This window comes from Flavobacterium sp. LPB0248, assembly GCF_013388355.1.
Lineage (GTDB): Bacteria > Bacteroidota > Bacteroidia > Flavobacteriales > Flavobacteriaceae > Flavobacterium.
In genome coordinates this window covers 3863787-3975248 of sequence record NZ_CP058246.1, presented here as the reverse complement: position 1 = coordinate 3975248, position 111462 = coordinate 3863787, and the positions used below count along the sequence as shown (strand labels likewise).

Here is a 111462-nt window from a genome sequence, read left to right as displayed (position 1 = left end):
TTTCAAATGCGAGTAAAATCTTTTAAGTCTTTTTACTCTTCTATAAGCAGCATTGTAATTTGGATCGTCTGCATACTCTCCAAAATGCTGTTTTGTATAATCTTCATACATTTCTCTTCTAAAACGTCCCATAACTATATTTTAATTATTTCCACTTATTTTTATTCTGTTTTTCCTTCTCCATAAACTCTTTGATTTTTCTTTCTTCCCATTCCTTACCCATTCCTGGAAAAACTTCAAATACTTTTAATCCGTGAAAAACTACTCCTACTCCCCACCATAACAATGGCCAGAAAAACCATAAATAACTTGGTGATGTATATAAATTTATAAAAATCAAAATTGCATTTACTAATACGAAAGCCAAAAGATTTCCATAAAAACCTTTAATATTTTCTACTTTCTTTTTGGCCTGAATATATCTTTCTTCTTCGCTTAAATTCGTTTCCATGATTATTCCCATTTTTGTTTTTTATATTTTTTTTCTAAGATGCTTCTCAATTTACGCTCTTCCCATTCGTGCCCGAAAATTTTATACGAAGCAAACAAATCGATTGCAGATCCTACCATTACAGCTGTCCAAATTATTACAATCACCCAATTAATATATTTTATGGGAAAAAATTGCAATGGCAGATTGGTATATTCTTTTAAAAGAAAAACAATCAATACAATGGTGTAAATGAACAAATGCTTGTAAAAAGATTTCAGTTGAATTACTTTTTTACTTGCCAATTCTTGCAGTATTACTTGTTCCTGATCATTACTCAAATTTGTTTCCATAATTACTTTCAAGTCGTTTTTGGTTTTCTTTATCTAAAATTTCCTGAATCTTTTTTTCTTCCCATTTCTTATTAAAAAAAGGCGGAAGACTAAAAACTTTCAATCCGTGCAAGATGATTGCAATTCCCCAACCCATTACAGACCAAATCCACCAAAGGTATCCTGGAGAAGTCATATAATTTACAATAATCACAATTGGATTACATAAAACGTAGACGGTTAAATGCTCGTAAAATCCTCTTATCTCTTTTACTTTTTTCTGAGCATCATAATAACGAACGGTTTCTGTGAAATTATTTTCCATTACTTCCACGTTTTTTGTTTGTTGTCTTTCTCTAAAATCTCACGAATTTTTCTTTCTTCCCAATCTGAGCTATATCCAAATACTTTAAAAGCATGCATGGCAACTCCAAATCCCCAGCCTAAAGCTGAAAACCAAAACCATTGAAATCCTGGTGAAAATTTTAGATTAATAAAAACTAAGAACGGAATCACACAGCAATACGAAATTATATTTCCGTAAAATCCTTTAAGTTCTTCTACTCTTTTTTTGGCTCTATAATAAGCTTTTGCCTCATCGGTATATTCTGCACTCATTTCCATAACCGTAATTTGTTTAGTTAAAATTGGAATCCTAACGGTGAAATTCTTTCCATCTTCATCAATCTTCACTTTTCTGTCTGTTACAATTCCGTATCTGTTTACAATATTCTGCAATCCAACACCTTGCCTGTCTTGCAAAACTTCTTTTTTCTGAAGATCATTCTGAATGGCCAGATAATCTTTATCAATAAAAATTCTGATATGAAGCGGTTTTTGCTCGCTCACCACATTGTGCTTTACAGTATTCTCTAGCAAAAGCTGTAAAGAAAGCGGCACCACTTTGGCTTCTGGATTGATGTTTTCTGTTGGCAATTCGTAAAACAAACTATTTTCAAAACGCATTTTCAGAAGATTCATATAGGTTTTTGCAAACGACAACTCGTCTTCAACCGAAACCAATTCTTTATCTTTCTGTTCTAAAACATATCGATAAATTTTAGACAATGAAGTAGTAAAACGCTGTGCATTATCTGGATTTTCTTCTATTAAAGAACTAAGAACATTTAAGCTGTTAAAAAGAAAATGCGGGTCTATCTGATTTTTTAAGCTTTCAAATTTGGCATTTGCCGTTCCCGCAATAATCTTTTGTTGTGTTACTTTGTTTTCCTGATAGAGTTTATAAAAATTAAGTCCATGAAAAAACAGTAAAACAATAAAAGTCATTACTGCAGATTCTATATAATTTTCAGCCTTTTCATTTGCTAAAAAACCAATAATTGTCTTATTCTCGATTATTACACTTGTAAACAAACGCAATACTCCAATTACGATCATCGACACTAAAAAAGAACTTGCAAAACCAATTAAAATTCTCTTTACTGAATATGGATTTTCTCTGAAAACTCTATCTAAAAAATCAAAAAGAACGACATTTACGATATATAAAACCACACTGTAAAGCATGCAATACAAGAAATAAATGTAAAGATTCTTGGTAAAGACTGCTGTTCCTAAAGAAGCAAACCGAATTAGAAAAGAGAACAAAAATACTATTCCTCCAACTAAGCATGCTTTTAACAAATTAGGTTTTAATATCATCATATTTATAATACTGAATTATTTACAAGTTTTTTGAATTTCTAAAGCTCTTTCTAATCCCCATTTTGGAGAATAAGGTGTTGCTGGTTTAAAAGTATTAAAAAGTTCAATAGATTTATCAACTTGCGCGCATAAAGGTTTTGTATCTACTCCTGTCCATTTTGCACCACCTAATTGATAATCGGCTTCACCAAAAACCGCTCTCGGATTGGTTGGATCCAGCGCTTTTGCTTTCGCGTAAGCTTCCATTACTTTACCAGAATATTTCATTCCATTTGTCATCGGGTCTGCTACAACATATCCTGTATAAATTAAGGCTTGCATTACATACAATTCTGAATTGGCTTGGTCTTTTATCAACTCTATATCTAATGCATCTTGCGCTTTGGTCAATAATAAATCGATTTTTGTTTTGTCTTTTTCTGTAAAAACAGCTGTCGCGTTGATCATAGCAATATAATAATTTGGCAAATAACTGTTTTTTTCTGCTGCAGCAATTCTCTCGAATAAAGCCGAAGCTTCAGCATTTTTTCCTTCTTTCCAAAGTCCGAACGCTTTGTTCATTCCTTGTTCAAATTGTGTTTGAGCCATACCTACTGCTGCAACAAATAATGCGATTAAAGTGATGATTTTTTTCATTTTATAAGTTATTTAATGGTTTGTTTAATGGATTAGTTTATGTGTTTATTTAAAAAGCAATTTCAATTTTTGAATCTTTATTGACGTTAAATTTAGCATCACTATACAAAGGAGGCCCCATAAATCCTTTTGCATTGTTTGAAGCTGCATATTCTTCTAGTGGCATCCCCATTGAGTTTCTGTCAAGCTGTCCGTTGCTATTTTCGTCGTGATACGTTGAAATTGCATATTCTCCTGCCGGAAGATTATCAAAAGTTACAACTGCTTGATTGTTTTTAATTTCGGAAGCCAAACTTTTGTAAGTTGTTTTAAGGAAAGTTCCGTCTGAATTATATAATCCTACTTTCACGATTCCTGTGTCATTTTTCAAACCTGAAACGGCAACAGTTAATTTCACATTTTGAGCAGACATTAAGCTGCAGATAAATAAAATAGTTATTGTAATAATTTTGGTCATGATTTCTATTTTTTAAGGTTCTAAGGTTCTAAGGTTCTGAGTTACTAAGCTTCTAAGGTTTTTTTATTGATGATTAAAACTCTTTTTTTAGGTTCAAAGGTTCAGAGTTGCAAAGGTTCAGAGGTTTGTTTTTCTTATTACTAATATTTAAAAAACTTTGAGCCTTTGTCACTTTGTTTCTTTGTTCCTTTTAATTTACACTTCAAAAGTATGCTGGTTTTTAGTCTTTTAAAATTAAATGATACTGAGTTGTTGATTTTTGATGATGAATTGTTTTCTTCCCAGGTGCAGAGGGTCAGAGTTGCAAAGGCTCAAAGGTTTTTTCTTTCTAAATTTTGAAGAACAAACACAAAGATTTTAGTATTTAAAACTTTTAACCATTTGAAGAAACCTCTGAACCTTTGCACCTTTGCCACTTTGCTACTAAAAAACTACAAGTTTTTCAACTGATTCTCATTCTTATTCTGGCTGATCGTCCAGAAGAAACCTACAAAGAAGAATCTGTCTGCTGTTGGCACTACCGCTTGTCTTTGATACACTCCACTTGCATCTGGATTTTTTGCATAATCGTATCCGAAAACATTTTTCGTTCCTAAAACATTCGAAACTGAGAAATAAAGGATTTTTTGTGTCGTTAATAAATATGCCCAGCTGAAGCTTAAACTATTGTAAGATTTTGTTTTTCCGTTCATAAACTGTGTCTGATTCGGATCGTTGTATGGACGACCTGAGCTGAAACTGTTTGTTAAACTAACCTGAGATTTCCAATCTGTAATAAAATATTTTGCTACAACAGATAAGTTATGATTGGCAATAAAACTTGGAGTCGCCATGTTTGGAAAGTTTTTATATTGTCTTTCTGAATTGATATAAGAATATGAAATCCAATATTCTAGGTTTTTGTGCAAATTGCTGTCTTTCCAAAATAAATCGAATCCTTTTGCATAACCAGATCCATTATTATTAAAAACCGAATTGTACTGAATATCTCTTGTGTCGTATTGCACTAAATTGCTGTAATCTTTATAATAAGCCTCTGCTCTAAGTGTTTGACCTATTCTTGTAAACGTATAATTAAAAATATAATGTCTTGCTTTTTCGCTTTCAAACTGATGGTATTTAGAAAATTTAATGTAATCTACAACTGGTGTTTGAGAATAATCTCCATAAGCAAACGAGAACTGACTGTTTTTTGAAGCTTTATATCCTAGTGAAGCTCTTGGCGCAATATTGTTTTCGTTTAATAAACTGTTGTTTGAATATCTTAAACCAACTTTTAAGGCTAGTCTTTTAGAAAATAAAATATCACCTTCAGTATACGCTGCAAAAATGTTTGAATCATAACCATTTGTAACATTAAGCGAAATATTATCGGCTACGTTTTCATCGTATTTTGTAATGAAATAATCACTTCCGAAAGACAATTTAAAAAAGTTTGAAAATTTCTTGCTTAATTTCAATTTCAGCTGAGCGGCATTTTCTTGGTTTTCGATTCCAGTAATATCATATTTCAATTTGTTTTTGCTGTAACCATAGCTCACTCCAGAAGTAATCTGCCATCCAGTTCCAAAACTTCCTTTGTAAGATGAATTCAAATAGAAGTTATTATTGTTCATATCAGTTCGAATTGGATTTTCGAAATTGACGTTTTTCTGATTCAAATCAAATTTTTCAGAATCAAAAGAAGCATACAGCTTAAATATTCCGTTTGTGAAGTTGTATCTGTAAACCGTCTCACCTCCAAGCGATTGATAAGGATTATTCCAATCTACATTTTGCGGAATAACAGCTTGATAAGGCGCTAAATTCACATACATCATATTTACACTCAATGAACTTTTTTTGAATTTCTGTGTATTTCCTAAACTCAAACCAACCGTCATTAATCCGATATCCGTTTTTTCATGATCTTCTTCGTCTTGAGTATTTAAAAGTAAAACACTCGACAAGGCTTCACCATATTCTGCAGAATAACCACCTGTAGAAAAAGCGATTCCACTAAACAAAAAAGGAGAAAAACGGCTTCTTGTAGGTAAGTTATTTGTAGTTGCGCCATAAGGTTGCGCTACACGAATTCCGTCAACAAAAGTCTGTGTTTCGCTTGCTTCTCCTCCACGAACAAACAAACGTCCGTCTTCACCAACCGTTTGAGTTCCTGGCAAAGTCTGCAAAGCCGCCACTATATTTCCTGCAGAACCTGCTATTGTAACAATATCTAGCGGTTTCAAAACAGAAACTCTCGATTTCTCTCCAGATTCTAAAGTTCCAGCTGTAATAATAACAGCATCCAAAGTATTAATGTTCTCTTTTAATTTTACTATTTGATCTTTATAATTAGCAACATCAATTTCTTGTTTGTAGGTCTCGAAAAGTAAAAAACTTACCACTAAAAATTTATTTCCAGTTTCTGTAGTTTCAAAAGAAAATTCTCCAGTTTCAGAACTTGTTGCTCCGTCGTAAGTTCCGTCAATATAAATATTAGCTCCAGCTACCGGTTTCCCTTTTGGATCTACTACTTTCCCAGAAATAGTATTTTGAGCAAAAATTAAAGCTGTAAAAAATAAAAAGCTAATAGTAAAAAATAATTTGGTTTTCATGTCATCCTTGGTTTTTGATGAAGCAAATGTATTTTAACAATTCATGTTAAAAAATATATAATAACCCAATTGTAGATTTTCGAGGATGAGTTGTAAAATACTAATTTGTATCTTAGTAACGTGTTTCTAAAAACTATTAACTATGTCAGAAAGTAAAAGAGTTTCGAATTTATATCAATCCATATATAATGGAAATCCATGGCTTGAAGTGACCTTGGCAGATACTTTGAAAGATGTAACTGCAGCTCAGGCTTATAAAAAAATCAATCCTAATTTAAACACGATTTGGGAAATTGTCAATCACCTAATACAATGGAGAAGAAACATATTAAAACGTGTTCAAGGAGAAATAATTACAACTCCCGATCATAATTATTTTGTGCCAATTTTAGATTCATCTGAGCCCGCTTGGGAACAATCACTGCAAAGTCTTGCAAAATCTCAGGAATTATGGAGTGCTTGTCTGAGTAATTTTAATGATGAGGATTTTGAGAAAATAGATCTAAACAATAATCACAATTTTTATGAAGATATTCACGGAATCATTCAGCATGACGTGTATCATTTGGGACAGATTGTTATTTTGAAGAAATTGCTTTAAAAATTCATCATCATGAAAAAGTCACTTTTAATTTTTGTTTTTTTAGTAATGAGTACAATCGGCTTTTCACAAGAATCCGAAATTAAATATGATGAAGCTCTGGCCAAATCACTTCATGCCGACGAATACGGAATGAAGAAATATGTTTTTTGTCTTCTAAAATCCGGAAGTAATACAACAGCTTCTAAAGAAGAAAGTAAAAAACTTTTTGAAGGACACATGGAAAACATTGGCAAACTAGCCAAAGAAGGAAAACTGGTTGTTGCAGGACCTTTCATGAAAAATGATCGAAATTATCGTGGCATTTATATTTTTAATGTCGAAACTGTGGAAGAAGCCAAAGCGCTTGTTGCAACCGATCCGGCAATAAAAGCCAATTTACTCGAAGCCGAATTAACGCCTTGGTACTGCACCGCAGCTTTGCAGGAAATTCCGAAAATGCATGAAAAAATTGCCAAGACGAAAATGTAAAATATGAAAACAGAAAAAGAAAAAATGATCTCTGGCGAATATTATAATGCCTTTGATCCAGAATTAGTAAAAGGACGCCGTGCGGCAAAAAACCTTTTACACAGCTTAAATGTAAAAGAATATAGAGTTACCAAAAAAGCAAAAGAGATTCTAAAAGAATTAATTCCGAATGCTGGAGCTGGTCTTTATATTGAACCTCCTTTTCATTGTGATTACGGTTACAATATTTTTGCTGGCGAAAATGTTTATTTTAATGTGAATTGTGTGGTTTTAGACTGTGCGCCAGTAAATATTGGCTCGAATGTATTTATTGCACCAAATGTTCAGATTTATACCGCTTCACATCCGCTTGACGCTGAACTAAGAAAAACATTAGAAAATGCATATCCCGTAACCATTGGAGACGATTGCTGGATTGGCGGAAATTCGGTTATCTGCCCAGGTGTAACCATCGGAAAAGGTTGTGTTATTGGAGCCGGATCTGTGGTTACAAAAGATATTCCAGACAATTCGCTTGCTGTTGGAAATCCGGCAAAAGTTATTCGAAAATTAAATCAAGAACCTGAATCAAAAAAATAATGCTTACCCTTAATAAAGTTCATCATATTGCCATTTTATGTTCCGATTACGAAAAATCGAAATATTTCTATACTCAGATTTTAGGCTTAACCATTATTCGTGAAATTTACCGCGAAGAACGCCAATCGTACAAATTAGATTTGGCTTTGAATGGCTCTTATGTTATCGAATTATTTTCATTTCCAAATCCGCCACAAAGACCTTCAAGACCAGAAGCAGTAGGTTTAAGACATTTGGCATTTGAAGTCATTAATCTGGAAGAAACGATTGCTTTTTTAACTTCAAAAAACATAGAATCGGAACCAATCAGAATTGATGAAACAACCGAAAAACGTTTCACTTTTATTGCAGATCCAGATTTATTGCCGATTGAGTTTTATGAGAGATAAGCTTTTTGTCACAAAGGTACTAAGACGCAAAGTTTTCTCTCATTTTTTGTCATTTAGACGAAGGAGACTCGAGCGATAGCGAACTGACGAAGCAAATCTCCACGAGAAGCTCTGCAAAGATTGGCGATTTTGATTGCGGAGCTACTTGTGGAGATTTCTCCTTCGTCGAAATTGTAAAGGTTAGATATTTCGGTAACAAAATTTAACTTTAATAAATTTTGTTGCGATGAGAAATAACAGTCAGGATTCAACATTAGAAAGAAACTATTTARAGAAGTATCGATTTTTGATAAGAGAATATGAGCAGGTAAAAAGTAAAACTCATCCAGTGCATAAAAAGGCGATGGATTTTTATAAGGCAAATGACACCTGCAGAAAAAGTTTCTTAAAGTATTATAACCGCTATAAGCAGAGCGGTAAGTCTTTAGATTTACTGCCTCAAAAACGTGGTCCAAAATACAAGACAAGACGTCCTGTGCCTTTTATAGAACAAAAAGTAATAGAATTAAGAGAAAAAGGAAACAACAAATATGAAATTGTTAGTATCTTAAAGCCAAAATTAGGAAAGAACACACCTTCATATTCAGGGGTTTATAATATTCTTAAACGTAACCAAATAAACAGGTTAACTCCGAAGATTAARAAGAATCATCAGAAAATAATCAAGGAAAGAATGGGACAGCTGGGTCATATTGATTGTCATTATTTAAGTAAAAGCATAATTCGGGGAGAAAACAAAAAGCTCTATTTAGTGTGTGTAATTGATGATTACAGCCGGATTGCCTGGGCTGAATTAGTTCCAGACATTACCAGTTTAACAGTTATGTTTGCTGCATTAAAATGCTTAAACATCTTAAGTGATCATTATGAGATAAAATTTGAAGAGATTTTATCTGACAATGGCCCTGAATTTGGAATCAAAACCAGCCAGCAGAAATACAACCATCCTTTTGAGAGAATGCTTATAGAATTAGGAATTGTCCATAGACATACAAAACCTTACAGACCACAGACAAACGGTAAAGTTGAACGTTTCTGGAGAACTCTCGAAGATGATCTGCTTAGAGAAACTGATTTTGATTCTCTGGAAGAACTAAAAGAAGAATTATTACAATATTTATATTACTATAATCACGAAAGACCGCATCAGGGAATTGATGGAAAAAAGCCAATCGAAATGATAAATCCGTTACCGAAATAAGTGACTTTTACAGAAATGACAAACTGCCTGTTTAATCGTTGCCTTAAATAAAAAATCTTTGTGCCTTTGCGTCTTTGTGGCAAAAACAACATCGACAGAATTTTCCTGTTTATATCCATTTTAACACACTAAAATGAATATTTCCTAGAAAAAACCGAATTTGATACTTAATTTTGTAATCCGCAGAAAAAAATGCGATTCTCAAACTTATAATGATGAACAAAACGGCGCAAATCAAAAAAAATCATCAATTAATCAAACTCCGAAAATTAGTTATTGTTTCTATCTTAATTGGCTTTCTTTCTGCCTTTCTCGGAATTTCACTAAAAAAAATAACTGAATATTACGAAGAAATCTTCTTTCACGAAGTTTCAGTTCATCCCATATTTTATATCATATTTCCGGTTTTCGGTTTGTCGGTAATTTATTTCTTAAGACAATATCTTTTTAAGAAAAAAGAAAATAAAGGAATCAAAGAGGTTTTTGAAAGCACTGCATCAAAATCTAAAAATCTACCTTCTTATAAAATTCCATCTCACTTTATAAACGGATTATTAACGGTTATTTTTGGAGGTTCAACAGGAATTGAAGTTTCTACCGTTGTAGCTACAGCAACTATTGGTTCTGTAGCACACGAAAAAGAAAATGTTTTCCGCCAGTACAAAACAGAACTAATTTGCGCGGGAGTTGCTGCAGGAGTTACAGCACTTTTTAGCAGTCCGATTGCGGGAATTTTATTTGCTTTCGAAGTAATTTCCAGAAAAGTCACAAAAGCATTTATTATTTCAAATGTAATTGCGGTTTCGATAGCATTTGGTTTGCTAACGATTTTAAAAGAGGAACCATTATTTGCCGTTTCCATCACGACATGGAACTTAAAAGCGATTCCGTACTTCATTCTTTTAGGAATTTTAGCAGGAATGAATTCTGTTTATCTAACTCGCTGTGTTTTATTCTTCAAATCGCAATTTGGAAAAATCGATACGCATTATTACAAAATTATTTTAGGATCTGCGGTTTTAAGTATTTCATTATTCTTTTTTCCTCAATTATACGGAGAAGGTTATCATGCCATCAAAGGGATTTTTGGTCCTTCATCTCAGCTTCCGCTAACCATTACATTGGCTTTAACATTTATCGGAATATTGATTCTAAAACCAATTGTAACTTCTATTACATTGGCTTCTGGCGGTGACGGTGGTGTTTTCGCGCCAAGTTTATTTATCGGAGCCTTTTTAGGATTATTGTTAGCTTCTATCTTAAACAGCTTTTTTCATGTAAATGTAATTCCAGTTAACTTTATGATTATCGGAATGGCTGCGGTTCTAAGCGCCAGTATCCATGCGCCTTTTACAGCTATTTTTCTGGTTTGCGGGTTAACAAATGATTATACTTTGTTTTTGCCAATCATGGTTGTTTGCCTGATTTCAAAATACACAGCAAAAATGATTTATCCGTACACCGTATACAGTTATTCTCCAAGTTTAATCAAGTAAAACTGTAATCTACAGATTTACAAAGCAATAAAAAATAATATACAGCAAAGTATATTTAAAAGCATAACGCATAAAATATAATACCACAATAATGCCAACTGAAAAAATAAAAAGAAGCTACCGCAAAACACGTTACATTCTTTATAAAGAAACTTTAATCGATTATAAAGAGCATTTTTGGTCCTTTTTAGGTTCATTTGTCGGAATTGGGATTCTTTCTTATCTCGATGCTTCACAATTTGCAGGAAGTGATATGCTCTTTTTAATTGGTTCTTTTGGTGCGTCGAGTGTTTTGATCTACGGAATTATACAAAGTCCGTTTTCACAACCGAGAAATCTCGTGGGCGGACATCTAATTTCGGCTTTTATTGGAGTTACCATCAATAAATTGGTTCCAGACATTGTTTGGATTTCGGCTCCGCTGGCAGTTTCTCTATCTATAATTTTTATGCAGATTACCAAAACACTTCACCCGCCAGGTGGCGCAACGGCATTAATTGCAGTAACGGGCTCTGCTCAAATAAAAGGTTTAGGCTATATGTATGTGATTTCTCCCGTATTAACAGGCGTTTCGATCTTACTTATAACTGCATTGATTTTTAATAATATGACTTCAAGCAGAACTTACCCAAGTCACAGCACTTATCATAAACACTATCATAAAATTAGAAAAAGATTATCTAGGAAATAGTTGCCCGATATATCCCAACTGTCACCCTGAGCGGAGTCGAAGGGTTTACCTATTGAAAAAAGGCTTCGACTTCGCTCAGCCAAACAAACTAATTGAAAATTAACTTTCTAAAATCTTTTCAACAAATCGTAATTCATGATTCGAATTTCGTTTTTTATATTTTACCTTTGACCTCTCAATAAAAACAAAGATTATGGTTTATAAATTTAGAGTTATTCTAGACGCCGAAGAAGATATTTTTAGAGACATTGCTATTCTTGAGGAAGATACACTTGAGGATTTACACAATGCAATCTTCAATGCTTTTGGCTTTGACGGATCAGAAGTGGCTTCATTTTATACTTGTGACGACACTTGGAATCAGGAAGATGAAATTCCGCTTTTTGATACGGGAGATGTTCCTGGCGAAATAAGAACCATGAACGATTATCCGTTATCTAGTATCTTAGACAAAGAAAACACAAAGATTATCTACGTTTACGATTTCATCAGTATGTGGACATTCTTAGTCGAATTGGCTGCAGTCGAAGATGAAACCGTTGGAGCAACTTACCCTGAAACTTTATTCTCTCACGGTGAAATGCCAGACGAAGCTCACGAAAAAAACTTCGAAGCCGATGACATACACGACGATATCTACGGAGAATTTGAAGACGACCTAGACGAAGACGATCTTGACATGTTCGAAGGAGACGACAGCTTCGAAGATTATGGATTTGAGGAGAACTGGAATTAGTTTTTGAGGTTCAAAGAGGCATAGGTACAAAGGCTCAGAGGTTTTCTTAAAATCCGACGATTTTAAATGTAATATTTTTCTTTATTTTTATATTTTAATTCTTAAAATATAAAATGAAAACTTTTCGCGACCTTTTAATCTGGCAAAAATCTATGAATCTGGTAACTGAAATTTACCAATTAACAAATTCATTTCCAAAAGAAGAAATTTATGGACTATCTTCACAAATCAGAAGATGTTCAATATCAATACCAAGTAACATTGCGGAAGGATATGGCAGAGATGGAAATAGTGATTATTTGAGATTTTTAAATATTTCAATATCATCATTATTTGAAATGCAGACTCAGCTTGAAATTTCATTCAATCTAAAATATATAACCGAGTACCAATTCAGTAAAATAAATGGAGAAAGCAGAGAATTAGAACGAATGTTAAGTTCTTTTATTCGAAGAATAAAAGACAGAAAATAACCTTTGTACCTTTGAACCTCTGCAACTCTGAACCTATAAACACATGATTAATCTTTTCAACACCCACATCGACACGCTGTCAATACACCGCGTAGGAAACAAAAGCCGTAACGAAGCAATTTTTTTATCGGAGCAGCCATTTAATTTAAATGACGAGATCGTTCCTTTGATAAAAGAATTCTTTTTTAAGCCTTTTAGAGAAAAAGAAGAAAACTATTATCAGTTTGCACACGAAGTGGACTTGGATTACAACGACATGTTTAAATATGCAACTGAGATTTTTGCTAATCCGTCAAATGTACATGAGGTTTCTAAAAACATCACAAAACATTTATACGAGCAGTCTAATCACCCGCACATTAAAAACGGAGAGGTTTATGTGACTTATTTGACCAACTTAAGCATCGATAATAATGTTGTAGATGCAATCGGAATTTTTAAAAGTGAGTTACAGGCAGACTTTTTACAGTTTGAAGAAAACAACAGTAACCTTGAAATGATTTTACAACAGGGAATCAACCTAAATAAATTAGATAAAGGATGTTTGATTTTCAACTACAAAAAAGAAGAAGGATACAAAATCTTAACTGTAGATAGCAACCGTTACGATGCGCGTTACTGGTTAGAGCACTTTTTATCTGTTGATGCTTTTGAAGATGAAAATTTCATCACAAAAAAATATTTAAAGTTCTGTCAAAACTTCGCAAAAGATGTGGTTTTGCCAGCAGAAGACAAGAAAGAGGAAGTAATGTTTATGAACCGATCTGTGAATTATTTCGCTAAAAATGATCAGTTTGAAGAGCAGAATTTCTTGAATGAAGTACTAGACAATCCTGATTTGATTCCTGAATTTAAAAACTATAAAGTTGATAAAGGAGAAAAATACAGCATCGAAGATGTAACCTCATTCCCTATCGCCAACGCAGCAGTTTCTGACGCTAGAAAATCGATTAAAAACGTCATTAATTTGGATACTCATATTCAGATTAAAATGGATTTTATTAATCCTGAAAGTGCAGAAAAATTTGTTGAAAAAGGCTGGGATGAAGAAAAACAAATGTATTACTACTTAGTTTACTTCAACAAAGAAGAGAAAAGCTAAGAAGTTTTCATTTTCTATTACTTACTTAAAACAGAAAACGGCAATTACAAAAGTAACTGCCGTTTTTTTATTGTCTTAAATTTTAATGTTATAAAACCGAGAATACGGCTTTTACAATATCATCGTACACTTGTTTGTTCCTTTCTCCCGTGCGAGCCAAAACTCGAATTCCGGAGTAATTATTAAAGATAAATCTAGCCAAAACTTTTGCATCCAGCTGTTTGGAAATATGTCCCGCCTCCTGCCCTTTTTTAACAGCATTTGTAAAAACTTCTTCCATAGTTTGGCTATTGTCTTTTACGATTTTGGCAATTTCTTCATCATGCATAGCTAGTTCTACAGAAGAATTAACCATAAAACAGCCTTTTGTAATTCGATCTTCTAAACTTTCGAGCACAGCTTGCTTAAAAATAGCCTGCAAAGTTTCTTTGACATTCTCAGATTTTTCTAAAAGTTCTTTTACCGCATCTTGTGCCTGTTCCTGATAACGTTTTAAGGACTTTGTAAACAATTGCTGCTTATCGCCAAAAGTATCGTACAAACTAGAACGACTTAAACCTAAATGCGTCACCAAATCTTGTGCAGAAGTTCCGTTGTAACCTTTGTGCCAAAAAATTTCGATTGCTTTATCCAAAGCCTGATCTTCATTAAATTCTTTCGTTCTAGCCATGACATTCAAATTAAATTCATTTACAAAGATACAAAAATACGGAACAATCGTTCCTGAATTGATCAAAAAAATTATAGTACGGTATTTACGATAAGTCCACCATCAACCACAATTTCAGATCCAGTAATAAATGAAGCATCATCTGAAGCTAAGAAACTAACTGTTTTTGCAACTTCAGCAGCTTGTCCAAAACGTTTCAATAAAATTTTCTCTCCCAAAGCAGATCCTAATCCTTCTACTTCTTCTTTTTCTAAACCAACTTTTCCGTACAATGGTGTTTCAATTGGACCAGGAGAAACCGCATTTACTCTAATTTTTCTTGAAGCCAATTCAACAGCAAAAACTTTATTTAAAGATAATACAGCTGCTTTACTTGCGGCATAAACACTAGAATTAGGCATTCCGACATGAGCATTTACTGAAGTATTAAAGATAATTGAAGCCCCGTCATTTAAAATTGGCAACACTTTTTGAACTGTAAAATACACTCCTTTTACGTTGACATTCATAATACTGTCATAATGATCTTCTGAAGCTGAATCTAGCGGTGCAAAAGCTGCAATTCCAGCATTCAAGAATAAAATATCAACTTTACCAAATTTTGATTTTACTTCTTCAACCAAATTATCAATTGATTTTAAATCTGATTGATCGGCTACAATTCCAGTAACATTCAATTCTTTTTCCGCTTTTGCCAAAGCTTCTTTGTTTCTTCCTGTTACAATTACTTTTGCTCCTTTTGCTGCTAAATCTGCTGCAGCTGCATATCCAATTCCACTGTTTCCACCTGTCACGATTGCTACTTTGTTTTCTAAATTTTTCATTTTATTTATTATTTAAGTTATTGATTATTCAATTATTATGATACAAAGATATAATAACGGAACGATCGTTCCGTTATTATTAAAGTTAATTTTATGTTAAAATATTTAACTTAGAATAGAAACGCCCGTCAAATAAGGAATTATCTATAGAATGATAAACGAAAGAAATCGCAAAATGAGGTTGATTCTTAATTTATGCTTAATTTTGCATTAAAAAATAACTCAGATGGATATTCAATTTTTTAAAGAAAGTCCTTTTACCACTATAATTTCATTTCACAAGCTAATTGAATCTTTTGAAGAAATTGCGCAGTCAGATGTTGATTACAGATCAAATTATGCCAAAGCAATTTTAGAACAAATTGAATTAATTCCGGAACTAAGGACTGGAATCCAGGATTATTCGGTTATCAAAAACAATGAAGCTTTAATTAAAAATATATTAGCCGATTTATTTCCGACTGCATTGACGCACAACGAAATAAAAGCGGTAACGATTCCTTTTCAAAACATCTCCTTTAATTATACAGAGCGTTTCAAAAAAATCCTCAAAAATGCGGGAGACGAATTTTATATGGAAATTCGTGATTTTAGCGACCATCAATTCTACATCAATAACTGCTGTTTAATTTTAAGCAGTTATTACAAGCAGCATATCGATTTCAATCAGCCATTTTTCTATGACATTCCAGATGAAAATGGTATTGAAAAGCATTATCGTATTTTATACAATGCTGATTTTATGGAAATTATTCCGACTGAAAACGCTATTTCTTTAACTCAGGAAGATATTGATCAATTACTTGATAATTATAACGATATCAATTTATGGAAATCTAAATTCCCAAAAGGAAGCTGGATTTTAAGAGGTTTCGGAATTGTTTCTTTATTTGATGCAACAACAGAGAGTGCTATTTCTATTTTGAAAAGCAGTTTGTTAAAACCTGGTCCAAAAACAGTTGCTACAGATCAGGAAGTTTCTAATATTTTCCAGTCCATTTTTAATCTCCCAAATTTAAAAGTCGGATTTATTATCTATAATCCTGAGGAAGAGAAATTTATGCGACCTGCAAAATACGAGAATCAGTTGAAGAGCTTTTTACTTTCTGCCGATCAGGAAGTAGATTGCAAGAACGCTTTTTTTGGATGTTCTTTCGAAAATCTATTAGACAATAAAGAACCTTTTGTAATATCTAATGTTAGCAAATTCACAGAAGAATCAACAAACAAAAGACTTGGCGAACATTTACTTACTCAAGGTATTCAAAGTTGCATCTTTGCTCCTGTAATTAAAAGCGGACATCTATTAGGCGTTGTCGAACTGGTTTCTGAAAACCCGAGAGATTTAAACAGTGTCAATGCCACAAAATTAGATTTGGTTCTACCGTATTTAACTGATACTATTGATCGTTATAATACCGATATGCAACATCAGATTGAAGCGATTATTCAGCGTGAATACACTACGATTCACCCTAGCGTATATTGGAAATTCAAAAGAGAATCTCAGAACTATTTTCAAAATATGAATCATACTAAAGATTATATTTTTAAAGAAATCGTTTTTAAAAATGTATATCCGCTATATGGACAAATTGATATTAAAGGTTCTTCTGAACATCGTAATGAAACGGTAAAAATTGATTTGAAAAGTCAACTGACAGCTCTTATGGAAATTTTTGATAATCAAGAAGAAAACTCAAATTTAGTTCTTCTTGAACAAAGAAAATTTGAATTGGAATCGCTTCGAAGCGAATTGGATTATCCATTAAAAGCTGATACAGAACAGCATATACAGCGTTATATTGAAGAAGAAATTCATCCGATACTGAAAAACACTAAAAGTAATGCTAAATCTGAGAAGTTAGAGCAATTATACTTTGATAGTCTAGACGAAAAAACAGGAATGTTTTATCAGGAAAGAAAGAAATTTGACAATGCTATGTCGATCATCAATAAAAGATTGGCAACGGTTTTGGATAGAAAACAAGTTGAAGCGCAGCAGATTTATCCACATTATTACGAACGTTTTAAAACGGATGGTGTTGAGCATAATTTATATATCGGAGCTTCAATTTCGCCAACAAAACCTTTCGATATTATGTATTTGCACAATCTTCGTTTGTGGCAATTGCAAACGTTATGCGAAATGGAATTGGAACACCATGAACTTAAAGAATCTCTTCCATACGAATTGGATGTTACTTCGTTAATTCTTGTTTTCAGTTCTGCGCTTTCGATCCGTTTTAGAATGGATGAAAAACGTTTTGATGTAGATGGAACTTATAATGCGAGATATGAAGTTGTTAAAAAACGAATTGACAAATCGCATATTAAAGGAACAAACGAAAGAATTACCGAGAAAGAGAAAATTACAATTGTATATTCTCAAAATAGCGAAGAAGCAGAATATTTAAAATACATTAAATATCTGCAGCATAAAAAAATTCTTGAACCTTCAATTGAACAATTTGAAGTTGAAGATCTACAGGGAGTTTCTGGTTTAAGAGCAATTCGTGTCAAAGTAATCAACAATAGTTCAAACCCAGGACTTAAGAAAATAACTTATCAGGATTTATTAGATGAGCTCAACTAAATAGTTGAGCTTTTTTTTGCAACTTAACGTTTAAAAACTTTGTCAAAGTTTGAAACTTTGACAAAGTTAATTAGCTTTAAATAGACTTAAAAGCAATCACAAACGCAATCACCGTTATGATAATTCCGAACATAAAAAAGTTATAGGCAATTCGGAGTAAATTATATTTTCGCTGTAAAACCAATCCCAGATAATACAAATCTTTGATCATTGTCGAGTACAAATAATCACGATCTTTCATCATTTCGTTCATTGCCCAATCATAATCTTCGAGAGGCATTTTGTAGAAATTTCCAAAAAACATCAGATTCACTTTTTTAGCTTCAACATCATCTCTTGTAAAAAATCCTGATGTCACTTTTGGACGTGTCGAAAGAATCGCAAAAATAATTGTAATTACACTCGACATTAGCATAATAAATGTTGGAACAACCAAATGCGCATTTTTGGGACTATCCAGTTTTGGAATAATAGATGATAATGCAATCGAGATAATAATCGCATTTACAGACAATAAAATATTAGCTTTACTATCGGCAATACCGCTTAAACGAGTATGGTTTCCAAGCGTGACACGAAATAAAGTATCGATCCCGCGATCTGGTTTTTCTATTTTATCTTTCTTTTTGTTTTCTTCTTCTAGCGCTGCAGCTGCTTTCAATTCCTGTTTATTGATTTTTTTCTGAATTAATAATAGATTTTTTTCTTTCAAAGGCTGCCATTTTCTCAAGGCATAATCAGTATAAAATCTATGCTTGTTTAATAAAAAATTGAGGTTTTCTCTTGTCCATTCGGCATTAGAAAAACTAACTATTCCAGCATTTTTCAATTCCAAACGCAATAATTCGCAAGTTGTAGCATATTCCGCTCCCATTAAATGAGCGTAATCTGCGTCTCTTATAATTTTTTCAAGATGCGTTTTTGGTTCATATTCTTTAACTGTAGCCAGAATCAGACTTGAAACGAGTGCTATAAATTCTTCCGATTTTCCTTTTTCGCGCAAAAAGTTGGCGGCAATTTCGGTACTTTTCTTCTCATGATTTTCATACCCTTCAATATATCCGGTGTCGTGAAACCATGCAGCCACCAAAAGCGCTTCCTTGTCCTCACCACTTACATCTTCTTTTTTGCAAAGTTCTTTTACTGCTGTAACAACCGTAAAAGTATGATTAAAATTATGGTAAGAATATAAATTAGAAAGTTTATCTTTGAGTAAATTCCCGACAAAATCCTCGGATTGTTCTATTAGATTCATAAAGAATATTTTTATACCACTAAATTATGAAATTGTTTTTGGATAATCATTTTATTGCCAAGATTAAAAACTTTTTAATAGCAATAGTGGCACTCTTCATTGTTTATTCCTGCGCGACCCGCAAACCGCAATATGGAAAAAGTGTAAGTGCCAACGAAACAGAAAACGCAACAGATACCATAAAAATTGCACACACCTTTTTTCTTGTTGGTGATGCTGGAAATGCCGACGAAGAACAGGCACAGCAGACACTGGAACTTTTACATCAAAAACTAAAAAAAGCGAGCAAAAAATCGACATTGCTTTTCTTGGGTGATAATATTTATCCGAAAGGTTTTCCGAGTGACAAACATTCTGAAGATAAAGCTTTGGCAGAAACTAAATTAACGAATCAACTAAAATTAACTCAAGGTTTTAAAGGAAAAACAATCGTAATTCCTGGAAATCATGATTGGTACAGTGGCATCAAAGGTTTGGAGCGTCAGTCTGATTTTGTGACGAAATATTTAAACGATAAAAAAGCATTTCTTCCGAGAAAATCTTGTCCTATCGAAAATGTAAAAATTGACAGCGTTACGACGTTGATAGCTATTGATAGTGAGTGGTTTCTGGAAGATTGGAACGATCACCCAACTATAAATGACAATTGCGAAATCAAAACTAGAGAAGCTTTTTTTGAAGAGTTAGAAGGACTTTTAAATAAAAATCAGGAAAAGACAGTTGTCTTAGCCATTCATCATCCGCTATTAAGTAATGGGACACATGGCGGACAATTTTCATTAGAAAAACAGTTATTTCCTTTAGAGCAAAAAATTCCGCTTCCGGTAATTGGTTCCTTCATTAATTTGTTGCGAAAAACATCTGGCGCAAGTCCGCAGGACATTCAAAATAAACAATACACGATTTATGCTAAAAGAATTAAAACGCTTTTGCAAAAACAGAAAAATGTAATTGTAGTTTCAGGTCATGATCATAATTTACAATATATCAGCAAAGAAAATATTCAGCAGATTATTAGTGGCGCAGGATCAAAATCGGAAGCTGCAAGAGCTATTAGTCCATACGATTTTTCATATGGAGGAAATGGTTATGCAACACTGACAATGTTTAAAAGCGGAGATGCAAAAGTTTCTTTTTATGGAAATGAAAATGGCAAAGAAAAACTGCTTTTCGAACGTGAAATAATAAAAGCCAAAGAAATCAATTGGGCTTCAGATATTCCAAATAAGTTTCCTGCAACTGTGACCACTTCTATTTATTCTCCAAAAATGACTCAAAAAAGTGCATTTCACAAATTTCTATTCGGTCAGCATTATAGAAAATATTATAGTATGCCAATTGAAGCTACAACAGCGACAGTTGACACTTTAAAAGGCGGACTAAAACCAATTCGCGAAGGTGGAGGACATCAGTCCATTTCCTTGAGAATGTCAGATCCTCAAGGGCGTGAATATGTGATGCGTGCTATGAAAAAAAGTGCGACAACATTTTTACAATCAGTAGCTTTTAAAGATCAATATGTGGTAAATGAATTTGAAAAAACATACGCCGAAGATTTTTTATTTGATTTTTATACGACTTCCCATCCTTATTCTTCTTTTGCGATTGGAAGCATGTCTGATCAAATTGGACTTAGGCATACTAATCCAATTTTATATTATATACCGAAGCAAAATGGTTTGGGCGAGTTTAATGCAAGTTTTGGAGATCAGTTGTATATGGTTGAAGAAAGGCCTGCTGACAATCATCTTGACGGCAAAAATTTTGGAAAACCAAGCAACATTATCGGAACTGATGATATGATGTTGAATCTTCATAAGGACGAAAAATATACTGTCGATGAAAAAGAATATATTAAAGCGCGTTTATTTGATATTCTTTTAGGTGATTGGGACCGACACAGCGATCAATGGCGTTGGGCTGAATATAAAGAAGATGGAAAAGTAATTTACAGACCTATTCCTAGAGATCGCGACCAGGCTTTTGTAAAATACGACGGTGCTTTGCTTTCACTTATAATGAATATGCCTCCTCTTCGTCACATGAGATCTTTTAAAGGGGATCGAATCAATGTAAAATGGCTTGGAAGAGAACCTTATCCAATGGATTTAGCATTTCTAAAAACTGCCGGAGAAAAAGACTGGGTTGAACAAGCCAAATACATTCAAGAAAACCTGACAGACGCAGATATTGATCTAGCTTTCAAGAATATGCCAAAAGAAGTTCAGGACGAAACGGTTGATGAAATCAAAGCAAAACTAAAAAGCAGAAAAAAAGATCTTCAGAAATATGCTCGCGAATATTCTGATGTGTTAGATAAAACCGTCATGATTGCGGGAACAGATAAAAAAGACAAGTTTGTTTTAAATCATAATGTAAAGAAAGGAATTGAAATTCAGGTTTTCAGAATTAAAAAAGAAGGCGATGAATTGCTTTATACCAAAAATGTAACCGACGACAAAACCAAAAATCTTTGGATTTACGGACTAGACGATAATGATGTTTTTGAAGTAAAAGGAGATCAAAAATCTAGCATTAAAATTCGTTTGATTGGAGGCCAGAACAATGATACTTACAATATTGAAAACGGAAGAAAGGTTATTGTTTACGATTTCAAATCAAAAGAAAACACTTATAATCTCGATTCTAAAACTCAAACACAGCTTACAGACGATTACGAAGTTAATGCCTACAATTATGAAAGACCTAAATATAATGTAGTTTCTGGTCTTCCAAACATTGGATACAATCCAGATGATGGAGTAAAAATGGGAGTTAACGTAAATTATACTGTTAATAATTTTAAACAAAATCCGTACACGCAAAGACATATTTTTAATGCTTTCTACTACTTTGCTACTGGAGGTTTAGAGTTTAATTATGCTGCACATTTCCCTGGATTATTAGGCAAATGGGTTATTGATGTGGAATCATTGTATACAACTCCGAATTTTGCGATGAATTATTTTGGTTATGGAAATGAATCGCAATATGATGATAATTTAGGAATGGATTACAATCGTGTCCGCATTAGAAAATTTAATGCTTCGGGTGCCATTCGCCATGTTGGAAGATATGGAAGTGAGTTTAGCGTTCAGCCAATCTTCCAGAGAATGACTGTTGAAGATACCGAAAACAGATACATTAATATTCCTGGAATTGTAAATCCAGATGTATTTGACAGTCAGAATTACGGAAGCTTAAAAGTAAAATATCAGTTTAAAAATTCAGATTTTGCCACAAAACCAACTTTAGGGATGGCTTTTATGATTGCAGCAACTTGGACAGCTAATTTAGATGACACAAAGAAAAATTTCCCAACTCTGGAAAGCTTCTTAGGATTTACTCATAAAATCGATCATAACGGAAAACTAATATTAGCCACTTACGTTAAAGGAAAGGCTATTTTCAACAATAATTATGAATTCTACCAAGGTGCTTCTTTAGGAGGAGACACGGATTTACGCGGCTATAGAAATGAGCGTTTCTTAGGAAGTTCGTATTTCTCTCAAAGTTCAGATTTACGTTTAACTATTGGAAAAATCCGCAAAACAATTGTCCCATTTACTTATGGAATTTTAGGTGGTTTCGACTACGGAAGAGTCTGGCTTGATGGTGAAGAATCAAGAAAATGGCACCAAGATTACGGCGGTGGACTTTGGTTGAATGCCATAAATGTTATTACAGCTAGAATCTCATATTTTAAGTCTCCTGACGAAGTTGGAAGATTGATTTTTGGAGCAGCATATAGTTTTTAAAAAAGGTGCTAAGGTACTGAGATGCTAAGGCTCTAAGGTTTTCTCTACTATGAGCTAAAAAAAATAGCCACGAATTCACGAATAATTTAATTAAAATTCGTGAATTCGTGGCTAATCTTTTCTTAGTATCTCAGCACCTTAGAACCTTAGCGACTTAGAAGAAACTCATAAACCTTTCCTCCTATTTTATTTGTTTTTTCGTCGGCTATAAGTAAGGTGTTGTTGTCTTTAAAAACAATGGCTTCTTTTTGCGAGAAGTGATTCAGATTAATTTCGGTTTGAGTTCCTTTATGAAATAAATCTCCTTTAAATCCTTTAAACAAAAGCACTTTGTCATGACTTAATAAAGCAACTTTTTTTCCGTCTGGACTAATTGATGCACTTGTCAGCACACAATGATTATAATTGTTGCATGTTTTAAATTCTCCAATCTTTACTGCTTTCTGAGTTCCAGCGGCATTCTTGATTTTGTAAATAAAAGCAGTTCCGTCAAAACCTTTGCTTCTGTTTTTGGTAAATAGATAGAAATAGCCGTTCAGTTCAAAGAAACCTTCAACATCATAGAACATTTCTTTTTTCTTTGGAGGAAATTCTGTTTGTTCTGGGTATGAAAATGAAATTTTATATTCGGCTTTAGCCACACCATTATTCAATTGATTTTTTGCGACTTTATAAATACACAAATCTCTTCTTTCGTTATCATTATTTCCAAAATCACCAATGTAAATATTTCCACTTTTATCTTTAGTAATATCTTCCCAATCTACATTTGTGGCATTCGAAATTGTGATTGTTTTAGCTAATTTTCCTTTAGAATCGATGGCATAAAGAGCATTTTTATTTCCACTATCTTCTAAAGTATAAAGAGTGTTGGTTTCAGGAAAATACGTAATCCCAGAAACTTCCTTTAATTTCTTTGGAAGGGAATAAAGCTCTTTTAAATCAGAACCTGATTGCTTCTGGCAAGCTAGTAAAACTATAGAAACAACAACTAAAAAAGATTTTTTCATAAGATTTATTTTTTTTAAAACCATATAAGTTATATAAGATAATTTAAGGAGCATGACTTAATGAACTTATATAACTTACATGGTGATTTTTTTTTTAAACTAAGTTAGTATTTTTAAAATTACGTGTAATAAATTCAAATGCAGCATGCATTACATGCCCCATCGATTTTGCATTCTTAAATTTCATATCATTCGTATAACGGTACAATTCCATTTTCAATTGTGTCAAATGCTCTTGTGTGGAAATAGTATCGTGGCACATAATATTCAACAATTTTTTGATTCTCGTTTCGGCAGAATGAATACGTTTCGCCAAAATCGCTCTTTCTTCATCTTTGTACTGAATAATCGAACGTTCTTCTAATTTCTCTTTGATTAATTGAATCATCGGAAAATTTTCCTTGAAAAACTGCGGACGATATACTTTAAAATTTCCCTCGTAACATTGCTGATCAAAATCGATTGGACGAATTTTATAAACCACTTGATCAAAATCGTGAATTGGGACAATTACATAATTATAGGCACGCATATCCCCTAAAAGACGAATCATACAGCGTTCGTTAAACTTGACGAACTCTTTTGCAATTTGCGCCTTTTCCATTTCACTGCATTTATCTAACAACGTATCCATAAAAACATCGCCCGGAATTCCTATAATGTGTTCCTCTATTAGAGTATCTTTATAAACTAGAAAGTTGATTTTATCTGGCGAAAGAATGTCTTCCAACTCCAATCCGTAAATACGAGAAGCATCGGCTTTTTTGATATAAAAATGAACATAGTTGTCATTTAGAATATTTCGAACCTTAATTCTAAAAGGTTTTGAATTTCCAAACGTACAATAATCAATTGCATCGACATTTAGATATTGAATAATTTCACTATTTCCATCAGAATGCAGAAGCGAATATATTTTCTTTAGATTCAAATCGATTTCATTGCGCTCAAATTCTCCATAATAAACCCTGATCCAGAGTGTATCTGTATCGTGTTTGTCGTAAACATTTATAGAACCTGAAAAACGAAGCAAGTCATCATAAAACACAGAAACTTTAGAAATACGTTCGTATCGCTCTAAATAACTTAAAAGTGGCTGTGTTAAAGGGTAAGACGGTTTTTTTAAAACCATTAAAGGCTCGCTCATTTTGAATATCTTTATTACAAATTTACGTGAATACGATTTAAAGTCAGAATTTAAAGTAACAAAAAACAACTTGGCTCGTCATACTAAAAACTAAAACCAGAAAAATTTGGAAACCATATTAACCATTGAGAATTTAAGTAAAAGATACGGCCGAATTCAGGCTTTGAAAAATGTATCTTTTCAAATACAAAAAGGTCGTGTTTATGGCATTCTAGGGCCAAACGGCAGCGGAAAATCGACTACATTAGGAATTGTATTGAATGTTGTTAATAAATCGTCTGGCAGTTATCGCTGGTTTGATGGTAATGTGGAAACTCATGACGCGTTGAAAAAAGTGGGCGCTATTATAGAAAGGCCTAATTTTTATCCATACATGACAGCTGAGCAAAACTTGAAATTGGTTTGCAAAATCAAAAACATCAACTATTCTAAAGTCAATGAAAAATTGGAATTAGTAGGTTTGATCGAAAGAAAAGATAGCAAGTTCAGTACTTTTTCATTAGGAATGAAACAGCGTCTGGCAATTGCATCAGCACTTTTAAACGATCCGGAAATTTTAATTTTAGATGAACCAACTAACGGATTAGATCCGCAAGGAATTCATCAAATTCGAGATATCATAAAAAAAATTGCTTCGCAAGGAACTACTATTCTGCTTGCTTCACATTTATTGGATGAAGTAGAAAAAGTTTGTTCACAAGTCATTGTTTTAAGAAAAGGCGAAGTTTTATACTCAGGTTCTGTTGATGGAATGTCTTCAAATGAAGGTTTCTTCGAAGTGCAGTCAAATGATAATTTAATTTTAAAATCAGCCTTACAAGAACATCCTGCTGTAGATAGAATTGCTGAAGAAGACGGAAAAGTTTTAGTTTATCTAAAATCTGATTTATCGGCTTCAGACTTAAATCAGTTTTTGTTTTCTAAAAACATTGTTTTAAGTCATTTAGTAAAACGTAAAAACAGTCTAGAAGCACAATTTTTAGAATTAACCAAAAACGCTATCGCCCAAAAAAACTAAACCATGAAAAGACTTCTCTCTATAGAATTACAAAAAATCTGGATGAACAAAGCCAGCCGAGTATTAACTTTAACTTACTTTATATTACTTTCTTTTATTGCTTTAATCGCAGCTATTAAGTTTGATATTGGGCCATTTAAATTTCATTTGGCTGAAATGGGAATCTTTAATTTTCCTTTTATTTGGCATTTTAATACTTATGTTGCGGCTTGGCTTAAATTCTTTTTGGCTATTGTAATCGTTTCGATGATGGCGAATGAATATAGCTACGGAACTTTAAAACAAAACTTAATTGACGGTCTCAGTAAAAAAGAATTTATTTTATCAAAATTCTTAACTGTAGTTTTATTTGCTTTTGCATCTACCGTTTTTGTCTTTTTAATGAGTCTGGCTTTAGGATTATGCTTTTCTTCTTACACAGAGTTTAGTATTATTTTTAGCGACTTAGATTACCTTCTGGCCTTTTTTGTAAAATTAACTGGTTTCTTTTCGTTCTGTTTATTTTTAGGAATTTTAGTAAAACGTTCTGCTTTTGCATTGGGCTTTCTTTTGGTTTGGAACATAATTGAGGCAATTGTACGAGGCACTTTAGCATTTAAAATTTTTCCAGACAGTGATACTGACAAAAAAATAACACAGTTTCTCCCATTAGAATCAATGTCGAATTTAATTGTTAATCCAGGGCCAAGATTGTCTGTCGTGAAAAACATTGGCACACAAATGGGAATTGAAACAGATGCTGATTTTAGTGTAGATTATTTTGCTGTTTTAATCGTTTTAGCTTGGACTTTCGCGTTTATATATTTTTCTTACAAATTATTAAAAAATAGAGATTTGTAGTATATTTGTTACTATGAGTCTTCCAAGAACTTTAATACCACTTTTCATTCTGTGCTGCTTTTATAATAAAATCAGTGCGCAGAACATTTCTGTCAATTCTACAGTAACACCAGAAGATTTAATTCAGAATGTTTTAATTAATAGTTCTTGTATTGATACCGAAAGTGTAAATGCATCGGGAAATCCAACTCCAAACCAGCAGAGTTACGGTTCTTTTACAGCTGGAGCAAATTTTCCTTTTTCGAGCGGAATAGTTTTAAGCTCTTCGCCTAGCAAAAATGCTGAAGGTCCATATATTCAACAAAATTCTAAAGGTGTACAAGTTAGAAACTGGAATGGCGACGCAGATCTTAACACAGCCTTAGGAATTAACAATAGTACACAAGCAACAGTTTTAGAATTTGATTTTGTGGCGTTAACTAATTCGATTAGTTTTAATTATATTTTTGCTTCGAATGAATATCAACTTAATTTCCCTTGTATTTATTCAGACGGATTTGCTTTTTTAATTAAAGATGCGGACAATCCTACTGAAGCATACAAAAATCTAGCAGTTTTACCTAATTCTACCACAGCAGTTTCTGCCACAACAGTACATCCAAAAATTAACACCATAAATGGCAGTGGCGGCGAGCCAATCGTTGGATGCGAAGCCGTAAACGAGAATTACTTTAATGGTTATAATACAGCTTCAAGCCCTATTAATTATGCAGGTCAAACGGTAGTAATGAATGCATCAACAGATGTGATTCCGAATAAAAAATATCATTTAAAATTGGTCGTTGCCGATGATGTAACTAGACAATATAATTCAGCAGTTTTCATTGAAGCGGGTAGTTTTGTAACGAAAATAAATTTTGGACAAGATAGAACTGTGGCTAATAACAATCCTGTTTGCTTTGGAGAAAATTATGTTTTAGATACCAATTTAAGTTCAACAACTCATACGTTTGAATGGTTTAAAAAAGACGCTTCAAACAATTATGTCCTAATTCCAGGTGCTACATCTCCATCTTATGCCGTTTCTGCAACAGGAACATATAAAGTAGAAGCAACTTTGGGCAGTACAACATGCGTATCAATTGGAGAAATTACAGTTGAATTTTCACCGGAGATTCCAGCAACCAACACTTCTTTATTGCAATGCGATGATAATACTGATGGCATCACAATTTTTGATTTGACTAAAGTCGCCAATATTGTAAAAAATAATAATGCGCAGATTACCAATCAAGGTTACTACGAAACTCTAACAGATGCACAAGCCAAAACAAATCCAATTTTAAATCCGCAACGCTATACTAATAAAACGCCGAATCAAATCGTTTTTGCAAGGATTGAAAATACTTTTGGCTGTAGTGCAATAGCTCAAGTTACTCTAAATGTCTCTAATACCGTAATTCCAGATCAATCGCCAATTGCTAAGTGTGATGAAGACGAAATACAAGATGGACTTTATCAATTTAATTTAGAACAAGAAGTAACCCCTCAAATTCAAACTGGCTTACCTAACGGAATAGTAATCAATTATTTTCCAACAGCTTCTGATGCAATTACAGAGACAAATCAGCTACCGAATATTTTTAAAAATACTACGCCAAATAGCCAGACTATTTATGCGCGTGCTGCAAACGGTTCAGATTGTTATGATATAACTCCAATCGAATTGATTGTTCACACTTTTGATCCACCAAATTTTGAAGATGAGACACAATATCTTTGTAAAGGAGATCAAATAACAATATCTGTTGCTACAGGTTTTAGCAGTTATACTTGGACTAATAACGGAGGTTCAACAAACTCAATGCTTGTTACGAGTCCTGGAGATTACTCGGTAACCGTAACCGATGTAAATGGATGTAAAAAAACTAAAAACTTCAAAATAATTTTATCAGAACCAGCAACAATTACAGGAGCAGATGTGAAGGATTTCTCTGGAATAGATAATTCTGTAAAAATTCTATATACGGGTGTTGGAAATTATGAATTTTCTCTTGATGGAACCGCTTTTCAAGATGACCCAACTTTTACACAAGTAACTCCAGGAGTTTATACTGCAATTGCGAGAGACAAGAATGGTTGTGGTATATCTAATTCTTTTATAGTATATGTTTTGGATTATCCACGTTTCTTTACTCCAAATGGAGACGGATTCAATGATTTATGGGTAATCAAAAACATTGATCAAATGCCCGATTACACAATCTCAATTTTTGATCGTTACGGAAAATTATTAAAACAAATGAATCAGAATGGCTCAGGCTGGGACGGAATGTTCAACGGAAGAGAAATGCCTTCAGATGATTATTGGTTTACCCTTCTTTTTGTCAATGGCAAAAATGTTAAAGGACACTTTTCTTTAAAAAGATAACTTTTATAACTTTTATACCTTTCAAACTCTGAAATTCCAAATTCCAATACTTGGCCAAAAATTCAGCACTTAAAACAATTTCAATTAAGCATAAAAAAGAATCCCAAACTCCTTAATTGGAATTTGGGATTTTTCATATTGAAAGTTAAAACGAATTAGATTTTATATCTTTTTCTATCAGTTTCACTTAAGTAAATCTTTCTCAAACGTAAAGATTTTGGAGTAACTTCAACGTACTCATCTTTTTGAATGTACTCTAAAGCTTCTTCTAATGAGAATTTGATAGCTGGAATAATTCTAGCTTTATCATCAGCTCCAGAAGAACGTACGTTAGAAAGTTTTTTCGTTTTAGTAACGTTAACAGTCATATCGTCGCTACGAGTATTTTCTCCAATTACCTGACCTTCATAGATATCCTCATTAGGATCAACGAAGAATTTACCACGATCTTGTAATTTATCGATAGAATAAGGAATAGCTTTTCCGTTTTCCATAGAGATTAATGAACCGTTGTTACGTCCAGGAATTTCTCCTTTATATGGTTCGTATCCAATGAAACGGTGTGCCATAATAGCCTCACCAGCTGTAGCAGTAAGCAATTGATTTCTTAAACCGATAATTCCACGAGATGGAATGTTGAATTTAATAATCATACGCTCTCCTTTACCTTCCATAGAAAGCATTTCTCCTTTACGGATAGTAACGAATTCAACAGCTCTACCTGAAAGGTTTTCTGGTAAGTCGATAGTTAATTCCTCAATTGGCTCACATTTAACACCATCAACTTCTTTGATAATAACTTGTGGCTGACCAATTTGAAGTTCGTACCCTTCTCTTCTCATTGTTTCGATAAGAACAGATAAGTGAAGTACACCACGACCAAAAACCATGAATTTATCAGCAGAATCAGTTTCTCCAACTTTCATCGCTAAGTTTTTCTCAAGCTCTTTTGTTAATCTTTCACGAATATGTCTAGAAGTAACAAATTTACCTTCTTTACCAAAGAAAGGAGAATCGTTAATTGTAAACAACATACTCATTGTTGGCTCATCAATAGCAATCGTTTGCAAAGCTTCTGGATTTTCAAAATCAGCGATAGTATCACCAATTTCAAAACCTTCGATACCTACAACAGCACAAATATCACCAGCAACTACTTCCTCAACTTTTCTACGGCCTAAACCTTCAAAAGTGTGTAATTCTTTAATTCTAGATTTGATGATTTTTCCATCTCTTTTTACCAAAGAAATTGGCATTCCTTCTTTTAAAGTTCCTCTTTCAAGACGCCCGATAGCGATACGACCTGTAAATGAAGAGAAATCTAAAGATGTGATTAACATTTGTGGAGTTCCTTCAGAAACTTTAGGAGCTGGAACATTAGCAATAACCATGTCTAATAATGGTTCAATGTTTTCTGTTTGATTTTTCCAATCATCAGACATCCAGTTGTTTTTAGCAGAACCGTAAACAGCTGGGAAATCTAACTGCTCTTCAGTAGCACCTAATTCAAACATTAGATCAAAAACTTTTTCATGAACTTCTTCAGGAGTACAGTTTTCTTTATCTACTTTATTGATAACCACGCATGGTTTTAATCCTAAATCGATCGCTTTTTGTAAAACGAAACGAGTTTGAGGCATTGGACCTTCGAAAGCATCAACTAGCAAACATACACCATCGGCCATGTTCAATACACGTTCTACTTCACCTCCAAAATCGGCGTGGCCAGGAGTGTCGATAATATTGATTTTTGTTCCTTTATATTGAACCGATACGTTTTTAGAAGTAATTGTAATACCTCTCTCACGCTCTAAATCATTATTATCTAAGATTAAATCACCTGTGTTTTCGTTCTCACGAAATAACTGACAGTGATACATAATTTTATCAACCAAAGTTGTTTTACCGTGATCGACGTGGGCAATAATTGCAATGTTTCTAATAGATTCCATCTGTGATTTTTAATGGGCGCAAAGGTACACTTTATTTTTTAAAAAAAAATGTTTCTGCCATAGTTTGCGTATATACAATCAATTAGTTAATATAAATCATGTAAATATCGACTTCAAAATGATATTAACATACGTTTAGTTATAGTTAAATTAACTATATTTGAGGTGATGAAAAGTAAAACTCTCCAAATTACTCTTATTTATACAATCATCTCGATAATTATGGCGGTCATATGTCATAAATTACTCACAACCTACTTTTCTTCTTCAGAATATCCATATTTCTCTTTAATAAAAGACATTGTATTTATTCTAATTACAGTATTGGTTTTCAGTTTTATACTTTCAAAAAACGAAAAAAGAAACATAACCATCTTTGAAAAGTTAAACAAAACCAATGAAGAAATAAAAGAATCAAATGAGAAATATGACATTGTAGCAAAAGCAACAAGCGATACGATTTGGGACTGGAAAATTCAAGAGGACAGTATTAATTGGAATAAAGGAATTGAAGGTGTTTTTGGTTACGATCCAAAAGAAGTAGGCAAAACTTCTAAATGGTGGTTCGACAAAATTCACCCTGAAGACAGCATCCGAATGTCAATAAAATTATATTCTTTTATAGAACAAAAAACCGAAAAATGGCAGGACCAATATCGTTTTAGATGCGCCGACGGAACTTACAAATATGTCTTGGACAGAGGTTTTTTATTAAAGGATGAAAATGGCAGAGCCATCAGAATGATTGGAGCCATTCAAGATATTACAAAACAAAAGGAAGAAGAACAGCGATTAAAACTTTTAGAAACCGTAATTACACAATCTAAAGATTCAATATTAATTACCGAGGCTAATTCTTCTGAAAGAAAAATACCTAAAATAGTTTATGTAAACCCTGCATTTTCTCAAATGTCTGGCTACCAATCAAATGAAATAATTGGGAAATCGCCAAACATTTTTAAAGGGCCAAAATCAGATTCTGATGAATTAAAAAAACTCTTAAGCGCCATAAAAAACGAAGAAGAATGCCTGATTGAAACCATTACTTACACTAAAAGCAAAGAAGAATATTGGGTCCGTTTTTCTATGATTCCAATTTTCAATAACGAAGGACTAATTTCTCACTGGATTTCGATACAGAGAGATATTACAGATGAGAAAAAACTTGAAACAGAAAAAGAACATCTTATTCGAGAACTAACTCAAAACAATAAAGATTTAAAACAATTCTCTTATATCACATCGCACAATCTTAGAGCACCACTTTCAAACTTAATTGGGTTATTAAATTTAATGGAAGACATTCCAATAGAAAATGAAGAACTTCAAGAAATAGTAGCTGGATTTACAAAATCGACACATTTACTAAATGAAACCATCAACGATTTAGTAAAAGTTATTATCATTAAGGACAATCCTTCGATGCAAAAAGAGGAAGTTTCCTTAAAAGAAGTTTTTGAAAATGTATTCAGTCAACTTTCATTTCAAATTGAATTACACAAGCCTATAATCAAACTTAAGTTTGACAAAGTACCAGAACTTATTACAAACAAAGCTTACATAGAAAGTATTTTATTGAACCTGCTTACCAATTCTATAAAATACAAATCGGAAAACAGAAAACTAAAGATTTCCATAACGGCAGAACAAATAGAACAAAGAACAATCTTGACTTTTAAAGACAACGGAATCGGAATTGATTTAGAGCGAAATCGCGACAAAATATTTGGATTATATCAAAGATTTCATAATTACCCTGACAGTAAAGGTTTAGGATTGTATCTTGTAAAATCGCAGGTAGAAACAATGGGAGGCACAATTTCCATTGACAGTGAAGTCAACAAAGGAACCACATTTACAATAACATTTAAAAATTAATTATTATGCTTGAGCAGATTTTATGCATCGATGATGACCCTATCACGTTGATGCTATGCAAAAAAGTAATTTCAAAAGCTTCATTTTCACACGAAGTTATTACGGCTCAAAACGGCGAAGAGGCTCTTCATCATTTCAATGTCTTAAAATATGCCAAGGACAAAGCAAAAAAAAGACCTGAATTAATTTTTTTAGATTTAAATATGCCAATTATGGGTGGATGGGAATTCTTAGACCATTTCACTTCTTCGGATTACATAGAATTCAATACCGTTCCCGTAATTGTACTATCTTCAACTATTGACCCTGAAGATCTTGCCAAAGCAAAAAAATATCCCATAATAATAGATTTTCTTTCTAAACCTATTACACAGCCAATGCTGGAATACCTAAAAAAGAAAATTGATTTGTAAAATTTAAAATTCCAATGTTTAGATTCCAAAATCCTTCAATACACAAAAATTAAAATTCCAAATTCCAATATGTACAAAGATTGGAATTTGGAATTTTATTTTTTTATTGGAATTTACACATTGAGTTAAAACAAAAAAAGTCCTCTAAAAGAGGACTTTTTATATTTTTAGCAAATTGTTTTTAATTACAATTTAGCAACGTGTTTTGTTAATTTAGACTTCAAGTTAGAAGCTTTATTATCATGAATGATGTTCTTTTTAGCTAATTTATCAATCATAGAGATTACAGTAGATAATTTAGCAGCAGCATCAGATTTATCAGTAGCTAATCTTAATGCTTTAATAGCGTTACGAGTAGTTTTGTGCTGATATCTGTTAAGAACTCTTCTTTTTTCGTTACTTCTGATTCTTTTTAATGCTGACTTATGATTTGCCATTTTCTTTTAATTTTAGATGTAATAATTATTATAAATACTAGTTAAAAAAGAAAAACCTCCCACAATCGTATAACAATCACTTTGGTTTTAACTAATAAAACAAAAACCGAGACACCAATTTTTGTTTTACAAAACTTATTTACAACTAATTTGTAGTCCGTAGGGGAATCGAACCCCTGTTACCAGGATGAAAACCTGGCGTCCTAACCCCTAGACGAACGGACCAATATTCTCCTAAGTTGGAAACTTTTCAATATGTAATATAACTTGTAGTCCGTGGGGGAATCGAACCCCCCTTACCAGGATGAAAACCTGGCGTCCTAACCGATAGACGAACGGACCGCGCTTCTGTATTGCGGATGCAAAGATACATCTATTTTTTAGTTGCGCAATACCTAATGCAAAAAAATATATAATTTTTTAATATGCCTTAGCAAAAAGCACTCTTTTAGAGGATGGTTTCCCAGTAAATACGCAGGTTCCCGCCTCTTCAATAGCGTCCAAAGGAATGCATCTAATCGTTGCTTTTGTCAATTCTTTTATCTTTTCTTCTGTCTCTGCAGTTCCATCCCAATGAGCAGATAAAAAGCCACCTTTTCCTTCTAAAACTTCTTTAAATTCCTCAAAATTATTTACTTCCGTAATATGAGTATTTCGATAATCTAATGCTCTTGCAAATAAGTCGGTTTGAATCTGCTCTAAAAGATCGTTTACATGTTCAACGATTTTTTCGCTAGAAACCACTTCTTTTGTCAAATTATCACGTCTTGCAACCTCAAAAGTTCCGTTTTCCAAATCTTTCGGACCAACTGCAATTCGAACAGGAACTCCTTTTAATTCCCATTCAGCAAATTTAAATCCTGGCTTTTGCGTTGTTCTATCATCAAACTTAACAGTGATTTTTAATTTTCTCAATTTAGCTGTTAAATCCTTAACCGCTTCAGTAATTTGAGCCAATTGTTCATCAGTCTTATATATAGGAACAATAACCACTTGAATTGGAGCCAAATTTGGAGGCAATACCAATCCTTGATCATCAGAATGCGTCATAATCAATGCTCCCATTAAACGAGTAGACACTCCCCAAGAAGTTCCCCAAACATGCTCTTGTTTCCCTTCAGCGTTTGCAAACTTAACATCAAATGCTTTTGCAAAGTTCTGTCCTAAAAAGTGAGATGTACCAGCCTGCAATGCTTTTCCATCTTGCATTAACGCTTCAATGCAATAAGTCTCATCTGCTCCAGCAAAACGTTCTGTTTCTGTTTTAAAACCTTTCACAACTGGAATTGCCATAAAACTTTCAGCAAAATCAGCATAAACGTTCATCATTTTTTCTGATTCCTCAATTGCTTCTGCTTTTGTAGCGTGAGCCGTATGCCCTTCTTGCCATAAAAACTCTGCAGTTCTCAAGAACAAACGCGTACGCATTTCCCATCTAACCACATTAGCCCATTGATTAATCAACAAAGGTAAATCTCTATAAGATTGCACCCATCCTTTATATGTAGACCAAATAATAGCTTCACTTGTTGGACGAACAATAAGCTCCTCCTCTAATCTTGCATTCGGATCAACCATTAATTTCCCAGGTCTATCCTCGTCATTTTTTAATCTATAATGCGTCACAACCGCACATTCTTTTGCAAATCCCTCAGCATTTTTCTCTTCAGCCTCAAACATGCTTTTCGGTACAAACAAAGGAAAATACGCATTTTGATGTCCAGTTTCTTTGAACATACGATCTAACTCAGCTTGCATTTTTTCCCAAATAGCATATCCGTATGGTTTTATTACCATACATCCTCTAACTCCTGAATTTTCAGCTAGATCTGCTTTTACAACCAGTTCGTTATACCATTTCGAATAATCTTCTGATCTTGTAGTAAGGTTCTTACTCATATTATATTTTTTGGCACAAATTTTGTTTTAAACAATTTTAACTAAATAGTTTGACAAAACTAACTAATTTTGTAATGTGCAACAATAAAAAACACCACAGATATGAAAACTTACCTTTCACTCCGCCAAAACTCTAATCATTTTTACCTAATTGGATTATTGAGTTTATTGCTAGCATCGTGTGGTTCTTACCAAAATTCCTCGTATTATGATAATGATGGAGTTTATGGTGGTTCATCTGTTAAATATGTAGCAAATGGAACAAACAATCAATACAAGGAATATTTCAGATCACTTCAAGATGACAATCAACCAACTGAAATTTTTACTGACGTTGACAATTATACTAATTATTCTGATAGCACTCAGACTGCATCTGTAGCTTATCCTGCATGGGGAAGCAGCAGTTCTGATGTTTCTGTAAACTTCTATACTACTCCAACATGGTCATTTGGTTTTGGATGGGGTTATCCTTATTATGGATATGGCTATTATGGATGGGGCTACCCTTATTACGGATGGGGATATCCAGGATGGGGCTACCCAGGTTGGGGTTATCCAGGCTATCCATACTATGGCTATGGCTATAACTACTCTTACAATTATGGAAGAAGAGGCTCTGCAGCTTATTATGGAGACAGAAACTATGCTTACAACAGAAATTACAGCACTAATAGAGGATATACAACCAATCGAAACTACACCACTAATAGAGGTGACTATACTACCAATAGAGGAAATTACACAACAAATAGAAATTATACCACAAACAGATCTAACAGCTATACTGACTTTAGAAGAACCTCTACTTTAAACAGAGGAACTACTAGCCCTACATTCACCAATAGAGGAAATTACAACAACGGTTCTAATTACGACTATAGCAATAGAAGATCTTACAACAACGGAAATACCACAACAAACAGAACCTACACACCTAGTAACAACGGTGGTTCATCAAGAAGCTACACTCCTAGCAATAGCGGCTCTTCAAGAAGCTACTCTCCTAGTAATGGTGGAGGTGGCGGCTCAAGATCGTACAGCGGCGGCGGTGGCGGCGGTGGCGGAATGAGATCTGGCGGCGGTGGTGGCGGAGGAAGAAGATAATTTTTTCTCAGCACACTTAATTCGAACTAAAACTCATCAAAATGAAAAAAATACTTTTCCTATTTATAACAGGACTAACTGTCAGCGCGTCATATTCACAAGAAGTTTCAGATGCTCTGCGTTATTCCCAAGAAAACCTAACTGGAACTGCGCGTTTTAGAGCCATGAGTGGTGCTTTTGGAGCGGTTGGAGGAGACATATCTTCTTTAAGCGTTAACCCTGCTGGATCTGCTATTTTCAACAGCAATCAAGTTGGAGTTTCCTTTAGTAATCAGAATATCAAAAACAATTCTAATTACAACGGAACTCAAACATCTGATAAAGAAAACTCTTTTATCCTAAACCAAGCAGGAGGTGTTTTTGTTTTTAAAAACCACGATCCAAGAGTTGGCTGGAGTAAGATTGCAATTGGCGCAACTTACGAAAACACAAACAATTTCAATAATGAAGTTTTCTCAGCTGGAATAAACCCTACGAATTCAGTTGGAGCTTATTTCTTAGATTACGCAAATTATAGCAATGGAGGCGCTCCTGTTCCTCAGGAATTTGTTACTTTACAACCAAAAGAAACAGTATCTGATTTATATCGATATTTAGGATCCAATTTTCCAAACGGCCAATATCCAAACCTAAGCGGCTTTTCTGCACAACAAGCACTATTAGGAAATCTTGGACGCGTTGTAGGCATTGACGAAGCAAACAATCCTAACAGCACGTATTCCACAAATGTCCCAAAAGGCGGAAATTATTATCAGGAAAACGAAATTTATACTAGAGGCTATAATAGTAAAATAGGCTTCAATATCGCAACATCTTACAAAGACCGACTATATTTAGGAGCAAATTTAAATGTCCATATTACAGATTATAGAAGATCTACAAGTTTCTATGAAGACAATGACAATCCATTACAACCTAACGAAACTATATCAAATTTAAGATTCAACAACGATTTATACACTTATGGAAATGGCTTTTCTTTCCAACTTGGAGCAATAGGAAAAGTAACTGACAATTTTAGACTTGGTGTAGCATACGAATCTAACACTTGGTACGAATTGTACGACGAGCTTTCACAAAGTCTATTCACTACGAGACAAGCTGCAGGCGGACCAATTATCAATGCCAATGTAGCTCCTAATGTTGTAAACGTATACGAATCTTATACTTTACAAACACCTGACAGATGGACTTTTAGTGCCGCATACATATTTGGAAAATCTGGATTATTAAGTATTGATTACGGCATAAGAAATTACGGAAACGCTAAATTCAAACCAAGCAATGCGGGCTTTGGTGGCATTAACAATGAGATAGACAATAGTCTAGCGAGTACTGGAGAGCTTCGTATTGGTGCTGAATACAAAATCAAGCAATTAAGCTTGCGAGGAGGATACCGTTATGAAGGAAGTCCTTATAAAAATGGAATTACAGTTGGAGAACTAAACAGTTATTCTGCTGGTTTAGGTTATAACTTTGGATCTACAAAATTAGACTTAGCTTATTCTTATTTGGAAAGAGATTCAAACCAAGGCTTTTTTTCAAGAGGATTCATTGATGGCGCCAACATCACTTCGAAATTAAACAATGTCACTATGACTTTATTATTTGAATTGTAATTAGAAATCAAAATAGATGATTGAAATTTCCGTTAAGTTCTTCCTTGACGGATTTTTTTTATCCTTTAAAAAAAACTTCATTTTAAATTCAACTCAAAAAACATAAGCAACTAATCTAGTTAACTTCATAAAAAACAGCTAAAACAAACTGCAAACTATCGTAGTTTGAATAAAAAAAGTGTAATTTTGCACTCCAATTTATAAAAGTATGAGAACCAAGTCTTTAAAAAAGAACAAAATTAACGTAATCACTCTTGGGTGTTCAAAAAATGTTTATGATAGTGAAGTCCTAATGGGACAGCTACGTGCGAATGGAAAAGAAGTTGAACATGAAGCTCCTGCAGAAAAAGAAGGAAATATTATTGTAATTAATACTTGCGGATTTATTGATAATGCAAAAGCAGAATCAGTAAATATGATTTTGGAATATGCAGATAAAAAAGACAAAGGACTTGTTGACAAGGTTTTTGTAACAGGATGTTTGTCTGAACGTTACAGACCAGATTTAGAAAAAGAAATTCCGAATGTTGACCAATATTTTGGAACTACAGAATTACCTCAACTATTAAAAGCTCTTGGAGCCGACTATAAACACGAATTACTTGGAGAACGTTTGACTACAACTCCAAAAAATTATGCTTATTTAAAAATCGCGGAAGGATGCGACAGACCTTGCAGTTTCTGTGCGATTCCGTTAATGAGAGGTTCACACGTTTCTCAGCCAATTGAAAAATTGGTTAAAGAGGCAGAAGGATTAGCTAAAAATGGAGTTAAAGAATTAATCTTAATTGCTCAAGACTTAACTTACTATGGTCTTGATCTTTATAAAAAGAGAAATCTTGCTGAATTATTAGAAGCTTTGGTGAAAGTAGAAGGAATTGAATGGATTCGTTTACACTACGCCTTCCCTACTGGTTTCCCTATGGATGTTTTGGAAGTAATGAAACGCGAACCTAAAATCTGTAACTACATTGATATTCCGTTACAGCATATTTCTGACTCAATTTTGAAATCAATGCGTCGTGGTACAACTCAAGCAAAAACGACTCAGTTATTAAAGGATTTCCGTGCAGCAGTTCCTGGAATGGCAATTAGAACTACATTAATTGTTGGTTACCCAGGTGAGACTCAGGAAGATTTTGAAATTTTAAAAGATTTTGTTCAAGAAATGAAATTTGACAGAATGGGATGTTTCGCTTATTCTCATGAAGAAAATACTCATGCTTATTTATTGGAAGATGATGTTCCAGATGATGTAAAACAAGCTAGAGCTAACGAAATTATGGAACTGCAATCTCAAATTTCTTGGGATTTGAATCAAGAAAAAGTAGGTAAAGTGTACAAATGCATCATTGACAGAAAAGAAGGCGCTCATTTTGTTGGACGTACAGAATTTGACAGTCCAGATGTTGACAATGAAGTTCTAATCGATGCTTCTAAACATTATGTAAAAACAGGAGAATTTGTTAATATCAAGATAATTGAAGCAACAGAATTTGATTTATACGGGGAACCTGCTTAAATTTACGCTGAACAATTGTTAATCACAGATAAAAATATTTTTATGAAACCTTTTCAAACTTTATTTATTTTAGTTTTTGGCTTATTTACTTTTACTGTTTCTGCTCAATATGGAGGAGGATACAATAATGGTTATGGTGGTGGTTATGGCAATGGTTACGGAAGAGGTAGCGGAATGGGTATGGATAGAAGCATGATGGCTGGACCACAGCAGGGTTCTCAAAGCAAACCTAAAGAAACTCCTCCTGAAGAAACTGCAGGTATTATTGTAGAACAAATGAAACCGCAAGTAAATCTAGATGAATTACAAGCGATTGCTATTACAAATGTTTTAGCAGATAGTATACGCGAACAAGGTATTTTATTAAAAAACGAAAGCAGCAATCAAGATCAAAAAATTGAGCAGATTAAAGCTTTACGCGAAAGTACCGATAAAAAGATTACTGCTTTTTTAAATCCAGACCAAGTTGAAAAGTACAAAACCTTCATGAGTACTTTAAAAGAAGTAAAAAAGACTAAATCAAAAAAGAAAAAAGATAAAGACTCTAAAGAAGATTCAAAAGAAGTAAAAGACACCCCAGATACGAAAATATCAGAATAATCGTTATTAATCTATAAAACAACGAATTATGACAAAAAAACATTTTTGTTATCTGATTTTAGCTGTTATTGTCAGTGCTTGTTCTACAAATCCGTACAAGAATACTGAAAAGGCTTATGATCAGCAGCTAAAAAATTTGGAAAACCAAATCACAAGTAAAGAAGCCAAACCAATTCCAGCAGTTTCGCCTGTTGTTATTGACACTTCTTATGCACAGCAACTGAGAATTGTAAAAGACACTTTGTCTAAGACAAATTCTACTTATTTACAAAATGGAATTAATACAGAATGGATTGGTACTGTAAATTTCAATTTAAGAAAACCAAGCTTCGTTATTATTCACCATACAGCTCAAGATTCTCTACAGCAAACCATTAATACTTTTACTAAAACCAAAACTCAGGTAAGTGCACACTATATTATTTCTGAAAACGGAAAAGTAGTGCAAATGCTGAATGATTATTTAAGAGCTTGGCATGCTGGAAATTCAACATGGGGAAAAACAACAGATCTAAACTCTTGCTCTATAGGCATTGAGTTAGACAATAACGGATTTAAACCTTTTACAGAAGCTCAAATCAGTAGTTTAGTAGCTTTGTTGACCAAATTAAAAAAGGATTACAATATTCCGACACAAAACTTTTTAGGTCACGCGGATATAGCCCCTGGAAGAAAACAAGATCCAAGCGCCTTATTTCCATGGAAAACCTTAGCAGAAAAAGGATTTGGAATCTGGCCAGATGAAGTCTTAGAACCAGCTCCATTTGATTTTAAGATTGAACCTGCATTAAGAATAATAGGCTATAACACCAAAAACCTAACTGCAGCAATTCAGGCATTTAAGCTGCATTACATTCAAACTGATGCAACATCAGTTTTAGACAGAAAAACCATAGATACTATTTATTCGATTTATAAAAAACAAGTCCAATAAATAAAATCAATTTTTAAAAATACACAACGCATTTCTAGATTTTAGAAATGCGTTTTTTTTTATTCCATAATAATATACCATAATACCGTTGACGCTTCTTATTATCTAAAAGACGCACTACAGTGCATCTCTACAATATAAATCATATTGATCAATTCACTATTTACGATTCGCAAAAACACACACTGCGGCGCATTTCCACAATCATATAAAAAATGCACAACCGTTTTTAAAAGAATCATTAGGTATCACTCATAACTCATAACTCATAATTCATAATTCATAATTCATAATTCATAACTTAAAACTCTTATAAAAATAAAAAAGCTGCCAAAACATAATATGTCTCGACAGCTCCAAAAAAAAAAAAAATATCAATCTTTATCTCTAGAAAGAGTATGTTGTTGCAATTAAGGCATAGAAGCTTCCGCCTGTTGGTAATGCATCTTTATCTAAGAAAATATCTTCAGACGCTGCATCGTATCTTAGCTCAGGAATTATAGTCAATTTTCCAACTTTATAATTTAAAGAAACAGTATTAGCAAATACATTTGATCCTGCTAAAGTTCCTAAACTTGGCGCCGCATCTTTAGCATCAAAATATTCCATTCTGTAAGCCAAAAGCAATGCTGGATTGAAAGAATAAGTAGCATATCCTACCAAAGAAAACCAATCTCCGTCTAAATTACTATCAAAATCATTTGTTGTTTTAGCATAAGTTGCATTTAACCCAAGCGAGAAACTATCTGAAATTGCTTTAGAAGCTGTTAAATCAAACTGCGTTTTGTTTTCGTCTGAAACCGGAATTAAGCTTCCTGGTATCGGGTTAGTACTTCCTGTTGTAAAATTCAAATAAGCACTTCCTGTATCACCAATATATCCTACTTGTCCAATGAACGTTTTTTGATACGAACCTGCATCCATAGCTGATTTAAAGTCTGTTGGGTTGGTTAATCCTAACATAGCTGTAAATTTACCAGAAGTATATTGCGCTTTAACCCCAGTATTAAAAAATGGTCCGTAAGAAAACGCATAAGACATACTGTAGTTTTTATTATCTACTGCATCTAATACTTCATAACCGATATGAGTTCCGAAACTACCTGCTACTACTTTAAATTCATCAGTCAAATTGTATGTAAAAAATAATTGTTTAATCATAAATTTTGCACTTGCATCTTTATCTGGTGTTTCATTATATGAAAATTCTGCTGCTCTTTTTCCGAAACCTAAGTCTACAAAAACTGAAGCTTTTCCAAAAGTATGGCTCGCTTCGATCGATGCCATTCCTAATTCGAATGAATTCTGCGAGTTGGTGAAGCTCGTTAATCCATTCATTTGTTTTGAAAAATCATATTTATAGTACGCATCTGCAGAACCTCCCCATGTGGTTGCTGGAGCGGCTGCTTCCTCTTCTTGGGCAAAGGCAAAAGAACTTGTTAACATCGCGGCTAAAATGTGAAATGCTTTTTTCATGTTTTAATTTGGTTTTTAGTTATTAATTGATTCTGGTTAGTTAATCTTTTATATATCTATTTAATAGTATAAGTCATTTCTAAAACCTTTCATGCGCCTTCAAATCATCATCATTTTCATTAGCGAATTTATTAACTTTTGCATGAGTAGAATAATTCAAAACTGCTTTTTTGACGTTTTAGACGAAGAATTATGGATTACAAAAATTAAGTCGACAATAATCGTGATTTGACATTTATAGATAATTGTTTTTGAAAATTCAACAACGTATTTTTTCGTTATTTTTAAATTTCACAATGGGTATAAGCAAAAATTACTACAAAAAATAAACACAAAACACTATAAAAATACATTTCAAAACAAATTACCCCATAAAAAAATAGGGGTCATGCGCAAAACATTAAAAACAAACATGTAAAACACTTTCAGAAAAAACAGCTTGCAAGCCTTTTTCCAACAAGAAAAAATTCTTACAAAAAATACCCTTACAAAACACCTCTGATTTAAGAACTGAAAAGCGCTTTTACGATATAGAAAAACAAAAAAAATCCCGTTCATTTAAATGAACGGGATTTTGTATAAACGACTCAAAATGATCTATTCTTCTTTATTATATTTTCTTAAATACTCACGGACTTTAATTCCTGATTCTTTCAAATCCTCATCTTTCCATTTTCCATCCGATTTGGCAGACTTTTTCAAAATAGAACAAGTTTCATCTTTATCAGATACGGACCACGTGATCCAACTTAATTTTCTAGCTTCCATCCAATCTATATATTCCTGCCAAGCTTTATAATTTAAAGCTCCGTCTCCGGAAGCTTCCATTCCAGCAGATTCTGAAATAAAAACTGGCAACCCTCTCTTAATGGCCATATCTGTTCTATCTCTCAATTCTTTACCATGAGTTGCCGCATAAAAATGCATAGTATACATTATATTAGTATAATCTCTTATCGGATCTTCGGCTGGAAGATCAATATCCTGATCCCAATGCGGACAGCCGACCAAAATAATGTTATTAGGATCGTTTTCACGAATTACTCGAATTACTTCTTCGGCGTAATTTTTCACTTCCCACCAAGTTTCATAATCCGGCTCATTAAATACCTCATATATAATATTAGGATACTTAGCGTATTTTTTTGACATTTCTGCAAAAAAGGCCGTAGCTTCTTTCAGATTTATATTATGACTGTGCCAGTCTATAATTACGTAGATATCAGATTTTATAGCACCATTTATTACTGCCTCTATTTTCTCTTTAGAAAATTCTGGATTATTAATATAGGAGAAATCTCCAAGTTCGATGCCCATTGCGGCACGAACCACATTACAATTAAAATCCTTTTTTAGCCAACTCACTGCTTTTTCATTATAAAATCTCGGCCACATGCTATGCCAACCAAAACTTAATCCGCGAAGCACAATTGGATTATTATCTTTATCGACAAGCTGAGTTCCAAGAACACTTAATTGCCCATGCTTTTTTACAAATTGTGCTTTTGAAATATTTACAAACAACAAAAGCAAAAAGGCTGCATACCAAAACTTTGATTTCATAATGTATTAATTTAAGGGATTAATTTTAAGGTAATCACATCATGCGAAGCTATTTCTGCACTAAAAGGCTTCTTTGTATTTCCTGCTTCTTTATTTTTCCAAAGATCTTTTATTTTGAATATCGTTTTTACAAAATCAGCTTCATAACCAAAATCAGCATCTTTGATATTGTTCTTTTTCCAATCGAAATTGATCTTTTTTGAAGTTTCGATTCTATTTACAAAGCTAACCGCCCAAGCTCCATCTGAAAGTGGTTTTACCCATACTTCTACTCCATCTAATATAGCATATTTAAAACCTTGAATCCCTAATTTATCTTGATTGACAGCCAGTAATTCTTTATTCGTTAAAATAGCCAGAGTTTCTTTAGACATTTTACGATAATCATTTCCTGTAAATAAAGGAGAAGAAAGCATGCACCACATTGCAAAATGAGTTTTATCTTCGGTATTATTCATTTCGTTTCCAACTTCCATCATATCAAAATCATTCCAATGATCAGGACCTGAATATTTACGAATATCTTTTCTCATATCGGCAATTTTCATGAATCCCCAAGACGACCAATTTTCTGGATGTTTGAATTCGCAGTCAAAACATGGGTAAATATCTCCTGATATTCTCCAAAGATTACCAATTGGTTTTCCCCATTCCCATGGCTGATTGTCTCCCCATTCGCAAAGGCTGAAAACAATTGGCCTTCCAGCTGTTTTAATCGCATTGCTCATTGTGGTGTAAGCTTCTTTTGCTGTAATTCCTTCTGTATTACACCAATCGTATTTTAAAAAATCAATTCCGAGTTTTGCATAAAATCTAGCATCTTGATATTCATAACCTCTTGTTCCTGGATAACCTGCACAGGTTTTTGTTCCTGCACAATTGTACAAACCAAATTTCAGACCTTTACTATGCACATAATCAATAAGCGCTTTCATTCCATTAGGAAATTTTTCTGGATCTGGCACTAAATCGCCGTTTGCATCACGCTCGTGCGTCATCCAGCCATCATCTAAAACTATATAATTATAACCTGAAGTTGCCAGACCCGAAGAAACCATAATATCTGCAGTTTCTTTCACTAATTTTTCATTAATATTGGTTCCAAAAGTATTCCAAGAATTCCAGCCCATTGGTGGTGTCATCGCTAATCCTTCAAATTTCCCGCCTTGCTGTTTATGTGTATTGCCTTGGCTAAAAGCAAAACTCGAAATACCTAGAATAAGCCCTAAAATTATTTTTTTCATTCTTTATTCATTTAAAAAAGACATATAAAAAGATATTCCCTAATTTCTCAATTAGGGAATACCTCAAACTAACTCATAACCTATTATTATTTTTATAAAAATCCGATATCATCTATATAAAGAATACTAGACGGAGTAATTGTTCCTCCAGAAAACTCCTGAATAAACACACTGTCAAAATTTCCATCAGTTAAAAGTTCAGGGTGTAAAGCCGAAATAGGAATTGAAATATTATTCCATTGTCCTGGCACTAAAGTAACCGTCGTACCTTTAGCAGAATCGCCTGTATCACTATTTATGGTCACCATAATTTTAGTACTTTCTGTTGGGAAAATAGACATTTTAACAAATTGATAATCTGCTGCTTTTAGAAGAAGATCAGAGTGCATGAAAAGTCCGCTCCAAGCTTCAGCAACTTTTTTGATTGCATTTGTACCTCTGCTAACTTTTTCAGTGCTTTCCCAGGTAATGTCTCCTCCCCAGCCCCAGCCCCATCCTTTCAATGAGTCTTCGTATAATAAATATTTAAGTCCGATTCCGCTTGGAGCAGACACTCCAAAATCCGTTTCAATAACTATAAGCGCATACGAATCAAAATCAGCAGGAACAGTTGCTTTTATTTCTGTTTTAGAAACTGCAGTAAATGTCGCTTCAGTAGATCCGAACTTAACGCTTTTAACTTTTACGAAATTTTGTCCTGTAATAGTTATAACATCTCCTGGAGAAGCCAGAACTTGCGACAAGCTGCTAATTACTGGAGCTGGAGGAGTCAATTCAATCACATTACTTAAAACATTTACAAAACCATTTGTTCCGTAATAATCTAATCCTGGCGCTTCTTTATCTGATCCGTTTACTTTTAAAGTGTTATTGGTTACATTAATACTTAACAAATATAAATCTGCATTTACTGCATTTGCCATTGTCGCATAATCTCCTGTTTCCAGATAGTCTGCTTGAACTCCTTCCAATTTAGCCACTCTTTTCTTAACACCTTTAATAACATGACTTAAAACAAGCTGTTTCAAATCTGCTGCAGGAACTAAGTTTACATCTGGATATCCTAAATCATTTACATAACCATTAGCTACCAAATATGCATCAAAAGCAGTATTATTAGGAACAAAATAAGTATAATTATCAGCTGTATCTAATGTAGATTCTAAACCAGCTAGTTTTATCGCTTTTGTAAACGTAGTTAAATTACTATTTGCCTGAAGCAAGCCGTAGGCAGTATTATAATTTTGCTGTGCTCCTCCAATATCTTCAATTTCGTTATCGCAGGAAGAAGCAGCGACAACCAAAAAGGCACATATAGCAATATGTTTTACTTTATTATATATATTTTTCATAAATTCTTTTTTAGTTTTTAATTATGGATCTTACTAAACAAACTCAGTTTAGGAATCGAAATTTATTTTCGAATCCCTCCCAATTATTTCAATACAAATCCAATATTATCTAAATAGATAACATTACCTCCAAATCCTCCAAATTCTTGAAATCCAATATTAGATATTTCTGTAGGGCTTCCGACTGCAGTATATGGTATTTCAAAATAAGTCCATGAGCTTTTGATTTCAATTATTTCAGTGTTAGCTTCAACATTAACATCATTAGCAAAAAACTTCACTTTTCCTGCTTTTTCACCTTTAATCCAAAATCGTATAGCCTTAAATTTATCTGTATCATGATAAGACCAGTTATTAATTCCAATTACATAACCATCCCATTCTCCCGACTTCCATTGAATACATTTTAATCCTTGCTTAACATCCTTAGCATAAGCCTTATCAAGCTCGTTGTTATCATCCCACAAATCTTCCCAACCCCAAATATTTGTGGAGGCATCATCATAAATTCCCGAACCTATTGTTTCTGGAGCCACTGTTGTTCCAGATACATTTGTTACAGATAAACTTTTCAAGTAACTTCCTTCAGGAACTTTAACCTGAATCTCTGTCAATGTAGAAGATATTGGCTCAACTTGGATGTCTCCAAAATTAACTACAGGACGCAAGAAATATTCACCTGTAATGGTAATGATATCTCCTGGATTTGGATTAATAGGGAATCCTGTAATATTAGGACTTGGAGGTCTAATCGCTACTTTATAGCTCAAGGTACCTTTTCCGGTTACAATCTTCATTTCGTCCATCTCATTGTAGTATGGCGTTTTTGAATCTACTAAAACCACAATTGCATTGTCTGTTACGAATGTCGGATTAAAATAAGACTCTAATCCGTTGAATGAAATTGATTTTAATGTCGAAAAACCAGATCCTCTAATGATATAGTAATTTCCCGCATTAATAATATCGGTAGGAACATCTACTTTTCTATCTCCTTCAACCAAAGGGTCGTCAACAACAGATCTGCTGATACCTGTTACTTCGAGTTTTCCAGATGAACCTGACGAATCATCATTTGAACAGGAAGCGAAGAGGAAAATTGAAATCGAAGCCAAAAAATACAACTTCAATAACATGCTATTTTTTATATTTTTCATAGTGATTTACTTTTAAAAAATTATTTGAAAGTGTAAGGAACTGGTGCCTCTTTCAATTTTGGATTTTTTCTAACTTCGACATCTGGTTTTGGATAAATAAAATCAGTTGGCGTTGGCGTATAATGTATTACACCCTGAGAATCGAAACCTCTATCTTGCTTAGAAATTATATTGATTGCTTCCTGACGTGGCAGTCTTCCTAAATCGAACCAAAATTCTCCTTCAAAAGCAAATTCAACTCTACGCTCATGAAATAAAGCCGCTTTTGTTAAAGGCACATTAGTCCCTAAAATTCCAAGACCCGCTCTAAGTCTCACTTTGTTATATGACTCTTTTGCTGCTGCGTTTGTAGTTTCATCAGCTCCAGCCATAGTTGCTTCAGCATGTATTAATAAAAGATCGGCATAACGCATAATATAATTACAGTTACTCATTCCGCCCCACCCGTCAGCTGGTCCTGTCTCGCTAGTCACTTGCCCAACAACATATTTCTTAACCGCTGCTCCTGTATTGGCCAATACATCTGGATATTTCGTTTTATCCATAACAAAACCTACAACACCATCTCCTTTAATGTTAGGATAAGAATCTCCATAAATCATAAAAGACTCTTTTCTTCTTAAATCACCAATTTCAAAAGCATCTTGAACGTCATTACTTGGAACATAAGTAGCACCGTATGAAGCATTATCATTCAAAATATCTAAACCATATTGAATATTAGAGAAATTTCCTCCTCCATAAGTATTAATAGCTCCTGACCACTGCCAAGAATAAATAGACTCTTGGTTATTATTTCTACTTGTCAGAAACAAATCTCCGAAGTTTGGCATCAAATCGAACTCACCAGAATTGATTACTTTTTCAGCCATTGATTTAGAATCTGCATATTTCTTTTCATATAAATATACTTTGGCTAAAAATGCTTCAGCAGAACCTTGAGTTACAAAAATATTGTCTCCGCTAGGAGTTCTAGATCTAATTTTTGATTTTAGATTTGCTGCGGCAAATTTTAAATCGTTTTCAATGAAAGTATAAACGTCTTCAATTCTATTTGTATTTACCATTGGATTTTTTGCCAAAGCCAAATTATCTTCTATAATAGGCACTGGTCCATACAAACGAACCAAATAAAAATACGCGATCGATCTAAAAAAATGTGCTTCAGCAATTGTGTTTTTAATAACTGCCTTATTCACATCTGCTGTGGCATTTTTTTCAATATTGTTAATTAAGTTATTGGCTTGCGCTATAATTGCAAAACAAGCTCTCCAAGGATCTAACAATATTGGACTATCAGAAGTCAATTTAAACTGAATCAGTTCTGGTCCATCGGCATAAGCCAAACAATTCCCTGATGATAGTTCTGACAATGCGTAAAAGTTCTTAGTATAATAAGGAGCCCACATTGCACCATACATTCCGTAAGTAGTTCTTGCAACCTGCTCATCAGTATTATAAAACTGGTCACTGCTGTAACTATCTTCAGATGGGTGATCCAAAAAATCTTCGCTGCAAGAAGTAGTTGCCAAACCTAGCGTTAAGAATAAAACTAAGGTCTTTATATTGATATATTTTTTCATAAGAGTAGTAATTAAAATTCTAAATTCATTCCAAAAGTGAAACTACGATTGGTTGGGTAACGCCCTGAATCGATTCCAGATAATAATGGATCTTGGTTATATGATCCAATTTCAGGATCATAGCCTGTATATTTGGTAAATGTGTAAAGATTTTGAATACCAAAGTAAAATCTTAATTTACTAATGCTCGCTTTTGAGATCACATCTGAAGGCATATTATACCCTAAAGTAACTTGCTGGATTCTTAAATACGAAGCATCTTCTACATAACGATCAGAGATTGCAATATTTGGATGTCCGTCTCCTCCATCAGGTCTTGGATATTTTGCATCGGTATTTTCTGGTGTCCAAAAATCTGCAGCTTCTGCCAACTGATTTTCATACAAACGTTGGTTTTTTGTACCAGCACGTCTTGTTAGGTTCATTGCTTTATTGCCATAAGATCCTTGTAAGAAGACACCTAAATCAACATTTTTATATTTAAAAGTATTGTTGAAGCCATAAGTAAATTTCGGTGCTGGGTTACCAATATAGGTTAAGTCCTTATCATCAATCAAACCATCTTTGTTCTGATCTACATACTCCACATCTCCCAACTGGCTTTTTACCGCTTTGTTTCCTGTAAAAGGAATTGGTGCATTGGCCAATTGTTCATTAGTTCTAATAATACCAACTGCTTGATATCCGTAAAACTGGCCAACTGGCTGACCAACTACAGTTTTGGTTACTGCCTTAGTCGTATAATCATTAAGCATTACATCTTTTGTCAAATCAAAATTGTCTTGTAAGCTTAACAGTTTATTTTTATTCGTAGAGAAAATTACTTTTGAATTCCAAGAAAAGTCTTTTCCGAACTTTTCATTATAATCTAAAGTCATTTCAAAACCTTGATTTCTTAAGCTTCCTAAATTTACGCTTGGCGCTCCTAAACCACCTTGGTAAGCATCTGTACCTGTAACGTAGTACGGCAATGGCAATACAAATAAAAATCCTTCAGACTCTTTTCTATACACATCAAATGTTGCTTGAAGTTTTGATTTGAAAAGTGTAAAATCTAAACCAAAGTTGGTTTGTTTAGAAGTTTCCCAAGTTAGGTCTGGATTTGCAATATTATTAACAGTAAAGAAGTTACCCATTGCCGATTTTATTGCGCGAACAGTACTCATGTAACCGCCACCGCCAATATTTTGGTTTCCTGTCTCTCCATATCCACCTCTAAACTTGATATTATCAATGTATTCTCTCGTTCCTTCCATAAACTTTTCGTTCGAAAGTTTCCAATAACCTGAAACTGAAGGAAAGTAACCCCATTTTTGACCTGGCCCGAAATTCGAACTTCCATCCGCTCTCATCGTTGCCTGCAAGCCATATCGATTATCATAATCGTAATTAAAAGATCCGAAAAAAGAATACAAAGCAGAACTTCCTTTATATTCAGAAGCAATAACTGAATCAGGATCTCCTAAACTAATAGAATGAATATCATTACTCAATAACCCAGAAACAGATTGCGAATTTCCAAACCAATGACTATCATTTGCCTCTTGACCGGCTAAGACGTTAAAATGATGATTCCCTACATCAGCTTTATATGTCAAAAGGTTTTTAACATTAAGTTGATACCAATTGTTTGCTCTTTCTGTCAGCATATTGGTTTCTCTAACCGCCGAACCCCATTTATAAGTAGGCTGAAAACCTTCAAAATTATCAATATTTGTAGAGCCTCCAAAATCAAATCGATATTCCAATCCTTTTGCAATTCTAAAGCTCGCATAAAAATTTCCCAAGAAATTCTTCTTGATTAATTTATTGGTATTCATCAAAGCCGAAGCCACAGGATTGATCCAAACTCCAATTGACCCATCTGCCGGTGGACCAGAATAATTACCATTTGTATCTTTTACCGCAACATCTGGAGTAGATAAAATAGAAGTACTGATAATACCATTACTCGCCCCATTTATTGTAATATCTTCATTTGTTATACCTGCACCAACAGACACTCCAACTGTTAGCCAATCTTTTATTTTGCTATCAACGTTTGTTTTAAAATTATATCTTTTAAAACCAGAACCAATAACAATACCTTCCTGATTGGTATAACCTCCAGAAATATAGTAGTTAGTACCATCTTTTGCGCCAGAAAACGAAACCTGATAATTATTCATTATAGCCGTTTTATAAATCTCATCTTGCCAATTTGTTCCCTTACCAAGAACAGAAGGAACAGCAAATTCATCTCTCGGCGTTACGCCATAAACAGCAGCCAAAGCATTTTGCTGTGCAGCATATTGACTCAAAGTCATCGTATCTAACAAGCGGGTTACATTTTGAACAGAGAAATAAGAATCAAAAGTGATTTTTCCTGTACCTTTCTTACCTCTTTTTGTAGTAATAATAACAACTCCATTAGACGCTCTAGAACCATATATAGCAGTTGCAGAAGCATCTTTCAAAATATCCATCGTTTCAATGTCATTCGGATTTAAAAAAGAGATTGGACTCGAAGTTACGTTTCCTGTATTTGTTCCCAAATAACCCGTAACTATAGAACCTCCAGTTGCAGTATTGGCAGCATCTCCAGAAATCGGAATACCGTCTACAATATACAATGGCTCATTGGTTCCAGAAATAGAAGTAGTTCCACGTATTTTAACGGATACACTACTTCCTGGCTGTCCAGAGTTGTTTGTAACTGTTACCCCAGCAGCACGTCCTTGCAACAATTGATCTACAGATACTTGTGGAGAGTCTGCAATATCTTTAGAAGTAACAGTAGAAATAGCGCCTGTCAAATCCTTTTTCTTTACACTTCTATATCCTACATTTACCAGTACTTCACGCAAATCTTCAGCGCTTAGTTTTAAAATCACGTTGAATGTTCCTCCATTCTTTATGTTGACTGTCTGTGTAACATAGCCAATAAATGAAATAGAAAGAGTAGAATTTGCGGGTGCTTCTATAGAAAATTTCCCATCAAAATCTGTCGAGGCTACTTTCTTTGTACCTGTAACCATGATGTTGGCGCCAGGAATAGACAACCCCTTCTCGTCAGATACTGTTCCAGAAACCTTTACCTGTGCTGTAATAAAATTACTGGTCAGTAACAAAAATAATATCAAAGGAACGGCTCTGTGGTCAGCCCTCCAATGAATGAAGCTAGTAATTAGTTTTTTCATAATAAGTGTTTGGTTAGTTAAATTTGTTTATTGCATAATCTTAAAGTAAATGCCAGGGAAAAGTTACTCTTAAATTATTTAACAAATCTATAACAGAGACCATTATCAAATCAATAGTATTATATCATTTAATGATAATATTTTTACTATAATCGATTTAAAAAACACATATCAAAATAAATACGGATAAAAATTGAATTATTCGCAAAGACAACCCTCTTAAACAACTCAACCATGAATAAAAACTAATGAAATCTAGAAAAGAAAACGATTTCGTTAAAAATAATATTTATAAGTGATAAAAAAGTATCACTATAAAATGCGCTTCAAACCAGAAAATTCTTCACGATACTGACTTGGAGTACAATTTTTAGTCGCCTTGAAACTACGGTTAAAATTAGCTATATTATTAAAACCTGATTTAAACGCAACCTCCGAAACACTCATATCTTTCTCAACCAGCCAACGTGCTGCATAACCAATTCGAATGTCATTTATGTAATTGACAAAAGTTTTCCCTGTACGTTTTTTTATAAATCGGTTAAAAGAAATGATTGACATGCTCGCCACATTTGCCACGTCTTCTAAAGTGATTTTCTCAGCAAAATGTTTCTGCACATACTCATAAACCAATTTCATTTTATCATAATCATCAAACGTATCATAATCTACTGTATAAGTAGAAAGCAAACGCTGATTCCTAGAATTGGCAAGATCATATAATAGAGACGTTATTTCTAGAAAATAATCCATACCATCCAATTTTGAAAGCCTCACAAGCCTTGGAGTCAGCTCTTCGGCAGTTTTTTTTGAAAATAAAATACCATGAATCGATCGATTAAACATGTCCCGAATCGGATTCATAATACGTCTTGCAAGCAAAGATTCATGAAATAAATCGTTGTGAAACTGAATCGTAATTTCGTGTATTTTTTTATTTGTGCATTTATTCAATTCCCAGCCGTGATATAAATTCGGACCAATCAAAACCAATTCGACATTATCAATTTCTTCAATATTATCACCCACAACCCGCTTAACACCTTTTCCGTTCAGGATAAAATTAATCTCAAATTCCGGATGATAGTGCACCGGAAAATCAAAACTATCTTTTACACGATCAAAAACCAAAAAGCTGTCACCCGCAGCAAGCGGTGCAATTTCTCTATAAAAATTTTTCGTAGTACCCATCTTAAAACTATTTTCAGGAAAGTAATGTGTATATTTTTGACTGCAATAATATGATATATAATTGATAAAATAATATTAATTACACTATTATCATCCGTTTATCTTTGAAAAAATTAATTATCATTTCTTTAAAAAGAATATTAATAATAAACATTAATCATTTTTAATCGAATATCTTTTTATAGTTTTAATAATTTTAAAGAGTAATCGCTAAAGAATTTTCGAGTAATACAAACAGTAGATTTTCAAATCATAAATCATTGTATATTTATCATTTAGCGCCATTAACAACCAATAATCCGACAATGAAAAAACATTTTATTATGCTCCTAACTGCTGTTTTGATAAGCACTTCCTGCGAATCTCAAAAAAACAACAGTAATACAATTTTGTCACTTTCAGATAAAAAAGCCACTCCAGAAACGCAATCACTTTATAAAAACCTAAACACATTATCGAAAAAAGGTTTTCTGTTTGGACATCAAGATGATTTGGCTTACGGTGTAAAATGGAAATATGAAGACGGACGAAGCGACGTAAAAGATGTTGTAGGCGATTATCCAGCTGTTTATGGGTGGGATATCGCAGGTTTAGAAAATAATAAACCTAATAATATTGACGGCGTTCCTTTCGCTAAAATGAAACAATATATTATGGATGCCAATGCTAGAGGAGGAATTTCTACCATAAGCTGGCATTTTGATAATCCTGCAACTGGAAAAAATGCTTGGGATAACGTTCCTAATTCTTTAAAAACAATTTTGCCTGGTGCCGAAAATCATAAAAAATTTACTTCTTGGCTAGATAAAGCTGCAGCTTTCTTTTTGTCTCTAAAAGATAAAAACGGAAAAAGCATTCCGATTCTTTTCAGACCTTTTCATGAGCTTACTGGCGGATGGTTTTGGTGGGGAAAAGGAAATTGCACTCCAGAGGAATTTAAAACAGCTTGGAAATTTACAGTTGATTATTTGCAGAAAAAAGGCGTACACAACTTGATATATGTATACAATACTGGGAGTTTTAATAGCGAAGCAGACTTTTTAGCCAATTATCCTGGAGATGATTATGCCGATATTTTAAGTTTTGATACTTATCAAAACAATGATGACCCGAATGGTGAAAAATTTATAAGTGAAGTTCAAAAACAGTTTAAGATTTTAAATGAAATTTCTATTCAAAAAAACAAACCAATGGCACTGGCCGAAGCTGGTTACGAAGCCGTTCCAGATCCGAAATGGTGGACAGGAACTTTACTAAAAGCAATTGGAGATTATAAAATTTCTTATGTCTTGATGTGGAGAAATCACGGCTGGCAAGAAAAAGAACAAAAAATGCATTATTATGCGCCATTTTCTGGACAAGTAAGTGAAAAAGATTTTGTTGATTTTTACAATCTCGATCAGACTATCTTTGAAAAAGACATTCAGAAAAAATTAAAATAATTGCCCCAAAATAAATTACAACCTTAAAAAATAACCAATGCACGACAAAATTAGTTTAAAAGAAAAAATCGGTTACGGACTTGGAGACGCTGCTTCATCTATGTTCTGGAAAATTTTCAGTATGTACTTACTGTTTTTCTACACCGACGTTTTCGGATTGGCGCCTGCTGTAGTCGGAACCATGTTTTTAATTACCCGTATCTGGGATTCTTGTTTTGACCCAATTGTTGGAATTCTGGCTGACAGAACCAAAAGCAAATGGGGAAAATTTAGACCATACTTACTTTGGGTAGCGATACCTTTTGCCGTAATTGGGGTTTTAACTTTTTACACTCCAGATTTTGATGAAAAAGGAAAAATCATTTATGCATACGTGACTTATTCATTAATGATGATGATTTATTCTTTGATCAACGTTCCTTACGCATCACTTTTGGGCGTAATGTCATCGGATAGAAAAGAAAGAAATACACTTTCGTCTTACCGAATGGTTTTTGCTTTTGGAGGAAGTTTATTGGCGCTTTGGCTAATTGAACCTTTAGTGAATTATTTTGGAGGAAATTTAAATTCTAAAACGGGCTGGCTGGCAACCATTGCCGTTTTCGGTTTAATTACCACAGCATTTTTCTGGGCTTGTTTTGCCTTTACAAAAGAAAGAATCAAACCAATCGCAGACGAACAAAACAACTTAAAAGAAGATTTAAAAGATCTTTGGAAAAATAAACCTTGGTGGATTTTATTAGGAGCAGGAATTGGAGCTTTGGTATTCAATTCAATTCGTGATGGTGCTGCGGTTTATTACTTTAAATATTATGTAAGCAGTTCTGTAAATTTCGATTTTTCGCTTTTCGGAACCGATTTTCATATGACACCAACTTCAATTTATTTGGTATTAGGACAAGCAGCAAACATTATTGGAGTAATCATTGCAACGCCAATTGCCAATAAAATTGGTAAAAAGAAAACTTTCTTTGGAGCTATGGCTTTGGCAGCAATTTTAAGTCTGATTTTCTATTTATTCGGAAAAGAGGATGTTTTCTTAATTATGAGTTTCCAAGTTTTAATTAGTATTTGTGCAGGCTGTATTTTTCCTTTAATCTGGTCAATGTACGCAGACAGTGCCGATTATTCGGAATGGAAACAAGGACGAAGAGCAACAGGATTAGTATTTTCAGCATCCTCAATGTCGCAAAAATTCGGATGGACAATTGGCGGCGCAGGAGCTGGATGGCTTTTAGGATATTACGGTTTTCAGGCCAATGTCGAGCAAACTGCAACAGCACAAAACGGAATTCAATTAATGTTAAGCATACTACCAGCAATTGCGGCTGCAATATCAGTAGCTTTTATCGCATTTTACCCTCTATCAGAAGAAAAACTACAGATTATAGAACAGGATTTAAACGAAAAAAGAGATCAAAATCAATAAAAAAAATAAAGACATAGAAATCAATTTATATGGCAACAATAACATCTTCAGTCCATTTTCAAGAAAGAAAATCGGCATTAGAAAAAGAACATAAAACGCTGATTGAGCAAAAAAATGAGCCTCAAGAAATTGCAGGAAATGGTATTTACGAGCGTTACAAAAATCCAGTTGTGACCGCTTCTCATATTCCGTTAAACTGGCGTTTTGATTTTAACGAAAATACAAATCCGTTTTTGCAGGAACGAATTGGCATGAATGCCGCTTTCAACGCAGGCGCTATGAAATTGAATGGAAAATATCTTTTGGCCGTTCGTGTAGAAGGAATTGACAGAAAATCTTTTTTCGCTATTGCCGAAAGTCCAAACGGAATAGATAATTTCAAATTTTGGGACAAACCATGCGTAATTCCCCAAACTGAAGATCCTGACACCAACGTTTACGATATGCGTTTAATTCATCACGAAGATGGTTATGTATATGGAATTTTCTGTACTGAAAGAAAAGATCCAAAAGCTCCAAAAGGCGATACTAGTTCGGCTGTTGCTAATGCTGGAATTGTACGTTCTAAAGATTTAGTAAACTGGGAAAGACTTCCTGATTTAATTTCGAATACTGGACAACAGCGCAATGTTGTTTTGCATCCTGAATTTGTAGACGGAAAATATGCTTTATATACGCGTCCACAAGATGGTTTTATTGATGTTGGTTCAGGCGGCGGAATTGGTTTAGGTTATGTTGAAGACATGAAAAATCCAGTTGTAAAAGACGAAAAAATTATTTTCGGAAAACAATATCATACCATTTATGAATTGAAAAATGGTTTGGGTCCTGCTCCAATTAAAACTTCAAAAGGCTGGTTGCATTTAGCACACGGGGTTCGTAATACTGCTGCAGGATTACGTTATACCTTGTATATGTTTATGACCGATTTGAATGACATTTCTAAAGTTACGTACGTTCCGGCTGGACATTTTATGGGACCTGAAGGAATCGAGAGAGTTGGTGACGTTTCGAATGTTTTATTCTCAAATGGATGGATTGAAGACGAAGACGGAACGGTTTACGTTTATTACGCTTCTTCAGATACTAGAATGCACGTGGCAGTTTCTACGATTGATAAATTGGTTGATTATGTAATAAACACTCCAGCAGATACTTTTATTTCTGCAGGTTCAGTTCAAACGATCATTAATCAAATCGAAAAAAATAACGCAATCTAAAATACCGTGTCATTACAAAGAAAACTTTTAAAATCGGAACTAACCGCAGAACTGGATTCTATTCTAAACTATTGGTCTCAACGAACTGTAGATGAAAAAAACGGAGGTTTTGTCGGGCAAATCGATTTTAACGATCATCTGATTTCCAATGCAGAAAAAGGTTCGGTTTTAAACGCCCGAATTCTTTGGACATTCTCTGCCAGCTACAAAACCACAAAAAACAAAAACCACAAAAAACTGGCAGAAAGGGTATTTGAGTTTCTTGCGGCTTATTTTTATGACACCGAATTTGGGGGTCTTTTTTGGAGTCTAAACGAGGATAAAACTCCAAAAGACACCAAAAACCAGATCTATGCTTTAGCCTTTGCAATTTATGGATTGTCTGAATATTATTCGATTTCAAATGAAGAAAGAGCTTTAGAAATGGCTAAGAAACTATACTTAAAAATTGAGGAACATAGTTACGATCCTGTAAACAAAGGGTATTTTGAAGCTTTCACAAGAGATTGGCACCCCATTGAAGATTTGCGTTTGAGCACAAAAGATGCCAACGAAAAGAAAACCATGAACACGCATCTTCATATCATTGAAGGTTATGTGAATTTATACAAGGTTTGGAAAGATGAAAAACTGCTTGCTAAGATCATAGAATTACTAGAAACCATCGAAAAATATTTTATCAATACCGAAACGGGACATTTGCGTTTGTTTTTTGATGAAAATTGGAAAGAAAAACCAGATGTCATCTCATACGGACACGATATTGAAGCGGCTTGGCTTTTGCAACAATGCGCTGAAATTTCAGGAAATGAAAATCTGATTGCCAATTATAAAAAACATGCCATTCAAATTGCTGAAGTAACTAAAGAAGGTTTAGATACTGATGGCGGTTTATGGTATGAATTTGATCCTGAAAAAAATGAATTAATTGCCGAAAAGCATTGGTGGCCACAAGCTGAAGCTTTAATTGGTTTCTATAATGCTTATCAATTAACAGGAAAAGAAGAATATCTGGATATTGTTTACAAAAACTGGAAATTCATAAAAAAACACATGATCGACCAGCAAAACGGAGAATGGTTTTGGGGAGTTTATGGCGATTATAGTATAATGCAAAAAGACAAAGCTGGATTTTGGAAATGCCCTTATCATAATGGCCGTGCTTGCCTGGAGCTTATTCATCGAATTGAGAATTAAGGTTTCAAATAAAAATCAAAACGTCTTACAGAACGTAAAGCCCTAGCCCCGATAGAAGTGGAAATCCTTTTTGTGCTGGGGTTCAGCACAAAAAGATTGCAGCGGATAGCGGGATTAGCTCCTTAAAATATAAATTATGAAAAACAGATTTTTTAAAACCCTTTCATTGGTCTTAATTTTTACTGCAATTGCTTGTCAGGCGCAGGAAAGAATAACCGTAAAAGGAAATGAATTTTACAAAGGTGATAAACCGTACGCTTATATTGGAACCAATTATTGGTATGGAAGTATGTTGGCTTCTAAAAAAATAGGCGATCGTAAAAGGCTTTTGCGCGAGTTGGATTTAATGAAGAAAAACGGAATCGATAATTTACGAGTTTTAGTTGGCGCTGATGGCGGAAAATACGATTTTACGGTTCGTCCTGCATTGCAATACGAGCAAGGAAAATATGATGAAGATTTATTGGACGGATTGGATTTTCTGATTAGCGAAATGAGTAAACGCGGTATGTATGCCGTTTTATACTTGACCAATAACTGGGAATGGTCGGGTGGAATGTCGCAATATTTGGAATGGAATGGTAAAGGTCCAGTTCCTGTTCCGAATATTCCGCCAAATACTTGGCCACAGTTTATGTCGTATACAGAACAATTTCACAGCTGTGAACCTTGCATGGAAGCTTTAAACAATCATGTAAAGTTTATTATTGGAAGAACAAATGCCTATTCTAAAAAGAAATATAACGAAGACAACACTATTATGTCTTGGCAAGTTGGAAACGAACCTAGACTTTTTACGGTAGAAAATGAAGTTAAATTCACAAAATGGCTCAATAATATTGTGGATTTGATTGATAGTTTAGACAAAAATCATTTGGTTTCGACAGGTTCTGAAGGGAAAAATAGTTCGAACGACAGTATGGAAATCTTCGAAAGAACGCATCAAAATCCGAACATTGATTATTTGACGATGCATATCTGGCCTAAAAACTGGAATTGGTTTAAAGCCGATAATGCCGAAGCTACAATGCCCACAACAATAGAAAACGCTGGAAAATATATTGACGACCATATCAAAGTTGCCAACAATCTGAAAAGACCTATTATCATCGAAGAATTTGGACTTCCGAGAGAAAATGAAAACCTGAATGCGGGAGCTTCTTCTGTTTACAGAGATAAATTTTACAGCTATATTTTTGGAAGAGTTGCAGAAAGCGTTAAAAATAATGGTCCATTACGAGCTGCTAATTTCTGGGGTTATGGCGGCGAAGGAAAAGCAATTCATCCAGACGGAAAATGGAATCCAGGAGAACCTTTTACAACAGATCCTCCACAAGAACCGCAAGGGTTGAATTCTGTTTTTAATGGCGATAAATCGACATTAGAAATTGTAAAAAAATACAACGTAGAATTAAAGAAATAAAAGAATCATTCATCCCTATTTTCTGTAGAGACGCACCGCAGTGCGTCTTATACACAAAGAATATCCAGAACGAAAACTGGGCGTAGACGCACTGCAGTGCGTCTCTACAATTCCGTATTACAAATTACATTTCACATTTTACAAAAAACATTTCACAAAAAAACATTTCACAAAAAACATTTTACGCCAAAATCTTCTCAATCGCATTCAATTCATCCTGCGAAAATTCAGTATTTTGAAGACAATCAATATTATTACACAATTGTTTTACAGAACTCGCTCCAATTAAAACAGACGTAATTCGTTTATCTTTTTGCAGCCAAGCCAAAGCCATTTGTGCCAAAGACTGATTTCTGTTCTGCGCAATTTCATTCAGCTGAATTAATTTCTGAATTCTTTCCTGCGTCACCTCATCTTCTCTCAAATGTCCGTTTGGATTATGAGCTCGTGAGTTTTCAGGAATTCCTTTTAAATATTTATCAGTCAGAAGTCCTTGTGCTAAAGGTGAAAAAGCAATACAACCTACTCCCTTTTCTTCCAGAACATCCAATAAGCCATTTTCAACCCAACGTTCCAACATGGAGTATTTTGCTTGATGAATCAAACAAGGCGTTCCCAATTGCTTTAAAACATCGACCGCAACTCTGGTTTGCTCAGCAGAATAATTACTGATTCCAACATACAAAGCTTTTCCGCTTCTAACAGCGTGATCTAAAGCCATCATCGTTTCTTCAATCGGTGTTTCTGGATCTGGGCGGTGTGAGTAAAAAATATCGACATAATCAATGCTCATTCTTTTCAAACTCTGATCTAAACTTGACAATAGATATTTTCGTGAACCCCAATCTCCATAAGGACCTTTCCACATGGTATAACCTGCTTTAGTAGAAATTACGATTTCATCACGAAGATTTCCCTGAAAATTATGCCATAAGATTTTACCAAAATTTTCCTCGGCAGAACCTGGAACTGGTCCATAATTATTCGCCAAATCAAAATGGGTAATTCCTTTATCAAAAGCCTCAATAGCAATGCTTTCTGCATTTTCAAAATTATCAACCGAACCAAAGTTATGCCATAATCCTAAAGAAATTTCAGGAAGCAGCAAACCGCTTTTCCCACATCTGTTATATTTCATGTTTTTAATTTAAAAGTTGGAGTTTTAATAGATTTTAAAGGTAAAAAAAACTCCCGCAGATTTAACAGATTTAGGAGATAAAAAATCTACCGAATCTGCTAAATCCGCAGGAGAAAATTAAAATCTAATTCTTTTTTAATGTATTAAAAGTTAAAGAACAAACTAAATTCTTTATTCTAAATCGTGTAGTCTTTTCAGTTTGAAAGAAAAATAAATATAAAAAATACCACTTGCGATGAAAGCAAAAGCAGTCCAATACACTATTGAAAGTCCTGCAAAAATAGGATTCCATAATAATAAAAAGGAGAACAACACTCCCAAAATCCCTAATCCTAAAAGATTTTTCCAATCTGGAACCGAATAGCTTTTTAAATTAAAAGCCATAAAAATAGCCATTATAGAACGAAACAAAATAGCCAATCCAACATAAAGTGGCAAAAGTGTTACTGAAACTAACGGATTAGCAATTAATACTATTCCAACACCCAAACCTATAATTCCTGACACCAGTGTCCAACCCCAATTATCAATTTTCTTTCTGTTTGAAAGTGCAAAAATAATTTCAAAAATTCCGCTGACCAGAAACGACACACTAAATAAAAATGCCAATGTTAAATATGCTTTTACAGGTGTGGCAAAAGACCAAAATCCAATGATTACAAAAAGTATTCCCACTAATAACGGAATGTACCAATAATCAATTGCTGCTTTCACTTTTTTAAATAAAGAATGTTCCATAATACTATTTTAAAATCTTGCCTACTCTATAAAGTTTTCAGCTTACCTTGAATTGCCAATTAAAAAACATTTAAATGGCTGTCTATCAAAGATAAGACAAAAGCGTAAACCAAAATATTTTTCCTACAATAAAATACTTACATTTAAATTTTTATCATGGCATCTATTAAAAATCCAATTCATTTTTAATTTTGTAAATTTGTTTAAATTCTTAAATTATGAATAATAACTGGCAAAATTTAATTTCAATAAATCCTGATATAAGATTTGGTAAACCTGTAATCACGGGAACTAGAATTTGTGTTTCAGATATTCTTTCATGGCTATCAACAGGAATGTCTTCTGAAGAAATTATTGAAGATTTCCCTGAATTAAATAAAGAACATATTCTTGCAGCTTTAGCTTTTGCGGCCAATAGGGAAAACATTACCAAAATAGTCGCAGCATAATGAAACTGCTCTTAGACGCCAATATTTCTTGGAGAATAACCAAACTTATTGAAAGTAGTTTTCCTACTTGTCTCCATTCTAAAGATATTCCAGTAAATCAACCCGCAAAAGATTTGGAAATTTGGGAGTATGCTAAAAAAAATAATTTTACCATACTTACACATGATGATGATTTTGAAAAATTATTACTTCTAAAAGGTGTTCCTCCAAAAGTGATTATTTTAAAAACTTTCAATAAAAATACTAAAGAACTTTCGGAACTCTTAATTTCAAAAAAGGAAATTATAGAATCATTTATTCTAAACGACGAATTAATGATTTTAGAAATATATTAAAAATATATCGCCACGAATTCACGAATTAATTGATTTATAATTCGTGAATTCGTGGCGAAAAAACTATGAACCTTTGTCACTTTGCTTCTTTGAACCTCAAAAAAAGCTACTCTTTAATTTCAAAACCGCCCTGCAAACCTTTATCAGAGCTACCTCCAACCATGATTTTAAACGTTCCCGGTTCAACTAAATAATTTCCTTCATTATCATAAAACCCAAGCTCCTTATCGGTTAAAGTAAAGTTTATCGTTTTAGTTTCACCCTTTTTCAGATTCACCAATTCAAAACCTTTCAATTCTTTTATTGGGCGAACGATACTTGCAAATTCATCATGAATGTATAACTGAACTACTTCTTTTCCATCATAATTTCCTGAATTTGTAACCTCAACGCTTATCTCAACTTTTTCACCTTTTGCGAAAGCCATCTTATTTAATTTCAAGTTTTTATAATCGAATTTTGTATAACTCAATCCAAAACCGAAAGGAAATTGAGGCGTTTTTTCCACATCCATATAATGTGACCAGAAAACATTTTTATCGCTGTCAATTGGCCTTCCTGTACTGTATTTGTTGTAATAAATTGGCACCTGACCTACATTTCTCGGAAACGACATTGGCAGTTTTCCACTCGGATTATAATCTCCGTATAAAACCTGAGCAATCGCATTTCCAGCCTGCGTTCCCAAATGCCAAGCCTCAACAATAGCTGGAACATTCTCTGCAGCCCACGGAATACTCAACGGACGACCATTATTTAAAACCAAAACCACATTCGGGTTTACTTTGTAGATTTTTTCTAGCAATTCTTGCTGTAAACCTGGCAAACTCAAATCAGTTCTACTTCTCCCTTCACCGCTTTGAAAACCGTATTCACCTAGAACCATTACCACAACATCGGCATTCTTTGCTGCATTTTTAGCCGCTTCAAATCCGCTTTTGTCAGTTGTATTGAAAACGGTTTCCGTTAAGAAAGTTGCTTTTTGTTTTAGTAAATCAGCACCTTTTTCAAAAGTCAGCTGATTGCCTTTATATTGTTGCATTCCTTCTAAAACCGAAACTGCAGTATCGTCAGAAGCCGCAATTCTCCAGCTTCCCAACGGACTATTTTTATCATTTGCCAAAGCGCCAATCAAAGCAATTTTCTGTCCAGATTTCTTTAGCGGAAGCAAATTCTTTTCGTTCTTCAATAAAACGATAGATTTTTTCGCCATATCCAAAACGCCTTCATTGTTGGCTTTACTTCCAACGACTTCTTTTTCGCGTTTTTCATCACAATATCTGTACGGATCATCAAATAAACCCAATTCAAATTTCACACGCAAAATTCTTCGAACTGCATCATCAACCAAAGATTCTTTTACTTTTCCAGATTTTACCAAATCGACCAATTTTGCCACATATAAATACGATTCCATATCCATATCAGAACCTGCAATCACCGCTTTTGCAGTCGCATCGGCTTCGTCTTTTGCATAACCGTGAGCGATCATTTCACGAATTGAAGCATAATCAGAAATCACAAATCCGTCAAACTTCCATTTCCCTTTTAAGATATCTCTTTGCAAAAAAGCGTTCCCAGTCGCAGGAACACCATTCAAAGTATTAAACGAATTCATAAACGTACGAACTCCAGCCTCAACCGTTGCTTCAAAAGGAGGCAAAACTGAATTGTACAATTTCGAATTACTAATGTCTACAATATTATATTCCAATCCCGCTTCAACATAACCATAAGCTGCAAAATGTTTCGCACAAGCCGCGATCGTATTTACTTTAGCCAAATCAGCTATAGTTTCTCCTTGAAAACCCTTAACTCGTGCATATCCAATTTTACTTCCCAAATAAGGATCTTCTCCCGAACCTTCCATCACACGTCCCCAACGCGCATCATTTGCCACATCAACATTTGGCCCGAAAGTCCAGTTAATTCCAGATGCCGAAGCTTCATCTGCTGCAATCGCCGCCGATTTTTTAATTGCTTCTAAATCCCAACTTGCCGCTTCTGCCAACGGAATCGGACTTAACGTTTTATAGCCATGTATTACGTCAAAACCAATAATTAACGGAATTCCTAATCGGGTTTCTTCCACCGCAATTTTCTGCACGGCACGAACTTCTCTCACACCACGAACCGTCAGCATCGACCCGACCAATCCTTTTCTTAAATGTTCGTATTTTAATTCGGCTGTTCCGCCTTTTGGCGCGGGTCCTGTAACATCCCAAAAGCCATTATATTGATTCATCTGCCCTACTTTTTCCTCCAGCGTCATTAACGGCAAAAGCAGATCTATACGCTGCTCCACAGTTTTATTCTTATCCAGATACGGCTTTTTTTGTGCATTCATATTTCCAACAGTAAACAGGGAAAATACCCCAATAATTAGTATTTGTTTATTTTTCATTGTGGTTTAGTTAGTTTTTTTTCTAAGGTTCTATCCCGATAGCTATCGGGACTGAGACGCTAAGATTCTAAGTTTTTTTATTTTGGCGTGTCCCGCTGAAAAAGCGGGTCGGGCTATCCGTTTCAAGTCCTCGCCTGTTCGTTCCTCACGGCTGTGGGCTTTCCACTTCTATCCCTCACGCAAATCGTTTTCAAAAGAACGTTTCCGTTATCTTGTCATCCTGAGGAACGAAGGATCACACTAGAAGTTCCACATAGAATTCCACCAATCTTTACCGAATCCCGAGTGTGGTTTCTTGTTCCTCGAAATGACAAACTTCTCGTATCACTTTGTGGGACTTCGCCCGAAGCTTCGGGATCGCTCAGCCTGACAAAAAATCTAAAATCTAAAATCTTGCTTCTTTATTCTTTCTTCTTTACACACTCACTCAGAAACAAAACAAGAAGCAGGCAAATTCGCTTTATTAAACAAATCTGACTGAATCGTATTTCCCCATGCAAATCTCACTTTTGCTGGAGAAGCTACTTTTTTACTTGTCACAATCACTTCGTTATTTTTAATTGAAGCTTCGGCAGGATAGAAAACTCCATCAGTTCCCGCAACCTCAAATTGATTCGATTTTTTGTCTTTAAAGTATAATCCGTCTCCGTAGTCAAAAGAAACGATTACTGTATTTTTATTCACTTTAATTCCCTTAAAAAGTGGTCCATTAACCAAATTAGAATTGGTTTTGTAAGTTTCTGCCAAAGCCAGATTCGCTAGACGAATTCCAACCGATTTTTTATTTTTTGGATGAATATCAATCGTATCCGAAATATCACTGATCACCACCATTCCTGTTTTCGGAACTTCTTTCAATAATTTTCTCTGCGAGTCTCTAACTGTGACATTAGAAAAATTGTTCTTTCCGGTTTTAAATGGCGCAATCTGGACATAATAAAACGGGAATTCATCCTTCCATTCTTTTCTCCAAGATGTGATTAAAGCGCCCAAAGTTTTATCATAAACCAAAGAACCTACATTCGACTCTCCCTGATACCAAAGCGTTCCTGCAATTTTAAATCCTATAATTGGATAAATCATCGCATTATAAGCACGTCCAGGTTGTCTTGGTCCGTATTCTTGTTCATTTAATTTTTTGGCATTTTCCAATAAAATAGGATCGTTATTTACAACTTCTGCAGGCATCCAGATTTCTGCAGGAGTTCCGCCCCAATTCGAAGAAATTAATCCGATTGGAACATTTTTTAAATCTTCACGCAGGCGTTTAGCAAAAAAGTAACCAACAGCACTAAAATATTTCATGGTTTCTGGAGTCGATTCTGTCCAATTTCCCAGCAAATTATTCTGCGGATTCTCAGCAGTCAATTTCGGAACTGTGAAAAAACGAATATTAGGATTTGTGGCATTTTTCATTTCTTCTTCGCCATCGTCAATTCCCCAACTCACCGACATTTCCATATTCGATTGTCCAGAACAAAGCCAGACTTCGCCAATTAAAATGTTTTTTAAAACCACTTCATTGTAGCCTTTTATCGAAATTGTAAACGGTCCACCCGCTTCTGGAGTTTTAATGGTAATTTCCCATTTTGCCTGATTATTGGCAACAGTGTTATATTCCGTATTGTTCCAACTGGAAATTAATTTAATTTCTTCTTTTGGATTTGCCCAACCCCAAATTTTCACTTCAGAGTTGCGCTGTAAAACCATATTATCACCAAAAATATTCGGAAGTGAAACGTTTGCCATCATAGTACTGGAAATCAATAGAAAGAAAACAAACTTAAAAATATTATTTTTCATTTAGCAACTTCTTTAAAAATGGGCCATATTCTTCTGCCAAAACCTTATGATCAGCTACATCTGGATGACCTGAACATCCATTTGGTGTCATTGGCTTGAACTTGAAAATCTGAATTGGTTTGTGTGCTTTATCATTCGCGAAAGCGTTCTTAACTTTATTCAGACAATCTTCAAAAACAACTGCTCTTTCTCCGCCAACCATTGGACTATTTGTAATTACAATCTGCACCTTCGGATTGTGTTTGTAAAGCATTTTGATGAAGTTGATATAATTAGAAACATATTTTTCGGCATTAAAAGGAAGACGTTCCTTTTTACCGTCTCCACCAGAAAAATCATTTGTTCCTAAGGCAATGCTGATAATATCTGGCTGAAACGCAAAATCATATTTCGGTTTTGAAGCCTCTTTTGTCAAATATAGATTGGGATAGACATCTGGCATTATGGCTTCTTCTTTATGCTCATCATTCCAATTTCTGTACATTCCGATTCCTGAAACACAGCTCATCAAATAATCGACGCCAATTGCCCTAGAAAGTGTTGGCCCATAAGCATAATACCCATTATGATGATCCATATATTCGCCTTTATCACAAGGAATATCCGACGGATCACTCGCCGCTCCACAAGTTATAGAATCACCAATAAACTCGATTTTCTTTTTCTTTTGAAATGAAATTGCAGTCAGTTTTGCAGTTGTTCCAGCAAACAAAATATTGCCGCTTTGTGCTTCTGTATTTTTGTAGATTTCTAGTCGATGTTCTTTTTGCTTAGAAGTAACTTTGATTGGAAATGACTGAACCGCTCCTTTTTCAATTCTAATCTTTCCTATATATTCTCCATCCAAAACCAGCTGCACGTAATTGTGATGTTCATAAGAATCAACGCTTTGAAGAGATATTGTGCATTCATTTCCGGTAAAATTAAAAGTAACCGAAGAGGCTGTTCCGATTAAAATAACCTGACCATTTTGAAGTTTATCAATTCTACCTTGGTATAAAAAAGTTTTATTAGAATTTTGAGTTTGCGAATTCGAAACGAGCGAAATCAGCAAAAACGAAATTAAAACAGCTATTTTTTTGGGAAACATAGTTTATTTGTTAAAATATAAATACGATTCACAAATATATTGGAAAGAGATTATCCAAAAAGATACTAAAATGTCAAAAAGTAATAAAAAAACACCACATAAACACATCACTTCTGGCTTATTCACCGTTAATTCTTACAACTGAAACAAATGGTATTCTATTGAAATTCTAGATTTAAGGCTTATCTTTACCGTTTAACCCTTTTTGCATACAAAATGAGATTACGTTTTTTTATTTTTCTATCAGCCTTTATTTTATTTTCTTCTTTTAATTTAAAAAAGAAAGGGAAAGAAACTCCATATCAAGTTCAAACCGAAATCAATCGTGACTCTATAATTGCTTATGCCAAACAATATTTAGGAACGCCTTATGTTTATGCCAGCAGTAATCCGAAAAAAGGTTTTGACTGTTCGGGTTTTGTGAGTTATGTTTTTAAAAATTTTGGAATGACTCTCCCTAGAAGTTCAAGCGGTTATAAAAACATAGGTAAAACTTTAAAACCAGAAGAATTTAAAGTAGGTGATGTTTTAGTTTTCTACGGATATAAAAACAGAAATATTGTTGGTCACGTCGGGATAATTTGTGAAGCCAACGGAATGCAGTCTAAGTTTATTCATGCTTCTTCAGGAAAAGCACAACAGGTCACTATAACAGCACTAGATACAGAACACTACACCAAACGTTTTTATAAATGTGTTGACGTTTTATCTAAATAGTTTTTATCATTATTTTTCACGCAGATTTAATTAGATTTTTCTAGTTTAAAATCTGCGAGTATCTGCTTAAATCTTTTTAAATCTGCGTGAAAATTATTTTTATTCTTCAGTTAAGAGTTTAATCAGGCTTTCATCTCTTCCGTAAATATCTTTATAGAAATTCAAATTGCCTTCTCGATCTACCCAAGCCGTAAAATAACCAATATAAACTGGAACTTTTTTCTTCAAAGTATACCAGCTTTCTTTTCCTGCATGCATGGCTTTATCAATTCTTTCTGGATTCCATGCTGGATCTGGTTTTAATAATTCTATTGCCAGTTCTCTCGGTTTTGCAACACGAACACAACCGTGGCTAAAAGCTCTGCTTTCTCTTTCAAACAAACTTTTTGAAGGCGTATCGTGCAAGTAAATATTGCTTGAATTTGGAAATAAAAATTTCACTAAACCAAGTGAATTATTTTTTCCCGGAAGCTGACGAACGGCGCCATTATTCCACTCCAAATTTTTCTTTTGCAAATAGTTTTTATCCCTTGCCATTCCAGGTTTTATCTCAGACTTGATAATACTTGGCGGAACATTCCAATACGGACTGAAAACAATATTGCTCATCATTCCGCTAAAAATTACGGTTTTTGTCAATGCCCTTCCCACTACAACTGCAGATGTAAATGCGATTTTTCTATCTTCAATTATATACAATTTAAATTCAGGAATATTAACTTCTATGTACTTCTGCCCTTTTTCTAATTCAGGATCAATCCATCGACAGCGTTCCATATTGGCAATAATAGTTTTAATTCGGTCTGAAACAGGAATGTTCAAATCATTTATATGCTCCAATAAAATGGTGTTTTTGGGAACATAACCATGACGCAATTCATAGTTTTTTAAGGCTTTCATTAAAACTGTATCGCAAACTGGGCTTTTGGTATCTTCCTTAAGATCTTTGGTTACAAAAAGTCGTTCTCTAATCTGCGCAATAACAGCAGACGAATCGCCTAATTTTAAACTTTTATAATCTTCTCCCGCCTCAATAGTTTTCCAGCCTCCGTTTTTCTCTATTTCTCTATATTCTTTAAGAGCATCGCGAAGCTTGTAATATTGGCTAAACATCTTTCTTTTCTTATCATCCAAAATCGTTGATTTCTTAAAGATAGAATCTGAAAGCACTTGATAGTTGAACTTTTTTCGAGGCAGAAGCCATTCTAAAGAAACAACCGTTTTTTCATCAAAACCTGCATAGACCTTATCAGCGTAATAGTAGTATAGATTGGAAAGCAGTAAATCGGTATCTTCTTTTGAAAGTTTCGTATTTACATTATTATCAAAAACAGAATTTAACTGTTCGTTGTAAGGATAACTGGTTTTTAATCCTTCTTGATCAAGATTTTTGTACTGATTGTACAGTGTATTGGCAAATTCGACAATTCCCTTATTGTCCTGCCATAATTGAGTTGATTTATTTTTTTGATATAATGCCGCTACATCTGCTTTAAATTTTTCAAGTTTTGGATAACTTTCATAAAATTTCGCAATGCGTGTACTGTCAATCGTAAGTTTTAATTCTGGAATTTTCTCAACTTTCTTTATTGAATTTTCTTCTTTTTTATCTGCTTTTGAATTACACGAAAAAACAGCAAAAAAAACAATTGCAATTATAGGCGAATACCAAACTTTCATACGTAGATTTTTTTATTAAAAGTAGAAAAAATTCTATTAAATCAAAGAATTCAAAAATAAATCTTAAGCCTTATTTTTTTGAAGTTTAAGCCGTTACTAAAAAATAAAAAGCTCCAAACAATTTACATGTCTGGAGCTTTCGCCATATAACCAACCTATTAAAATTCTAATTAAATAACAGTACCTTTTAAAGTAAGTACTTTTGGTGTTGTTTCTGCACTAGTTGTTACAGTAACTGTTTTTGTAAAAGCGCCTTTGTTTGCTGCATTGTAAGTTGCAGTAACTTTTCCAGATTTACCAGCCTGAATTGGTTCTTTTGTGTAATCTGTAGCTGTACAACCGCAAGATCCTTGTACGTTTGTAATCACTACAGCTGTTTTTCCAGTATTTTTAAATTCGTAAACAATTGCTTTTGGAGTTCCTTGCGGAATTTGCCCAACATCAACTGTTTCTGCTTTCCAAGCAATTGTAGAAGCTGCAGTTCCTGAAATTTCAGTTTCTGAAACTAAAGATTGTACGGGAGCAATTGCTGAAAAAGACATTAGGCCTAAAGCCAAAGCTAACATCGAAATTTTGATCATTTTCATAACGGGTATATTTAAAATGGTTTATAGTTCATTTTTGATATTACAAAGGTAATTCAGACAAATTCAAGTCGCTGTTAACTGGTTTCAAACGTTTGTTAATGACTTGTTAATCGCCTATTTTCAGGCTAAAATTGATTAATATTACACTCTCAAAATTCTTTATTCTTGAAAATTAATAAACTCAACAGCATCATTATCTTAGGATTAATCGCTATCATTAGTATTTTGGTAGCGCAATTGCTTTGGACAAAAGAAGCTTTTACAATCGAACAAAAAAAACTCAGCCAAAAAGCGCATATTGCTTTATTGGAAGTAGCTAAAAAATTATACGAAGGAACCAACCACGAACTCCCTGTTCAAAATCCAGTTCAGAAAATTGCAAACGATTATTATATCGTAAATGTGGATAATGAATTTGAACCCGATATTTTGGAATTTTATCTGAAAACGGAATTCAAAAAAATGAACATTACCACCGATTTCGAGTATGCGATGTACAACTGCCAAAGTGACGAAATGATTTATGGCGATTATATTTCGCTTTATAAGAAAAAAGCAGAATGCAAAAAAACTGTTTATTTCCCTAAACATAAAAATCTGGTTTATTATTTTGCTGTACGTTTTCCCAACGAAACGACTTATCTCTTTAGTTCAATGCGCTTTTGGTTTATCCTTTCAACTGCATTGATTCTGATTTTATTGATTTACGTTTATTCAATTTTTAAACTTTTACAGCATAAAAAATATTCAGAATTGCAGCGTGATTTCATTAATAATATGACGCATGAATTTAAAACACCTTTGGCTTCTATTCTAATTGCGTCAAAATATCTGATTGAACAAAAACCAATTAAAGAAGATAAAAAACTGTATACTTATACCGACATTATTATCAATCAGGGAAATAAGTTAAATAGTCATATAGAAAAGATTCTAAATATTGCAAAGTCTGATTATGCACCTTTAGAACTTAAAAAAGAAAATATTTTAATAGTTCCGATTATTGAAGAAGCAATAGAAAACATTAAATTAAAATATCCTGAAGCTTCAATTACAATTGAAACTGTTTCAAAAGAATATTTAATTGAAACAGATACTTTTCATTTTGCTAATTTAGTTTACAATTTGCTGGATAATGCAATCAAATACTGTAGTGAAAAGCCTAAGGTTACGGTAAAAATCATAGAAAATAATAACTGTTTAAAATTGGAGTTCATTGATAATGGAATTGGGATTAATCCTAAAAAAATATCTTTTATCTTTGATAAGTTTTACCGTGTTCAGAACGAAAAAAGTAACGAAGTGAACGGATTTGGACTTGGCTTATATTATGTAAAAGAAATCTGCAGTCTGCAAAACTGGAAAATAAAAGCCGAAAACAATCAAGAAAAAGGTATCACTATAACTTTATCAATTCCTTACAAAAAATGAGAAATTTCAAAATACTATATGCCGAAGACGATGAAACCCTAGCGTTTTTAACCAAAGATAATTTGGAGCAAAACAATTATGAGGTAATACATTGTTCAGACGGAAAATCAGCTTTGAAAATTTTTGAGGAAGAAGAATTCGATATTTGCATTTTTGATATTATGATGCCAAAAATGGACGGTTTTGAACTTGCTGAAGCGGTTCGAAAAATTGATCTCGATGTTCCTATTATTTTTCTTTCTGCCAAAACTTTAAAGGAAGATCGCATTAAAGGCCTGCGTTTAGGCGCCGATGATTATTTGGTAAAGCCTTTTAGTATTGAAGAATTACTTTTAAAAATTGAAATTTTCTTAAAACGTTCACAGAAAAATATTCCGACTGCAAAAACGATTTACGAAGTTGGTAAATATCAATTTGACACCAAAAATTTCATTCTTTTCAATGATGAAGAAAAAGTTGGTTTAACACAGCGTGAAGCCGAATTATTGAAACTTTTTCTAGACCATAAAAATTCCGTTTTGAAAAGAGAACAGATTTTAACTTCTTTATGGGGAACTGATGACTACTTTATGGGAAGAAGTCTGGACGTTTTTATTTCGCGTTTGCGTAAAATCTTAGCAAACGAACAAGGAATTTCTATAGAAAACCTACATGGAATTGGGTTTAGGTTTTCTATTGGGTAAATCACAATTCTGTTAAAAATAAAGAAAAATCTGTAAGCAGTTTTTAGAAAAACTTTGTATTTTTAATATCTAATTTTCTTGGATATGAAATTACATCATTTGCGAAATGCCACTTTGGTAATTGAAACAGAAAAGCATGTCATTTTAGTTGACCCAATGTTAGGTAAAAGAAAAACAATTCCACCTTTTACTATTTTCAGATATAAACCAAAACGAAATCCGCTGGTGGCTTTGCCTAAAAACAGTCGTGACATCTTAAGCCGTGTGACGCATTGTTTGATTACACATTTGCATCCAGATCACATTGATAAAGCAGGTGAAGTTTTTTTGAGAAGAAAAAGCATTCCCGTTATCTGCAGTTCAAAAGATGAAAAAGCACTTGTACAACGAGGACTGAGTGTCATTCAAACTTTGGAATATTGGGAACCTCAAAAATTTTTGGATGGAAAAATCACCGGAATTCCAGCAATTCACGGCTACGGGTTTGTTGCTAAATTAATGGGAAATGTAATGGGTTTTCTTATCGAATTGGCAGATCAAAAATCTATTTATGTTAGTTCCGATACCATTTTTACAGAACATGTAAACAAAGTATTAACGCAGCTTAAACCAGACATTTCGATTGTTGCCTGCGGAACCGCAAGATTAGATATTGGACAGCCTTTATTAATGCGAATGAATGATATTCTAAAATTCGTCACACTAGCTCCAGGAAAAGTTCTCGCCAATCATTTAGAAGCATTAAATCATTGTCCAACCACAAGACTCCAATTAAGAACAGTTCTTTCAGATCATGGACTTTTAAGCAAAACTTCTATTCCGAATGACGGAGAATGTATTGAATATTAAAGTACCAATAACCCGAATTCGCGTAAAGTATTTATTGGTTTAGAATACCAAAACAATTCGAAATCTTCTAATTCGATTTCAAAATCATTTTTAACCTCCTGAAAAGTATAACTTTTAGAACCAGAAACGGCTATTTTTAATAAAATTGAAGTCAGCCACTCGCCTTCTTCTTTGCTCGTTTGGATATCGAAACTTTCTTTTTTATCATGAAAAGTTAGCGACATCATTTCCCAACTTCTTCCTTTTTTTGATTTTGTAAAGATTTCTGCAGCTGGTTTTCCTCCAAGCCAAACTACTTTTGCATTTGGTTTTGTATTGAAATCATTTTGTTCTTCTAATGCATTAAAAATAAAATCGGGATGGATTTTGGTTTTCGGAATTTTAAAATCAAACCAATCCTGAAGTTCGTAATCAAAGCAGATTCCGTGCATGAAATTAAAGAGCGATTTCTTTAATCCGAAACTGAACTTGTCGTGATTGATTCCTGTTGCATCGGTATATTCAATATCATTATTTGCAAAAGTTCCAATTGCTTCCGTTTTTTTGGTCACGCCAAATTGCTCCGGATACAATCCAACTGGACTATGCGCTGTTAAAGCAAATTGATGCCAAAATCCAGACTGCAAAACTCCAGCTTCAAATAATTGACGAACCATTTCAAGACTATCCACCGTTTCCTGAATAGTTTGTGTTGGATAACCATACATTAAATAGGCATGAACCATAATTCCAGCTTCAGTAAAATTACGAGTTACTTTTGCAACTTGTTCGACGGTAACACCTTTATCAATTAATTTCAATAATCGATCTGAAGCGACTTCCAAACCTCCTGAAACTGCAATACAGCCAGAAGCTTTTAGCAATAGACATAAATCCTTGGAAAAGCTTTTTTCAAAACGAATATTTGTCCACCATGTTACAGCCAATTTTCTTTTTAGAATTTCAAGAGCCAAAGCACGCATTAAAGCTGGTGGCGCAGCCTCATCTACAAAATGAAATCCGTTTTGACCTGTTTGCTCGATTAATTCCTCCATTCGATCACAAAGCAAACTTGCCGCAACAGGCTCGTAAACTTTTATGTAATCTAAAGAAATATCACAAAAAGTACATTTTCCCCAGTAACACCCATGCGCCATTGTGAGTTTATTCCAACGGCCATCGCTCCACATTCTGTGCATCGGATTTACAATTTCAATAACCGAAATATATTTATCCAAAGGCAAATCGGAATAATCTGGGGTTCCAACTTGAGATTGTTTATAATCGTGTTTTAGAGAATTATTTTTATAGATAACTTCTCCATTTTCTAACAAAAATGTTCTTTTAAAAGAATCAGAATCTGGATTTTCTAAATGAAAAATTAGTTCTTCAATTGGAACTTCACCATCATCTAAAGTGATAAAATCGAAAAATTCGAAAACACGTTTATCTGAAAGCGAGCGCAATTCGGTATTAGGAAAACCTCCACCCATCGAAATTTTAATCTCAGGATAATTTTGTTTTACCCATTGCGCAGAACGAAACGCGCTATATAAATTCCCTGGAAAAGGAACAGAAATTAAAAATAAGGTTGGTTTTACGGCTTCAATTTTAGCTTTCAAAAGTGAAATTAAAATCGAATCGATATAAGTTGGCTTTTGCTGCAAAGCATCGTATAATTCGTCAAAAGAATTAGCACTTCTCCCTAAACGTTCGGCATATCGGCTGAAACCAAAATTTTCATCAATACATTCGACAATAAAATCTGAAATATCCTCAAGATATAAAGTCGCCAAATGTTTGGCTTTGTCTTGAGTTCCCATTGAACCAAAAGCCCAGTCGAGTTCTTCCAATTGTGCAAAACGAGAAGCTTCGGGCAGGAAATCTTCCTGACAAATCTGTAATGCCAACGTTGGATTTTTACCTTGCAGAAACTGAATTACAGGATCGATTGTTTTGATGTATTCGTCTTGAAGAGCAAAAATGCGTTTTGAATTATCTGAGATTTCATTTCCAACAGCTTCAAACTTGAAACCTGAAACCTGAAACAAATCAATCAATCCTTTCTTAGAAAACAATTCCAAAATCACATCAATACCCAAATCTGCCTGAACCGATTCGATATTCTTGGTATTCAGAAAACCTTTTATATACGCCGTTGCCGGATACGGTGTATTCAGTTGGGTAAAAGGAGGCGTAATTACAAAAAGTTTCGTTTTCAAAAGGGATTGTTTTTTTTTTGCAAAAATACGGGTTATTGTGGATTTTTTACTGAAAAGATTTTATTCGCTTGGGTTTTGATTTTTTAATTTGGTTTTGTAGATATTTAATTACATTTGCGACAATCCAAATGACCCAAATGAAACATCCATTACCAGTCCTTTACCTATTCTTTTTTCTATTTATCAACAACATTTCTAGATCTCAAGATTTTCAATGGGCTTTAAAAATAGATGAGGACCATAGTTCATCTAATACAAGATCTATAATTACTGATAGTCAAGGAAACATATATTCCACAGGACAATTTGGCGGTAGAATAGATTTTGACCCAGGACCAAATGAGTTCTTTTTAACTTCAACAGCAAATGCGTCAAATTGTTTTATCTTAAAATTAAATAAAAAAGGAGAATTTTTATGGGCAAAACATATTGCCTCTGAATGGGTAGATGGAGGTAGATCAATAATTTTAGATAAAAATGAAAATGTGATCATAACCGGTCTTGCCACTGGTCAAGTGATTGATTTAGATCCTGATCCAACTAAACAATTTTTAATTAGAAATTCAACGACAAGTACCACAGGCTCGTACATCGTCAAACTTAGCCCTAATGGAGATTTTATATTTGGTAATTTTTATCTTGGCGCATACGCTGATGAGTCTACTATTGATAATGACGGCAATATAATTACAACTGGTGTTTATGGAGGGATCGATACAGATTTTGATGCTGGAACTGCGGTATATAAATTAGGCACTTCAACAAACGATATATTTGTTTTAAAGAACAATAATGATGGTAATTTTCTTTGGGCAAAAAAATGGGGTGGATCTGGCTACGATTATCCTATTTCTTTAACATGTGATAATTTAAATAATATCATTTTGACCGGAAAATATGAGTACAATTTTTTATTTGCAAACAGTAATTATTCTGGTATACAAAATATGAATTTTATTTTTAAAATATCCTCCCAAGGAAATGAATTATGGTTTAGACAATTAGGAAAAACAACATCGGGATTAGGAAGTAACGCAGATAAAGCTGTAAAAACAGACAACTTTAACAATATCTATTGTACTAGTGATTATTCGAGTTATGATAGTCCAATGATACTAGATTTCAAAAACACGTCTCTTTCATTTACATCTGATCGAGTAGACTGCCTGTTTTTCAAACTGAATGAAAATGGAGAATACATCTGGCATAATAAAATTTATGGTGACGAAAGACAAGAAACTTACTCTATGAGCCTGGATAATAATAACAACATTTATTTGTTAACCTTCATTAATGGATTTACTTATATAAATAACGAATGCAATAAAATTTTTCCAAATAAAAATACAAATTACAGCAATGAGTATCTATTGCTAAAATTCAATCAAAATGGTAAATTTATAAATTTTAAAAACATTAAAAACGGATTTTATGTGCAATCTGATTTTGAAAACAATTTAATCCTTTCAGGTTATTTCAGAGATAAACCCGATTTTGATCCTAGTCCCATAAGTTCATTTTTTATGCATACTTTTAATGGAAGTTCTTATTATTTAAAACTTAATCCATGCACTTCAAATATTCCAGAAGCCGATAACCATCAATATTTCTGTCTGTCTTCAAATCCAACAATAAACGATCTAAAACCATGTATTGAAATTATAAATTGGTATGATTCTAAAACTTCAAATACACCCCTAGATAGAACTTTATCTCTTGAGGACGGAAAAATCTATTATGCTTCATACTTTGAAAGCTGCCCAGAAAATGAAAGATTAGCTGTCAAAGCTCATTTAAATACTTCTTCTCTTCCAATAATTACAAACTCAACATTTTGTAAAAAAGACAATCCCAAACTTTCAGATATTTCTATTCTTGGTTCGAATATAAAATGGTACGATAATCAAAATAATGGTAATATATTACCTCCATCAACATTATTAGAAAGCAATACAACATATTATGTCACACAACAAGAAAACGGCAATTCTTGCGAAAGCCAAAGAATAGCTCTGATTCCAACCCTACAAGGCGATAAATTACTTGTTAATTCACCTCAGACTTTCTGTGTTAATCAAAATGCACAATTAAGTGACATTCAAATTACGGGACAAAATATAAAATGGTACAGTAATTTAACAGGAGGAACACCTGTACTTACTACCACTGTACTTCAGGATAAAGCTGTCTATTACGCCTCTCAAACTATAAATGGTTGCGAAAGTGAAAGAACTCCTGTAACTATCAATATTCAGAATACACTAGCTCCAACAGGAAATGCAAATCAACCATTTTGCACAGGACAAAATCCAACGATTTCAAATATCGAAATTACAGGAACTTCTATAAAATGGTATGACTCTCCAAATAATGGTACTTTATTATCTGAAACAACAAATCTGCAAAACGGAAAAACATATTATGCATCACAAACAGAAAACAGTTGTGAAAGTTCAAGATTTGGAGTTACAGTTTCACTTGTAAATACCCCTTCTGTTCCATCGGGAAATCCGGAACAGTCATTTTGCAAGCAAGAAAACAAAACTCTTAATGACATTCAAATAACGGGACAAAATATAAAATGGTTTGATACCAGTTTCTCTGCCTCTGTTTTACCAAATACAACTCTTTTAGAAGATAATAGAACGTATTATGCTTCGCAAACAATTGGTTGTGATAGTGACCGAATTCCTATTCTTGTTCATGTATACAACACACCCTTACCAACAGGAAATAATAATCAGCAGTTTTGCATTGATGAAATAGCAACAATTGAAAATCTAAATATAGCAGGAACTGCACTCAAATGGTATGATGCTCCTATAAATGGTAATATTTTACAAGAAACAGATTTATTACAAAATGGAAAGTACTATGTGACACAAACTCTAAACAACTGCGAAAGCGAAAGATTAGCAATTACCGTAAAAATGCAAGATACTCAAATTCCAATTGCCAATTCTCCACAGCAATTCTGTATTCAGAAAAGCTCAAAAATTAGTGATATTAAAATTGATGGTCAAAATATAAAATGGTATGAAAGCTCTTCTTCTACAAGTAATTTATCAGAATCAACTTCATTAGAAAATGGAATTACTTATTATGCTTCTCAAACAGTAAGTACTTGTGAAAGTGACAGAATTCCTGTAACAATAAGCATTCTAGAAGCTTCAGCTGGAGATTGTATTCGCTTAGCTAATGAAATTCCGTATCCAAAATTCTTTACTCCAAATGGAGATAGTTTTAATGATATTTGGACAATTGATCCTGATTATTTAGCTCCCAATTCATCAATTAGAATATTTGATCGTTATGGAAAATTAATTAAAGAACTGAGATTAAATACTTCTTGGGACGGAACTTACTTAGGAAATCTAGAGCCCGCTTCAGACTATTGGTTTTCCGCAACTAGAATAAACGGAACAGAATATAAAGGTCATTTTTCTTTAAAGAGATAAAGCTAAAATCGCAAAAATTTATGTCCAAAAGCAAACTCTTTGCAATTGCATAAATCTTTGCGATTCCATAATTTTATTTCGTCTGCAACACAACCCAGCTTGAAATCTGTTCTAATGCTGTGGGAGATATTGTTTGCTCAATTGATGCATATTCTTCCGGTAATCCCGTTTTACATTCTTGAAATAAGTGATTTAAATTTGGCAATTCTTTAATCGTCACCTTTTTATTTTCTGCTTTTGTCAAAGCCTTATTAATATTTTGAAGATTTGCTTCGGCAGGAACTTGTAAATCTTTGCTTCCATTAATTGCCAAAACTGGACATTTTACTTTTTCTAAATAGGCAGCTGGATCAAGTTTTAAAAAATTATAAATCCAAGGACCTGTAATTTGATCTGTAACAGTTTTAGCTTGATCATCACTGAGTAATTTTGATTTAAAATAAGCGGTAACACTCGCTTTCAAATTATCATCATTTACCGTACTTTCCACAATAATATCATAAGCGCCTTTAAGAATTTCTTTGTTCTGCTGTATCATTGCTTCTGAAATCCCCTTTCGTTTTTCGATCAATTCCTTTTGCAAGAGAAGCAATTTATCACCTCGAATTCCTGCTCCTGCCATTAAAACAATAAATGAGATATCTTTAGAATTTCCAGCAACAATTGGTGCAATTACTCCTCCTTCACTATGCCCAATTAAACCAATTTTATTTTTATTGATTTCTTTGCGAGTTTTCAAATAGTCAACCCCAGCCTGTACATCTTTTACAAAATCTGTAGTAGTTGCACTTTTAAAATCACCAGTAGACTCACCAAAACCGCGGTCGTCGAAACGCAAAACGGCGATTCCTTTTCTGGTAAGATAATCTGCTAGAACTAAAAATGGTTTATGTTGTAATGCTTCTTCATCTCGATTTTGCGCACCGCTTCCGGAAATTAAAATAACTACTGGAAAATTACCTTCTTTTTTAGGTAACGATAAAGTTCCTGCCAGAGTCACTTGATCTTTTTTATTTTCGAATTTTACATCTTCTGTATAGTAAGGAAATGGCTGTTTTGGTTCCTGAGGCCTTACAATTTCAATATTTCCTTTTGATAAATTAAGATCTAATGTGTGTCCATTTTGAGTTATTTTTCCAACAAAAACATTATCAGCATTCAATTTTCCTTCGTACGAACCACCTACTGCAGGAATATCTAATTTCAATACCGAATTTTCGAAAGTAGTGGATTTAACTGGAATTCCTTTTGCATTTTGGTCTGGACTATCTGTGGTAGAAGTGTAACCGTTTTGTGTTTTTGTAAGATTAAAAACAACCCTTAATTCATTGTTTGGAAGTTTTAAAACACCATTCCAGTGCCCCGAAATATCTTGTGCGAACGATTTTGAAGAACTAAAAATTAGGAATATAAAAAGTATTATTTTTTTCATTTCGATGCTTAATTACTTAAAGATTGTTTTCTTTTTTTTCTAAACTTTTAAACTTAAAATAGGAATAAATTATAGGAACAAAAGCAATGGTAAGACCAATACCTACAAAAATTTTAGAAAAATTAAATCCCGAAAACAACAAGCCTCCCAAGATGAAAATAAAGCCAGCCACAAGCCATAATTTTCCTGCAAAAGAATGAGTAGCTTTCCATACCTGCTGATTCTCTAGTGTCCACGGCGTACGAATTCCAATAAAATAATTCGGCTGAATAACTTTAAAATAATTTCCAAAAATCATTAGTAAAATTCCAACTGCAACATACATTAAGCCCGGACTAGAAAAAGATTGATTTTTCGTTATATAAACAATAAATGTAGCCAGCAAAGACATGAATAAAACCAAGAAGAATTTGAGCTGATAAAACTTCCTTCCCATTAATGAAATTCTATTTTTGGGATCAATTTTAGATGCCGCAGTCATTAAGCCGTACATCAAAACTGGAAGCATAAAAAGCAAAAATATTAAGCTAAACTTATCACCCCAATTATCAATTTCCCCTTTGTAATTCCAATGCACAGGGACTCTTTCAGGAAGTTTGTTCCAAATTGCTGCTAAATAAATAAAAGGAATCAAAACAATTCCAATTAAGGGAAGCTCTTTTTTTAATTCTAAATTCATTTTTTATTGTTTAAAGGTTAGTATCCACTGCAAAACATCTTCCATTATGGTGGTATTGATGGAGTAAATGATGAATTGCCCGTTTTTTTCAGATGTAATTAAATCAGCTCTTTTTAAAATATCTAAATGATGCGAAATACTTGGTTTAGAAATATTAAAAGCATCGGCAATCTCTCCCGCCGACATATCTTTTTGCTTTAAAAGATCTAGAATCTCTCTTCTAGTTGCGTCATTTAATGCTTTAAAAATATCATTCATCTCATTTATATATTTAGACAAATATCTAAATACTTTTTAAACTAACAAAAAAAAAGCAGTAATTTTTTACATTACTGCTTTTAAATATTTTTATGAACAACCTAAAACTTATGTTCGTCTTTACTAATTACTAAAAAGGCAATTAAAGAGATTAAGGCTGCGGTAACTAAATAGTACCCTACATAACTTACATCATAAGTCTTAGCCAGCCAAATTGCAATCATAGGCGCAAATGCAGCTCCAAGAATTCCAGCCATATTAAAAGTCAAAGATGCTCCGGAATAACGAACATTTGTTGGAAACAATTCCGACAGAAATGTTCCTAAAGGCCCATAAGTAAATCCCATTAAAGACATTCCGATACAAGCAAAAATGGTTACTAAAACAATATTTCCTGTACTTAGAAAATAAGAAAAGAAAAATCCAAAGACAGCGATCGCAGCTGTAGCCACAATAAGCATTTTACGTCGGCCTATTTTATCTGCAACTACTGCAGAAACAGGAATAAACAAGGCAAAAAACAATACAGAGAACAATTGTATAAGCAATCCATCACGTTTAACAATTCCTAAATCTGAAGTTGCCCAACTTAATGTAAATACTGTCATTAAATAAAAAACTAGGAACGTTGTAATCGCTGCAAATGTTCCAAAAATCAATTGATTCTTATAAGATTTTACCAATTCTAAAAAAGGAACTTTTACTTCTTCTTTTTCCTTTTTAGAATTTTCAAAAGAAGGTGTTTCAGTAATTTTTGTTCTGATATAAAAACCAACAATTACTAAAAGTGCGCTGGCAATGAAAGGAATTCTCCAGCCGTAATTCATAAAATCTTCGTTGCTCATTGAATCAGTAAGCAAGAGAAAAGTTCCGCCTGAAAGCAATAAACCGATTGGAGCTCCTAATTGCGGAAACATTCCGTACCATGCGCGTTTATTTGGCGGCGCATTCTCGATTGCAAGCAAGACTGCTCCTCCCCACTCGCCTCCTAAACCAACTCCTTGTCCGAATCTACAAAGCATCAATAATAATGGGGCTGCAACACCAATACTTTCATAACTTGGCAGAAAACCAATTGTTACGGTAGAAATTCCCATGGTCAACAAAGCTGCAACAAGAGTAAATTTACGTCCAATCTTATCTCCGTAATGTCCAAAAAATGCAGAACCTAAAGGACGAGATAAAAAGGCGATAGAAAATGTTGCTAAAGATTCTAGAGTCGCCATCGTCGAATCTGAACTTGGAAAAAATAATTGTGGAAAAACCAATACAGCAGCATTGGCATAAATATAAAAATCAAAAAATTCGATTGTGGTACCTATAAGGCTTCCAAAAAGAACATGATTTAAAGAGTTCTTTTTACTTGGGTTATTTTTCATGAAAACTGATATCTTTTTTATTTGCAAAAATAGAGTTTCATTATTAAAAACTCACAGTTACATCAATTACTTTCATAACTAATTTACATTTTTAACAAATTATCTAAATTTTCAATTTTCAACAACCTTACAAAATAAAAAATTAAAAACTTGATTTCAACGCTTTTAAAAACATCAGAAAAAAAATCAAATCTTAAGCAATTGTTAATAGCGTTTTTAACTGTATATTTTCATTAAATTTACAGCTATCAAAAATAAATTTAAAATTATGCCTACCGACTGTATCAGCTTTCAATCTTCTGGATATTTCTCTAAACTAATGCAGGATTATTTAGATCAAAAACCAGAATTAAAACCGCTGTACAATAATTTTCCAACCTTAGAAAATTTCGAAAAACAAATAGCCGAAAAAGCAGCTAATTTTGATCAGAACAACCGAACAGTATTGGTTGATGCTCTGCATAAACAATATCAAAATATTGAAATTTCAGATTTAACGAGACAAAACATTTCGCTTTTAGCACTCGAAAATACTTTTACCATCACCACTGGCCATCAGCTAAATTTGTTTAGCGGACCATTGTATTTTTTATATAAAATTATTTCGACGATTAATTTAACTAAAGAATTAAAATCTAAATACCCTTCGTACAATTTTGTTCCAGTTTACTGGATGGCTACAGAAGATCACGATTTTGAAGAAATTAATTATTTTAATTTTAAAGGAAAAAAAATCCGTTGGAATGCAGAAAGCACAGGTCCTGTCGGAAGACTTTCAACCGATGGTTTAGAGGATTTATTTGAAGTTTATTCTAAAGAACTAGGTTCGAGTTCTAATGCAAATACCTTAAAAAAGCTTTTTGAAGACGCTTATTTAAAACACGAAAACCTAGCTGATGCAACGCGCTATTTAGCAAACGCACTTTTTGCCAATTACGGTTTAGTAATTATAGATGCAGATACTGCCGATTTAAAACGTGCTTTTATTCCGTTTGCAAAAGAAGAATTAGAAAATCAGACTTCATTTAAAGCAGTTCAGAAATCAATTGAAGAACTTGCAGATTATACCGTTCAGGTAAATCCGCGTGAAATTAATTTGTTTTACATTGAAGATAAACTGCGCGAAAGAATCATTTTTGAAAATGATAAATATTGGGTTAATAATACCAAAATTTCATTTTCAAAGGATGAAATTTTTAAACTACTAGAAAACAATCCTGAAAAATTCAGTCCAAATGTAATTATGCGTCCGTTGTATCAGGAAATCATTCTTCCTAATCTTTGCTACATTGGCGGAGGCGGAGAAATTGCTTATTGGTTAGAATTAAAAGCCTTCTTTGATGCTGTAAACATTACTTTTCCAATAGTATTAGTTCGAAATTCAGTTCTTTTAGCAACCGAAAAACAAGTTAAAAAAGCCGACAATTTAAATTTATCTTGGAAAGATTTATTCAATAAGTCGGAGAATTTAATTAATGAGATCACTCATAAACTTTCGCCATTTCCAATAGATTTAACTCCTCAAAAAGAAGCACTTGAAAAACAATTTAATTATCTTTTTGAATTAGCTGAAAAAACAGACAAATCTTTCACAGGAGCCGTAAAAGCACAGGAAGTGAAGCAAAAGAAAGGTCTTGAAAATCTAGAAAAACGTTTGCTAAAAGCACAAAAAAGAAAACTTCACGATCAATTGCAACGTGTAACCGATTTACAATGCGAACTGTTTCCAAACAATAGCCTTCAGGAGCGCCAAGCTAATTTTTCAGAATTTTATTTAGAAAAAGGAGAACAGCTGATTCCGCTTTTGATTCAAAAATTAAAACCTTTAGAACATAATTTTGACATCATAATAATCTAAAATAATTATCTTTAGAAATTCAAAAGCAATAATTTAGGAACAAATAACCAGCACATCTCCTAAATTATTGCTCTCTCAAACCAAATAGAATTATATTTTTATAACCTATTAACGAACTAACCTGATGGTAAGAGAACGCCTAATTTCGCTTGATGTCTTTCGCGGACTGACTATTCTATTGATGACTATTGTAAACAACCCTGGTGATTGGGGACATGTTTATCCTCCGCTTTTGCATGCACAATGGAATGGCTGTACACCAACAGATCTTGTATTTCCATTTTTCATCTTTATCATGGGAGTTGCCGTACCGCTAGCAATGCCAGAGAAAACGTATGACGAAACCACATTCAATAAAATCCTGATTCGTTCCTTAAGAATGTTCTGTTTAGGGATTTTCTTTAATTTCTTTGCAAAAATCCAGCTATTTGGTTTAGACGGAATTCCACTTTTAATTGGCAGATTGGTTATTACTTTTGCCGTTGGCTATGCTTTGATGGGAAATTTCAGCAACAGACTAAAAAACATTTTGGCCTTTAGCATTTTAGCCATATATCTCATTTTAGCTTACGGAGGATTTGAAAATTATGCAGATGTAAGACTTCCTGGAGTACTACAACGTATTGCAGTTGTCTATTTTGTAGTTTCGCTTTTATACTTAAAAACATCACGAAAAACACAGCTTATTACCGGAATTGTTTTGCTTTTGGGCTATTGGGCCGTTATGACTTTAATTCCTGTTCCTGGACTTGGAGAAGCCAATTTAGAAAAAGGAACCAATTTAGCTGCCTGGGTTGACAGTGCCTTTCTAAAAGGACATATGTATCACGAAACCAAAACTTGGGATCCAGAAGGAATTTTAAGTACAATTCCATCAATTGTAAACGGAATTATTGGCTTATTTATTGGTCAAATCTTACTTTTAAGTGTAACTAAAATACAGAAAGCCCAAAGAATGGGAATGATTGGCACTGCATTAATTTTTTTCGGTTTAATCTGGGATTTAGTTTTCCCGATAAACAAATCGATCTGGACAAGCAGTTATGCTTTATATACAACAGGATTAGCAACAATTTGTCTTACAGCACTATATTATATAATTGATATAAAAGAATTCAAAAAAGGATTTAAGCTATTTGTCATTTGGGGAGTAAACCCAATGATTGTTTTCTTTGCCTCGCAAATTATTCCACAAGCTTTGGTAATGATTCGTTTTCAGCATCCATCGCTTCCTGGCGAACAAATTAACCTTTTAAATTATCTATATCGTTTTGGTATCGCGCCATTTTTCAGCAATCCAATGACAGCATCTTTAGCAGGTGCATTGACGTATGTTGCAATCTGGACATTTATTTTATGGATTTTCTACAGAAATAAATTAATCTTTAAAGTTTAATTTTCAATTATATAAGTGATATAAGTTCATTTAAAAACTTATTGAAGAATATTGTCTACAAATTGTGCAGCACTCTTAAAATGAACTTATATCACTTATAAGGTTTCAAAAAAAACTATTTCTAAGCAAAACATCATTCTAAAGCGTTTTATTTATGATTTTATTAAAATCAATTCATAAAAAAAGTATACTTTTGCACAAAATTTAATAAAATACAAAATGGCAACAAATAGAACTTTTACAATGATTAAACCAGATGCTGTTGCAAACGGACACATCGGGAATATCTTAGCAATGATTACTAATGGTGGTTTCAAAATCGTTTCATTAAAATTAACTCAATTAACTGTAGCTGATGCTAAAGCATTTTACGCAGTTCACGCAGAAAGACCTTTCTACGGAGAATTAGTTGAATTTATGTCTCGCGGACCAATTGTTGCTGCTATTTTAGAAAAAGACAACGCAGTAGAAGATTTCAGAACTTTAATTGGAGCTACAAACCCAGCTGAAGCTGCTGAAGGAACTATTCGTAAAGCATACGCTACTTCAATTGGAGAAAATGCAGTTCACGGATCTGACAGCGATGAAAATGCTGCTATCGAAAGTGCATTCCACTTTGCAGGAAGAGAGCAATTCTAATAATTTTAGATTGTAGATTTTAGATTTCAGATTGCTAAATTTAACGATCACTAATAAAAAAAATCCATTCGCTTAGCGAATGGATTTTTTTTATATCGAAAAATCTAAAATCTAAAATCTAAAATCTAAAATCTAAAATCTAAAATCTGAAATTCTAAGAAGTCTAACGCAAAACGACATCCTTCACAACTTCACGTCCTAATTCCTCATTGATCATTTTTACGATTTTATATTTTCCGTGAGCCAATTCTTCACGTAGAACAGAAGAACCTAATTCTACATAAAGCGTACTGCCTTTCAAAACAACATTTCGGGTATATGTGTTCACACCATTCCCCATAAGCTGCCTCCAAGCCTCACGAACATCAATTTCATCCATTCCAGGCTGCAATTTATTCACCTGAATAATTTGCTGTAAAACAGCACCTATTGTTGTTTCGCTATTTAGTCTTTTCGCCATCGTTCAGAAGATTTACAGGTCCAGTTTTTTTATAATGATATTCTATTTTTTGTGGGTTTTTAACCACTAATTTGTCATCTGAAAGCGAAATAATTTCTTCGCTCCATTTTGCATATTTCGTTTTATAATCTAGAAAAACTTGTTCTCCTGCAAAACGAACTGAAACATTCTCAAAAGTGTCTGTGGTCAAAAACGTTCCGTCAAACTGAGGCATCACTTTCGTTCGAATTCCTTTATTATTTTTAATTTGAAAAAAATCAAAAGTCTCGTTCATTTTATACTCCTTCTCTTCTCCTTTATCAAAAACCACTTTTTCAATCTCCCAATAGCCATTTAGTTTAGCAATATCTGCAGGTTTTATTTCTTGTTTACAGCTTGCAAACAAAAGTGAAAAAACCATAATCACAAAAATGTTTTTCATACTTAAAAATATTAAAATTTATTCTTTTTCTTTAAATGAAGTCGAAGATTTAGGAGCTATTTCCTGCTGTCCGCTCTATCTTTTGTGCCGAACACCGGCACAAAAGGATGCCACTCCCATCAGGGCTAGGGCTCCTGTTTTCAAAAGAAATTTTATCGAACTACAAAGATAATCTTATAATCATCAAAAGAAATAAAAAATCAAAAAACACCATAAAGTATTTTTCAAAGCGAGGTATACCTAATAAAAAAGAGCCTTCAAATAGAAACGCCTAAACGAATCCTATTTAAAGGCTCAATAAATTTTCAATTATATTTATCGATTAGAGCGTATTCTTTTAAGGACTCCCAAAAAGAATAAAACTATTCCCAGAACCAATAAAATATAGTATATCGAAAGATTTTTATCCTTTAAAACATTTGCCAAAACAAAAGATAGTACACTAGCAAAATAGAACGTTAAAGCTGATATATTTTTCATTGTAAATTATTTAAAGAAACTATCAACGAATTCATATTTATTAAAGACTTGCAAATCTTCAATTCCTTCGCCAACACCAATGTATTTAACTGGAATTTGAAACTGGTCTGAAATACCAATTACAACTCCTCCTTTTGCAGTTCCGTCCAATTTAGTTACAGCTAATGAAGTAACTTCTGTTGCTGCTGTAAATTGTTTCGCCTGTTCAAAAGCATTCTGACCTGTTGAACCATCTAAAACCAAAAGTACGTCGTGAGGAGCATCAGCAACCACTTTCTGCATGACACGTTTTACTTTCGACAGTTCGTTCATCAAATTCACTTTATTGTGAAGACGCCCCGCTGTATCAATAATAACAACATCTGCATTTTGAGCCACAGCTGATTGCAAAGTATCAAAAGCGACAGAAGCTGGATCACTTCCCATATTTTGTCTTACAATTGACACACCAACACGGTCAGCCCAAACTTGTAGCTGATCTATCGCCGCTGCACGGAAAGTATCCGCCGCACCTAAAACAACTTTGTGCCCCGCTTTTTTAAACTGATATGCCAATTTACCAATAGTAGTTGTTTTTCCAACACCATTTACTCCAACAACCATTAAAACGTAAGGCTTTTTATCTTTTGGAACTTCAAATTCTGTTGCTTCACCTGTATTTGTTTCAGACAGTAAAGCACCTATTTCATCTCTTAGAATCTGATTTAATTCATCTGTTCCTAAATATTTATCTTCAGCAACACGTTTTTCAATTCTTTCAATGATTTTTAATGTAGTATTTACTCCAACATCAGAACCTACAAGAACTTCTTCCAGATTATCTAAAACATCATCATCAACTTTAGATTTTCCTGCAACGGCTTTGCTTAACTTCGAGAAAAAAGTAGTTTTTGTTTTTTCAAGACCTTTGTCTAAAGTCTCTTTTTTTTCGCTAGAGAATAATTTTTTAAAAAAACTCATTTTTTGTAGATTATTAGATTTACTAGATTTCTCGATTTTCAGGCAAGAAATCCAAATCTTTAAAGAAAGTGCAATTGTTTTTTAAAAAACGACCAATTGTTACGATTCTTTAAATTTTTAGACAAATATAGGTAATAAAAAAGCTACTTCCGAATGAAAGTAGCTTTTCTATATAATGTAATTGTAATTATTTCTTTTTCAAGAATTCATCAACTTCTTCAGGAGCCATAATAGATTCTACGAATGTATATGCACCAGTTTTAGGAGATTTTACCATTTTGATGGCTTTTGATAATCTCTTAGAAGATGTTTGTAACGATGCTACGGTTTTCTTTGCCATGATTCAAATGTTATTTGAAGTTTTTCATAAAACTCGAAATGGCTAAACCATTTGAGATTTATAAAAATCTCTAATTATTACTTAATTTCTTTGTGAACAGTTACTCTTTTTAAAACTGGATTAAATTTTTTAATCTCTAATCTGTCTGGAGTATTTTTTTTGTTCTTAGTTGTAATATATCTAGAAGTTCCTGCAACACCAGAAGCTTTGTGTTCAGTACATTCTAAAATTACTTGGATTCTATTACCTTTCTTTGCCATCTTGCTATATATTTATTTAGGAAAAGATTATTTGATAAATCCTTCTGACTGCGCTTTTTTCAAAACTGCAGTGATTCCATTTTTATTAATTGTTTTTATCGTAGATGCTGCTACTCTAAGAGTAATCCATCTATCTTCTTCTGGAAGATAAAAACGCTTTTTAACTAAGTTTACAGAAAACTTTCTCTTAGTTTTGTTCATAGCGTGAGAAACGTTATTTCCTACCATCGCTCTTTTACCTGTAAGGTCACAAACTCTTGACATTATACTTATCTTTTATCGTTATTCAAAATCAGGGTGCAAAGAAAAGAAAAATAAACCATTGTAGCAAAAAATTATTGCACAAATTTTAAAATTTCTTTCTGTAAAATTTCCAAACTCTTGATAGATGCCCTATCTATCACTTTTTCACGAGGTTGTCCGAAGTTAAATTCCTCCACAATTACTCCCTCTGGAGTTGCCAAAGCAATAAAAACAGCTCCAATTTCGGCATCAGAATCACCTTTTGAAGGTCCCGCATTACCTGTCGTTGCTAGAGCATAGTCAGTTTTCAGCAAATCTTTCACACTCAGCGCCATAGCCGAAGCAACCTCAGCACTTACAACCGAGAACTGATCAATTAAATTTTGCGGAATTCCCAAAACATTCACTTTTGCTTCTGTTACGTAAGAAACAACACTTCCTTTAAAATAGCCTGACGAACCCGGAACAGACGACAGTAGCGAAGCAATTCTTCCTCCTGTACAACTTTCTGCCGTTGAGATTGTTTTGCTTTGTTTAGAAAGCAATTTACCAATTACTGTTTCGATTGTCTCGTTTTCTTCGTAGCCTACAATTATATCATGGATTATAGCATCTAAAGACTGAACATTAGATTCTATTGCTTCTTCCAACTCTTCTTTATTAGTTCCTCTGGCGGTCAAACGCAAACGAACTCGTCCCGGATTTGGCAAATAAGCCAATTTTATAAATTCTGGAAGATTATTCTCCCATTGCTCAATACGTTCTGCAACTAAACTTTCGCCTTGACCATAAGTCAAAATCGTTTTATGAATAATGTACGGACGTTTGTATTCGCGAACAATTTTTGGAATTATTTCTTCCTCTACCAAATATTTCATTTCATATGGAACCCCTGGAAGCGAAATAAAAACAGTATTTTCCTTCTTCATCCACATACCCGGCGCTGTTCCCACTTTATTATGCAAAACAGTACAAGTTGACGGAACTAAAGCTTGATCTTTGTTTAGCTGAGAAATTGGTCTTTTATAAAAACCTTCTATCAATTCTGTTACATGCGCTAAAACTTTTTGATCTACAACTAACTCATCATTAAAGTATTCACAAAATGTTTTCTTTGTAACATCATCTTTTGTCGGTCCTAATCCGCCAGTCACAATAACAACATCAACTTTGTTTTGCAATTGAGCAAAAGTATCTAAAATATGTTTTTTGTCATCGCTTATCGACAGCATTTCTGCCACCTCAACTCCAATTCTATCGAGTGATTTAGCAATAAAAGCCGAATTTGTATCTACGATTTGGCCAATTAAGATTTCATCTCCAATAGTAATAATTGCTGCTTTCATAATCAGTGAAATATTTTTGTTGCTTAAATAAATAAGCCAATAATTTATAAGTAGAAAATTTAAATTTTGTCTTGGAGGAAGGTATTAACGGCTTTTACAAACTATAAGCCTGCTTACAAAATCTAAAAAATGTTTTGACTTATTCCTTTAAAACAGGAATAAGTCAAATTTTATATTAAAGATCAAAATCTTTTTTAATTTCTTTAATCGCTTCTTTTACTTGTACCTTAATACTTTTAAAAGTTTCGATAATATCTTTTTTCTTGCCTTCAGCTTTTGTCCAAGCTTCTACTTGCAAAATTTCTTCAAAAGCCACATTTAATCCCATTAAATCCAATGTAGGCTTTATTTTATGAGCATAGGAATAGGCGTATTTATGATCCTTCTTCTTAATTCCTTCTTTGATTTGTTTTAAATCTTCTGGTACTTCTGTAACAAATAAAGTTAAAATCTGATTTACAAATTCAGGATCGTTATCTGAAAGCGCATAAACTTTCGAAAGGTTGTACTTTAAAGCCATTATTTTACTTGTATTCTGAATATTTTTTTATCTTCTAAAAAGCCTTCTAAAACATCATTTGGTTTTACAGCTGCAACACCTGCCGGCGTTCCTGTAAAAATAATATCTCCAATTTTTAAAGTAAAAAACTGAGACACATGTGAGATTAATTCATCAATCTTCCAAAGCATCATACTCGAGTTTCCTTTTTGAACTGTTTCCGAATTGCTTCTTAATTCAAAATTAAGATTTTCCATAGAAACAAAATCAGTTTTTGGCAAAAAATCACCAATAACTGCTGAACCATCAAAAGCCTTGGCTTTTTCCCACGGAAGCCCTTTTTCTTTCAATTTACTTTGCAAGTCTCGAGCAGTAAAATCGATTCCCACACTTATTTCATCATAATATTTATGAGCAAATTTTGGCTCAATATATTTCCCAACTTTATTAATCTTTACGATTATTTCAACTTCATGATGAACATCTTCAGAAAACTCTGGAATTACAAACGGATGCTGTTTCAGCAAAACCGCAGAATCAGGCTTCATAAAAACAACAGGCTCACTCGGACGCTCGTTTTTCAACTCTTCTATATGATTGGCATAGTTCCTGCCGACACAGATAATCTTCATTCTATTTTAAGTTTCTAAGATGCTAAGACACTAAGTTTCTAAGGCAAAAACTCAGAACCTTAGAAACTTAGCGCCTTAGAAGCTTACTTCGTATTTAATTTTCTTAATTTAATTGCTGTCAAAACTTTTTTGGTATATAAAGGAAAATCAGCATTTTGTATCCAGCTGAAATATCCTGGCTCTGTTTCTAGAACCTTCTCCACTTTTGCGCCTTTATGTTTTCCAAAAGTAAAAATTTCTTCGTCATCTTTATCAAAAGCAATCATTCCGGCAAAATCTGCTATTTTTTTACGTGTTGTAAATTCAGATAAAGATTTCATGTCATTTTCTAATTCTGGATAACGATCTAATTGCGCTTTCAAGATTTCGTAAGTAGCCATTGTATCTGCTTCTGCCGAATGTGCATTATCCAAATTTTTTCCACAATAAAATTTCAAAGCAGCACTCAAGGTACGCTCTTCCATTTTATGAAAAATAGTCTGCACATCTACAGAAACTTTATTTTTCATATCAAAATCAACTCCTGCACGAAGCAGTTCTTCTGCTAAAAGAGGAATATCAAAACGATCTGAATTAAATCCGCCAAGATCACTGTCTTTTATCATATTATGAATATGCAGAGCAAGTTCTGCAAAAGTAGGTTCGTTAGCAACTTTTTCATCAGTGATGCCATGAACTGCAGTTGTTTGTGGAGGAATTGGAATTGTTGGATTAACCAGCCAGGTTTTACTTTCTTTGTTTCCGTTAGGAAAAACTTTGAATATTGAAATTTCTACGATTCTATCTTTACCAATATCAATTCCCGTTGTTTCGAGATCAAAAAAGCAAATTGGCTTGTTAAGTTTTAATTCCATTTCTAATTTTTATAAGTTTACAAATGTAATTTTTAAAGCGGAATATCTTCCCTTATTCTGATTTTTTTTGTCGAAAAATGCTTTCAATTATGCAATTTTAACTTTTAAAAAACAAGCCCTTAATAAGTCTGCGTATTACTGCTTAATTCTTTTCTTACAAAAGAAAAAATCCGACAAGTTTAAAACCAGTCGGATTTGAATTTATTTTTAAAATGAATTTTAGAAATCTCTATCTACATCAAAAGCCTCTAAATATTCTGCTACTCTTTTCACAAAACTTCCTCCTAAAGCACCATCTACAACTCTATGATCGTAAGAGTGAGATAAGAACATTTTTTGACGAATTCCGATAAAGTCACCTTCTGGAGTTTCAATAACTGCAGGCACTTTACGAATTGCTCCAAGAGCTAGAATTCCAACTTGTGGCTGATTGATAATCGGCGTTCCGAATACACTGCCAAAAGTACCAACGTTTGTAACTGTATAAGTTCCGCCTTGCGTATCGTCTGGTTTTAGTTTTCCAGCTTTTGCACGGTTTCCTAAATCGTTAACCGCTTTTGCCATTCCAACCAAATTCAACTGATCTGCATTTTTAATTACAGGAACAATTAAATTTCCGTTTGGCAATGCTGCCGCCATTCCTAAATTGATATTTTTCTTTTTAATGATATAATCTCCGTCAACAGAAATATTCATTCCCGGAAAATCTTTTAAAGCTTTTGCAACTGCCTCCATCATAATTGGAGTAAAAGTCAATTTCTCGCCTTCTCTTTTTTCGAAAGCTGTTTTTACTTTATCTCTCCATTTTACAATGTTCGTTACGTCAACCTCAATAAATGATTGTACGTGAGCAGAAGTTTGAACCGAAGCGGTCATATAACCAGAAATCAGTTTACGCATTCTGTCCATTTCTACGATTTCGTCAGCACCGTTTACAGAAACTGGAACCGCTTGCTGGCTTTTTTGAACAGCTGGCTCAACAGCTTTTGGCGCTTCAACTTTCGGAGTTTCAACAGTCACTTTTGGAGCTGTTTCAACCGCTTGAGGAACTTGAACAGCGCCCGATTTACGAGCTTCTACATATTTTAGAATATCTTCTTTAGTCACACGTCCATCTTTTCCAGAACCTGCAATATTTTCAAGTTCGTTTAAAGAAAGACCTTCTTCTTTTGCAATATTTTTTACTAATGGAGAAAAGAATTTATCTGATCCTGAAAAATCTTGAGAAGTTACCGTTTCTTTAACCGATTCGATTGTTTTTTCGATCTCAGCGACTTCTGCAGGAGCGGCAGTTTCTTGAACAGCATTTACAGCTTCTGGAGCTACTGTTTCTCCTCCTTCAGTTTCAATAATGGCAATAGTCTGCCCTACTTGCACTAAATCATCTTTACCAAACAATTGCTCAACTAAAATTCCTGATACTTCACTAGGCACTTCGCTGTCAACTTTATCTGTTGCAATTTCGAGTACGGCTTCATCAGCCTCAATTTTGTCTCCAACCTCTTTCAACCAGTTTGTTATGGTTGCTTCAGCGACACTTTCTCCCATTTTAGGAAGCTTTAATTCAAATCTTGCCATATTGTTAATCTAAAAGATGTTTTTGATTTTCAGATTGCGAAATTAATGAAAATTTTAAACATAAATTACACTTAATATAATTTTTTACTCAATTTTCACGATTTGCCCTCTGTCATTCCTTGAATTACTTCCAATAATAAAACCCGTATTTTTGGGAAAAATTTTAAAAGTAACCTGCTTATCTTTAAGAGTTTCTATGATTTCGATACATTTTTTGAATGAAATATAGTGATTATCCAAAATGATCTCTGCCTTTTTACCCTTTAAAATTAGGCACGAATTTACCATTTTTTCTCCTTTGAAATCTAAAAAAGCAACTTTATTTTCCAAAATCGAAGCCAGTTTTTTAGCGAAATTCTCATTTTCGGAGCATACAAAATAACTTTCCGGCAATGGATTTTCTTTTGGTTTTCCTTGAAACATTTTAGCTATTGAAAACAAAAATGCACCTATTTGAATAAAGATACTAAAGAACTGCGATTTCTTAAAATGTTTCTGATAAAAGAAATTCATGGCTTCTTGAAAACGCATCATATACTTTTCGTCTTTTATCGTGCTTTCTCCTTTATAATGCAAAACTGTAGTTTCATGAAAGTAGAGATTTGTTTTTCCCATTTGTAAAGCCCGATATGACAAATCAATATCATCCGCATACATAAAACAGTTTTCGTCAAAACCATTTAAATCTTCATACAGTTTTCTTTCTAAAAACATAAAAGCGCCAACGAGAATATCTACTTTTCCGCTTTCATTTTCACTTAAATGCTGAGCATAATATTGATTAAAAAGTTTTGCTTTGGGAAAGATTTTATACAATCCGAAGATTTTTGTGAAAGCCACCCAAGGCGTCGGAATGCCACGTTTGCTTTCTGGAAGAAACGCCCCTATTCCGTCAATCAATTTACAGCCAATAATTCCTAGATTGTTTTGCCTTTCGGCGAAAGCCAAAATCTTTATGAAAGTATCTTCTGCAACGACAGTATCAGGATTTAAAATGCAAACGTACTTTCCTTTCGCTTGACGAACACCAATATTATTTCCTTTTGGGAAACCAAAATTTTCTTTGTTTTCAATCAGTTTTACGTCAGGAAATTTTTCTTTCATCATCAAAACACTTTCGTCTGATGAATTATTATCGATTACAATAATTTCTGCATCTATTGATGCAATTGCTTCCTGAACACTTAAAAGGCATTGTTCGAGAAAGTAACACACATTGTAATTTAAAATAACAATCGATAATTGCATGAATAATTAAGTCTGTAGATTTTGGCCGAAGTTAGAAATTTTCTGATAACCCTAAGCGAAGCGACCAGTCGTTTTTACTGATTCCGTAATCTAGAGCCAAATTACTGCCGTTACGTTTATTCCATTTAATGCGAATTCCGGTTCCAACTGCCGGATTCCATTTTTTAAATTCGTACGTATCAAGTTTAGAAACTGAAGAAACATTGGTAAAAAATACAGCACCAAAAAAACCGTTACGGCTGATATCGGTTCTGTATTCGGTCTCAAAATAAATTAAAGCATTGCTGCGATATCTATTTTTGGTGAATCCACGCCCTGTTTTTCCTTCACGATCCCAGCCAATACTTGGGAGATCCAAATAATGCGGTTTCCCTCCAAAAGTAGACCAAAAGAAAGCTCTTGATGCCCAAACCCGATGTTTGGTTTTACTAAAAGAATGGTATTTTCGAGCATCAAAATACAAAGATTGCCATTTGTCTCCTTCTACTCCACTAGTATTGATTCGCAAATCAGCTTCGACGTACAGACCTTGTTCGGGATTAATAATATTTTCTCTAGAATCGTACAAACCTTGAATTGCAAATCCGAAAGAAGTCTCATCAGAATAATCACCATTCATATATTTATAATAATCTGTTTCTCCGTCTATATAAGATTCTTCAGAAATATTTTTGTAATTGTCAAAAAGAAAACCAACTCCTAAACGATAATTACCGACAATCTGTCTTGTTATAAACTGATAAAAACGCCATTGCTGATAATCGAGCGTAGAAATCTCCTTTTTTGTATTATCTTCTCCCAAACCGTAAGTATCTTGAGGATAAATCATATACCGATAATCTCCCATAAGATTCCATTTATTGTCACTTGTATAAATATAAGATTGGATCGGAAATACAAATTGATTGCTGAAACTAAAATAAGGCGAAAAGGTAATCTGAGACATTTTGGTTTTTTCTGCATCTCCCAAGTAAAAAGTAGTCAGAAAAGAGACGACCAAACCATTACTGGAATTAACACCGACCGGAACAGGCAATAAAGAAAAAGCCAGTTTTCGTTTTCTATCTGGACGAATAGTATCTTGTTTATCAAAAATTTTATGAATGACGTCTAAGATATCCCGGGTTTCCACGGCAGTACTATCGTTTTGAGCCTGACAAAACGATCCTATTAAAAATAAAATCAAAATGTATTTAATTTTTAAACCATTCACTAACAATATTTTAAAATCCGTCTCTTACAAATTTAAAATTTTATTAAGAATATTAAGGTCGATTTTGAGGAAAGTTTTCAGTCGCGGTTTTGAGTCTCAGTTGACAAACTGAAAACTCTAAAGATGTAGCTGAATTTTATATCTATTCAAAATCTTCATTACAAAAAGCATAATTATTGAAAACACCAGAGACCATAAAATTCCTGGAACGCCTTCTCTGAAATATCCTGGTATTATATGAAAGTTAAAAGCTTTACAGAAGTAATAAATTACGCCTGGCAAAATATATATCAATAACGGGTTTGCAGCTGCAGGCATGAAGAATTCGCTCCATTTCGTCTGCTTTTTAACTTCCATCAGCCAATACAGAAAATAGAAAAGGACGGTGCAAATTGCTGCCGAGAACATTGTCCAAGAAGGCGTGCCTTTGATTTTTGATATTCCAAAATACGGGCGAAGCAAGATTGCTGTTATTGTAAATAAAGCAATAAAACCAATTACTGGCCAATTGATTTTGGAGCTAATTTTTCGATCAAAAAATAATAATGAAATTATAATTCCGGCAGAAGCCAAAGAAACATGTGTAAGATGTCCTGCTATAAAGCTTAACCAAGAAGTGCTGTGAACAAAAGAGTTTTCAGTTAAATTAAGGGAATTCATAATTACAGAAAAAACTAAAAGTCCAATCATTGCCCATAAGTTTCCTGAAACCAGCCAATAATAAATTACTGTAAAAAGATATGCCCAACCTATTAATCCTAGAATTCCCCACCATTTTGGCGTCATTCCGCGATCTCCAGTATCTTGCACATAAATGAAATAAAGTGCGATGAGAACTAAAATCCCTCCATATTGAAGCACATTTTTTAACCAAACAGGAAAATCTTTTGGATATTTATTCCAAATCGGAATAGGCATACTATACGCCAAAAGTCCCCAAAATGCTGGCGTGATAATCATTTTTGCCGCATCATATCCATATTCGGCATTAACCATAAAAACACCAATTATAATGAGCGCAATCGCTCTTTTTACAGTATGAGTCCAGATAGTTTTCGGGCTGTCGCCTTTTATAAGTCTAGCATTAAAAGCAAACGGAACAGACATTCCGACAATAAATAAAAAAGCAGGAAAAACTAAATCTACAAAAGTCATCGCATCGGCATCTGCGGGCATGTGTTTCATCCATTGTGGCACATTTTGAATACTCGCAAGTTCGTTTACAAAAATCATTACAAAAATGGTAATTCCACGCAAAGCATCAATAGAAATAATACGCTGATTAAACAGATTCTCTTTTATTTTCATAATTTTTTACTTTTTTACTAAAAATCAAATATAGTATAATTCTAAAATGTCTTGTTACAAATTCTCTACTAATTTTGCGTGTTATAAAACTGATTTATACATTTTTGTTACATGTTATCATTCCTCAAATCAAAACCAGCATTAAAAGAACTGCTTGATGGCAATTTTGTCGATATTCATTCTCATATTTTACCAGGAATTGATGACGGAGCAAAAAACATGACAAAATCAATTGAGTTGGTTTCGTCTTTGAAATCGCTTGGAGTTTCCCAAATTATAACTTCTCCGCATATCAATCATTATGTTTGGAATAATTCTGCAGAGATTATTCAATCTAAACTTCAAGACACCCAAAAGGTATTAGAAGAAAGCAAAATCAATATACCTCTTCAGGCTGCTGCCGAATATTTTATAGACAGCTGGTTCGAAAATCATTTTAAAGAAGAAAAACTGCTGACTTTAAAAGACAATTATGTTTTGGTAGAAATGTCTTATTTAAATGCGCCTCTAAATATTTACAAAACCATTTTTGAGATACAAGTCGCAGGTTATATTCCAGTTTTGGCACATCCGGAACGATATGTTTTTTATCACAACAAATTTTCGGAATATGAAAAATTAAAAAATGCAGGCTGTCTTTTTCAGCTAAATCTGCTTTCGACTGTAGAATATTATGGCTCGCAGATTGCTAAAACAACCGATGCTCTTTTAGCAAAAGGAATGTATGATTTTTGCGGAACCGATGTTCATCATAAAAAACATATTGCAGCTTTTGAAGATAAAATTAAAACCAAAAATATCGCATCTTTAAAAGAAGTGATTGCTAATAATCAGTTTTTTAAATTCTAAAAAAGCTTAATAGGCGTTTTCTTCTCCTTTAAAAATATTGATAACAGTCTTTACAATAATCTTAATATCTAGCAGAAAACTCCAATTTTCGATATACCAAATATCGTATTCTACTCTATTTTCCATATCGCTTAAGACTTTAGTTTCTCCTCTAAAACCATTTACTTGTGCCCAGCCAGTAATTCCAGGTTTAGCGTATTGGCGCACCAAATAATTATTAATAAGATCGCTATACTCTTTTGCAAGATTAACCATGTGTGGTCTTGGCCCTACAACGGACATATCTCCAATAAAAACATTAAAAAATTGTGGCAGTTCGTCTATACTTGTTTTACGGATAAAAGCACCAAATTTAGTTATTCGACTATCTCCTTTTTCTGCTTGTTTATTATGCGCCAGACCATTTACATACATACTTCTAAACTTTATACACATAAACGATCTATTGTCTCTCCCCGATCTTTCTTGCTTAAAAAAGATAGGGCCTGGTGATTCGAGTTTGATAATAATCATGATAATCGGAAACAGCCAAGGAAAGATAAGTAGAATTACAAGACCTGAAAAACAGATATCGAAAGCCTTTTTCAAAAGTCTGTTGGATGCAAATTCTAGCGGCTCTGGACGAAACATTAAGACTGGCGTATTTTCATAAAAAGCTACTTCTACTTTACTTGCTTTTGTATAAAGCTGAAAATCGGGAATGAATTTGATACGAATCATATTTTGCTCGCAAATTCTAGTCAGCTCATTAATAATTTCAATATTGTCAATATGCAATGCAACATATATCTCGTCAATCTTTTTATCGATAACGAATTTTTCAACATCTTCAAATTTTCCAATAATTAAATCCGGATCAACAATTTGATTATCAATTATTTCGTCAAAAAAACCTAAAAAACGGTAGCCAAACGTAAGATCTCTTGCTAGAACTTTACGAATTTTTTCACCAGACTTATTGGCGCCTACGATTATAAAAGTCTTAAAATTATATCCTTTTGCTCGAACATATTTTAAAAGCTTCATTGATAAATAACGAGAAATCATCAGCAATCCAAAAAATATCAGGTAAAAATAAACCAAACGAAGTCTTGAAATATCAACGTATTTTAAGTAAACCACGAATATCGAAACCAAAGCGGCATGAATAGAAATCTTTTTGATTGTTCTCCACAATATCGATTCTATTGGCTCTACCCTCACGCTTCTATTAGAATCTTTTTGAAGCAATAAAGCAACCCATATTAAAATGGCTAAAAGCGAAACTGTTCTTTCGTCTTTAGATAGTAATTTATCTAAATTGCCAAACCTTGCCAAGGCCGAAAGAATAGTCGCAAGATTCAATAATACAATATCAACTACTACAAACAAAAGTTTATAATAACGTGAAATTCGGTAGTGTGATAATTTTTGTAAAATTTTCATTGCGGGGCGTAGTTTTATCCAAAAAGAATAAAAAAGACTTTTACATTTAATGTGATGCAAAATAACATTTAAATTATATTTTTTAAATACTTATTTCGTTCTATTATTTAAAACTTTACTTTTATCTTATGCAGACTTAACATTGCACTTATGCTAAAAATTGTATTTTTCTTTCTAACCATCACCGCTTCGGTTTATGCTCAAAATCCTGGCTGTACAGATCCGCAGGCAGAAAATTGTGGTTCAAATTTTGAAAGAAATGACGCGAATTGCCACTATAAGAACTTAAAAATAAAACCTGAATACTCTATTCGTTTAAGCGATTCAATTAAAGAAACTTCTGGATTGATTGCCTTTGAAAACCTACTTTGGACACACAATGACGATCATGACACAACGATTTACGGATTAGATTCTCTCGGAAAAATTAAAAAGAAAGTTGTTCTTCCGGCAGTTATCAATCATGATTGGGAAGAAATATCGCAAGATGATACTCATATTTATGTTGGAGATTTTGGAAATAATTATGCTGGAAACCGATCGGATTTAAGAATCCTTAAAATCGAAAAAAAATCTTTTCTAGAAGTTAATCCAAAAATTGAAACCATTACATTTTCTTATTCTGACCAAACTGATTTTACTGCTTCAAAACCCAATAAAACTAATTTTGACTGTGAAGCTTTTATTGTTTCTAAAGACAGCATTTATCTGTTTACCAAACAATGGAAATCATCTAAAACCAATATTTATGTTTTATCTAAGCAAGAAGGAACGCAAACTGCAAAACTCAAAGCCATACTTGACACCAAAGGTTTGGTCACTGGCGCAACTTATTTAGAAGATAAAAAATTAATTACTTTGTGTGGCTATACCAAAGTTGGAAAACCGTTTTTATATCTGCTCTACGATTTTAAAAATCACGATTTTCTGTCTGGAAATAAAAGACGAATCGATATAAAACTTCCTTTTCACCAAATAGAAGGAATTGCAACAAAAGATGGACTTCATTATTTTATGACAAATGAATCTCTGGTTCGAAAACCTATTTTAAACAATCCACAGCAAATTCATTATTTTGATTTGAGTTCAGTCCTCAGTTTGTATCTCCATAAATAATTCGCAAATGCAAGATAATAGTTTACTTTTGCAGAAAGTTATGTTTTAGAAACATTCATAACTCATAATTTTATAACTCATACTTACAAAGTGAATTACTTATCTGTAGAAAATATATCGAAGTCATTTGGCGAAAGAGTCCTTTTTGACAACATTTCTTTTGGAATCAACAAAGACCAAAAAATCGCTTTTATTGCAAAAAATGGTTCTGGAAAAACAACCATCATGAGCATTATTAACGGATTGGAAGAACCAGATACTGGACAAGTTGTTTTACGAAAAGGAATCAGAATGGCATTTCTTTCTCAAGACAATAATCTTCAGGACGAACTTACAATTGAAGAAAGTATTTTCGCATCAGACAACGAAACGCTTAAAGTAATTGAGGCTTATGAAAAAGCTTTAGAAAATCCTTCTGACGAAGAAGCGTATCAAAAAGCCTTCGATGCAATGGATCAGCATAATGCATGGGATTTTGAAACGCAGTATAAACAGATTTTGTTCAAATTAAAACTGGAAGATTTCAAACTTAAAGTGAAGAATCTTTCTGGTGGACAGAAAAAACGTCTTTCTTTGGCTATAATCCTAATCAATCGTCCAGATTTATTGATTCTAGATGAGCCTACCAACCACTTAGATCTTGAAATGATCGAATGGCTTGAAAGTTATTTTGCTAAAGAAAACATTACGCTGTTTATGGTAACGCACGACCGTTTCTTTTTGGAACGTGTCTGTAACGAAATTATTGAGTTAGACAACGGAAAACTATATCAATACAAAGGAAACTATTCTTATTATCTACAGAAAAAAGAAGAAAGAATCACTTCTGAAAATGCCAGTGTTGATAAAGCCAAAAACTTATTTGTAAAAGAATTAGAATGGATGCGCCGTCAGCCAAAAGCGAGAACGACTAAATCGAAATCGCGTCAGGATGACTTTTACATTATTAAAGAAAAAGCGCAAAGTCGACGAAAAGAAAACAAAGTTGAGCTTGAGATAAACATGGAAAGAATGGGAAGCAAAATTATCGAGCTTCACAAACTTTCTAAAAAATTCAAAGACCGTGTTATTCTAGATAACTTTAGTTTTGATTTTCAGCGTGGCGAAAGAATCGGAATTATTGGTAAAAATGGAACTGGAAAATCGACTTTCTTAAATCTGCTTACAGGAACAATTCCACCTGACAGTGGGCGTGTTGTAAAAGGAGATACTATTAAAATTGGATATTATACACAGTCTGGAATTAATCCAAAACCTGGGCAACGTGTTATTGATATTATAAAAGAATACGGAGAATATATTCCACTTACTAAAGGAAAAATTATTTCGGCCTCGCAACTATTGGAGCGTTTTCTTTTTGATGCAAAAAAACAATACGATTATGTTGAGAAATTAAGCGGTGGAGAATTAAAACGTTTGTATTTATGTACGGTTTTAATTCAGAATCCAAACTTTTTGATTCTTGATGAGCCAACAAACGATTTGGATATTGTAACACTTAACGTTTTAGAAAGTTTCCTTTTAGATTATCCAGGATGTTTATTGGTAGTTTCTCACGACCGTTATTTTATGGATAAAATTGTAGATCACTTATTTGTCTTTAGAGGTCAAGGCGAAATCGAAAATTTCCCAGGAAACTACTCTGACTTTAGAGCTTATGAAGATAGTGCAGATATTGCTCAAAAAGAAGAAAACAAAGCTGAAAAGAAAGATTGGAAACAAAATAATCCAACCGGAAACTTAAGCTTCAATGAGCAAAAAGAATATCAGAAAATTGAACGAGAAATTAAAGATTTAGAAATCGAAAAGGCTAAAATCGAAAAATTATTCTCTGATGGGAAAGTCGCCGATGCTGATATTGAGAAAAAAGCCAATGAACTTCAAAATATCATAAACAAAATAGACGCAAAAGAAGAACGCTGGTTTGAACTTTCTGCTAAACTTGAAGGGTAAATTTTAGTTTTCAGATCTCGGCCATGAATGTTAATATCTATAAACACTCACTGCAACTAGAAAACTAATTTATATATTTACGACTTTTAAAATAAGTACCACATGAAAAAATTATTAGCAGCATTTTCTATCTTGACATTTTTTATTTCTTGTACAAGTGATTCAGGATTAGAAAGAATTCCAGAAAAAATAGATTATAGCGTTGAAAACGAAAAAGAAATTACAGATTATTTAACTAAAAATAATCTAACAGCACAAAAAACAAGTACTGGCCTACATTATATTCTTACAGAAGAAGGAACAGGAAAACAGCCTACTTCACAGTCAAATGTTACCGTTATTTATAAAGGTACTCTTACCAACGGAACTGTTTTTGACCAGAATGCTTCTGGAGCAACTTTCCCATTAAGTAAATTAATCTTAGGATGGCAGGAAGGATTACCATTTTTTAAAGAAGGTGGAAGCGGTATATTATTCGTTCCCGCTCATTTGGGATATGGAAGCAGCAAGGTTCAAAACATTCCTGCTGGCTCTGTTTTAATTTTTGAAATAAAACTCGTTTCTGTAAATTAATCAATCTGAAGAACAAAACATTCTAAGAGTGCTGTTTCAAATACAATCTTATCTTAAATTTCTTTGGCATTCTAAAAACGAACATGCAGTTCATTCTCCATTCGTTTTTAGTTTGCTTACAAAATGCTTTTATGATAAGAAACCTAAACCGGAATACGCCATTCTTAAAAAATATAGAAAAACGCTTTTAGAAAATAAAAACTTCATTGAAGTAACCGATTTTGGAGCAGGCTCTAAAGTTTTTAAATCAAACAGAAGACAGATTTCTAAAATTGCTCAAACAGCAGGAATTTCGCCAAAACGGGCAGAATTATTATTTCGAGTTACCAATTATTTTCAGCCTTCAACTATTCTCGAAATAGGAACATCTTTAGGTTTAGCAACTTCTGCGTTGGCTTTAGGAAATCCGAAAGCAAAAGTAGTTACAATTGAGGGCTGTCCAAACACAGCAAATGTTGCCCAAAATCAATTAGTAGAATTTGATTGCAATAATGTAGAAAATGTAATTTCTGAGTTTGAATCTTTTTTAATTTCTGAAAACATTCAAGCAACAAATTACAACCTTATCTATTTTGATGGAAATCATTCTAAAAAAGCAACTTTAGAATATTTTGACCTTTTACTATCAACTATCGACAATGATTCTGTTTGGATTTTTGACGATATTCATTGGTCAGAAGATATGGAAGAAGCTTGGGAGATTATAAAAAATCACCCAAAAGTAAAAGTCACAATTGATACTTTTCAATGGGGTTTCGTATTCTTTAGAAGAGAGCAACCAAAAGAGCATTTTATAATACGAGCATAAATTTACTGCCTTTCGCTTGAATATTTAAGCAAACAGATTAAGATAATTCATTCTAAATTTAGATATAATATCTGACAAAAAAAAGATGTTTTATAAGATGTTTTTTTATCTTTGAAATTCAGATTTTTTAGCACCGATAGGTTTATCTTTAACCCTTTAGAAAAACGACATTGATTATGGAACAGAAAATTCATCAGGGAAGAAACGTAAAACGTTTTAGAGAGATGCTTGGCATTAAACAAGAAGCGCTGGCTTATGATTTGGGAGAAGACTGGAATCAGAAAAAAATTTCTATGCTAGAACAAAAAGACATAATTGAAGATAATCTACTTAAACAAATTTCCAATTCCTTGAAAATTCCTGTTGAAGCTTTTCAAAATTTTGATGAAGAACAGGCCGTAAATGTTATTGCAAGTACATTTAACACCCATGATTACGCAACTGGTTTGGTAATTAACAACTACAATCCAATTGAAAAGATTATTCAATTGCATGAAGAAAAAATAGCTCTTTATGAACGTATGTTGAAAGAGAAAGATGAAATGATGGCAAGGCTTGAAAAACTAATTAGCAAATAATTGAGTAAATGCTCAAGTCATAAAAAAAGCTGTTTGAAAAGAACAGCTTTTTTGCTGGATGGAATGTTTAAATATTTATTTTATCTGTAAAAACCCTAGCGGGGTTAAATATTTATAGCAAAGAATAAATGTTAAGAGCCATAAAGCTCCAGAGGAGCGGTATAGTTTTATACAGCCTTAATATATGCCACTCCTCTGGAGCTTTTTTTAATTCGTTTTATTGTAATTCTATAAATATTTTGCTTCTCTGAAGCATAAAAAAAAGACGATCAATTCTGATCGTCTTTTTCATTTCTAATTCAAAATATTAAAATCTTATTTTTTTGCATCTTTGTTTTCTTCAGATTTAGCTCCCATTCTGTTTACAGTATACATTGGTGCAAATTTGATTTTCAAACCAGCAATTTTTCGGTTATCCTCAGCAGTAAGACCTTCTTTTTCAACTGTATTTTTGCGGCTATCAAGAGCTTCATACATTAACTTAACTTCATCCCAGTCTTCTCTAGAATATTTGTCTTTGTTATTTTCTACAGTATGAACAAACTGCTGATAAACACTATGAATATTCTTAGCATTCACCCAGTCAAAATTCATATCATCACCTATTTTTCCTGCACCAAACAAAGCATCTCTTAATTGTTGTTTCGGACTAGGAGCTGGAGGGGCAAATTGGGCGGTCATTTCATTTTTAAATTCCTCGTACTTAATTTTACTTGCATTTATTTTTTCTGTTGCGGCAGCATTGTCTTTAATATCTGCCAAAGCAGCTTGCGCTTCTTGAGATCTTTTATCATATTCTGCTTCTACACTTTTCCAATTGTCTTTTAAGTCAGCAGCTGCCACATTTTTAACAGAGTCAACATAGATTACATAGTTGTCTACTGTTTTTTGAGCTCTTTCTTGTTTTTCATCTTTACACGATGTTAACCCTAATACTAATAAAGCAATTCCTGTAGCTATTTTGATATTTTTCATAATCTTGATTATTTAATTAATTGATTAATCAAATTTACCAAACACTTATCTTAATAAATTACATTATTATCATGTTTTTAAAATTAAAAACATCTTAAAATTATAAAACCTAAAAAATAATGATAATTATACAAAATATCTTTAAAAACATATAACATTTTTCTTTTTTTTAAATGCATTATACAAAAGGGCATTAACAAATGAACTTTGTAACAAAAACCAATTCTGAACTACTTATCCTTTTTATTGAAAAGTGTTTTGTACTTTTAAATCCAAAATTGTAAAACGAAATGGCTGAACCATTAATTAAAATAACCGACATTAAACGAAATTTTACTTTAGGAAATGAAATTGTTTATGTTTTAAAAGGAATAGATTTAGAAATTCAAAAAGGAGAATACGTTGCTTTAATGGGACCTTCAGGATCAGGAAAATCTACCTTAATGAATTTATTAGGCTGTTTAGATACACCAACTTCTGGTCGTTATATTTTAAATGGAAAAGATGTCAGCAAAATGAAAGATGATGAACTGGCCGAAATCAGAAACAAAGAAATTGGTTTTGTTTTTCAGACTTTCAATCTTTTGCCAAGAACAACTGCGTTAGACAATGTTGCGTTGCCTATGATTTATGCTGGTTACGGCAAATCTGAAAGAATAGCCCGCGCAACCGAAGTTTTAAAACAGGTTAACCTAGCAGACAGAATGGATCACCAGCCGAATCAGCTTTCTGGAGGACAGCGCCAGCGTGTTGCTGTAGCAAGAGCTTTGGTCAATAAACCTTCAATCATTCTAGCCGATGAGCCAACAGGAAACTTAGACAGTAAGACTTCTGTAGAAATCATGAAACTTTTTGGAGATATTCACGCACAAGGAAACACTGTAATTCTTGTAACTCATGAAGAAGATATTGCGGCTTATGCGCACAGAATTATTCGTTTAAGAGATGGTTTAATCGAAAGTGATACGGCTAAAGAATTTCAAAGTAATAAGATTTAGGAAATAAATGCGAATCATAAAATATTTTTTATTGGCGTTTTTGATTTTAACATCATGTAAAAATGTTTCAAAACCGGAGAATCAGTATCCAGAATTACCACTCAAAACACCTAAAACAAAAATATTTTGGTTAAACGATAAAATGGCCAACTTAAAAATAGACCCTACTCTATCCTACAATAAAGAAATTAAATGTGATTCTGTGATCGGAGTAAACTATATAGGTTTTGCAGGTGAACATTTTTTTTATCCAATTAATGAAAAAGGAAATTATATAAATACTATTAGCCAGACAAAAAAGCTTAGTCACAATCAAATTTCAAGGTTAAATGCAATCATTGGAAATAAAAAAACATACAAAAATCCAAATATTTCAGGATGTTACGAACCGCGACTTGCATTTATATATTTTAAAAACGGCGCTGTTATTTGTCAAACGCAAATTTGCTTAACTTGTTACCAGCTCCAATCTACGGCTCATTTTGTTGATGTAGCAAGTGGCAACTTCAACAATCAAGCTCAAAAAAAATTAACCGAACTGAATGATGAACTTGGTTTCACACAAAACTAAAAAACTTAGCATCTCAGAACCTCAGAACCTTAGCATCTTAAAAAAAAATGAAAGTATATACCAAAACAGGCGACAAAGGCACAACGGCTCTTTTTGGAGGAACGCGTGTACCAAAAGATCATATCAGAATTGACAGTTACGGAACTGTTGATGAGTTAAATTCTTATATAGGGTTAATCCGTGATCAAGAAATGGATTCGCATTATAAAACGATTTTAATCGAAATTCAAGATCGTCTTTTTACAGTTGGTGCCATTTTGGCAACTCCACAAGAGAAAGAAGTTTTAAAAAACGGGAAACTTCGCTTGGAAAATCTCGGCATAATTGATTCGGATATCGAATTACTCGAAAATGAAATTGATAAAATGGACGAAAGTCTTCCGCCAATGACGCATTTTGTTTTACCTGGTGGCCATCCAACCGTGTCACATTGTCATATAGCACGCTGTATTTGCCGTCGCGCAGAACGTTTAGCAGTGCATTTAAGTCATAATGAGCACGTTCCAGAAATAGCAATCACATACTTAAACCGACTTTCTGACTACCTTTTTGTCTTGGCACGAAAGTTGTCCTCAGACTTAAAAGCAGATGAAGTGAAATGGATTCCGCGTAAGTAAACAGTTATGGTTTTCAGTTTTCTGACTGCAAGCTCACACAAAAACTGAATACTTAAAAACACAGTAATTGTCAGCAAATTTTAGCTTTAAAAACTGAAAACTGTCACTGAAAACTGAGTACTAACAAGGACGTTCTTAAATTTTATTAAAATAAATCAAAATTTACTTGTCTTTTTCAGTAAAAAATTTATTTTTGCACAAACTAAACAGATAACAGATGTATTGGACATTAGAATTAGCATCTTATTTAAGTGATGCGCCATGGCCTGCTAACAAAGATGAACTTATAGACTACGCTATTAGAGCAGGTGCTCCATTAGAGGTAGTAGAAAACCTTCAGTCAATCGAAGATGAAGGCGAGATATATGAATCAATGGAAGAAATTTGGCCTGATTATCCAACAGACGAAGATTATCTTTGGAATGAGGATGAATATTAAAAAATAAACCAAAGAAAAAAGTCTCATCATAGAGACTTTTTTTTTGGTTCAAATACATATTATATAATAAAGAAATACAATAAATCATGAGTTTCATAAACAGTATTATTAAAGTCTTTGTTGGCGATAAGTCGCAAAAAGATGTCAAAGCTTTACAACCTTACTTAAACAAAATCAAAACGTTCGAAGCTCCTTTAATGAGTCTTTCAAATGACGAATTAAGAGCTAGAACCGTTTATTTTAAAGATAGAATAAAAGAAGCTAGAGCTGATAAAGATGCTAAAATTGCTTCGCTTAAAGCAGAAGTAGAGAACATCGAAGACATCGATAAAAGAGAAGATATTTACGATGC

General features: G+C 33.4%; 99 protein-coding genes and 2 tRNA genes (1 of these 101 cut by a window edge). 48 read left to right on the top strand and 53 right to left on the bottom strand.

Features of this window, described 5'->3' with window-relative positions:
* Nucleotides 1-145 precede the first annotated feature (145 nt).
* The 7 genes from LPB248_RS17005 to LPB248_RS16975 form a co-directional block, all read right to left on the bottom strand.
* Nucleotides 146-451, bottom strand: coding sequence for a 2TM domain-containing protein (locus LPB248_RS17005; protein ID WP_255462965.1), 306 nt, complete (start codon nucleotides 449-451; stop codon nucleotides 146-148).
* A 2-nt stretch (nucleotides 452-453) separates the two neighbouring features.
* Complete coding sequence (locus LPB248_RS17000; protein ID WP_177212468.1) at nucleotides 454-783, bottom strand: 2TM domain-containing protein; 330 nt, start codon at nucleotides 781-783, stop codon at nucleotides 454-456.
* On the bottom strand, nucleotides 764-1087 hold the full coding sequence (locus LPB248_RS16995; protein ID WP_177212467.1) for a 2TM domain-containing protein: 324 nt from the start codon (nucleotides 1085-1087) through the stop codon (nucleotides 764-766). The genes LPB248_RS17000 and LPB248_RS16995 overlap by 20 nt, the downstream gene beginning before the upstream one ends.
* Nucleotides 1087-2424, bottom strand: coding sequence for a 2TM domain-containing protein (locus LPB248_RS16990; protein ID WP_177212569.1), 1338 nt, complete (start codon nucleotides 2422-2424; stop codon nucleotides 1087-1089). Before LPB248_RS16990 ends, LPB248_RS16995 begins: the two co-directional genes overlap by 1 nt.
* Nucleotides 2425-2442: 18 nt before the next feature.
* Complete coding sequence (locus LPB248_RS16985) at nucleotides 2443-3063, bottom strand: hypothetical protein (RefSeq protein WP_177212466.1); 621 nt, start codon at nucleotides 3061-3063, stop codon at nucleotides 2443-2445.
* A 49-nt stretch (nucleotides 3064-3112) separates the two neighbouring features.
* Nucleotides 3113-3520, bottom strand: coding sequence for a DUF2141 domain-containing protein (locus LPB248_RS16980; protein ID WP_177212465.1), 408 nt, complete (start codon nucleotides 3518-3520; stop codon nucleotides 3113-3115).
* A 431-nt stretch (nucleotides 3521-3951) separates the two neighbouring features.
* A complete protein-coding gene (locus LPB248_RS16975) occupies nucleotides 3952-6117 on the bottom strand; it encodes a TonB-dependent receptor (RefSeq protein WP_177212464.1) in 2166 nt (721 codons plus the stop codon).
* Nucleotides 6118-6259: 142 nt separating this feature from the next.
* On the opposite strand from LPB248_RS16975, the gene LPB248_RS16970 reads away from it, so the two are divergent.
* From LPB248_RS16970 to LPB248_RS16925, 10 genes are all read left to right on the top strand, one after another.
* A complete protein-coding gene (locus tag LPB248_RS16970; RefSeq protein WP_177212463.1) occupies nucleotides 6260-6718 on the top strand; it encodes a DinB family protein in 459 nt (152 codons plus the stop codon).
* A 12-nt stretch (nucleotides 6719-6730) separates the two neighbouring features.
* Nucleotides 6731-7189, top strand: coding sequence for a YciI family protein (locus LPB248_RS16965; RefSeq protein ID WP_177212462.1), 459 nt, complete (start codon nucleotides 6731-6733; stop codon nucleotides 7187-7189).
* 3 nt (nucleotides 7190-7192) lie between these two features.
* Nucleotides 7193-7768 (top strand): sugar O-acetyltransferase, encoded by a 576-nt coding sequence (locus tag LPB248_RS16960; RefSeq protein WP_177212461.1) that lies wholly within the window; start codon nucleotides 7193-7195, stop codon nucleotides 7766-7768.
* Nucleotides 7768-8157, top strand: a complete 390-nt coding sequence (locus tag LPB248_RS16955) for a VOC family protein (protein WP_160782056.1) — start codon at nucleotides 7768-7770, stop codon at nucleotides 8155-8157. The genes LPB248_RS16960 and LPB248_RS16955 overlap by 1 nt, the downstream gene beginning before the upstream one ends.
* A gap of 226 nt (nucleotides 8158-8383) precedes the next feature.
* A complete protein-coding gene (locus LPB248_RS16950; protein WP_177212460.1) occupies nucleotides 8384-9358 on the top strand; it encodes an integrase core domain-containing protein in 975 nt (324 codons plus the stop codon).
* 212 nt (nucleotides 9359-9570) lie between these two features.
* A complete protein-coding gene (locus tag LPB248_RS16945) occupies nucleotides 9571-10854 on the top strand; it encodes a chloride channel protein (protein WP_410504074.1) in 1284 nt (427 codons plus the stop codon).
* A gap of 91 nt (nucleotides 10855-10945) precedes the next feature.
* Nucleotides 10946-11545 carry an HPP family protein gene (locus LPB248_RS16940; RefSeq protein ID WP_177212459.1) on the top strand — a complete coding sequence of 200 codons (600 nt, stop codon included), beginning with the start codon at nucleotides 10946-10948 and terminating at the stop codon, nucleotides 11543-11545.
* A 193-nt stretch (nucleotides 11546-11738) separates the two neighbouring features.
* Complete coding sequence (locus LPB248_RS16935) at nucleotides 11739-12281, top strand: IS1096 element passenger TnpR family protein (protein ID WP_177212458.1); 543 nt, start codon at nucleotides 11739-11741, stop codon at nucleotides 12279-12281.
* A gap of 113 nt (nucleotides 12282-12394) precedes the next feature.
* Nucleotides 12395-12754, top strand: a complete 360-nt coding sequence (locus LPB248_RS16930; protein WP_111426596.1) for a four helix bundle protein — start codon at nucleotides 12395-12397, stop codon at nucleotides 12752-12754.
* A gap of 43 nt (nucleotides 12755-12797) precedes the next feature.
* Entirely contained in the window at nucleotides 12798-13856 is a 1059-nt protein-coding gene (locus LPB248_RS16925; protein ID WP_177212457.1) for a nucleoid-associated protein, read from the top strand.
* Between the two features lie 88 nt (nucleotides 13857-13944).
* On the opposite strand, the gene LPB248_RS16920 is transcribed toward LPB248_RS16925, so the two are convergent.
* A complete protein-coding gene (locus LPB248_RS16920) occupies nucleotides 13945-14526 on the bottom strand; it encodes a TetR/AcrR family transcriptional regulator (RefSeq protein WP_177212456.1) in 582 nt (193 codons plus the stop codon).
* A 71-nt stretch (nucleotides 14527-14597) separates the two neighbouring features.
* Nucleotides 14598-15350, bottom strand: a complete 753-nt coding sequence (locus LPB248_RS16915) for an SDR family oxidoreductase (protein WP_177212455.1) — start codon at nucleotides 15348-15350, stop codon at nucleotides 14598-14600.
* Nucleotides 15351-15576: 226 nt separating this feature from the next.
* Here LPB248_RS16915 and LPB248_RS16910 point away from each other — a divergent pair, with 226 nt between their 5' ends.
* The gene (locus LPB248_RS16910) at nucleotides 15577-17946 is read left to right on the top strand and encodes a GAF domain-containing protein (protein ID WP_177212454.1); all 2370 of its coding nucleotides are present in this window, start codon (nucleotides 15577-15579) and stop codon (nucleotides 17944-17946) included.
* 76 nt (nucleotides 17947-18022) lie between these two features.
* Here LPB248_RS16910 and LPB248_RS16905 read toward each other — a convergent pair whose 3' ends face one another.
* On the bottom strand, nucleotides 18023-19201 hold the full coding sequence (locus tag LPB248_RS16905; RefSeq protein WP_177212453.1) for a Pycsar system effector family protein: 1179 nt from the start codon (nucleotides 19199-19201) through the stop codon (nucleotides 18023-18025).
* 26 nt (nucleotides 19202-19227) lie between these two features.
* Here LPB248_RS16905 and LPB248_RS16900 point away from each other — a divergent pair, with 26 nt between their 5' ends.
* Entirely contained in the window at nucleotides 19228-22959 is a 3732-nt protein-coding gene (locus LPB248_RS16900; protein WP_177212452.1) for a metallophosphoesterase, read from the top strand.
* Nucleotides 22960-23105: 146 nt separating this feature from the next.
* Here LPB248_RS16900 and LPB248_RS16895 read toward each other — a convergent pair whose 3' ends face one another.
* Both LPB248_RS16895 and LPB248_RS16890 read right to left on the bottom strand, forming a co-directional pair.
* Nucleotides 23106-23969, bottom strand: a complete 864-nt coding sequence (locus tag LPB248_RS16895) for an SdiA-regulated domain-containing protein (RefSeq protein WP_177212451.1) — start codon at nucleotides 23967-23969, stop codon at nucleotides 23106-23108.
* Nucleotides 23970-24063: 94 nt separating this feature from the next.
* Nucleotides 24064-25116, bottom strand: a complete 1053-nt coding sequence (locus tag LPB248_RS16890; RefSeq protein WP_177212450.1) for a hypothetical protein — start codon at nucleotides 25114-25116, stop codon at nucleotides 24064-24066.
* 106 nt (nucleotides 25117-25222) lie between these two features.
* On the opposite strand from LPB248_RS16890, the gene LPB248_RS16885 reads away from it, so the two are divergent.
* From LPB248_RS16885 to LPB248_RS16875, 3 genes are read left to right on the top strand one after another with little or no spacing between them, the layout of a single operon-like run.
* Nucleotides 25223-26134: an ABC transporter ATP-binding protein gene (locus LPB248_RS16885; RefSeq protein ID WP_177212449.1), complete on the top strand. Its 912-nt coding sequence runs from the start codon at nucleotides 25223-25225 to the stop codon at nucleotides 26132-26134.
* A gap of 3 nt (nucleotides 26135-26137) precedes the next feature.
* Entirely contained in the window at nucleotides 26138-26974 is an 837-nt protein-coding gene (locus LPB248_RS16880) for an ABC transporter permease (RefSeq protein WP_177212448.1), read from the top strand.
* Nucleotides 26975-26987: 13 nt separating this feature from the next.
* On the top strand, nucleotides 26988-29345 hold the full coding sequence (locus LPB248_RS16875) for a T9SS type B sorting domain-containing protein (protein ID WP_177212447.1): 2358 nt from the start codon (nucleotides 26988-26990) through the stop codon (nucleotides 29343-29345).
* Between the two features lie 155 nt (nucleotides 29346-29500).
* On the opposite strand, the gene typA is transcribed toward LPB248_RS16875, so the two are convergent.
* The gene (typA, locus tag LPB248_RS16870) at nucleotides 29501-31297 is read right to left on the bottom strand and encodes a translational GTPase TypA (RefSeq protein ID WP_111378311.1); all 1797 of its coding nucleotides are present in this window, start codon (nucleotides 31295-31297) and stop codon (nucleotides 29501-29503) included.
* Nucleotides 31298-31465: 168 nt separating this feature from the next.
* Between typA and LPB248_RS16865 the strand changes: the two genes are divergently transcribed.
* Together LPB248_RS16865 and LPB248_RS16860 are read left to right on the top strand one after the other, a co-directional pair.
* The gene (locus tag LPB248_RS16865) at nucleotides 31466-33175 is read left to right on the top strand and encodes a PAS domain-containing sensor histidine kinase (RefSeq protein WP_177212446.1); all 1710 of its coding nucleotides are present in this window, start codon (nucleotides 31466-31468) and stop codon (nucleotides 33173-33175) included.
* A 5-nt stretch (nucleotides 33176-33180) separates the two neighbouring features.
* Nucleotides 33181-33588: a response regulator gene (locus LPB248_RS16860; protein WP_177212445.1), complete on the top strand. Its 408-nt coding sequence runs from the start codon at nucleotides 33181-33183 to the stop codon at nucleotides 33586-33588.
* Between the two features lie 185 nt (nucleotides 33589-33773).
* Here LPB248_RS16860 and rpsT read toward each other — a convergent pair whose 3' ends face one another.
* The 4 genes from rpsT to proS all read right to left on the bottom strand — a co-directional run bounded on the left by rpsT (nucleotide 33774) and on the right by proS (nucleotide 35924).
* On the bottom strand, nucleotides 33774-34025 hold the full coding sequence (rpsT, locus tag LPB248_RS16855) for a 30S ribosomal protein S20 (protein ID WP_012026903.1): 252 nt from the start codon (nucleotides 34023-34025) through the stop codon (nucleotides 33774-33776).
* Nucleotides 34026-34178: 153 nt separating this feature from the next.
* A tRNA-Glu gene (locus LPB248_RS16850) sits at nucleotides 34179-34250 on the bottom strand.
* Between the two features lie 45 nt (nucleotides 34251-34295).
* A tRNA-Glu gene (locus LPB248_RS16845) sits at nucleotides 34296-34367 on the bottom strand.
* 78 nt (nucleotides 34368-34445) lie between these two features.
* A complete protein-coding gene (gene proS, locus LPB248_RS16840; RefSeq protein WP_177212444.1) occupies nucleotides 34446-35924 on the bottom strand; it encodes a proline--tRNA ligase in 1479 nt (492 codons plus the stop codon).
* Nucleotides 35925-36026: 102 nt separating this feature from the next.
* Between proS and LPB248_RS16835 the strand changes: the two genes are divergently transcribed.
* The 5 genes from LPB248_RS16835 (at nucleotide 36027) to LPB248_RS16815 (ending at nucleotide 41706) form a co-directional block, all read left to right on the top strand.
* Nucleotides 36027-37031, top strand: a complete 1005-nt coding sequence (locus LPB248_RS16835; protein WP_177212443.1) for a hypothetical protein — start codon at nucleotides 36027-36029, stop codon at nucleotides 37029-37031.
* Between the two features lie 41 nt (nucleotides 37032-37072).
* Nucleotides 37073-38650, top strand: a complete 1578-nt coding sequence (locus LPB248_RS16830) for an OmpP1/FadL family transporter (protein ID WP_177212442.1) — start codon at nucleotides 37073-37075, stop codon at nucleotides 38648-38650.
* 208 nt (nucleotides 38651-38858) lie between these two features.
* Nucleotides 38859-40172 (top strand): 30S ribosomal protein S12 methylthiotransferase RimO, encoded by a 1314-nt coding sequence (gene rimO, locus LPB248_RS16825; protein ID WP_111378318.1) that lies wholly within the window; start codon nucleotides 38859-38861, stop codon nucleotides 40170-40172.
* A 42-nt stretch (nucleotides 40173-40214) separates the two neighbouring features.
* Nucleotides 40215-40772: a hypothetical protein gene (locus LPB248_RS16820; protein WP_177212441.1), complete on the top strand. Its 558-nt coding sequence runs from the start codon at nucleotides 40215-40217 to the stop codon at nucleotides 40770-40772.
* A gap of 28 nt (nucleotides 40773-40800) precedes the next feature.
* Complete coding sequence (locus LPB248_RS16815; protein WP_177212440.1) at nucleotides 40801-41706, top strand: N-acetylmuramoyl-L-alanine amidase; 906 nt, start codon at nucleotides 40801-40803, stop codon at nucleotides 41704-41706.
* Between the two features lie 387 nt (nucleotides 41707-42093).
* On the opposite strand, the gene LPB248_RS16810 is transcribed toward LPB248_RS16815, so the two are convergent.
* From LPB248_RS16810 to LPB248_RS16775, 8 genes are all read right to left on the bottom strand, one after another.
* Nucleotides 42094-43182 carry an outer membrane beta-barrel protein gene (locus tag LPB248_RS16810; protein ID WP_177212439.1) on the bottom strand — a complete coding sequence of 363 codons (1089 nt, stop codon included), beginning with the start codon at nucleotides 43180-43182 and terminating at the stop codon, nucleotides 42094-42096.
* Nucleotides 43183-43779: 597 nt separating this feature from the next.
* The gene (locus tag LPB248_RS16805; protein WP_177212438.1) at nucleotides 43780-44745 is read right to left on the bottom strand and encodes a glycoside hydrolase family 5 protein; all 966 of its coding nucleotides are present in this window, start codon (nucleotides 44743-44745) and stop codon (nucleotides 43780-43782) included.
* Nucleotides 44746-44756: 11 nt separating this feature from the next.
* Nucleotides 44757-45989 carry a glycoside hydrolase family 27 protein gene (locus tag LPB248_RS16800; RefSeq protein WP_177212437.1) on the bottom strand — a complete coding sequence of 411 codons (1233 nt, stop codon included), beginning with the start codon at nucleotides 45987-45989 and terminating at the stop codon, nucleotides 44757-44759.
* Between the two features lie 92 nt (nucleotides 45990-46081).
* Nucleotides 46082-47341: a fasciclin domain-containing protein gene (locus LPB248_RS17020; protein ID WP_218279832.1), complete on the bottom strand. Its 1260-nt coding sequence runs from the start codon at nucleotides 47339-47341 to the stop codon at nucleotides 46082-46084.
* Nucleotides 47342-47424: 83 nt separating this feature from the next.
* Nucleotides 47425-48498, bottom strand: coding sequence for an IPT/TIG domain-containing protein (locus tag LPB248_RS16790; RefSeq protein ID WP_177212436.1), 1074 nt, complete (start codon nucleotides 48496-48498; stop codon nucleotides 47425-47427).
* A 20-nt stretch (nucleotides 48499-48518) separates the two neighbouring features.
* Entirely contained in the window at nucleotides 48519-50081 is a 1563-nt protein-coding gene (locus LPB248_RS16785; RefSeq protein ID WP_177212435.1) for a RagB/SusD family nutrient uptake outer membrane protein, read from the bottom strand.
* Nucleotides 50082-50092: 11 nt separating this feature from the next.
* Nucleotides 50093-53260, bottom strand: coding sequence for a SusC/RagA family TonB-linked outer membrane protein (locus LPB248_RS16780; protein ID WP_177212434.1), 3168 nt, complete (start codon nucleotides 53258-53260; stop codon nucleotides 50093-50095).
* A gap of 312 nt (nucleotides 53261-53572) precedes the next feature.
* A complete protein-coding gene (locus LPB248_RS16775; RefSeq protein ID WP_177212433.1) occupies nucleotides 53573-54451 on the bottom strand; it encodes an AraC family transcriptional regulator in 879 nt (292 codons plus the stop codon).
* 305 nt (nucleotides 54452-54756) lie between these two features.
* On the opposite strand from LPB248_RS16775, the gene LPB248_RS16770 reads away from it, so the two are divergent.
* From LPB248_RS16770 to LPB248_RS16750, 5 genes are all read left to right on the top strand, one after another.
* Nucleotides 54757-55893 (top strand): glycoside hydrolase family 26 protein, encoded by a 1137-nt coding sequence (locus LPB248_RS16770; RefSeq protein ID WP_255462964.1) that lies wholly within the window; start codon nucleotides 54757-54759, stop codon nucleotides 55891-55893.
* A gap of 37 nt (nucleotides 55894-55930) precedes the next feature.
* Nucleotides 55931-57322 carry an MFS transporter gene (locus LPB248_RS16765; protein ID WP_177212432.1) on the top strand — a complete coding sequence of 464 codons (1392 nt, stop codon included), beginning with the start codon at nucleotides 55931-55933 and terminating at the stop codon, nucleotides 57320-57322.
* A 29-nt stretch (nucleotides 57323-57351) separates the two neighbouring features.
* Entirely contained in the window at nucleotides 57352-58542 is a 1191-nt protein-coding gene (locus LPB248_RS16760) for a glycosidase (RefSeq protein ID WP_177212431.1), read from the top strand.
* Nucleotides 58543-58548: 6 nt separating this feature from the next.
* A complete protein-coding gene (locus LPB248_RS16755; RefSeq protein ID WP_177212430.1) occupies nucleotides 58549-59739 on the top strand; it encodes an AGE family epimerase/isomerase in 1191 nt (396 codons plus the stop codon).
* 136 nt (nucleotides 59740-59875) lie between these two features.
* On the top strand, nucleotides 59876-61162 hold the full coding sequence (locus LPB248_RS16750; RefSeq protein ID WP_177212429.1) for a glycoside hydrolase 5 family protein: 1287 nt from the start codon (nucleotides 59876-59878) through the stop codon (nucleotides 61160-61162).
* A gap of 181 nt (nucleotides 61163-61343) precedes the next feature.
* Here the strand turns inward: LPB248_RS16750 and mgrA are convergent, their stop codons facing one another.
* Both mgrA and LPB248_RS16740 read right to left on the bottom strand, forming a co-directional pair.
* The gene (gene mgrA, locus LPB248_RS16745; protein WP_177212428.1) at nucleotides 61344-62300 is read right to left on the bottom strand and encodes an L-glyceraldehyde 3-phosphate reductase; all 957 of its coding nucleotides are present in this window, start codon (nucleotides 62298-62300) and stop codon (nucleotides 61344-61346) included.
* Between the two features lie 171 nt (nucleotides 62301-62471).
* Complete coding sequence (locus tag LPB248_RS16740) at nucleotides 62472-63038, bottom strand: HdeD family acid-resistance protein (RefSeq protein ID WP_177212427.1); 567 nt, start codon at nucleotides 63036-63038, stop codon at nucleotides 62472-62474.
* A gap of 218 nt (nucleotides 63039-63256) precedes the next feature.
* On the opposite strand from LPB248_RS16740, the gene LPB248_RS16735 reads away from it, so the two are divergent.
* Both LPB248_RS16735 and LPB248_RS16730 read left to right on the top strand, forming a co-directional pair.
* Entirely contained in the window at nucleotides 63257-63487 is a 231-nt protein-coding gene (locus LPB248_RS16735; RefSeq protein ID WP_111426628.1) for a DUF433 domain-containing protein, read from the top strand.
* On the top strand, nucleotides 63487-63822 hold the full coding sequence (locus LPB248_RS16730) for a DUF5615 family PIN-like protein (protein ID WP_111426629.1): 336 nt from the start codon (nucleotides 63487-63489) through the stop codon (nucleotides 63820-63822). The genes LPB248_RS16735 and LPB248_RS16730 overlap by 1 nt, the downstream gene beginning before the upstream one ends.
* A 106-nt stretch (nucleotides 63823-63928) precedes the next feature.
* Here LPB248_RS16730 and bglX read toward each other — a convergent pair whose 3' ends face one another.
* The 3 genes from bglX to LPB248_RS16715 all read right to left on the bottom strand — a co-directional run bounded on the left by bglX (nucleotide 63929) and on the right by LPB248_RS16715 (nucleotide 69119).
* A complete protein-coding gene (bglX, locus tag LPB248_RS16725; RefSeq protein WP_177212426.1) occupies nucleotides 63929-66226 on the bottom strand; it encodes a beta-glucosidase BglX in 2298 nt (765 codons plus the stop codon).
* 423 nt (nucleotides 66227-66649) lie between these two features.
* Nucleotides 66650-68029, bottom strand: a complete 1380-nt coding sequence (locus LPB248_RS16720) for a sialate O-acetylesterase (RefSeq protein ID WP_177212425.1) — start codon at nucleotides 68027-68029, stop codon at nucleotides 66650-66652.
* Entirely contained in the window at nucleotides 68019-69119 is a 1101-nt protein-coding gene (locus LPB248_RS16715; RefSeq protein ID WP_177212424.1) for an SGNH/GDSL hydrolase family protein, read from the bottom strand. Before LPB248_RS16715 ends, LPB248_RS16720 begins: the two co-directional genes overlap by 11 nt.
* Before the next feature lie 216 nt (nucleotides 69120-69335).
* On the opposite strand from LPB248_RS16715, the gene LPB248_RS16710 reads away from it, so the two are divergent.
* Nucleotides 69336-69836, top strand: a complete 501-nt coding sequence (locus LPB248_RS16710) for a C40 family peptidase (RefSeq protein WP_177212423.1) — start codon at nucleotides 69336-69338, stop codon at nucleotides 69834-69836.
* A gap of 99 nt (nucleotides 69837-69935) precedes the next feature.
* Here the strand turns inward: LPB248_RS16710 and LPB248_RS16705 are convergent, their stop codons facing one another.
* The gene (locus tag LPB248_RS16705; RefSeq protein ID WP_177212422.1) at nucleotides 69936-71516 is read right to left on the bottom strand and encodes a murein L,D-transpeptidase; all 1581 of its coding nucleotides are present in this window, start codon (nucleotides 71514-71516) and stop codon (nucleotides 69936-69938) included.
* A gap of 170 nt (nucleotides 71517-71686) precedes the next feature.
* Nucleotides 71687-72103 (bottom strand): DUF1573 domain-containing protein, encoded by a 417-nt coding sequence (locus LPB248_RS16700; RefSeq protein ID WP_177212421.1) that lies wholly within the window; start codon nucleotides 72101-72103, stop codon nucleotides 71687-71689.
* Between the two features lie 165 nt (nucleotides 72104-72268).
* Between LPB248_RS16700 and LPB248_RS16695 the strand changes: the two genes are divergently transcribed.
* The 3 genes from LPB248_RS16695 to LPB248_RS16685 all read left to right on the top strand — a co-directional run bounded on the left by LPB248_RS16695 (nucleotide 72269) and on the right by LPB248_RS16685 (nucleotide 75066).
* Complete coding sequence (locus LPB248_RS16695; RefSeq protein ID WP_177212420.1) at nucleotides 72269-73534, top strand: sensor histidine kinase; 1266 nt, start codon at nucleotides 72269-72271, stop codon at nucleotides 73532-73534.
* Entirely contained in the window at nucleotides 73531-74217 is a 687-nt protein-coding gene (locus LPB248_RS16690) for a response regulator transcription factor (RefSeq protein WP_177212419.1), read from the top strand. Before LPB248_RS16695 ends, LPB248_RS16690 begins: the two co-directional genes overlap by 4 nt.
* Nucleotides 74218-74301: 84 nt before the next feature.
* The gene (locus tag LPB248_RS16685) at nucleotides 74302-75066 is read left to right on the top strand and encodes an MBL fold metallo-hydrolase (RefSeq protein WP_177212418.1); all 765 of its coding nucleotides are present in this window, start codon (nucleotides 74302-74304) and stop codon (nucleotides 75064-75066) included.
* Here the strand turns inward: LPB248_RS16685 and LPB248_RS16680 are convergent.
* Nucleotides 75063-77267: a B12-binding domain-containing radical SAM protein gene (locus LPB248_RS16680; protein ID WP_177212417.1), complete on the bottom strand. Its 2205-nt coding sequence runs from the start codon at nucleotides 77265-77267 to the stop codon at nucleotides 75063-75065. The genes LPB248_RS16685 and LPB248_RS16680 overlap by 4 nt on opposite strands.
* A 137-nt stretch (nucleotides 77268-77404) precedes the next feature.
* Between LPB248_RS16680 and LPB248_RS16675 the strand changes: the two genes are divergently transcribed.
* A complete protein-coding gene (locus LPB248_RS16675) occupies nucleotides 77405-80725 on the top strand; it encodes a T9SS type B sorting domain-containing protein (protein WP_177212416.1) in 3321 nt (1106 codons plus the stop codon).
* 73 nt (nucleotides 80726-80798) lie between these two features.
* On the opposite strand, the gene LPB248_RS16670 is transcribed toward LPB248_RS16675, so the two are convergent.
* From LPB248_RS16670 to LPB248_RS16655, 4 genes are all read right to left on the bottom strand, one after another.
* Nucleotides 80799-82157 (bottom strand): alpha/beta hydrolase family protein, encoded by a 1359-nt coding sequence (locus LPB248_RS16670; RefSeq protein ID WP_177212415.1) that lies wholly within the window; start codon nucleotides 82155-82157, stop codon nucleotides 80799-80801.
* Nucleotides 82158-82173: 16 nt separating this feature from the next.
* A complete protein-coding gene (locus LPB248_RS16665) occupies nucleotides 82174-82836 on the bottom strand; it encodes an SdpI family protein (RefSeq protein ID WP_177212414.1) in 663 nt (220 codons plus the stop codon).
* Between the two features lie 3 nt (nucleotides 82837-82839).
* Nucleotides 82840-83094: an autorepressor SdpR family transcription factor gene (locus tag LPB248_RS16660; RefSeq protein WP_111378348.1), complete on the bottom strand. Its 255-nt coding sequence runs from the start codon at nucleotides 83092-83094 to the stop codon at nucleotides 82840-82842.
* A gap of 101 nt (nucleotides 83095-83195) precedes the next feature.
* Nucleotides 83196-84473 (bottom strand): MFS transporter, encoded by a 1278-nt coding sequence (locus LPB248_RS16655; protein WP_177212413.1) that lies wholly within the window; start codon nucleotides 84471-84473, stop codon nucleotides 83196-83198.
* A gap of 268 nt (nucleotides 84474-84741) precedes the next feature.
* Between LPB248_RS16655 and bshC the strand changes: the two genes are divergently transcribed.
* From bshC to LPB248_RS16640, 3 genes are all read left to right on the top strand, one after another.
* Nucleotides 84742-86331, top strand: coding sequence for a bacillithiol biosynthesis cysteine-adding enzyme BshC (gene bshC / locus LPB248_RS16650; RefSeq protein WP_177212412.1), 1590 nt, complete (start codon nucleotides 84742-84744; stop codon nucleotides 86329-86331).
* 124 nt (nucleotides 86332-86455) lie between these two features.
* Nucleotides 86456-87727, top strand: a complete 1272-nt coding sequence (locus tag LPB248_RS16645) for an acyltransferase family protein (RefSeq protein WP_177212411.1) — start codon at nucleotides 86456-86458, stop codon at nucleotides 87725-87727.
* Nucleotides 87728-87946: 219 nt separating this feature from the next.
* A complete protein-coding gene (locus LPB248_RS16640; protein ID WP_012026941.1) occupies nucleotides 87947-88366 on the top strand; it encodes a nucleoside-diphosphate kinase in 420 nt (139 codons plus the stop codon).
* A gap of 163 nt (nucleotides 88367-88529) precedes the next feature.
* On the opposite strand, the gene LPB248_RS16635 is transcribed toward LPB248_RS16640, so the two are convergent.
* From LPB248_RS16635 to LPB248_RS16570, 14 genes are all read right to left on the bottom strand, one after another.
* Nucleotides 88530-88826 (bottom strand): DUF721 domain-containing protein, encoded by a 297-nt coding sequence (locus tag LPB248_RS16635; RefSeq protein ID WP_177212410.1) that lies wholly within the window; start codon nucleotides 88824-88826, stop codon nucleotides 88530-88532.
* Complete coding sequence (locus LPB248_RS16630; protein ID WP_177212409.1) at nucleotides 88807-89247, bottom strand: lipocalin family protein; 441 nt, start codon at nucleotides 89245-89247, stop codon at nucleotides 88807-88809. Before LPB248_RS16630 ends, LPB248_RS16635 begins: the two co-directional genes overlap by 20 nt.
* Nucleotides 89248-89733: 486 nt before the next feature.
* Complete coding sequence (ftsY, locus tag LPB248_RS16625; RefSeq protein WP_177212408.1) at nucleotides 89734-90687, bottom strand: signal recognition particle-docking protein FtsY; 954 nt, start codon at nucleotides 90685-90687, stop codon at nucleotides 89734-89736.
* A gap of 187 nt (nucleotides 90688-90874) precedes the next feature.
* Nucleotides 90875-91027: a DUF4295 domain-containing protein gene (locus LPB248_RS16620; protein ID WP_008468081.1), complete on the bottom strand. Its 153-nt coding sequence runs from the start codon at nucleotides 91025-91027 to the stop codon at nucleotides 90875-90877.
* Between the two features lie 77 nt (nucleotides 91028-91104).
* Nucleotides 91105-91287, bottom strand: a complete 183-nt coding sequence (gene rpmG / locus LPB248_RS16615; protein WP_011963553.1) for a 50S ribosomal protein L33 — start codon at nucleotides 91285-91287, stop codon at nucleotides 91105-91107.
* A gap of 27 nt (nucleotides 91288-91314) precedes the next feature.
* On the bottom strand, nucleotides 91315-91551 hold the full coding sequence (gene rpmB / locus LPB248_RS16610; RefSeq protein ID WP_008468080.1) for a 50S ribosomal protein L28: 237 nt from the start codon (nucleotides 91549-91551) through the stop codon (nucleotides 91315-91317).
* A gap of 71 nt (nucleotides 91552-91622) precedes the next feature.
* Entirely contained in the window at nucleotides 91623-92876 is a 1254-nt protein-coding gene (locus LPB248_RS16605; RefSeq protein WP_177212407.1) for a CinA family nicotinamide mononucleotide deamidase-related protein, read from the bottom strand.
* Nucleotides 92877-93051: 175 nt separating this feature from the next.
* Entirely contained in the window at nucleotides 93052-93396 is a 345-nt protein-coding gene (locus LPB248_RS16600) for an Hpt domain-containing protein (protein WP_008468078.1), read from the bottom strand.
* On the bottom strand, nucleotides 93396-94007 hold the full coding sequence (locus tag LPB248_RS16595; RefSeq protein WP_177212406.1) for a fumarylacetoacetate hydrolase family protein: 612 nt from the start codon (nucleotides 94005-94007) through the stop codon (nucleotides 93396-93398). The genes LPB248_RS16600 and LPB248_RS16595 overlap by 1 nt, the downstream gene beginning before the upstream one ends.
* Nucleotides 94008-94090: 83 nt before the next feature.
* Nucleotides 94091-94861, bottom strand: coding sequence for a 3'-5' exonuclease (locus LPB248_RS16590; protein WP_177212405.1), 771 nt, complete (start codon nucleotides 94859-94861; stop codon nucleotides 94091-94093).
* A gap of 219 nt (nucleotides 94862-95080) precedes the next feature.
* Nucleotides 95081-96439: a dihydrolipoamide acetyltransferase family protein gene (locus LPB248_RS16585; protein ID WP_177212404.1), complete on the bottom strand. Its 1359-nt coding sequence runs from the start codon at nucleotides 96437-96439 to the stop codon at nucleotides 95081-95083.
* Between the two features lie 84 nt (nucleotides 96440-96523).
* Nucleotides 96524-97687, bottom strand: coding sequence for a glycosyltransferase family 2 protein (locus LPB248_RS16580; RefSeq protein WP_177212403.1), 1164 nt, complete (start codon nucleotides 97685-97687; stop codon nucleotides 96524-96526).
* 31 nt (nucleotides 97688-97718) lie between these two features.
* The gene (locus LPB248_RS16575) at nucleotides 97719-98873 is read right to left on the bottom strand and encodes a hypothetical protein (RefSeq protein ID WP_255462963.1); all 1155 of its coding nucleotides are present in this window, start codon (nucleotides 98871-98873) and stop codon (nucleotides 97719-97721) included.
* Between the two features lie 144 nt (nucleotides 98874-99017).
* The gene (locus LPB248_RS16570) at nucleotides 99018-100208 is read right to left on the bottom strand and encodes a DUF5009 domain-containing protein (protein ID WP_177212402.1); all 1191 of its coding nucleotides are present in this window, start codon (nucleotides 100206-100208) and stop codon (nucleotides 99018-99020) included.
* A 111-nt stretch (nucleotides 100209-100319) separates the two neighbouring features.
* Here LPB248_RS16570 and LPB248_RS16565 point away from each other — a divergent pair, with 111 nt between their 5' ends.
* Complete coding sequence (locus tag LPB248_RS16565) at nucleotides 100320-101057, top strand: tyrosine-protein phosphatase (RefSeq protein WP_177212401.1); 738 nt, start codon at nucleotides 100320-100322, stop codon at nucleotides 101055-101057.
* A gap of 6 nt (nucleotides 101058-101063) precedes the next feature.
* On the opposite strand, the gene LPB248_RS16560 is transcribed toward LPB248_RS16565, so the two are convergent.
* A complete protein-coding gene (locus LPB248_RS16560; RefSeq protein WP_255462962.1) occupies nucleotides 101064-102482 on the bottom strand; it encodes an undecaprenyl-phosphate glucose phosphotransferase in 1419 nt (472 codons plus the stop codon).
* 150 nt (nucleotides 102483-102632) lie between these two features.
* On the opposite strand from LPB248_RS16560, the gene LPB248_RS16555 reads away from it, so the two are divergent.
* The 5 genes from LPB248_RS16555 to LPB248_RS16535 all read left to right on the top strand — a co-directional run bounded on the left by LPB248_RS16555 (nucleotide 102633) and on the right by LPB248_RS16535 (nucleotide 107510).
* On the top strand, nucleotides 102633-103598 hold the full coding sequence (locus LPB248_RS16555) for a T9SS C-terminal target domain-containing protein (RefSeq protein ID WP_177212400.1): 966 nt from the start codon (nucleotides 102633-102635) through the stop codon (nucleotides 103596-103598).
* 90 nt (nucleotides 103599-103688) lie between these two features.
* The gene (locus tag LPB248_RS16550) at nucleotides 103689-105551 is read left to right on the top strand and encodes an ABC-F family ATP-binding cassette domain-containing protein (RefSeq protein ID WP_177212399.1); all 1863 of its coding nucleotides are present in this window, start codon (nucleotides 103689-103691) and stop codon (nucleotides 105549-105551) included.
* A 102-nt stretch (nucleotides 105552-105653) separates the two neighbouring features.
* Nucleotides 105654-106124 carry an FKBP-type peptidyl-prolyl cis-trans isomerase gene (locus tag LPB248_RS16545; RefSeq protein ID WP_177212398.1) on the top strand — a complete coding sequence of 157 codons (471 nt, stop codon included), beginning with the start codon at nucleotides 105654-105656 and terminating at the stop codon, nucleotides 106122-106124.
* Nucleotides 106125-106152: 28 nt separating this feature from the next.
* On the top strand, nucleotides 106153-106932 hold the full coding sequence (locus tag LPB248_RS16540) for an O-methyltransferase (RefSeq protein ID WP_177212397.1): 780 nt from the start codon (nucleotides 106153-106155) through the stop codon (nucleotides 106930-106932).
* Between the two features lie 176 nt (nucleotides 106933-107108).
* On the top strand, nucleotides 107109-107510 hold the full coding sequence (locus LPB248_RS16535) for a helix-turn-helix domain-containing protein (RefSeq protein ID WP_177212396.1): 402 nt from the start codon (nucleotides 107109-107111) through the stop codon (nucleotides 107508-107510).
* 315 nt (nucleotides 107511-107825) lie between these two features.
* Here the strand turns inward: LPB248_RS16535 and LPB248_RS16530 are convergent, their stop codons facing one another.
* Entirely contained in the window at nucleotides 107826-108485 is a 660-nt protein-coding gene (locus LPB248_RS16530) for a DUF6565 domain-containing protein (protein WP_177212395.1), read from the bottom strand.
* 290 nt (nucleotides 108486-108775) lie between these two features.
* Between LPB248_RS16530 and LPB248_RS16525 the strand changes: the two genes are divergently transcribed.
* From LPB248_RS16525 to secA, 5 genes are all read left to right on the top strand, one after another.
* Nucleotides 108776-109483: an ABC transporter ATP-binding protein gene (locus LPB248_RS16525; protein WP_177212394.1), complete on the top strand. Its 708-nt coding sequence runs from the start codon at nucleotides 108776-108778 to the stop codon at nucleotides 109481-109483.
* Between the two features lie 7 nt (nucleotides 109484-109490).
* On the top strand, nucleotides 109491-110054 hold the full coding sequence (locus LPB248_RS16520; protein ID WP_177212393.1) for a hypothetical protein: 564 nt from the start codon (nucleotides 109491-109493) through the stop codon (nucleotides 110052-110054).
* A gap of 47 nt (nucleotides 110055-110101) precedes the next feature.
* Nucleotides 110102-110671, top strand: a complete 570-nt coding sequence (locus LPB248_RS16515) for a cob(I)yrinic acid a,c-diamide adenosyltransferase (RefSeq protein WP_111378383.1) — start codon at nucleotides 110102-110104, stop codon at nucleotides 110669-110671.
* A gap of 217 nt (nucleotides 110672-110888) precedes the next feature.
* Nucleotides 110889-111110, top strand: coding sequence for a DUF2795 domain-containing protein (locus LPB248_RS16510; RefSeq protein ID WP_007138072.1), 222 nt, complete (start codon nucleotides 110889-110891; stop codon nucleotides 111108-111110).
* Nucleotides 111111-111196: 86 nt separating this feature from the next.
* Nucleotides 111197-111462 carry the start of a preprotein translocase subunit SecA gene (secA, locus tag LPB248_RS16505; RefSeq protein ID WP_177212392.1) on the top strand. It continues 3079 nt past the right edge of the window, so the window shows 266 of its 3345 coding nt (coding positions 1-266); the start codon lies at nucleotides 111197-111199; its stop codon lies off the right edge, out of view.

Coding starts and splice junctions, on each gene's coding strand:
- LPB248_RS17005 (WP_255462965.1), bottom strand. CDS start 451: ATGGAAACGAATTTAAGCGAAGAAGAAAGATATATTCAGGCCAAAAAG.
- LPB248_RS17000 (WP_177212468.1), bottom strand. CDS start 783: ATGGAAACAAATTTGAGTAATGATCAGGAACAAGTAATACTGCAAGAA.
- LPB248_RS16995 (WP_177212467.1), bottom strand. CDS start 1,087: ATGGAAAATAATTTCACAGAAACCGTTCGTTATTATGATGCTCAGAAA.
- LPB248_RS16990 (WP_177212569.1), bottom strand. CDS start 2,424: ATGATATTAAAACCTAATTTGTTAAAAGCATGCTTAGTTGGAGGAATA.
- LPB248_RS16985 (WP_177212466.1), bottom strand. CDS start 3,063: ATGAAAAAAATCATCACTTTAATCGCATTATTTGTTGCAGCAGTAGGT.
- LPB248_RS16980 (WP_177212465.1), bottom strand. CDS start 3,520: ATGACCAAAATTATTACAATAACTATTTTATTTATCTGCAGCTTAATG.
- LPB248_RS16975 (WP_177212464.1), bottom strand. CDS start 6,117: ATGAAAACCAAATTATTTTTTACTATTAGCTTTTTATTTTTTACAGCT.
- LPB248_RS16970 (WP_177212463.1), top strand. CDS start 6,260: ATGTCAGAAAGTAAAAGAGTTTCGAATTTATATCAATCCATATATAAT.
- LPB248_RS16965 (WP_177212462.1), top strand. CDS start 6,731: ATGAAAAAGTCACTTTTAATTTTTGTTTTTTTAGTAATGAGTACAATC.
- LPB248_RS16960 (WP_177212461.1), top strand. CDS start 7,193: ATGAAAACAGAAAAAGAAAAAATGATCTCTGGCGAATATTATAATGCC.
- LPB248_RS16955 (WP_160782056.1), top strand. CDS start 7,768: ATGCTTACCCTTAATAAAGTTCATCATATTGCCATTTTATGTTCCGAT.
- LPB248_RS16945 (WP_410504074.1), top strand. CDS start 9,571: ATGATGAACAAAACGGCGCAAATCAAAAAAAATCATCAATTAATCAAA.
- LPB248_RS16940 (WP_177212459.1), top strand. CDS start 10,946: ATGCCAACTGAAAAAATAAAAAGAAGCTACCGCAAAACACGTTACATT.
- LPB248_RS16935 (WP_177212458.1), top strand. CDS start 11,739: ATGGTTTATAAATTTAGAGTTATTCTAGACGCCGAAGAAGATATTTTT.
- LPB248_RS16930 (WP_111426596.1), top strand. CDS start 12,395: ATGAAAACTTTTCGCGACCTTTTAATCTGGCAAAAATCTATGAATCTG.
- LPB248_RS16925 (WP_177212457.1), top strand. CDS start 12,798: ATGATTAATCTTTTCAACACCCACATCGACACGCTGTCAATACACCGC.
- LPB248_RS16920 (WP_177212456.1), bottom strand. CDS start 14,526: ATGGCTAGAACGAAAGAATTTAATGAAGATCAGGCTTTGGATAAAGCA.
- LPB248_RS16915 (WP_177212455.1), bottom strand. CDS start 15,350: ATGAAAAATTTAGAAAACAAAGTAGCAATCGTGACAGGTGGAAACAGT.
- LPB248_RS16910 (WP_177212454.1), top strand. CDS start 15,577: ATGGATATTCAATTTTTTAAAGAAAGTCCTTTTACCACTATAATTTCA.
- LPB248_RS16905 (WP_177212453.1), bottom strand. CDS start 19,201: ATGAATCTAATAGAACAATCCGAGGATTTTGTCGGGAATTTACTCAAA.
- LPB248_RS16900 (WP_177212452.1), top strand. CDS start 19,228: ATGAAATTGTTTTTGGATAATCATTTTATTGCCAAGATTAAAAACTTT.
- LPB248_RS16895 (WP_177212451.1), bottom strand. CDS start 23,969: ATGAAAAAATCTTTTTTAGTTGTTGTTTCTATAGTTTTACTAGCTTGC.
- LPB248_RS16890 (WP_177212450.1), bottom strand. CDS start 25,116: ATGAGCGAGCCTTTAATGGTTTTAAAAAAACCGTCTTACCCTTTAACA.
- LPB248_RS16880 (WP_177212448.1), top strand. CDS start 26,138: ATGAAAAGACTTCTCTCTATAGAATTACAAAAAATCTGGATGAACAAA.
- LPB248_RS16875 (WP_177212447.1), top strand. CDS start 26,988: ATGAGTCTTCCAAGAACTTTAATACCACTTTTCATTCTGTGCTGCTTT.
- typA (WP_111378311.1), bottom strand. CDS start 31,297: ATGGAATCTATTAGAAACATTGCAATTATTGCCCACGTCGATCACGGT.
- LPB248_RS16865 (WP_177212446.1), top strand. CDS start 31,466: ATGAAAAGTAAAACTCTCCAAATTACTCTTATTTATACAATCATCTCG.
- LPB248_RS16860 (WP_177212445.1), top strand. CDS start 33,181: ATGCTTGAGCAGATTTTATGCATCGATGATGACCCTATCACGTTGATG.
- rpsT (WP_012026903.1), bottom strand. CDS start 34,025: ATGGCAAATCATAAGTCAGCATTAAAAAGAATCAGAAGTAACGAAAAA.
- proS (WP_177212444.1), bottom strand. CDS start 35,924: ATGAGTAAGAACCTTACTACAAGATCAGAAGATTATTCGAAATGGTAT.
- LPB248_RS16835 (WP_177212443.1), top strand. CDS start 36,027: ATGAAAACTTACCTTTCACTCCGCCAAAACTCTAATCATTTTTACCTA.
- LPB248_RS16830 (WP_177212442.1), top strand. CDS start 37,073: ATGAAAAAAATACTTTTCCTATTTATAACAGGACTAACTGTCAGCGCG.
- rimO (WP_111378318.1), top strand. CDS start 38,859: ATGAGAACCAAGTCTTTAAAAAAGAACAAAATTAACGTAATCACTCTT.
- LPB248_RS16820 (WP_177212441.1), top strand. CDS start 40,215: ATGAAACCTTTTCAAACTTTATTTATTTTAGTTTTTGGCTTATTTACT.
- LPB248_RS16815 (WP_177212440.1), top strand. CDS start 40,801: ATGACAAAAAAACATTTTTGTTATCTGATTTTAGCTGTTATTGTCAGT.
- LPB248_RS16810 (WP_177212439.1), bottom strand. CDS start 43,182: ATGAAAAAAGCATTTCACATTTTAGCCGCGATGTTAACAAGTTCTTTT.
- LPB248_RS16805 (WP_177212438.1), bottom strand. CDS start 44,745: ATGAAATCAAAGTTTTGGTATGCAGCCTTTTTGCTTTTGTTGTTTGTA.
- LPB248_RS16800 (WP_177212437.1), bottom strand. CDS start 45,989: ATGAAAAAAATAATTTTAGGGCTTATTCTAGGTATTTCGAGTTTTGCT.
- LPB248_RS17020 (WP_218279832.1), bottom strand. CDS start 47,341: ATGAAAAATATATATAATAAAGTAAAACATATTGCTATATGTGCCTTT.
- LPB248_RS16790 (WP_177212436.1), bottom strand. CDS start 48,498: ATGAAAAATATAAAAAATAGCATGTTATTGAAGTTGTATTTTTTGGCT.
- LPB248_RS16785 (WP_177212435.1), bottom strand. CDS start 50,081: ATGAAAAAATATATCAATATAAAGACCTTAGTTTTATTCTTAACGCTA.
- LPB248_RS16780 (WP_177212434.1), bottom strand. CDS start 53,260: ATGAAAAAACTAATTACTAGCTTCATTCATTGGAGGGCTGACCACAGA.
- LPB248_RS16775 (WP_177212433.1), bottom strand. CDS start 54,451: ATGGGTACTACGAAAAATTTTTATAGAGAAATTGCACCGCTTGCTGCG.
- LPB248_RS16770 (WP_255462964.1), top strand. CDS start 54,757: ATGAAAAAACATTTTATTATGCTCCTAACTGCTGTTTTGATAAGCACT.
- LPB248_RS16765 (WP_177212432.1), top strand. CDS start 55,931: ATGCACGACAAAATTAGTTTAAAAGAAAAAATCGGTTACGGACTTGGA.
- LPB248_RS16760 (WP_177212431.1), top strand. CDS start 57,352: ATGGCAACAATAACATCTTCAGTCCATTTTCAAGAAAGAAAATCGGCA.
- LPB248_RS16750 (WP_177212429.1), top strand. CDS start 59,876: ATGAAAAACAGATTTTTTAAAACCCTTTCATTGGTCTTAATTTTTACT.
- mgrA (WP_177212428.1), bottom strand. CDS start 62,300: ATGAAATATAACAGATGTGGGAAAAGCGGTTTGCTGCTTCCTGAAATT.
- LPB248_RS16740 (WP_177212427.1), bottom strand. CDS start 63,038: ATGGAACATTCTTTATTTAAAAAAGTGAAAGCAGCAATTGATTATTGG.
- LPB248_RS16735 (WP_111426628.1), top strand. CDS start 63,257: ATGAATAATAACTGGCAAAATTTAATTTCAATAAATCCTGATATAAGA.
- LPB248_RS16730 (WP_111426629.1), top strand. CDS start 63,487: ATGAAACTGCTCTTAGACGCCAATATTTCTTGGAGAATAACCAAACTT.
- bglX (WP_177212426.1), bottom strand. CDS start 66,226: ATGAAAAATAAACAAATACTAATTATTGGGGTATTTTCCCTGTTTACT.
- LPB248_RS16720 (WP_177212425.1), bottom strand. CDS start 68,029: ATGAAAAATAATATTTTTAAGTTTGTTTTCTTTCTATTGATTTCCAGT.
- LPB248_RS16715 (WP_177212424.1), bottom strand. CDS start 69,119: ATGTTTCCCAAAAAAATAGCTGTTTTAATTTCGTTTTTGCTGATTTCG.
- LPB248_RS16710 (WP_177212423.1), top strand. CDS start 69,336: ATGAGATTACGTTTTTTTATTTTTCTATCAGCCTTTATTTTATTTTCT.
- LPB248_RS16705 (WP_177212422.1), bottom strand. CDS start 71,516: ATGAAAGTTTGGTATTCGCCTATAATTGCAATTGTTTTTTTTGCTGTT.
- LPB248_RS16700 (WP_177212421.1), bottom strand. CDS start 72,103: ATGAAAATGATCAAAATTTCGATGTTAGCTTTGGCTTTAGGCCTAATG.
- LPB248_RS16690 (WP_177212419.1), top strand. CDS start 73,531: ATGAGAAATTTCAAAATACTATATGCCGAAGACGATGAAACCCTAGCG.
- LPB248_RS16685 (WP_177212418.1), top strand. CDS start 74,302: ATGAAATTACATCATTTGCGAAATGCCACTTTGGTAATTGAAACAGAA.
- LPB248_RS16675 (WP_177212416.1), top strand. CDS start 77,405: ATGAAACATCCATTACCAGTCCTTTACCTATTCTTTTTTCTATTTATC.
- LPB248_RS16670 (WP_177212415.1), bottom strand. CDS start 82,157: ATGAAAAAAATAATACTTTTTATATTCCTAATTTTTAGTTCTTCAAAA.
- LPB248_RS16665 (WP_177212414.1), bottom strand. CDS start 82,836: ATGAATTTAGAATTAAAAAAAGAGCTTCCCTTAATTGGAATTGTTTTG.
- LPB248_RS16660 (WP_111378348.1), bottom strand. CDS start 83,094: ATGAATGATATTTTTAAAGCATTAAATGACGCAACTAGAAGAGAGATT.
- LPB248_RS16655 (WP_177212413.1), bottom strand. CDS start 84,473: ATGAAAAATAACCCAAGTAAAAAGAACTCTTTAAATCATGTTCTTTTT.
- bshC (WP_177212412.1), top strand. CDS start 84,742: ATGCCTACCGACTGTATCAGCTTTCAATCTTCTGGATATTTCTCTAAA.
- LPB248_RS16645 (WP_177212411.1), top strand. CDS start 86,456: ATGGTAAGAGAACGCCTAATTTCGCTTGATGTCTTTCGCGGACTGACT.
- LPB248_RS16640 (WP_012026941.1), top strand. CDS start 87,947: ATGGCAACAAATAGAACTTTTACAATGATTAAACCAGATGCTGTTGCA.
- LPB248_RS16635 (WP_177212410.1), bottom strand. CDS start 88,826: ATGGCGAAAAGACTAAATAGCGAAACAACAATAGGTGCTGTTTTACAG.
- LPB248_RS16630 (WP_177212409.1), bottom strand. CDS start 89,247: ATGAAAAACATTTTTGTGATTATGGTTTTTTCACTTTTGTTTGCAAGC.
- ftsY (WP_177212408.1), bottom strand. CDS start 90,687: ATGAGTTTTTTTAAAAAATTATTCTCTAGCGAAAAAAAAGAGACTTTA.
- LPB248_RS16620 (WP_008468081.1), bottom strand. CDS start 91,027: ATGGCAAAGAAAACCGTAGCATCGTTACAAACATCTTCTAAGAGATTA.
- rpmG (WP_011963553.1), bottom strand. CDS start 91,287: ATGGCAAAGAAAGGTAATAGAATCCAAGTAATTTTAGAATGTACTGAA.
- rpmB (WP_008468080.1), bottom strand. CDS start 91,551: ATGTCAAGAGTTTGTGACCTTACAGGTAAAAGAGCGATGGTAGGAAAT.
- LPB248_RS16605 (WP_177212407.1), bottom strand. CDS start 92,876: ATGAAAGCAGCAATTATTACTATTGGAGATGAAATCTTAATTGGCCAA.
- LPB248_RS16600 (WP_008468078.1), bottom strand. CDS start 93,396: ATGGCTTTAAAGTACAACCTTTCGAAAGTTTATGCGCTTTCAGATAAC.
- LPB248_RS16595 (WP_177212406.1), bottom strand. CDS start 94,007: ATGAAGATTATCTGTGTCGGCAGGAACTATGCCAATCATATAGAAGAG.
- LPB248_RS16590 (WP_177212405.1), bottom strand. CDS start 94,861: ATGGAATTAAAACTTAACAAGCCAATTTGCTTTTTTGATCTCGAAACA.
- LPB248_RS16585 (WP_177212404.1), bottom strand. CDS start 96,439: ATGGCAAGATTTGAATTAAAGCTTCCTAAAATGGGAGAAAGTGTCGCT.
- LPB248_RS16580 (WP_177212403.1), bottom strand. CDS start 97,687: ATGCAATTATCGATTGTTATTTTAAATTACAATGTGTGTTACTTTCTC.
- LPB248_RS16570 (WP_177212402.1), bottom strand. CDS start 100,208: ATGAAAATAAAAGAGAATCTGTTTAATCAGCGTATTATTTCTATTGAT.
- LPB248_RS16565 (WP_177212401.1), top strand. CDS start 100,320: ATGTTATCATTCCTCAAATCAAAACCAGCATTAAAAGAACTGCTTGAT.
- LPB248_RS16560 (WP_255462962.1), bottom strand. CDS start 102,482: ATGAAAATTTTACAAAAATTATCACACTACCGAATTTCACGTTATTAT.
- LPB248_RS16555 (WP_177212400.1), top strand. CDS start 102,633: ATGCTAAAAATTGTATTTTTCTTTCTAACCATCACCGCTTCGGTTTAT.
- LPB248_RS16545 (WP_177212398.1), top strand. CDS start 105,654: ATGAAAAAATTATTAGCAGCATTTTCTATCTTGACATTTTTTATTTCT.
- LPB248_RS16535 (WP_177212396.1), top strand. CDS start 107,109: ATGGAACAGAAAATTCATCAGGGAAGAAACGTAAAACGTTTTAGAGAG.
- LPB248_RS16530 (WP_177212395.1), bottom strand. CDS start 108,485: ATGAAAAATATCAAAATAGCTACAGGAATTGCTTTATTAGTATTAGGG.
- LPB248_RS16525 (WP_177212394.1), top strand. CDS start 108,776: ATGGCTGAACCATTAATTAAAATAACCGACATTAAACGAAATTTTACT.
- LPB248_RS16520 (WP_177212393.1), top strand. CDS start 109,491: ATGCGAATCATAAAATATTTTTTATTGGCGTTTTTGATTTTAACATCA.
- LPB248_RS16515 (WP_111378383.1), top strand. CDS start 110,102: ATGAAAGTATATACCAAAACAGGCGACAAAGGCACAACGGCTCTTTTT.
- LPB248_RS16510 (WP_007138072.1), top strand. CDS start 110,889: ATGTATTGGACATTAGAATTAGCATCTTATTTAAGTGATGCGCCATGG.